The following is a 113,228-nucleotide window of genomic DNA, read 5'->3' on the forward strand; positions in this document are numbered from 1 at the left end:
AATGGGGCCAGTTGATCGAGAACGGCGAACTCAAGGGCGTGGTGAAAAACCCGAACTACCGGGGCATTTCCGCGCACTTCTGGAAGAGCCTGCGCGCCGTCGGCAACGCCGGCACCACCCAGGTGCTGGGCACGCCGAACTGCGGCAAGGGCGAACCGAACCAGGTGATCCGCGTCGGCCATGCGTCGCCGGCCTGCGTGTTCAGCAATGTTGATGTGTTTGGGGGAGACACCTGATGAGTATTTCCAAGAACCCGTCCGAGGCGTTCAAGGTGCTGGTCAACTGGCTGCGCGATGCCGTGCGCGAGCCGGAACAGTTCACCCTGAGTTACGACGCCGAATCGTCGGCCTTCGTCCGTTTCAACCACGCCAAGGTGCGTCAGGCCGGGCAAGTTCAGCAAGCCGGTATCGGTCTGAAACTGATCGACGACGGTCGCCATGCCGACCTGCACATCACCCTGTCCGGCGAGCAGGCCACCGACCTGCAACGTCTTGCCGAAGGCTTGCAACAACTGCGCGAAACCCTGCCGCTGCTGCCGCAGGATCCGTACCTGTTGCTCAACCACAACGGCTGGCAGAGCAAGAACGTGCAGGAACATCCGCTGCCGGACACCGAGCAGGTGGTGGCGGAAATCGCTAATGCTGCCGAAGGCCTGGATCTGGTCGGCTTCTATGCCGCCGGGCCGATCAGCCGTGGTTTTGCCAGCTCTTCCGGCGCGTTCGGCTGGCATCAGGCCAACAGCTTCAACTTCGATTTCAGCCTGTTCCACGAGAACGGCGAAGCGGTGAAAGCCAGCTACGCCGGGCATGACTGGAACAGCGAAGACTTCGCCAGACGCATCCAGCAGGCCCGCGAGCAACTCGAATTTCTGGGGCGGCCGCTGCGCACCCTGCCGCCCGGCCAATACCGCGCCTACCTGGCGCCGGCAGCCCTGGAAGAAATCATGGGCATGCTGTGCTGGGGTGGTTTCTCGGCGCAGTCGATTGCCAGCAAGAGCAGCCCGTTGCAGAAGCTGTATGCCGGCGATCAGGCGTTCAGCCCGCTGGTGTCCCTCGACGAGAAAGTCAGCGAATCGCTGAGCCCGGCGTTCTCCGGCGAAGGTTACCCGCGCAGCGATCTGCGGCTGATCATCGAAGGCAAAGCAGGTGACCAGTTGGTGGGTTCGCGCAGTGCCGCCGAGTACGGTCTGACGGCCAACGGTGCCAGCGGCGGCGAATCGCCGAGCGCGCTGAACATGGGCGCTGGTGATTTGCCTCAAGCGGAGATTCTCAAGCAACTGGGCACCGGGCTGTACATCAGTAACCTGTGGTACCTGAATTTCTCGGATCAACCGGCGGCGCGCCTGACCGGGATGACCCGGTTTGCTACCTTCTGGGTCGAGAACGGCGAGATTCAGGCGCCGGTCAGCACCATGCGTTTCGACGACAGCGCCTACAGCCTGCTGGGTTCGCAGCTGGAAGCGTTGACCGCCGAGCGCGAGCTGCTGCTGTCGGCGAGCACCTACAGCCAGCGCAATACCTCGTCGGCGCTGTTGCCGGGGGCGCTGGTGAGCCGATTGACCTTGACCCTCTGATACAAATCGTTCCCGCGCCTTGCGCGGGAACGATCATCCACTGCCCCACACCACAAGAGGTTCCATGCCCAACCGCCCGCCTCTCGACGCCATCACCGCCCGCTGGTTGCCGTGGGTCGTCGCCATTGCTTTCTTCATGCAGTCCCTAGACGGGACCATCCTCAACACCGCCCTGCCGGCCATGGCCAGGGATCTGGCCGAAGACCCGCTGCGCATGCAGGGCGTGATCATCGCCTACATGCTTACCGTGGCGTTGCTGATTCCCGCCTCAGGCTGGATCGCCGACCGCTTCGGCACCAAGAAAATCTTCTTCGGCGCGATCCTGCTGTTCAGCCTGGGCTCGCTGCTGTGCGCCTTGTCGAGCAGCCTGAGCATGCTGATCGGCGCGCGGGTGATCCAGGGCCTCGGCGGTGCGCTGATGCTGCCGGTCGGACGCCTGGTGGTGCTGCGCGCCTACCCGCGTTCGGAACTGGTGCGGATCATGGGCTTCATCACCATTCCCGGCCTGCTCGGCCCGCTGATCGGCCCGACCATGGGCGGCTGGATGGTGGAATACCTGACGTGGCACTGGATCTTCCTGATCAACCTGCCGGTCGGCGTCATCGGTTGCTACGCGGTGTGGAAATTCATCCCCGACCTGCGCGGCACCGAGCGCACGCGTTTCGATAGCCTCGGTTTCCTGCTGTTCGGCGCGGCGATGGTGCTGATCACCATCGCCATGGAAGGCCTCGGCGAACTGCACCTGCCGCACCTGCGGGTGATGCTGTTGCTGTTCGGCGGCATGGCATGTCTGGCGGCGTACTGGCTGCGCGCCGGGCACATTGAAAACCCGCTGTTCGCGCCGTCGCTGTTCAAGACCCGCACCTTCGCGGTCGGCATCCTCGGCAACCTGTTCGCCCGACTGGGCAGCGGCGCCCTGCCGTTTCTGGTGCCGTTGCTGCTGCAAGTGGCGCTGGGTTATTCGCCGTCCCAGGCCGGGATGAGCATGCTGCCGCTGGCGGCGGCCGCGATGGTTGCCAAGTGGGGCGCGCGGCCACTGATCGAGCGCTTGGGCTATCGCATCGTGCTGACCGGCAATACCCTGCTTCTGGGAATCATGCTGGCGAGCATGGGGCTGGTCAGCGAGCAGACGCCGTACTGGCTGCTGCTGTGCCTGCTGGCGGTTCTCGGGGCGATCAACTCGCTGCAATTCACCGCGATGAACACCGTGACCCTGATCGACCTCGACGACGCCAGCGCCAGCAGCGGCAACAGCCTGCTGTCGGTGGTGGCGCAGTTGTCGCTGAGCCTCGGCGTGGCGTGCGCCGGTGCGCTGCTTGGCGGCTTTACGGCGGAAGTCGGCAACGACGGCGTTGAGACCGTGTTGGGCGCATTTCAGCTCACGTTCGTGACCGTGGGGATCATGGCGATGCTGGCGGCGACGATTTTCTCGCAGCTATCGAAAGAGGACGGACGGCGCGCCAAACGCCGGGAAGAACATATCGAGCATTGACCGGGGTCTGCGTGGCGAGGGAACCGGCCCTCGTCACAGGCTTTGCGTTCGTCCAGAACTTTCGAGGAAAGTGGCCAGAGGCTGCTACACTGCGCGACATTTTGTTTTGCAGGCCAGTCCCGTGACCACCATCGCCACCGCTTTTAATACTTTGCCGCTGTCCGCCGCCATGCTGGCTAACCTCGACTCCCTCGGTTATGCCCAGATGACGCCGATCCAGGCGCAGAGCTTGCCGGTGATCCTCAAGGGGATGGACCTGATCGCCCAGGCCAAGACCGGCAGCGGCAAGACTGCCGCGTTCGGTATCGGCCTGCTGAACCCGATCAATCCGCGCTACTTCGGTTGCCAGGCGCTGGTAATTTGCCCGACTCGCGAACTGGCTGACCAGGTCGCCAAGGAAATCCGCCGTCTGGCCCGTGCCGAAGACAACATCAAGGTCCTGACCCTGTGCGGCGGCGTGTCCTTCGGCCCGCAGATCGGCTCGCTGGAGCACGGCGCGCACATCATCGTCGGCACCCCGGGCCGCATCCAGCAGCACCTGCGCAAGGGTTCGCTGGTCCTCGACGGCCTCAACACGCTGATCCTCGACGAAGCCGACCGCATGCTCGACATGGGTTTCTACGACGCCATCGAAGACATCATCGAGCAGACCCCGGCCCGTCGTCAGACCCTGCTGTTCTCGGCCACCTACCCGGTGGGCATCAAGCAACTGGCGTCGAAGTTCATGCGCGATCCGCAAACGGTCAAGGCCGAAGCGTTCCACGACGATACCCAGATCGAGCAGCGCTTCTACGAGATTTCTCCGGAAGAGCGCATGAGTGCGGTGACCAAGGTTCTGCACCACTTCCGTCCGGCCTCCACCGTGGCGTTCTGCTTCACCAAGCAGCAAGTGCAGGAAACTGTCGATCACCTGACCTCCAAAGGCATTTCCGCCGTCGGCCTGCACGGCGATCTGGAGCAGCGTGACCGCGATCAGGTGTTGGCGATGTTCGCCAACCGCAGTACTTCGGTACTGGTTGCCACCGACGTTGCCGCCCGTGGTCTGGACATTGATGCACTGGACATGGTGATCAACGTCGAACTGGCCCGCGACTCGGAAATCCACATTCACCGTGTTGGCCGTACCGGTCGTGCCGGCGAGAAAGGCATCGCGGTCAGCCTGGTGGCGCCGTCCGAAGCGCACCGCGCGCAAGCCATCGAACAACTGCAGAAGACCCCGCTGAACTGGGATCAGGTGGACAACCTCAAGTCCCAGGGCGGTGCCCCGCTGCAACCGCCGATGAGCACGCTGTGCATCGCTGGCGGCCGGAAAGACAAGGTACGTCCGGGCGACATTCTTGGCGCACTGACCGGTGAGGCCGGCATTCCGGGCGCCCAGGTCGGCAAGATCGCGATCTTTGACTTCCAGTCCTATGTGGCCGTCGAGCGCACCGTGGTCATGCAGGCGCTGCAGCGTTTGAACAACGGCAAGATCAAGGGTCGTTCGCTGCGCGTCCGGGTTTTGTAAGCGATCTTCCATCCAAGGAAGATCCCCTGTGGGAGCGAGCCTGCTCGCGATGGCGGACTGTCAGTCAACAACTATGTTGCATGTGCCGACCTCATCGCGAGCAGGCTCGCTCCCACAGGAGACCGCATTCCAACTGTGGGAGCGAGCCTGCTCGCGATGGGGCCGGCCCAGCCAACACAAATCTGTTTAAACCACCGCCGCCCGCCGCTGCACGAAACGGTCGACATACTCGTCCGCCGGCGAATGCAGGATCTCTTTCGGCGTGCCGACCTGGATCAGGCGGCCGTCCTTGAGGATCGCGATGCGGTTGCCGATGCGCACGGCCTCGTCGAGGTCGTGGGTGATGAAGACGATGGTCTTGTGCAGGGTCTTTTGCAGCTCCAGCAACTGGTCCTGCATCTCGGCGCGGATCAGCGGATCCAGCGCACTGAACGCTTCGTCCATCAGGATGATGTCGGTGTCCGCTGCCAATGCCCGGGCCAGACCTACACGCTGACGCATGCCGCCGGAGAGCTGGTGCGGGTATTTGTTTTCGTAGCCCTTGAGGCCCACGGTGTTGATCCAGTGCAGCGCGCGCTCGGCGCACAGTTGCTTGCTCTCGCCGCGCACTTTCAGGCCATAGGCGACGTTGTCGAGCACGGTCTTGTGCGGCAGCAGACCGAAGCTCTGGAACACCATGCTGATCTTGTGCCGGCGAAATTCGCGCAAGGCGTCCATGTCGTATTGCAGGATGTCCACACCGTCCACCAGGATCGCGCCGCTGGTCGGGTCGATCAGGCGGTTGAAGTGGCGCACCAGGGTCGATTTGCCGGAGCCGGACAGGCCCATGATCACGAAGATCTCGCCGGTGCCGATGCTCAGGGACAAATCATTGACCCCGACCACGCAACCAGTTTCGTTCAGCACCTGATCCTTGGTCTTGCCCTGGCCGACCATCGCCAGAGCGTCCTTGGCGCGGTTGCCGAAAATCTTGAAGACGTTTTTGACTTCGATCTTGCTCACGGTTGCGTTGCTCATTTGCTCACCTCATGCCGTGGCCGACCATACGCCTGGGTAATGCGGTCGATGACCACTGCGAGAATCACGATCGCCAGACCGGCCTCGAGACCGCGTCCGACGTTGAGGGTCTGAATGCCCACCAGCACATCTTCACCCAGGCCACGGGCGCCGATCATCGAGGCGATCACCACCATCGACAGGGCCATCATGGTGGTCTGGTTGATCCCGGCCATGATGCTCGGCAGGGCCAGCGGCAGTTGCACGCCGAACAGTTGCTGCCAGCGGTTGGCGCCGAAGGCGTTGATCGCTTCCATCACTTCGCCGTCGACCTGGCGGATGCCCAGATCGGTCAGACGGATCAGCGGCGGCGCGGCGTAGATCACGGTGGCGAAAATCGCCGGCACCTTGCCCAGGCCGAACAGCATCAGCACCGGAATCAGGTACACGAAGCTCGGCATGGTCTGCATGATGTCAAGCAGCGGCATCAGCACCGAACGCAGGCGATTGCTGCGCGCCGAGAGAATCCCCAGCGGTACGCCGATCAGCACCGAAATGACCGTCGCCACCATCATCAGCGCGAGGGTCTGCATCAACTTGTCCCACAGGCCGACGGCGCCGACCAGGAACAACAGACCGACGATCACGGCGGTGGTCACGACTTTGCGCGTTGCGTGCCAGGCCACGACACCGACGATGGCCAGCATCAACCACCACGGCGCGGCGCGCAGCAGGCCTTCAAGATTGACGATGGCCCACAGCAGGGTGTCGGAGATATGGCGGAACACATCGCCGTAGTTGGTGACCAGCGCATCGACCCAACCGTTGACCCAGTCGGCGATGGAAAAGGTAAAGCTTTCGGGAAACATAAGCGGCTCTCAATCAGGAAACTCAATCAAGCGATTGCGGCGAACACCCCGGCCAGCCTCTCGGTTGGCCGGGAGGAATTCGACCTACAGCGCCGCGTCGATTTTCTTGGCAGCGTCTTCACTCACCCACGCGTGCCAGACTTCAGGATGTTCCTTGAGGAAGATTTTCGCCAGTTTTGGCGACTCGATACGTTCCTTCGCCATGCGGCCCAGGTTCTGGTTCAGCAGGTCGATCGGCAGGTTGACCTTTTCCAGCACGGCCACCAGTTCCGGCGCTTGCTCGTGGAAGGTCTTGGACAGGCCGACCTTGATGGTCACGGTCTTGTCGACGCCCGGTTTCTCTTCCAGTTTCACCGCGTCGATCTGGCCCATCAGCGGGGTTGGCGACCAGTAGTAGAACAGGATCGGCTCGCCACGCTTGTAGCTCGACAGCACAGCCGCATCCAGCGCTGGACCTGTGCCCGGACGGAAGTTGGTGTAGCTGTTTTCCAGACCGTAGCTTTTCAGCATTTCGCTATTGTCCAGCTCGCAGGTCCAGCCGGCCGGGCAGTTGTAGAAGCGGCCCTTGGAAGGTTCTTCGGCGTCCTTGAAGATGGCCGAGTATTTGCCCAGATCAGCGATGTTTTTCAGGTCCGGCGCCTTGGCTTCGAGTTTGCGCTTGGCGTCGCCTTCGATCACGTAGCGCGGCACGTACCAGCCTTCGATCGCACCCACCACCGGGGCGCCGACACCGACGACCTTTCCGGCCTTCTCGGCCTTGTTCCAGACCTCGCTGCGGCCGACCCATTCTTCGGCGAAGATCTGGATGTCGTTGCTGCTCAGGGCGTTCTCCATGGTGATGGAGTTGCCCGGCAGGCTGTCGGTCTTGCAGTCGTAACCTTTTTCCAGCACCACTTGCAGAACGTCGGTCAGCAGCATGCCGCTTTCCCAGTTCAGGCCGGCGAATTTCACCGGTTTGCCGGACTCGCACCAGCCGGCGGCCTGGGTCGCGCCGGCGCTGGCCAGCAGGCCCATGGAAAGCAAGGTGGTCAGCAGGGTCTTGTTCGATTTCATTGTTGTGACGCTCCTAATCATGAATTGGCTTACGGCAGTCAAGAGGCATCCAGCCCTGTCCACGTCCAAATCAGGCCTGCGCCGCAGCGCGACCGGCCCCGCTTGTTTTAGGTTGTACAACGCTGTCCTGCTCGACGGGCAGAATCAGTCGATCGGGTACGGTGCCGTGCCATTTTTTCGCGCAGACGTAGTACAGCGCTGCGGGCAGCACGAGACCGATGATCCAGGAAATATCCACATCCCCCAGGGCCGCTACCAATGGACCGGTATAGAACTTGGTGGAGATGAACGGCAGTTGCACCAGCACCCCGAACACATAAACGCTGATACCGAGGAGGTTCCAGCGGCCGTAGCGACCGTTCGGATCCGCCAGCGCTGGTACGTCATAGCGCTCGCGAGTGATGCAGTAGTAGTCCACCAGGTTGATCGCGCTCCACGGCGTGAAGAACGCCAGCAGGAACAGGATGAAGGACTTGAACGCACCGAGGAACGAGTGCTGGCCGAGCAGCGCGATCAGGGTCGCCGCGCCGACGATCCCCAGCACGAACACCAGACGCTGCATGCGGGTGACCGTCAGGTGGCCACGGAAGCCGCTGATGATGGTCGCGATGCACATGAAGCTGCCGTAGGAGTTCAGGGTAGAGATGGTGACCTTGCCGAACGCGATGCTGAAATACAGCAGCGCGGCGGTGGCACCGGTTCCGCCCAGACCGACGATGTAAGCGACTTCATGACCGGCGAATTGCCCGTTGGCCGAAGCGGCCGCGAACACACCGAGGATCATCGCCACCTGCGCACCGATCACCGAACCGGCACCGGCGGCGAAGAAGGTTTTCACCGAAGACACCTTGCTCGGCAGGTAACGCGAGTAGTCCGCCACGTACGGGCCGAAAGCGATCTGCCAAGAGGCCGCAAGCGACACCGCCAGCAGGAAACTGCTCCAGCTGAAATGGCGGATTTGCAGAAGTGCACCGACGTCCACCTGACTCATCAGACGGCTGAACAGGTACACGAAAGCGATCACACCAATGACACTGGCGATGCGGCCGATCCAGTGGATCACCCGATAGCCGAGCACCGTGACCACCACGATGACGCTGGCGAAAAGCAGGATGCCGACGGTGTCGCTGACCCCGAACAACTGGCCCAGCGCCTGACCGGACAGCACCGTTCCGGTGGCGGTGAAGCCCAGATACATCAGGCACACCAGCACGATCGGAATCGCCGCCCCGTAGACGCCGAACTGCACCCGGCTGGAAATCATCTGCGGCAGGCCAAGCTTCGGCCCTTGCGCCGCATGCAACGCCATCACCCCGCCGCCCAGCAGTTGACCGATCAGCAGACCGATCAACGACCAGAACACATCGCCGCCCAGCACCACGGCCAGGGCCCCGGTGACAATCGCGGTGATTTGCAGGTTGGCACCCATCCACAGGGTGAACTGACTGAACAGACGACCGTGTCTTTCCGCTTCCGGGATGTAGTCGATCGAACGCCTTTCGATCAACGGTTTACTGCCTGCACGATCGGTGTTGCCCGCCATGATTCAACCTCTGTGGATTGTTCTGGTTATTGTTGTGGCCCTGCGGGAGCGAGGGTGCCCGCTCCCGCAGATGTTCACTTGCCGGTGATCATCGGCAGGTTCAGCCCTTGTTCCTTGGCGCAGTCGATGGCGATCTGGTAACCGGCATCGGCGTGACGCATGACACCGGTGCCCGGGTCGTTGTGCAGCACGCGAGCGATACGCTCGGCCGCTTCGTCGGTACCGTCGCAGACAATCACCATGCCCGAGTGCTGGGAGAAGCCCATGCCGACGCCGCCGCCGTGGTGCAGAGACACCCAGGTCGCACCGCTCGCGGTGTTCAGCAGGGCATTCAGCAGCGGCCAGTCGGAGACTGCGTCGGAGCCGTCCTGCATGGATTCGGTTTCACGGTTCGGGCTGGATACGGAGCCGGAGTCGAGGTGGTCGCGACCGATCACGATCGGAGCCGACAGCTCGCCGCTGCGGACCATTTCGTTGAACGCCAGACCGAGCTTGGCGCGCAGGCCCAGGCCGACCCAGCAGATACGCGCCGGCAGACCCTGGAAGCTGATGCGCTCGCGGGCCATGTCCAGCCAGTTGTGCAGGTGGGCGTCGTCCGGGATCAGTTCTTTGACTTTGGCGTCGGTCTTGTAGATGTCCTGCGGATCACCCGACAGTGCAGCCCAGCGGAACGGGCCGATGCCACGGCAGAACAGCGGACGGATGTAGGCCGGTACGAAGCCCGGGAAATCGAATGCGTTTTCGACGCCTTCTTCCTGAGCCATCTGACGGATGTTGTTGCCGTAGTCGAAGGTCGGCACGCCCATCTTCTGGAAGTCGAGCATGGCTTTGACGTGCACGGCCATCGATTGCTTGGCGGCCTTGACCACAGCGGCTGGCTCGGTCTTGGCGCGGGCGCGGTATTCGTCCCAGGTCCAGCCGGCCGGCAGATAACCGTTGAGCGGGTCATGGGCGCTGGTCTGGTCGGTGACCATGTCCGGGCGCACGCCGCGCTTGACCAGCTCCGGGAGGATTTCAGCGGCGTTGCCGCACAGGGCGATGGAAACCGCCTTGCCTTCGGAGGTGTATTTGGCGATGCGGGCCAGCGCGTCGTCAAGGTCCTTGGCCTGCTCGTCGACGTAGCGGGTCTTGAGGCGGAAATCGATGCTGATCTGCTGGCATTCGATGTTCAGCGAGCAGGCACCGGCGAGGGTCGCGGCCAGTGGCTGGGCGCCGCCCATGCCGCCGAGGCCGGCGGTCAGTACCCATTTGCCGGTGAGGTTGTCGTTGTAGTGCTGGCGACCGGCTTCAACGAAGGTTTCGTAGGTGCCCTGGACGATGCCCTGGCTGCCGATGTAGATCCAGCTGCCGGCGGTCATCTGGCCGTACATGGCCAGGCCTTTGGCGTCGAGTTCGTTGAAGTGTTCCCAGGTCGCCCAGTGCGGCACCAGGTTGGAGTTGGCGATCAGTACGCGCGGGGCGTTGCTGTGGGTCTTGAACACGCCGACCGGCTTGCCCGATTGCACCAGCAGGGTTTCGTCTTCGTTGAGGTTGGTCAGGCTCTCGACGATCTTGTCGTAGCACTCCCAGTTACGCGCCGCGCGGCCGATGCCACCATAGACCACCAGCTCTTTCGGGTTCTCGGCGACTTCCGGGTCGAGGTTGTTCATCAGCATGCGCAGCGGCGCTTCGGTCAGCCAGCTCTTGGCGGTCAGCTTGTTGCCGCGGGCGGCGCGGATTTCGACGTCACGGAATTTAGTGCGGTTGTTGTCAGTCACGAAAAAGACTCCTCAGCGATCAATTCAAACCAACCCTGGCAGTGGGCAAGCAGCCTGTGCGCCTCAGTGCGCGACAAGCGAATCAGTGGACGCTGCGGAGAGTCTCGTTCGACTCATACGCATACGTCTTTACTTGTACATACAAGCATATGCAATCAAGCGGCCAACTTGTTGGAGGGCTGTTCAATAAAAATTCCGAACAGGGCTGCAGAGCGCCTGAATCAAGGGCTCTGGCGTTCATGAAATTTTCCGTGGGGTGAATTGAGGGTGGCGAGAGGTTGTTACGGAAGCGCGGTTTTGCGCCACGCTGGGGCGTTCGGTAACAAGTTGGTGCGCATTTCGGGAACGTCGGGACGAAAAAAAACCGCTGCTTTCAAAGCAGCGGTTTTTGATCGTTTCCCACGCAGAGCGTGTGAAGGAATCAGTGCGGGGACAGTTCGATCACGCAGCAGCCGGCATTGACGGCGATCTCGGTCAGCCCGGTGTTACCGTCCAGTTGCAGACAGTCATGGCGGCCGAGTTGCGATGCACTGTCACCGACCGTGACCTCCAGCAGTTCGCTGACGCTGAAGACCAGCACGGTGCTCGCCGAACTGAAAAACCGCTGGTCGCCGTCCAGCCATTGCAGGCGCGCACGGTAACGCTGGGGCGAGTAGATCAGGTTGAAATCGCGGATCGCGCCGCCGAGCAAGGTGCAGGACACCTGGCTTTCGCCGCTGAAGGCAAACGGGTCGAGGGGTAACAGTGGCCGGGTATCGTCGCCGTCGACACACAGGGTCATGCCGTCGCCCTGCAACACCGTGATCACCCGCTGGTAACCGGCGAAGGTCGAAAAACCGCCGGATTCGGCGATGTCGGCAATCGACAGACGCCAGCCAAAACCGTCGAGGCCGGCGCCGGCGTCACGGGTGATTTCCTCGGTGCTGCCGCCGCCGTTTTTCCACGGCATGCGCGGGTAGCCCTCAGCGCGTAAAACCTTCACTTCACTCATTTATGAAACCGACCTTCCAGACGATGACGGGAACCGGGGTGGATCAGGCGCGCCGCCGTCACCGGCTGACGACCCGACCAGGTACGACGACGGATCAAAAGGCAAGGCTCGCCTTTTTCGATCTGCAGCAATTTGCATTCGGACGCTTCGGCAAGGATCGCTTCGACCACGTGCTCGCCTTCGGTCAGCGGCGCGACCTGGTTCAGATAGGCGTAAGGCGTTTGCAGGGTGAAGTCCTGCTTGAGGTATTCCGGGGCGACCAGCGCATTGACGAAACGGTCTTCGATTTGCACCGGAACATCGTTTTCGTAGTGCACGATCAGCGAGTGAAAGACCTTCTGCCCTTCGCGCATGTCCAGCGCCAGCGCGCGCTCGGAACCGGCAGCCTCTTCTTCCAGGGTGATCACCTGGCAAGTGTGGCGATGGCCACGGGAGGCGATTTCGTCGGCGATGTTGTGCACTTCGAACAGCGCGGACTGGCTCTTCGGCTCAGCAACGAAAGTGCCGACGCCTTGCATACGCACCAGCAGACCGTCGGCGGTCATTTCCCGCAACGCGCGGTTGATGGTCATGCGGCTGAAACCCAGCTGGCTGACCAGCTCGCTTTCCGACGGCACGCGGTAATGCGGCGGCCAGTTACCGCTGTCGATCTGCTGGGTGATCATCTGTTTGACGCGGGCGTACAAGGGCGCCGGACTGTCGCCCATGTTCGCGGCCAACGGGGAGACTGGAGGCGGAGTCGGCACGGTGGATCCCTGTTCATTGGATGAAAGTTGCTAGCTTGCCGGAGTTTACCGGGCAGGCAAACGTCTGTATATGTATATACAAATAACACACGATGGGGTGCTGAACCATGTCCGCCTTCTTTGCCGAACGCGCGCTGCTGCCTAACGGATGGGCCAACAATGTACGTCTCGAGGTCAGCGCCGATGGCGTGTTGACCCGAATCCAGGCCGATTCCACTGCAGACGGCGCCGAACGGCTGAGCGGTCCGCTGCTGCCGGGGATGCCGAATCTGCACTCCCACGCGTTCCAGCGAGCGATGGCGGGACTGGCGGAAGTGGCCGGCAATCCCAACGACAGTTTCTGGACCTGGCGCGATCTGATGTATCGGCTCGTCGGAAAAATCAGCCCCGATCAGCTCGGTGTGATTGCCCGTCAGCTGTACATCGAAATGCTCAAGGCCGGTTATACCTCGGTCGCCGAATTCCATTACGTCCACCACGATAACAACGGCCAGCCTTACGCCGACCCGGCGGAACTGGCATTGCGCATCAGCCAGGCGGCCAGTTCCGTCGGCATCGGTCTGACCTTGCTGCCCGTGCTCTACAGCCACAGCGGTTTCGGTGGCCAGACGCCGAACGAAGGCCAGCGCCGTTTCATCAACAGCACCGAAAACTACCTGAAGCTGCAATCGCGCCTGCAACCGCTGCTGGCACAGCAAAAGGCGCAGTCGCTGGGCCTGTGCTTTCACTCGTTGCGCGCGGTCACGCCACAGCAGATCAGCGAAGTACTGGCGGCCAGCGACCAGCAATGCCCGGTGCACATCCACATCGCCGAGCAGCAGAAGGAAGTCGACGACTGCCTGAGCTGGAGCGGTCGCCGTCCGCTGCAATGGTTGTACGAAAACACCGAGGTCGATCAGCGCTGGTGCCTGGTGCACGCGACCCACGCCAATCCGGAAGAAGTCACGCTGATGGCCAAGAGTCGCGCCATCGCCGGCCTGTGCCTGACCACAGAGGCCAACCTCGGCGACGGGATTTTCCCGGCGGTGGATTTCCTCGCTCAGGGCGGGCGGATGGGCATCGGCTCCGACAGCCATGTGTCGTTGAGTGTGGTGGAAGAACTGCGCTGGCTGGAATACGGCCAGCGTCTGCGCGATCAGCGGCGCAATCGCTTGTATGGCGCGGATCAGCCGATGGTCGGCCGTACGCTGTATGACGCGGCACTGGACGGTGGCGCTCAGGCACTGGGCCAGCCGATCGGTGCGCTGGAAGTCGGCAAGCGTGCCGACTGGATCGTACTCGATGGCAACGATCCGTATCTGGCCACGGCCAGCGGTGACGGGATTCTCAATCGCTGGCTGTTTGCCGGTGGCGACCGTCAGGTGCGCGATGTGCTGGTCAACGGTCAGTGGGTCGTGCGCGAGGGGCGACATGCCGGGGAGGAGGACAGCAATCGCGCCTTTACCCAGGTCCTGCGAGAGCTTTTGGGCTGACACAAACTTCTGTTACTGATCGTTCCCACGCTCTGCGTGGGAATGCAGCCCGGAACGCTCCGCGTCCCAAAAGCAGACGCAGAGCGTCCATTGAGGCATTCCCACGCGGAGCGTGGGAACGATCAGAACAGGAGAAGTCAGTTGGACGTCTTGGCCATTTGTTGATCCGACGTACGCCAGATCAGGCGCGTGGTGTCATAACCCTGCTGACGCGCCTTGCTCAACAGCTCCTCACGCACCACACCGTTGACGGTCGGCGTGCGGGACAACAGCCACAGGTAGCGACGACTCGGGTCACCGACGAGGGCGGTCTTGTAGTCATCGCTGACGTACAGCACCCAGTATTGACCCTTCGCCACACCCGGAATCAGGCGCGAGAACCAGGTATCGAATTCGACCCACAGCTTGTCGGTCTTGCCCGGCACCTGTGGATAAGCCGTGCCTTTGACTTCTTCCCACGTCCAGTCCGCCGTCAGGCAGCGGTTGTACACCGCCACATTGCCGTCGGGCTTGAGCGAGTAACGGGCTTCGGACTGCGCGCAATTGCGCTGGAAGTACATCGGCAGACGCGCCAGTTCGTACCAGGTGCCCTGGTAACGCTTGAGATTGACACTGTTGACCGTCTTCGGCGCCAGCGGATCTTCACCGGACGTGGCGCAGCCGACCAATACCAGGCCGGCCAAAAGGACAAGCAATAACCGCTTCATTGTTTTTCTCCCGTGGGCGCGAAGCCCCGGTTTACTTCAGGCCTTGGCCGGAAAACATCAGCACTTTGTCACCGGCGTACTGCACGCTGATAAAGCTGTTCTTGTCGCCCCAGGTGCAACTGGACATGCCGAGCGCGCCCGAGCAATCGGTGGGCTTGCCAAGCAGCGTCTCCACTTCGGCCTTGGCCATGCCGGCCGAGAGCTTCGAATAGTTTTCCTGATTGACCTTGCTGCATGCGGCCAACAGCACGCAAAACGACAGAAGGGCGATAGATCGCAGCGACATGGTGTAACTCCTGGAACGGAAGGGGGATGGCATGGCGCCAACCAGAAGCTTAGAAGAGAAAACCCCTGTCTGGTTCCCTGGGAGGCTGGCTATTTGTTAACCCGCTCGTCCGGCTTTTGCCGGTAAATCAGACAGTTTGTAAGGCTATCGAGCATTTCGTCGCTTTTAGCAAAAGGCGCCTAATCTTTGGCGCGTGGCGGTCGAAATAACAGCAGCGCAAAGCCCCAGAGTGTGGCAAATTGCCGCCCTTTCTTGACCAGCCCCTTCGCGGTAGCTCTCTTAATGACCAGAAACATGAAATTCAGCCACAAGATCTTGTTGGCTGCCGCCCTCGTGGTGGCCGTTGCATTCGCCTGTTTCATTTTGTTCAACGACTATCGCCAGCGCGAAGCCCTGCAAAGTAGCACCGAAGCATCGATGCAGGAACTGGGCAGCCTGACCACCAGCAACATCCAGACCTGGCTGGAAAGCCGCATCCAGTTGCTGCAATCGATGGCGCAGCAGGTTGTCGCCGACGGCAACGCCCCGGCCAGCCTGAAACGCATCATCGACCTGCCCGCCTACACCGGCAATTTCCAGCTCAGCTACTTCGGCGGCGCCGACGGCGTGATGTTCTCGGTCCCGGCCGGCAACCGCGCACCGGATTACGACCCGCGCGCCCGTGGCTGGTACAAGGCCGCCAACGCTGCGCAACAGACCATCGTCACCGAACCGTACATCGCCGCCTCGTCGGGCAAACTGGTGATCACCGTCGCCACGCCGGTACAGCGCCAGGGCCAGATGATTGGTGTGGCCGGTGCCGACATTGATCTGTCCAGCGTCAGCGCAATCATCAACTCACTGAACTTCGGCGGCCACGGCCATGCGTTCATCGTCAGCGCCGACGGCAAGATCCTGATCCACCCGGACAGCAAGCTGGTACTCAAGACCCTGGCCGAGGCCTATCCCAACGGCGCGCCGAACGTCAGCCCGGGCCTGAAAGAAGTCGAGTTCGACGGCAAGACCCAACTGATCTCCTTCACCCGCGTCAACGGCGTGCCGTCGGCCGACTGGTACGTGGCGCTGGTGCTGGACAAGGACACCGCGTTCTCGATGCTCAGCGAGTTCCGCACCTCGGCGCTGATCGCGATGGTCATCGCCGTGGTGATCATCATCGCCCTGCTCGGCATGCTGATCCGCGTGCTGATGCAGCCGCTGCTGACCATGGGCCGCGCCATGCACGACATCGCCGAAGGCGAAGGTGACCTGACCAAACGCCTGACCATCCACGGCCACGATGAATTCGGTGCGCTGGGGCTGTCGTTCAACCGTTTCGTCGAGCGCATCCACACCTCGATCCGCGAAGTCTCCTCGGCCACCGGGCAAGTCAACGAAGTCGCGCTGCGCGTGGTCGCGGCGTCGAACTCGTCGATGTTCAACTCCGACCAGCAGGCCTCGCGCACCAATAGCGTGGCCGCCGCGATCAACCAGCTCGGCGCTGCCGCCCAGGAAATCGCCCAGAACGCCGCCCTCGCCTCGCAACACTCAAGCGATGCGCGCAGCCTGGCCGAAGACGGCCAGCAGGTGGTGGACAAGACTATCCACGCGATGCAGCAACTGTCGGCGAAGATCAGCGACTCCTGCGGCAACATCGAAACCCTGAACAGCAACACCGTGAACATCGGGCAGATTCTGGAAGTGATCACCAGCATCTCCCAGCAGACCAACCTGCTGGCGCTCAACGCCGCCATCGAAGCGGCCCGTGCCGGTGAAGCCGGTCGTGGTTTCGCCGTGGTGGCCGACGAAGTCCGCAACCTGGCACACCGCACCCAGGATTCGGCGCAGCAAGTGCAGAAGATGATTGAAGAGCTGCAAGTCGGCGCGCGTCAGGCGGTCGGCATCATGACCGAGAGCCAGCGTGAGAGCGAAAGCAGCGTCGGCATCGCCAACCAGGCCGGCGAACGCCTGGGTAGCGTGACCCAGCGCATCGGCGAGATCGACGGCATGAACCAGTCGGTGGCCACCGCGACGGAAGAGCAGACGGCGGTGGTCGAGTCGATCAACGTGGATATCAACGAGATCAATACGCTGAACCAGGAAGGCGTGGAGAACTTGCAGGCAACGTTGCGGGCTTGTGCGGATCTGGAGCAGCAGGCTGCGCGACTCAAGCAGTTGGTGGGTAGTTTCAGAATCTGAAGATCAAGAGCAACCCCCTCACCCCAACCCTCTCCCCCAAGGGGGCGAGGGGGAAAGGGAGCCGATCTCCATGCCTTTCAAATCCGGCGTTCGACTCTGGACCTTCAGGTCGATGTATCACGACCAAACACCTCGGTCAGTCCCCTCTCCCTCTGGGAGAGGGTTAGGGTGAGGGCCGCTTTTTGAGGTTGCCGAAAATCGCCCTAAAACCGCGAACCCGGCTCTTTCAAAAACTCCAATTCCTCAACCGTAGACTCCCGCCCCAACACCGCATTGCGATGCGGAAACCGTCCAAACCGCGCAATCACCTTCTGATGCCGCTCGGCATAATCCAGGTTGTCGGCAAACACCCCGCGCTCCGCCTCCGGCTGTTCAGCCACCAGCTCGATGAATCGCGAGACCGCTTCATTCTGCACCGCGAGGTTTTCGCAGTGTTCGAAGACGAGGTAGATGAAGAGGCGCTGGATCGGCTTCAACTGCCGATCGAAGTCTGCAGCAATCCCCTGAGCGACCAGTTTCTGGGCCCGTAGATCACCGGAAAAAGCCTTGGGCGTATCGCGAAAGATCATTCGCGGGAGTTGGTCGAGCAACAGCACCAGCGCCAGCCAGCCTTCGGGACGTTGCGTCCACTCGGTCAATTCGCCAGCGAGGGCCTGATCGACAAAGACCCCGAAACGCTCACGCGCTTCGAGATCCTGGCTGTCTTTCTTGCCGAACCACAACCCGCCCTGTTGCGCCGTCACTTCAGTAGCCGATTCGGCATGACCGAACCACCAATCGAGCAACGGCTGCCAGGGCGCGGTCATGGTTTATTCCTTGTGGTACGCCGTGGCGCGGGCGACTTCTTCTTTCGAGCCGAGGAACACCGCTACGCGCTGGTGCAGGCCTTCAGGCTTGATATCGAGAATGCGCTGGTGACCGTCGGTGGAAGCGCCGCCTGCCTGTTCCACCAGGAACGACATCGGGTTGGCTTCGTACATCAGGCGCAGTTTGCCTGGCTTGGATGGCTCGCGACTGTCGCGCGGGTACATGAACAGACCGCCACGGGTCAGGATGCGGTGCACGTCGGCAACCATCGCCGCGACCCAGCGCATGTTGTAGTTCTTTTTCAGCGGGCCTTCTTCACCGGCCAGCAGTTCCGAAACGTAGCGCTGTACCGGAGCTTCCCAGTGACGCTGGTTGGACATGTTGATGGCGAATTCCTGGGTGGATTCAGGAATGGTGATGTCTTCGTGGGTCAGGACGAAGCTGCCCATTTCGCGGTCCAGGGTGAAGCCTTTGACGCCGTGGCCCAGGGTCAGCACCAGCATGGTCTGCGGGCCATAGATGGCATAACCGGCGGCAACTTGCTGAGTGCCCGGCTGCAGGAAGGCCTTTTCATCCAGGGCTTCGTTCTGGCTCAGGTATTCGTTCGGGCAACGCAGCACGGAGAAGATGGTGCCGACCGGCGCGTTGATGTCGATGTTCGACGAACCGTCCAGCGGGTCGAATACCAGCAGGTAGGCGCCTTTCGGGTATTTGCCCGGGATCTGGTAGGCGTTGTCCATTTCTTCGGACGCCATGCCGGCCAGGTGACCGCCCCATTCGTTGGCTTCGAGCAGGATTTCGTTCGACAGCACGTCGAGCTTCTTCTGCACTTCGCCTTGCACGTTTTCCGTGCCCATGCTGCCCAGAACACCGCCCAGGGCGCCTTTGGACACGGCGTGGCTGATTTCTTTACAGGCGCGCGCCACCACTTCGATCAGGAAACGCAGATCGGCAGGAGTGTTGTTGCTGCGGGTCTGCTCAATCAAATAGCGACTCAGGGTAACGCGGGACATGGACGGCTCCGGTGGAATGGGGGGCTAAAAACCCGCGCAGTTTACAGGGAGTCTGAAACCGTAGCGAGCAATGACGCCCGGTAACGTGCGTCGGGTGCAATTCCTGCTATCAGACGTGATCGAACCCAGAGAGTTCAGGCACCGGATTCAGCGTAGTTGGAAACCCGACGGGTGTAGAGGCCACACCCTTCATATTCAGGATTTGGCCGGCGGCTTGCGCAGCAGACTGAAGGCCATCGCCGCCAGAAACAGCACACTGAGCAGCAACACCGCCCACAGGCCGAACTTCTTCCAGTGGGTGTCGGTGGTCGCAGCCGTGGTGGCCGTCGAGGTCTGAGTCGCCAGCGCTTCACCCTGCACCGTGGCCTTGCCCAGCGTGGCCAGTTTCTCCGGTTTGAAATCGGGGATCAGCGTGGTCAGCGGCAGGTTCGCCGTCTTCACCGTCGGACTGCCCAGCGCCAGGCTGTAAGGCCCGTCGCCGCGCGCGAGGAAGATCACCTGAGTGGCGCGCACCGCGTATTTCACGCTCGGTGCCTGCTCGCCGAGACCGCCGCCGCGTTCGTCGACCGTGAGTTTCAACTGCTGCACGGTCTGCCCGTACAGCTGCAATTCGTTCTGCACCACGTCCTGGCCATTCTGGGTCAGGCGATAGAGCAAGCCGCTGCTAATCGCTTGCCACGGCAGACTGCTTTCGCGACGCCCCGAAAGTGTCACCGGCGCGAGGCTGTTGGCTTGCTTCAGCTCGACCTGCACCCGCTCGATGTTCAGCCCCATCGGCAACTGCCAGGTGTATTCGCCGGGCTTGCCGCTGCTGCCGGCCAACGCTGGCGACCAGACCAATGGCAGCGGCAAGTTGCGCGGGTCGCTGCTTTTCAGTTGCGCTGACGTCAGGACCGGCGCCGAGGCCGGTGAATCCCAAAGCAGACGCAGATACCGCGCCGATTGCCCTGGCAGCGCGACTTCATGCTGCTCGACCCGTTCGTCGGCAAAGGTCAGGCGCGCGACCTGGCCTTCGCCCCAGGCTTGCCAGTGCTGCAGGTCGTCGCTGGCCTCGATGCTGAAACGCTGGAAGCCGTCGCGCTCGCTGGTCCAGTCGAGGAAAAGTTGCTGCAACGGCGCCTTGATCGCACTGGCGTCGAGCAGCCAGCCGCGCAGTACTTCTTCACCGGCTTCAAGTTGACTGGACGGCTGCACTTCCACCAGCGTGCCGGTGGTGGTGGATTGCACGCGAACGCTCGGCGCACGTTCGGTGGCATCCGCCGAGTTGTACAGCGGGAACCACTTCACCTCATGCAATTGGCCATCGTCGCGGGTCTGCGCCGATTCCCGGGCCAGCGCATAGGCCTGCGGTTCTCCGGCGGCGTTGAACACCCGCAGATCGCTGAGATCAGTCTGACGCGCCTGCAACTGCACGTTCAGCGGCAGTTCGAGGCGATACCACGGGCCTGCGCCACTGACCGACAACGGCACCTGCGCGGCGAAGTCCGCCGGTTTTTCCTGGGCGCCGGCCGTCATGGCCACGCCCAGCAACAGCCACCCGAAATTAAGCTTGCGACTCAAGACGACACTCCTTCGGTTTCCGGGGCCGGTTTGTCCGCCGCCGGTGCAGCGTCAACGCGTTTGGGCGGCAGCGGCGCAAAGTAGCCCACCACCAGCAACAAAACGCCGACGCCGATGAACGAGACGATCCGGGCCAGTCCGCCACGGTTGCTCAATTCGACAAAAATCAGTTTGGCCACCACCAGCGCAATCAGCGCCGCGCCGATCAGCCACACTTCGCGGCGATGACGCAGGTGCCCGCCGATCATCAGACCCAGCGCCATCAGCGTCCAGACGATGGACAGACCGGCCTGCACCAGCATCGATTCGAGCAGCAGATCGAGTTCGAACGGAATCCCCGCCCAATGGTGCGCGGCGCGGGTCACCAGCGCAGTGCAGAACGCGAACAGCGAAACGCCGGCAATCAGTTGCGTAGCGTATGCCGCGTAATCCTGGCGGATCGACAGCTCGGCTACGGCGCTGCGCGACCAGACGTAAACACCGAACAGCGCAAACAGCAGACCCAACTCCAGCGGGTTGAGCAGCGGCACATAAGGCAACGGTTCGGCATTGCCATCGCTGACGCCATTGGCCAGCCAGAACCAGACCAGCATCAACACCGCCAGCGGCGCCGCCGCGTACAGGCGATATTCACGAGGGAACGCTGCCACCGGCCATGGCCACTGACGCGGTGCGGCCATCAGCAACAGATACAAACTCGGCAGAATCGCCCAGCCCAGCCAGCGCCAGGCGTTGTATTGCTCGGACAACAGCAGCAGGCCGTAGCGCAATTCCAGCGCCAGCACGCCGATCAGCAGCCAGCAACCGAGCACATGCGCCGTGCTCAAGGCCCGCGCCGGCAGCATCGGTGCCAGACGTCGCAGGCTGATGAAATGCACAACGAACACCGCCGCCCACACCAGCCAGCCGAAATCCGCCGCCGGGTGATAACGCGAGTGCCACGCGCCGAGCAACACAAGTCCGGCCGCCGGAATCAGCACGGTGCAGAGCAACCCGAGCGAAGGCCATTTCAGACGCAAGGCCAACAACGTCCACAACGCGACGCTCAGCGCGGCCACCAGCAGCAACAGCGTCGCCTGGAGATTCTGCGGCGCAAACCGCAGCACTTCGCTGACCCACGCCAGCGCCCACCAACCGGCGCCCCACACCAGCAACACTTCCGAAAGTCGCTGCAGACTCAGCACATCGAACGCCGAGGCATGATTGCCAAGTTGCAGGCGCCACGCTCCGATCATCGCCGCCAGGCCCAGCACCAGTGGCGTCCAGAATCCGCCATGGGCCAGCGGTCGCAGCCCCTCGCTGGACAGCAGCCCGAGCAGCTCGGGACCGGCGAGCAGAAACGCCGCGCCGCCGATCAGTTGCAACAGCAGACCGAACACAAAACTCACGCGCTGCTTGAGGTACAGACTGAGCCAGATGATCAGCAAGCCACTGGCCGCCCAAACGGCACTCGCGGTTTGCCACGGCAGCACGAACAACACCGCCAGATTGATCAGTACCAGCCCCGCCAGCAGCACCACCGACAAACCGCGCAGCAGCCGCACATCGCTGCGCACCATCTCGTCACGCGCCGCCAGCAGCATGCCGGCGATCAGCGCCAGACCGATCAGCGAGGCGCTGAGCAGACCGCTCCAGCCGGCGCTGAAAACGGCCGCCGAATCCTCGCCCGCCCCTTGCAGGCGCAACAGGAATAACGCCCCGCCAAGCAACTGCACGGCAAACGCGGTGAACAGGAACGTGCGCGATTGCAGGCGCAAGCCGACGAACAAGGTCGCCAGCCCGGCCAATGCCCAACTGATCGCCGTGCCCTGAATGAAGAAGAACAGCGACGCCAGCAGATACAGGAAGGTCAGCCCCAGGCACGCCAGCACCGGCAAACCCTGACGCTCCCAAGGTGAAGTTTGCTCCGGCGACGCCTTGCGCAATTGATAGAAGCTGAACAGCAACGCCGCGCCGAGCATCAATGCGCCCAGAGGCGCTCCGTCGAGCAGGCTGCTTTCGCCGACGCGCAACTGGCTGAGAAACGCCAGCGCCGAACCCAGTTGCAACAGCAATGCGAAAGCCCGGGCCAACGGCCGTTGCTGGCGCAAGCCCAGCCAGAAAATCCCCGCACCCTCCACCGCCCACGCGGCAGATGTCCAGCGTGCATCCAGCCCCAGCGGAATCGCCAGGCTGGCGAAAATCACCCCAAGCGCCAGGCAAGTCTCACCCAGCAACAACGCCCGGCCGCCCATCAGCACTTTGGCCAGGGCCATGTAGATCATGCCCAGCGCCAGCGCACTGAACGCGGCAGCGAATTCCAGATGCTGCACCAGCGCGAATTGCAGGCCGAAACCCACCAGCGGCGGGCCGAACAGCATCGTCCCGTCGACGTAATCGCCCTTGCGCGCCGACCAGTGCAGCAGCGCCTCGCGATCGTCGTCCGCCGGGGCGTCCGGCATGTCCAGCAACTTGCGTCGGGCGAACAGCAGGCCGATGGCCAGGTACATCAGGAAGAACAGAATCAGGAACGGTTCGGTGCTCCACAGCAGTTCCGGCGTGTACGAACGCAGGCCCCAGGCGAAACCGATGCCGAAGGTCCCAACGAAGCCGATCAGGTTGAGCAGGCGCCAGGCCTTGAACCAGGCGATGGCCAGAATGCCGGCGTTGAGCAGCGCGAAATAACTGAATAGCGCGACGTGGTTGCCGGCGCCGGTGGAGGTCAGAATCGGCGCGGCGAAACCGCCCAGTGCGGCGACGCAGGCTAGAGCGAGGGAATCCTGGGTGATGGCCAGAATGGCCGAAAACACCGTCACTGCCATCAGCAATCCCAGCGCGGCAGACGGATCGAGCAGCGGATGCAGACGCATCGCCGCAAACACCGTCAGGTACAGCACTGCGATCCCGGTGCCTTGCAGCATCAAGGCGTAGCTGTTGTTGCGATGGCGCAACCACCAGCCCAGCGCCAGCAAGCCCAGTGCTGCCGCCGCAACTCCGGCGTAACGCAATTCGATCGGCACCACCATGCCTTCGGTGGCGTAGCGCAGCAGGAACGCCAGACCGAAAAACAACAACACCACGCCGACCCGCAGCACGGTGTTGCCACCGAACAGCCAGTTGCGCGCAGCGCTGATGCCGCGCTCGATGAGGTTCGGGCCACGGGGTTCGGCGGGTTGTCGGGGTTCAGGCTCGGGCGTAACGGCGTCCAGACGCCAGACATCGACCGGCAGCGGCTGGCTGGATGCGCTGGCGGCGACAGCAACAGGTTCGAGCTCGGGAGGCAGTTCCCAGACCAGCTCGGGTTCTGCGGCAGCGGGTTGTTCAAATACCGTGACGGGTTCAACGATCGTTTCGCTGACCGGCGCGACGCTCGGCGACGCTGGCGAATGCGCCGGAGCGCCTTCCAGCAGAAACAGACGCTGTTCGACGCCCTGCAACGCAATCTTCGCGTGATCCAGCTGACGCTGTTGCTCGGCAGCCTGTGAACCGAGCCGCGCGATACGCATCGCCTGGCCAATGGCGAGCCCGAGCAAGGCGCCCAACAGCGCATCGCTGAACGACTCGTCGAGCAGCCAGCCGAGCAGCAGCCCGATCAACATGAACATCCATTGCATGGTCGATATCCCTGAGCAGCCCCGTGGCGGGGCGGAACCAAGGCTCAGTATATCGGCCCGGCCCAACAATCGTGGGGCCGGGCGCACATTTGTCGCTAAAAGTTACTCGAGTGCCTTCCAGATATCCGTGGCGTACTCGCGGATAGTCCGGTCGGACGAGAACCAACCCATGCGAGAGGTATTCAGCACCGCCGAACGCCACCAGTTGTTGGCGTCGTGCCAATGCGCATCGACACGCATCTGCGCCTCCCAGTAGGAGTCGAAATCGGCGCAGACGAAGAACCGGTCGTAATCCACCAGCGAATCGATCAGCCCGGTGTAGCGCGACGTGTCGTCCGGCGAGAACACCCCGCTGCGGATCGCCTGCAATACATCGTTGAGGCGATGGGACGCGGCAATGTCCGGCACCGCGCTGAACTCGTGGTTCTGCTTGCGCGCCTCGACCTGCTGGGCACTGAGACCAAAGATGAACATGTGCTCGGCGCCGATGTTTTCGCACATTTCCACGTTGGCGCCGTCGAGGGTGCCGATCGTCAGCGCACCGTTCAGGCCGAACTTCATGTTGCTGGTGCCCGAGGCCTCGAAACCGGCGGTGGAGATCTGCTCCGACAGGTCCGCCGCCGGAATGATGCTTTCCGCCAGGCTGACATTGTAGTTGGGCAGGAACACCACTTTGAGCAGGCCGCGCACGGTCGGGTCGTTGTTCACCACCCGGGCGATGTCGTTGGTCAGTTTGATGATCAGCTTGGCCTGGTGATAACTCGCCGCAGCCTTGCCGGCGAAGATTTTCACCCGTGGCACCCAGTCGATTTCCGGCTCGGCACGGATCGCCTGATACAGCGCGACGGTGTGCATCAGGTTGAGCAGCTGGCGTTTGTATTCGTGGATCCGTTTGACCTGCACGTCGAACATCGCCGCCGGGTTGACCGCGATCCCCAGCCGTTCATGGATCAGGTAAGCGAGGGCCTTTTTGCTGTGCAACCGTTGCTCGGCGAAGGCTTTGCGGAAGGCGGGTTTCTCGGCGAACGGTTCAAGATCGAGCAGACGCTCTTCGGGGTTATCCAGAACGTCCGGGCCAAGGGCATCGACCAGCATCGAGGTCAACTCCGGGTTGGCCTGGTACAGCCAGCGGCGGAAGGTGATGCCGTTGGTCTTGTTGTTGATTCGCTCCGGATACAGCTTGTGCAGTTCAGCGAACACGGTTTTGCGCATCAGTTGCGTGTGCAGCCCGGACACGCCGTTGACGCTGTGGGAGCCGAGGAACGCGAGGTTGCCCATGCGCACCCGGCGCCCGTTGTCTTCCTCGATCAGCGACACCGCGCGCAGCACGTCGAAATCGTGGATGCCCTTGGCCCGCAGCGAATCGATGTGCTGGGCGTTGATCAGGTAAATGATCTGCATGTGCCGCGGCAGCATGCGTTCCATCAGCCCCACCGGCCAGGTTTCCAGCGCTTCGGGGAGCAGCGTGTGGTTGGTGTACGACAGCGTATCGACAGTCACTTGCCACGCCGCGTCCCAGGCCACGTCGTAGACATCGACCAGTTGGCGCATCAGTTCGGCGACGGCGATCGAAGGGTGGGTGTCGTTGAGCTGGATCGCCGCGTGATCGCCGAGGGTCAGCACCGAGGTGTGCATGTTGCGATGACGGCGCAGCAGGTCCTGAAGCGAGGCGGCGACGAAGAAGTATTCCTGACGCAGGCGCAGTTCCTGCCCGGCTTCGGTGCTGTCCGCCGGGTAGAGCACGCGGGAGATACTTTCGGCCCGGGCCACTTCGGCGACGGCGCCCAGGTGGTCGCCGGCGTTGAAGCGCTCCAGGTGCAAGTCCTCCATCGCTCGGGCCCGCCACAGGCGCAAGGTATTGACGCTCGCCCCGCGCCAGCCGACCACTGGGGTGTCGTAGGCAATCGCCCGGACGGTTTCCGCCGGGTGCCAGACCTGCCGGGAGTTGCCATTGGCGTCGGTGACGGTCTCGACGCTGCCGCCAAAGCCGATCGGATAGACCACCTCCGGCCGCTCGAACTCCCAGGGGTTGCCGAAATCCAGCCAGTGCTCGGTCTGCTCCTGTTGCCAACCGTCGACGATGGCCTGACGGAACAGCCCGTGTTCATAACGAATGCCATAGCCATGGCCGGCGATGCCGAGGGTCGACATGCTTTCCATGAAGCATGCCGCCAACCGTCCGAGGCCACCGTTGCCCAGCGCCGCATCCGGCTCCAGGATGCGGATGCGCTCCAGATCGACGCCCAGCTCGGTCAAGGCTTCACGGGCGACGTCCAGCAAACCGAGGTTGCTCAGGCTGTCGTACAGCAGGCGCCCGATGAGGAATTCCAGCGAGAGGTAATACACCCGCTTCTGGCCTTTGCGGTAAATCTGCCGGGTGTGGTCCATCCAGTGCTCGACCATGTGATCGCGCGCCGCCAGGGCGATGGCTTCGAACCAGTCATGGTCGAAGGCGTGATCCGGGTCTTTGCCCACCGCGTAGGTGAGTTTGGTCAGGACGGCGTCGCGGAATGCGGCCACCTCTGCTTCGCGAACTAGTGGTTCTTGAGTCATCGATAGGACCTCGAGCGAGCGGGGAGTTGTCAGAGCCTAGACGGTCTGACCGACGGTAAGGGCTCTGGTTCGGCAGTTTTTACCGAGAGTGTGAGATCGACCGGCAATACTCTGGCGAATGCCTCAATGAATGCAGGGGCCGTGCCGAATTGTCGGACGATGCGAGTGCATGAAGAAAAAATCTGGCGAAAGGTTGTTCAAAAATCCACCAGTCCCGGTATGATCGCGCGCCCTGATGCACACGCCTGGTAAACACCGATGATGAAGCCCAACCTGATCGCCGCCGCCGAGATCGACCGTCTCGATACCTGGGCCAAATATTCGGCCCCGATGTGCGGCTCGTGCGTTTCCAGCTGCTGCACGCTGCCGGTCGAGGTCAAGATCAAGGACCTGGTACGCATCGGCGTGGTCGACGAGTTCGAACTGGGCGACCCGCCGAAGAACATCGCCAAGCGTCTGCAAAAGGAAGGGCTGGTCGAGCGCTTCAACCAGAAGTCGGGGATCTTCACCCTGCAGCGCATGAGCAACAACGATTGCTACTACCTGGATCGCAAAAGCCGCCTGTGCACCATTTATGACAAGCGCCCGGACACCTGCCGCAACCACCCGAAAATCGGCCCGCGCCCGGGTTACTGCGCGTACAAGCCAAAGGAAGTGGAACGGGTACAGAATTCGCGGTCGATCGAACGCTTCTAAAAGCCGACCCTCACTCCAACCCTCGAACCTCGCCCCCTCACCCCAGCCCTCTCCCGGAGGGAGAGGGAGCCGACCGAGGTCGTCTTGCGTCATACATCGACCTGAAACAACCAGTCGATTATGGATTCGGTAAATCCCGATCAGGTCGGCGTACTTCTTGAGCATCCCCCAATCGGTCCCCTCTCCCTCCGGGAGAGGGTTAGGGTGAGGGGGCTTTTGAGGTTCAGCACTTTTCCCCGAATAAACAAAAACGCCCCCGGTCTCTCGACCGGGGGCGTTTTTTTAAGCCTGGGCTAAATTACGCCTTGGCTTTCTTGGCAGCGCGGGTACGCTCGCTTTCGTCCAGGATCTTCTTGCGAAGACGGATGGACTTAGGAGTCACTTCGCACAGCTCGTCTTCCTGGATGTATTCCAGAGCCTGTTCCAGGGTGAAGCGAACAGGTGGGACCAGAGCGATGGTTTCGTCTTTACCCGAAGCACGCATGTTGTCGAGCTTCTTGCCTTTGGTCGGGTTCACACCCAGGTCGTTGTCGCGGGAGTTCTGACCAACGATCTGACCGTTGTAGATCTCCTGGCCGTGTTCTACGAACAGCTTGCCACGAGCCTGCAGGGTTTCCAGGGAGTAGGTCAGTGCCTTGCCGGTTTCAACCGAAACCAGAACGCCGTTCTGACGGCCGGACATGTGGCCCGACTTCACTGGAGCGTAACGGTCGAAGATCGAGGTCAGGATGCCAGCACCGTTGGTCAGGGTCAGGAACTGGTTACGGAAACCGATCAGACCGCGAGCAGGGATGTTGTATTCCAGACGAACACGGCCCTTGCCATCCGGCACCATGTTGCTCAGGTCGCCTTTACGCAGACCCATTTCTTCCATGACCTTGCCCTGGGATTCTTCAGGGATGTCGATGGTCACGTTTTCGAACGGTTCCTGCTTCACGCCGTCAACTTCACGGATGATCACTTCAGGACGGCCCAGGGCCAGCTCGAAGCCTTCGCGACGCATGGTTTCGATCAGTACCGAGAGGTGCAGCTCACCACGGCCGGAAACCTTGAACTTGTCAGCCGAGTCGCCTTCTTCAACGCGCAGTGCAACGTTGTACAGCAGCTCTTTGTCCAGACGATCCTTGATGTTACGGGAGGTCACGAACTTGCCTTCTTTACCGCAGAATGGCGAGTCGTTTACCTGGAAGGTCATGGAAACGGTTGGCTCGTCAACGGTCAGCGGCTTCATCGCCTCGACGTTGTTGATGTCGCACAGGGTGTCGGAGATGAACAGCTCGTCGAAACCGCTGATGCAGACGATGTCGCCGGCTGCTGCTTCTTCAACGTCAACGCGGTGCAGACCGTGGTGACCCATCAGCTTCAGGATACGACCGTTGCGGCGCTTGCCGTCGGCGCTGATAGCGACAACCGGAGTGTTCGGCTTGACGCGACCACGAGCGATACGGCCAACACCGATAACACCCAGGAAGCTGTTGTAGTCCAGAGCGGAGATCTGCATCTGGAACGGACCGTCACGGTCAACAGCCGGAGGCGGAACGTGGTCGACTACCGCCTGGTACAGCGCGGTCATGTCTTCGCCCATGGCGGTGTGGTCCAGACCGGCGATGCCGTTCAGGGCCGAAGCGTAAACAACCTGGAAGTCCAGTTGTTCTTCGGTAGCGCCCAGGTTGTCGAACAGATCGAAGATCTGGTCCAGAACCCAGTCAGGACGCGCGCCCGGACGGTCAACCTTGTTGATGACCACGATTGGACGCAGGCCGGCTTCGAAAGCCTTCTTGGTCACGAAACGGGTTTGCGGCATAGGGCCGTCTTGAGCGTCGACCAGCAGCAGCACGGAGTCAACCATGGACATTACGCGCTCGACTTCGCCGCCGAAGTCGGCGTGGCCCGGGGTGTCCACGATGTTGATGTGGTAGCCGTTCCAGTTGATGGCGGTGTTTTTCGCCAGAATGGTAATGCCGCGCTCTTTTTCCTGGTCGTTGGAGTCCATCACGCGCTCGTCGTTGAGCTCGTTGCGCTCCAGGGTGCCGGATTGACGCAGGAGTTTGTCTACCAGGGTGGTCTTACCATGGTCAACGTGGGCAATGATGGCGATGTTGCGTAGATTTTCGATCACTTGTGTATCTCGATCAGAGGATTCGGTTTGCTGACAAGTCTTGGCAGCGATTGACAGTAGTGTCCGGCATGGCCGTTACAGCTTGACGGCGGTGTCGGGGGGCCGGTGACGCAGGCCACAGGCAAACAGCCCCGGGCACTTAGCTCGGTCGATAAACGCGCACATTGGCATGCCCCTCACTGAGCAAATGGTGAGCATGCAGGCGACTCATCACGCCTTTGTCGCAATACAGCAGGTACTGGCGAGTAGGGTCCAGTTCCTTGAAACGAGCGTTCACTGCGTAGAACGGCATCGTCTGTACCTCTATGCCGGCGAGTTCCAGCGGGTCATCCTCGGCGGCATCCGGGTGGCGGATGTCGATGACGATCTGACCGGCCAGTGCTTCGCTGACTTCTTCGATCTGCAAATCCTGGCCCAATTCGTCGATCACCCGATCGATCGGCACCAGTCTGGCGTTTGCGAGCGCACGCTCGAGCACCGCCATGTCGAATTCCTGCTCTTCGTGCTCGACCCGGCCACGCTTGGCGGCGGTCTTCGGGTTGACCGAGATGACGCCGCAGTATTCCGGCATGTGCCGGGCGAAATCACCGGTACCGATCTGGTCGGCCGTGTCGATGATGTCCTGCTTGTGGGCGACGATCAGCGGTCGCAGCACCAGCTTGTCGGTGACGCAATCGATGACCGACAGGTTCGGCAACGTCTGGCTCGACACCTGGGAAATCGCTTCGCCGGTGACCAGCGCATCGATGTGCAGGCGTTCGGCAATGCTCGACGCTGCGCGCAACATCATACGCTTCAATACGACGCCCATATGACTGTCGTCGACCTTGCCGAGAATTTCGCCCAATACTTCTTCGAACGGAACACTGACAAATAGCACGCGTTGCGAGCTGCCGTACTTCTTCCAGATGAAATGCGCGACTTCCATCACGCCCAATTCGTGGGCACGACCGCCCAGATTGAAGAAGCAGAAGTGCGTCATCAGGCCGCGACGCAGGATCTGGTACGCGGCTACCGTCGAGTCAAAGCCGCCGGACATCAATACCAGCGTCTGTTCCAGCGCACCGAGCGGATAGCCGCCGATGCCATTGTGCTGGCTGTGGATCACGAACAACCGTTTGTCGCGAACTTCGATGCGGACTTCGATCTCCGGCTGCTTCAGGTCGATTCCGGCAGCGCCGCACTCACGGCGCAGCTTGCTGCCGACGTATTTTTCGACGTCCATCGAGCTGAACGCATGCTTGCCCGCACGCTTGCAGCGCACCGAGAAGATCTTCCCGGCCAGCGCATCGCCATAGTGCTGCTTGCACTTCTCGGTGATGTCGTCGAAGTCGCCCAGCGGGTACTCGTCGATCTGCAGAAAGTGCGCGATGCCCGGCATGCAGGTCAGGCGTTCGCCCATCTCTTTCAGGGCCTTGGGATCGGTGACGCGGGTTTCCAGCTCGAGATTGTCCCACACACCGTTCACCACCACGGCCGGGTCCAGGTCGCGGAGCACGGTGCGGATGTTCTTGGCCAGCTGGCGGATGAATTTCGTCCGGACAGGTCGGCTTTTGATGGTGATCTCGGGGAAGACTTTTACGATTAGTTTCATGAAAACAGCGCGCGCAGGGCCAGCCGAAAAAGGGGGGCGCGGATTATAGCGGAAATTGCTCAAGGTTTAACCAGTTAATGTGCAGAAGGTTTTGCACGCACCAAAACGGGTCATTTTTCGATTTGAGCGCTACATTAAAGGGCGAGATTTTCGCCTTTAAGGCGCTTTCGACCTTCAGAAGCGTGAATTTGGGGCAAAAAACCCATGCTGGGGCACTGGCATGCAATTTGCTCCCTTGTGAGGCAGGTTGCCTTGGCAGAGTATTCGCGCCGGCATCACCACTATTAAGGGCATCCACTACCCGCCCTAATTCACCCGGAGGACACTATGTCGAAGTCGGTTCAACTCATCAAAGATCATGACGTCAAGTGGATTGATCTGCGCTTCACGGACACCAAAGGCACTCAGCACCACGTGACCATGCCGGCTCGCGATGCGCTGGAAGACGACTTCTTCGAAGTTGGCAAGATGTTCGACGGTTCCTCCATCGCTGGCTGGAAAGGCATCGAAGCCTCCGACATGATCCTGCTGCCGGACGACGAAACCGCCGTTCTGGACCCGTTCACCGAAGAGCCGACCCTGATCCTGGTCTGCGACATCATCGAACCTTCGACCATGCAAGGTTACGATCGCGACCCGCGCGCCATCGCCCGCCGCGCCGAGGAATACCTGAAGACCACCGGTATCGGTGACACCGTATTCGCCGGTCCAGAGCCTGAGTTCTTCATCTTCGACGAAGTGAAGTTCAAGTCCGACATCTCCGGTTCGATGTTCAAGATCTACTCCGAGCAAGGCTCGTGGATGTCCGACCAGGACGTGGAAGGCGGCAACAAAGGCCACCGTCCAGGCGTGAAAGGTGGCTACTTCCCGGTTCCGCCGTTCGACCACGACCACGAAATCCGTACCTCCATGTGCAACGCACTGGAAGAAATGGGCCTGACCGTTGAAGTTCACCACCACGAAGTGGCAACTGCCGGCCAGAACGAAATCGGCGTCAAGTTCAACACCCTGGTGAAGAAAGCCGACGAAACCCAGACCCTGAAATACGTTGTCCACAACGTTGCCGACGCCTACGGCCGTACCGCGACCTTCATGCCGAAGCCTCTGTACGGCGACAACGGTTCGGGCATGCACGTTCACATGTCCATCTCCAAAGATGGCAAGAACACCTTCGCGGGTGAAGGCTATGCCGGCCTGTCCGACACCGCCCTGTACTTCATCGGCGGCATCATCAAGCACGGTAAGGCCCTGAACGGCTTCACCAACCCGGCCACCAACTCCTACAAGCGTCTGGTGCCAGGCTTCGAAGCTCCAGTGATGCTGGCCTACTCGGCTCGCAACCGTTCCGCCTCGATCCGTATTCCTTACGTCAACAGCCCGAAAGGCCGTCGTATCGAAGCCCGCTTCCCGGATCCGGCTGCCAACCCGTACCTGGCTTTCGCAGCGCTGCTGATGGCTGGTCTGGACGGTATCCAGAACAAGATCCACCCAGGCGATGCTGCCGACAAGAACCTGTACGACCTGCCGCCTGAAGAGGCGAAAGAGATCCCGCAAGTTTGCGGCAGCCTGAAAGAAGCCCTGGAAGAGCTGGACAAGGGCCGTGCGTTCCTGACCAAGGGCGGCGTGTTCTCCGACGACTTCATCGACGCTTACATCGCGCTGAAATCCGAAGAAGAAATCAAGGTCCGCACCTTCGTACACCCACTGGAATATGAGCTGTACTACAGCTGCTGATCCGGTAGCGCCGCGCTACGCGGCGTGACAAAGAAAGGCCTCCTTCGGGAGGCCTTTTTTGTGCCCGCTCATCCATGGATAATCCGCCGCTTTCGCGCCACGACCGGCGCCTTGACGAAGGGATTCGCATGAAGTGGTTACGGGCTATCGCCCTGATGGCCGGCCTCGCCCGCTCAACAACTGGCGCTGCCGAGTTCTATGAAGACAAGCCGCTGGCTCACCCGCTGATCCAGGGCTTGCAGGAAAGCTCGATGACTCTGGCGTTCATCAAGGAAACGAACGGCGTCAAAGGCTATTACTGCCGTTGCGACACGCCGGGCGAACGCCCGCAACTGCTTGATGAGTTCGGTCAGGTGAACATCGAATCGGTTTTTCTCATGTCGCTCGACAGTGAGGATCCGACCCGCTTCGTGCTTTTTCGGCAAAACGACCGCTACAAAATCTACGCCTACAAATACAACGCCAACGACCACCTCTACAGCCGCGTCACGCGATTGCAGCCGGCGCTGGACCGCATCGCCGAAGGTCGCAAACACCTCGACGCCCTGACCATCAAGAAGGCTCTGAGCCAAATCACCCCGCTCAACTACAGCCTCTTCCTTGAAGAGTCCGGCATACCGGAATTCGACCAGCTCGATTTCAGCCAAGGGAAACTGGTGAGCTTTTACGGCCAGTACTACGACCCACTGAGCGACCCGACGCCAGATGACGAACCTTACTTCTTCAAGAAGACCTATCAGGAAAAAAACGGCCGGTTCCTTACCGTTACTTTCTGGCGATGGCTCGACCAGACGCTCGTCGAGGGCAAGCGCACGCTCTACAACTATCGGGTGAGGCGTATTGCCTGGGAAACCGAACCGACTAAATTCACCGGCAGCGAAGACGGCCAATCGGTGTCTTATGATTCCGGCTCGCTCTCGGCCCAAGGTGCCTACAAGCAGGGCGTTCGGGTCGGTCCGTGGTCTTCTTCCAAAGACGAGAAATATTCGGAGTCCGGCAATTTCGTAGAGGGCAAACGAGAGGGCCAGTGGACGCTGTACCAGGATGGGCAAACACTGGAGGGCGAATTCCACAATGATTTGCACGAGGGTCGTTGGCAGCTTCTCAACCACGACGACATGGAATGGGTCGCCACCGGATTCCAGACCTATGTCCACGGCCAACTCAACGGCCTGAGTGAATTGACTGTTCGTGGCACTACCGAGCGCGGCGAATATCGCGATGACAAACGCCAAGGCCTCTGGGTGACCAGACTCGACAATGGCCACACCCTCAACGTCAACTTAGTTGACGACGTAAAGGAAGGCGAATGGCGCGAAGTCGACGCCAAGGGTGTGCCGGTCCTGATCGAGCACTACAAGGCAGGTGTCCTGTCCGGCGCCCGCGAAAATACGGGTGCGCCTGGCGCCGCGCAATAAATCCTGAGCGGTTTGTGTGAGCAGATATTGTCCCGATTGGGCTTACCGCCGCCCCTGGCCTATGCTGCAAGCCAATCTCATTGTTGATCGGTCGAATCCATGGGTCGTGGTTTTTTTCTCCTGTTGCTGCTGATCGTCCTGCCCGCTGCCGCACAGATTTACAAGTACACCGACGCCGACGGCAACACGGTCTACAGCGATCACGCGCCGGACGGCGTGCAGGTGCAGCCGGTGGCGTTGCCGCCGCTCAACAGCGTCCAGCCTCAGGCACCGAATGCGCCCTCTGCCGATACGGCCACTCGTGAGCCGGCGCGTAACGTCTATGAAGTGCTGGAGCTGACCGGCCTGCCCACCGAGGAAGCCCTGCGCGCCAACAACGGCACCTTCACGGTCAGCGTGCTGATCAAGCCGCGCCTGCAACCGCCGCATCAATTGCGCCTGCTGCTGGACGACGCGCCTTATGGCCAACCGAGCAACGTGCCGATCCTGCAACTGGTTAACGTCGACCGGGGCGAGCATCGGCTGGCGGTGCAGGTGATCAATGGCGAGACGATCATTCAGCAGAGTCCGGCGGTGGTGTTCACCGTGCAGCGGGTGCACAAGCCATGAGGCGAGGATTGATTGCCTTGTGCCTGTCGCTGATCGCGTTTGGCGCATCGGCCGAGGTGTTCACTTACATCGATGCACAGGGCAATCGCGTCTACACCGATCAACCGCGCGGCAACGCCAAGCGTGTGCCGCTGGCCACCAGCAATCGCATGGCCTCGAATCCAACCGCCACTGCACCGGTCAAGCCGTCGATGAAATCAGCAGAGCCGCCGCTGTTCCACTACGACATGCTGCGGGTGCTGATCCCCGAGCCGGACGCGACCATTCGCAGCAGCGCCGGAGAGCTGATCGTCAGCGTCACCAGCGAGCCGGGCCTGCAAAAAGGTCATTTGTATCGCCTGCTGCTGGATGGCCAGGCCGTCGGCGAACCCGGCCTGAGCCCGGTGTTCCCGCTGAGCAACATCGATCGTGGCAGCCACAACCTGTCGGTGGAAATCCTCGACGCCCAAGGCCGGACCGTGGAGAAAACCGCCAACCAGCCGTTCCACATGCAGCGCATTTCCCTGGCACAGAAGCGTCAGGTCAAACCGTGTGTCAGCGCCGACTACGGCGTTCGCCCGGAATGCCCGCTGAAAGACAAACCCGCCGAACCGAAAAATCCTTTCCTGCGTTTCTTCTGACGCCGTTCAGCTTTGCGCACTATATTGGTGCAATACGCTGCACCGTACTCACATTCCAACCCATTTTGGTTCGAAAGTACCCGCCAGAGCGGTTTGACTGCCACGCAAACGAGCGTCAAACGCCCGTTTCAGGGGTTGAACGCTTCTTTTCGGAGCCTTGGTTTGGTTTTTGCATTTTCCTCGCATCAGCGCTGTATCCCTGCGCGCGCCATGCTCCAAAAGAGGTCCTCATGACCATCAGTGACGCACTGCATCGCTTGCTACTCGACAACCTGACCACCGCCACCATCCTGCTCGACAGCGAATTGCGCCTCGAGTACATGAACCCGGCGGCGGAGATGCTGCTGGCCATCAGCGGTCAGCGCAGCCATGGGCAGTTCATCAGCGAGCTGTTCACCGAGTCCACCGAGGCGCTCAACTCGCTGCGCCAGGCGGTGGAGCAGGCGCACCCGTTCACCAAGCGCGAAGCGATGCTCACCGCCCTCACCGGCCAGACCCTGACCGTGGATTACGCGGTGACGCCGATCCTCAGCAACGGCGCGACCCTGCTCCTGCTGGAAGTCCATCCCCGTGACCGCCTGCTGCGGATCACCAAGGAAGAGGCGCAACTGTCGAAACAGGAAACCAGCAAGATGCTGGTGCGCGGCCTGGCCCACGAGATCAAGAATCCGCTGGGCGGCATCCGTGGTGCCGCGCAGTTGCTGGCCCGGGAACTGCCGGAAGACAGCCTGCGCGACTACACCAACGTGATCATCGAAGAGGCCGACCGCCTGCGCAATCTGGTCGACCGCATGCTCGGCTCGAACAAATTGCCGTCGCTGGCCCTGTGCAACGTACACGAAGTGCTGGAGCGGGTCTGCCAACTGGTCGAGGCCGAAAGCCAGGGCTGCATCACGCTGGTGCGCGATTACGACCCGAGCATTCCAGACGTCCTGATCGACCGGGAACAAATGATTCAGGCGGTGCTGAACATCGTGCGCAACGCGATGCAGGCCATCAGCAGCCAGAACGAACTGCGCCTGGGCCGCATCAGCCTGCGCACCCGCGCCATGCGCCAGTTCACCATCGGCCACGTCCGCCATCGCCTGGTGACCAAGATCGAGATCATCGACAACGGCCCGGGCATTCCTGCGGAACTCCAGGAAACCATCTTCTTTCCCATGGTCAGCGGCCGTCCGGACGGTACCGGGCTGGGCCTGGCCATCACCCAGAACATCATCAGCCAGCACCAGGGCCTGATCGAGTGTGACAGCCATCCAGGCCACACCACGTTCTCGATCTTTCTGCCACTGGAACAAGGAGCCACATCGACATGAGCCGTAGTGAAACCGTGTGGATCGTCGATGACGACCGTTCTATCCGTTGGGTTCTGGAAAAAGCCCTGCAACAGGAAGGCATGACCACCCAGAGCTTCGACAGTGCCGATGGCGTGATGAGCCGCCTCGCACGCCAGCAGCCGGACGTGATCATCTCTGACATCCGCATGCCGGGTGCCAGCGGCCTGGACCTGTTGGCGCGGATCCGCGAGCAGCACCCGCGGCTGCCGGTGATCATCATGACCGCTCACTCCGATCTGGACAGCGCTGTCGCCTCCTATCAGGGCGGCGCGTTCGAGTACCTGCCCAAGCCGTTCGACGTTGACGAAGCGGTGTCGCTGGTCAAACGCGCCAACCAGCATGCCCAGGAGCAGCAAGGCCTTGAAGTCGCCCCGACCCTGACCCGCACCCCGGAAATCATCGGCGAAGCGCCGGCAATGCAGGAAGTGTTTCGCGCCATCGGGCGCTTGAGCCATTCCAACATCACCGTGCTGATCAACGGCGAATCCGGCACCGGTAAAGAACTGGTGGCCCACGCCCTGCACCGCCACAGCCCGCGTGCAGCCTCGCCGTTCATCGCGCTGAACATGGCGGCGATCCCGAAAGACCTGATGGAATCCGAGCTGTTCGGCCACGAAAAAGGCGCGTTCACCGGTGCGGCCAACCTGCGTCGCGGCCGCTTCGAACAGGCCGACGGCGGCACGCTGTTCCTCGATGAAATCGGCGACATGCCGGCGGATACCCAGACCCGACTGCTGCGGGTGCTGGCCGATGGCGAGTTCTATCGCGTCGGTGGACATGTGCCGGTCAAGGTCGATGTACGGATCATCGCCGCAACGCACCAGAATCTGGAAACCCTGGTTCACGCCGGGAAATTCCGTGAGGACTTGTTCCACCGCCTCAACGTGATCCGCATCCACATCCCTCGCCTGTCGGACCGTCGCGAAGACATCCCGACCCTGGCCAAGCACTTCCTCAGCCGCGCCGCGCAAGAGCTGGCGGTGGAGCCGAAGCTGCTGAAAAGCGAGACCGAGGAATACCTGAAGAACCTGCCGTGGCCGGGCAACGTGCGGCAGCTGGAAAACACCTGCCGCTGGATTACGGTGATGGCGTCCGGACGCGAAGTGCACATCAGCGATCTGCCGCCGGAACTGCTGAGCCTGCCGCAGGACTCGGCGCCGGTCACCAACTGGGAACAGGCGCTGCGTCAGTGGGCCGATCAGGCCCTGGCGCGCGGTCAGTCGAGCCTGCTCGACAGCGCGGTGCCGGCGTTCGAGCGAATCATGATCGAGACAGCACTGAAGCACACCGCCGGACGTCGTCGCGACGCGGCCGTGCTGCTGGGCTGGGGCCGGAACACCTTGACCCGCAAGATCAAGGAACTCGGCATGAAGGTCGATGGCGGGGATGACGATGAGGGCGATGAAGGCTGAGATTCAGCGCCAGCCTGCACCGCCGCAAGGCACCGTGACCCTTAATCGGGCACGGCAACTGACTCAGTCTCGCACTGTAAACCGCTGAAAATCCCGTCCTGTGAAAAGCCGAAGGCCCCGTATTACGGGGCCTTCGTCGTTGTGCCGAGCTTTTTTGTTTCAAAACGAGAAAAACTGGCACGCCCCCTGCAATAACTCCTTCAGGTGATTCGATTCACCCACCCTTTCGGGGGCCTTGGTACAGGCAGGCCGGGGATTCCCCTCTTTACACCGGACTCAGCGAGTCCACCCTTTTGGGGCCCTTGATACAGGCAGGTCAGGGGTTCCTTCTTTACACCGGCTCAGAACGCGATGCGATGAGCCCGCCCGTTTCGGGAACCTTGGTACAGGCAGGCCGGGGATTCCCTCTTTTATTGCTCCCGGAGATGGATCTCCAGCCGCCAGCGGTCATCGACCGCCTGGCCGGCCCAGTCGCCCTGCAGCGGCCGGGCCGCCACCAGCGTCAGCAACAATCCCCCGTCACTCAAACGCGTCCGCCAGTTCACGTCCTTGCCGTTGAGCTTGAGCTGGCCTTTCTGGGGCTTGCCTTCAGCCCCGAACAACAGCGCAACGCTGCCATCGACGATCTCGCCGTGCAGCTTCGGCTCGTTGTTGAACCAGACCGCCAGACCATCATCAATCACCTCGACCTGCTGCAAGACGGTCGGGTCAGGCGTGGTCAAACGACCGATCATCATTCCGACCATCACACCGACGATCGCCAGCGATGCCATCACCCGCGGGAATAGTTTCGAACGCGGATCCGCTTGCGGCGTAGAATGCGCGTCATCTTTACCTTCGGAGCCGTGCATGTTTCACGTCATCCTTTTTCAACCGGAAATTCCGCCGAACACCGGCAACGTTATCAGGCTGTGCGCCAACAGCGGCTGCCACCTGCATTTGATCGAACCGCTGGGCTTCGAGATGGACGACAAGCGCCTGCGCCGCGCCGGTCTCGACTACCACGAGTATGCCACTCTGCAGCGCCACGCCGACCTCGCCAGCTGCCTGGAAAGCCTCGGTCATCCACGGCTGTTCGCCTTCACCACCAAGGGTTCGCGGCCGTTTCACGATGCCGCGTTCGTCCCCGGCGATGCGTTCATCTTCGGCCCGGAAAGCCGTGGCCTGCCGCCGGAAGTGCTCGATGCCCTGCCCGGCGAACAGCGCCTGCGCCTGCCGATGCGCGAAGGCTGCCGCAGCCTGAACCTGTCCAACACTGTGGCGGTGGCCGTGTACGAAGCGTGGCGGCAGAACGACTTCAAGTAACGCCATTCGATCGCCCAAGAAAAAAGCGCCGGTAACGGCGCTTTTTTCGTTGTTGCATCGACCGCTTACTGAACGGTTGGGGTCTCGCCGGATTCCTGCATGCGCTGCAGCTCTTGCGCGTACAGGGCGTCGAAGTTCACCGGGGCCAGCATCAGGGCCGGGAACGAACCGCGGGTCACCAGGCTGTCCAGGGTTTCGCGAGCGTACGGGAACAGGATGTTCGGGCAGAACGCACCCAGGGTGTGGCTCATGGAAGCCGCGTCCAGGTTCTTGATCAGGAAGATACCGGCCTGTTGCACTTCAGCGATGAAAGCCACTTCTTCACCGTTTTTCACGGTGACGGACAGGGTCAGCACGACTTCGTAGAAATCACCTTCCAGGGCTTTCTGGCGGGTGTTCAGATCCAGAGCGACCGCCGGATCCCACTGCTGGCGGAAGATTGCCGGGCTTTTCGGGGCTTCGAAGGACAGGTCGCGTACGTAGATGCGCTGCAAGGAGAATTGCGGTGCGGTTTCTTCTTCGCTGGCTGCAGTGTTCTGTTGGTCAGTCATCTCAGATCCTTTCTGATCTTGGGTCTTTTAGGGTTCTTGGTTTGCAGGTGCAGCAGTTCAGGCCTTGAGCAGCGCGTCGAGCTTGCCGGCACGCTCCAGGGCATACAAATCATCACATCCGCCGACATGGGTGTCGCCGATCCAGATCTGCGGCACGGACGTGCGTCCGGCCTTCTGGGCCATGGCGGCGCGCACCTGCGGCTTGCCATCGACCTTGATCTCTTCGAAGGCCACGCCTTTGTTCGCGAGCAGGTACTTGGCGCGCGAGCAGTAAGGGCAGTAATCGCTGGAGTAGACGATGACGTCGCTCATGTCACTTCACCAACGGCAGGTTGTCGCCTTTCCAGCTGGAAATCCCGCCGGACAGCTTGGCGGCGGTGAAGCCGGCCTTCATCAGCTCGCGGGCGTGGGTGCCGGCGGTCTGGCCCAGGGCGTCGACCAGAATGATGGTCTTGGCCTTGTGTTTTTCCAGCTCGCCGATGCGGGCGGCCAGTTTGTCCTGGGGAATGTTCACCGCGCCAACGATGTGACCGGCGGCGTAGTCCTTGCTCGGACGGATGTCCACCACCACGCCGGCTTCCTTGTTGACCAGCGCGGTCAGCTCGCCCGTGCTCAGGCTTTTACCGCCGCCCTGCACCGTATGCGCCAGCAGCAAAGCCAGCAGTACGACGAAGATACCGACAAGAATGTAGTGGTTAGTGGCAAATTCAATCAGGTGAGCAACCATCGAAGGAGGTTCCAGGGCGTTAAAATGTCGGCCAGTATACACAGCCACTATGGTCGGCCAAACCCCGTCCGGCGGTGACGCCGCCGGAACTTCGCTTTAAACTCCAACTCCCTTTTCCATCGCCCTCTTCTTATTAGCCACGAGTGGATTCCATGACTACCACGCCTAAACCTTTGGTCCTGATGATTCTCGACGGCTTCGGTCACAGCGACAGCCCCGAGTCCAACGCCGTCTATGCGGCCAAGAAGCCTGTGCTGGATCGCCTGTGGGCCACCGTGCCGAACGGCTTGATCTCGGGCAGCGGCATGGACGTCGGTCTGCCGGACGGCCAGATGGGCAACTCCGAAGTCGGCCACATGAACCTCGGCGCCGGGCGCGTGGTGTATCAGGACTTCACCCGTGTGACCAAAGCGATCCGCGACGGCGAGTTCTTCGAGAACCCGACCATCTGCGCCGCCGTGGACAAGGCCGTGGCCGCCGGCAAGGCCGTGCATTTCATGGGGCTGCTGTCGGACGGCGGCGTTCACAGCCACCAGGATCACCTGATCGCCATGGCCGAACTGGCCTTCAAGCGCGGCGCCGAAAATATCTACCTGCACGCCTTCCTCGATGGCCGTGACACGCCGCCGAAGAGCGCTGCCTCGTCGATCGAACTGCTCGACGCGACCTTCCAGGCGCTGGGCAAGGGCCGCATCGCCAGCCTGATTGGTCGCTACTACGCCATGGATCGCGACAACCGTTGGGATCGCGTGGCCCAGGCCTACAACCTGATCGTAGACGGCAAGGGCGAATTCAACGCCGCCACCGCCCAGGAAGGTCTGGAAGCCGCTTATGCCCGTGGCGAGAGCGACGAATTCGTCAAAGCCACCAGCATCGGCGAGCCGGTAAAAGTCGAAGACGGCGACGCCGTGGTGTTCATGAACTTCCGCGCCGACCGTGCCCGCGAGCTGAGCCGCGTGTTTGTCGAAGACGGCTTCAAGGAATTCGAGCGCGCACGCCAGCCAAAAGTGCAGTACGTGGGCCTGACCCAGTACGCCGCCAGCATCCCGGCCCCCGCCGCCTTCGCGCCGGGCAGCCTGGAAAACGTGCTCGGCGACTACCTGGCGAAAAACGGCAAGACCCAGCTGCGCATCGCCGAAACCGAGAAATACGCCCACGTGACCTTCTTCTTCTCCGGTGGCCGCGAAGAACCGTTCCCGGGCGAAGAGCGCATCCTGATCCCGTCGCCGAAAGTCGCCACCTATGACTTGCAGCCGGAAATGAGCGCGCCGGAAGTCACCGACCGCATCATCGAGGCCATCGAGAACCAGCGTTACGACGTGATCGTGGTCAACTACGCCAACGGCGACATGGTCGGCCATAGCGGCGTGTTCGAAGCCGCGGTGAAAGCCGTGGAATGCCTGGACACCTGCGTCGGCCGCATCGTCGACGCTCTGGAAAAAGTCGGCGGCGAAGCGTTGATCACCGCCGACCACGGCAACGTCGAGCAGATGGCTGACGAAGCCACCGGGCAAGCGCACACCGCACACACCACCGAGCCGGTACCGTTCATCTATGTCGGCAAGCGCGATCTGAAAGTCCGCGAAGGCGGCGTGCTGGCGGACGTGGCGCCGACCATGCTGAAACTGCTGGGTCTGGAAAAACCGGCGGAAATGACTGGCACTTCGATTCTGGTCTGATATCAAAAACGCCCTGTAATCAGCCTGAAACGGTTTTTTATGACGAACGCCTCAAAGCAGTTGGCTTTGAGGCGTTTTTTTTGCTGCGTCGGGCGGGCATACTAGGCCGTCCCTTACCCTGGTGCCGCCCGCCTCTATGCTTCGCGTCCTGATCGCCCTCGCTCTGACATGCCTGCTCCAACCGGCCTTCGCGGATGAGCGCGCGCAAACCCAACAGCAACTGGACGCCACGCGCCAGGACATCGCCGAGCTGAAAAAACTGCTGGGCAAGCTCCAGGAAGAAAAATCCGGCGTGCAAAAGGAGCTCAAGGGCACCGAAACCGAGATGGGCAAGCTCGAGAAACAGGTCGAAGCCCTGCAGAAAGAGCTGAAGAAGAGCGAATCCGAGCTGCAGCGGCTCGATGCGGAGAAAAAAAAACTCCAGAGCGCGCGCACTGAACAGCAGCGACTGATCGCCATCCAGGCCCGCGCCGCCTACCAGAACGGTCGCCAGGAATACCTCAAGCTGCTGCTCAACCAGCAGAATCCCGAGAAATTCGCCCGCACCCTCACCTATTACGACTACCTGAGCCAGGCTCGCCTGGAACAGCTGAAAAGCTTCAACGAAACCCTGCGCCAACTGGCCAATGTCGAAAAGGACATCGGCTTGCAGCAGGCGCAATTGCTGGTGCAGCAAAGCGATCTCGACACTCAGCGCGAAGCGCTCGACAAGGTCCGCAAGGAGCGCCAGCAGGCCCTTGCCAAACTCAATGACGACGTGAAAGCCCGGGACCAGAAACTGGCCGCCCGCGAGCAGGACCAGGCAGACCTGTCTAAAGTCCTTAAAACCATTGAAGAAACCCTGGCCCGCCAGGCCCGTGAGGCAGAAGAAGCGCGACAGAAAGCGCTCATCGCCCAGCAGGAAGCCGAAAAAAAGCGTTTGCGTGAGGCCCAGGCCCGTGCCGATGCGGACTCGGACACCAGCGACGCCCCGCGAAAACAAGCCAGACCCACACCTGGCGCGCTGGTTTCCAGCAGCGGCGAGACGTTCGGCGGCCCTTTTGCTGCCACCCGGGGAAAACTTCCATGGCCGGTTGATGGTCGACTGCTGGCACGCTTTGGCGAAACCCGTGGCGACGATGCCCGCACCAAGTGGGATGGCGTGATGATCAGCGCCTCCGCCGGCAGCCAGGTGCACGCCGTACATGGCGGGCGCGTGGTGTTTGCCGACTGGTTGCGCGGTGCCGGGCTATTGGTGATCCTCGATCACGGCAACGGTTTTCTGAGTCTTTACGGTCACAACCAGACGCTGCTCAAGTCGGCGGGTGACGTGGTAAAAGCCGGTGAGTCCATCTCCACTGTGGGTAACAGTGGCGGCCAGGACACACCAGCGCTGTATTTCGCAATTCGTCAGCAGGGTCACCCGAGTGATCCGGCGCAATGGTGCCGTGCGCAAGGATAAGCACGCCATCTAATTCAGGAGTTCGTTCGACATGCTGCATTTGTCCCGCCTTACCTCGCTGGCCCTGACGATCGCCCTGGTGATCGGCGCGCCTCTGGCGTTTGCCGCTCAACCGGCTCCGGCCGTCGCTCCGGCAGGTACTGCCGCGACTTCCAAGGCGCCGTTGCCGCTGGAAGAGCTGCGCACCTTTGCCGAGGTCATGGACCGGATCAAGGCCGCCTATGTCGAGCCGGTGGACGACAAGACCCTGCTGGAAAACGCGATCAAGGGCATGCTCAGCAACCTCGATCCGCACTCCGCCTACCTGGGCCCTGAAGACTTTGCCGAGTTGCAGGAAAGCACCAGCGGTGAATTCGGTGGCCTGGGCATCGAAGTCGGCGCCGAGGACGGCTTCATCAAGGTCGTGTCGCCGATCGATGACACTCCGGCGTCGAAGGCCGGCATCCAGGCCGGCGACTTCATCGTCAAGATCAACGGCGCGCCGACCCGCGGCCAGACCATGACCGAAGCCGTGGACAAGATGCGCGGCAAGATCGGCCAGAAGATCACCCTGACCCTGGTGCGCGACGGCGGCACGCCGTTCGATGTAACCCTGGCTCGCGCCGTGATCCAGGTGAAGAGCGTCAAGGCGCAACTGCTGGAGTCGGGCTACGGCCTGATCCGCATCACTCAGTTCCAGGTCAAGACCGGCGAAGAGGTCTCCAAGGCCCTGGCCAAGCTGCGCAAGGACAACGGCAAGAAGCTCAACGGCATCATCCTCGACCTGCGCAACAACCCGGGTGGCGTACTGCAGGCGGCGGTGGAAGTGGTCGACCACTTCATCACCAAAGGCCTGATCGTCTACACCAAGGGCCGGATCGCCAACTCCGAACTGCGCTTCTCCGCCACCGGCAAGGACGAAAGCGAAGCCGTGCCGATGGTCGTGCTGATCAACGGTGGCAGTGCCTCGGCCTCGGAAATCGTCGCCGGCGCCCTGCAGGATCAGAAACGCGCCGTGGTCATGGGCACCACCAGTTTCGGCAAGGGCTCGGTACAGACCGTGCTGCCGCTGAACAACGACCGCGCGCTGAAGATCACCACGGCGCTGTACTTCACGCCGAACGGCCGCTCGATCCAGGCCCAGGGCATCGTCCCGGACATCGAAGTGCGCCGCGCCAAGATCACCAACGAGGCGGACAGCGACTACTTCAAGGAAGCCGATCTGCAAGGTCACCTGGGCAACGGCAACGGCGGCGCGGACAAACCGACCGGCTCTGGCGGCAAAGCCAAGGCGATGCCGCAGGATGACGATTACCAGTTGGCCCAGGCCCTGAGCCTGCTCAAAGGCCTGAGCATCACGTCCGGCCGTTGAGGATGTCCTTGCGTTTGGTCTTTGTCCTGCTGTGCTGTCTGGCGGGTGCTGCTCATGCAGAACCTGCCAGACCCACACCTCAAAAAGCCTACCTGACACTGATCATCGACGACCTGGGGCAGAACCTGCCCCGGGATCGCCGGGTGCTGGCCCTGCCCGGGCCGGTCACGACCGCGATCATGCCCGACACCCCGCACGCCACCGAGTTTGCCCGCGAGGCCCATCGCGCCGGCAAGGTCGTGATCCTGCACATGCCGATGGACCCGGCCACTGGCCCGTTCGCCTGGCATCCCGAACTGCCCATCGAAGAACTCGAAAAACGGCTGAGTGCCGCGTTCAAAATGGTCCCCTACACCGCCGGCATCAACAACCACATGGGCAGTCGCATGACTGCGCAGCCGGTGGCCATGGCCTGGTTGATGGGCGAGTTGCAGCGCCGCCACAAGTTCTTCGTCGACAGCCGGACCAGCGCCCAGACTGTCGCCGCGCAGCAGGCACAGAAGATCGATCTGGCGAGCGTTTCACGGGATGTGTTTCTCGATGACGTGCGCACCGAAGCGGCGATCCTGATTCAATTGCAGACGGCAATCAGCCTGGCGCACAAACAGGGTTCAGCCGTGATGATCGGGCACCCTTATCCACAGACACTCGCGGTGCTGGAACGGGAGCTGCCAAAGTTGAAAGCCCAAGGCATCGAGTGGATCGACATCAAGCAGATGATCAGTGTGCGCAGCAATCGCGCCACGGCCGCACACGGCAAAAACGGTGTCTACCGATAAATGCCCTGATACAACCGCTACACATAGTTATTGCCTGACGACTCGCCCGCGTCTGGATAGTCACCCCTGTAATGGTTAGCGACTCTTGTGGGTCGCCTTGCAAACTTCAGGACTGACTATGACAGGCATCGACAGCAACACATTATCTGCGCAGCGAATGGAACCGATCCGGTTCGGCAATCTGCTGATCAATTTCACCAGCGAATTCCACCGGATCTGGGACAGCCGCGGCTCCGGTTCCGCGGTTGGCAGTTTTTGGCGCCCGGCTCCCGCCCCCGATCTGCTACCGGGGTATTTCCCGTTGGGGGATGTGGCCGTGACCGGATACGAAAACGTCAATGGAAACAGAATCGTGGCCGTCGTCCGTGAAGGCGAGCCGCAAGGCGATGCCCCCTCCCGGAGCAACGCACTCAGCCCGCCCACGGACTACGAAAGAGTCTGGAAGGACGCCAACTCCGGAGCCGCCGCCGACTGCACGGTATGGCGCCCGATCCCTCCTCCCGGTTATGTGGCCATGGGGCTTGTCTGCTCCAACGGTCGCGACAAGCCATTACTCAATGCGATCCGCTGTGTCCGGGAAGATCTGGTCATGCCCGCAACCGTTGGCGATTTGATCTGGGATGACAAAGGCAGTGGCGCCAGGCAGAACTTCAGCGCCTGGGACATTGAACCTGCGCAGGCTGCTGCGGGTGAAATCCACTTTGCAGCGGGCACGTTCTTCGGAGTCCAGAGCCACTCCAAACCTGTGAATGCCATCGTCCATGCGTTGCGAATGCAGCTTCCCCGACAGTCAATACCTGCACCCGAGGCGCCTGAACTGTCGGGGTATGGGGCCCCTCCGGAACTGGCACCGGCCAAGGTCACACAGACCGTGCGAATTCCATGGTTCGCGGTAAACGATCAACTGTCTGCGGGCGAGCAGTTGTCCACTTCCCCGTTCTACCGTCTGGAACGCTCGGATCAATATGTCCTGGTGGGGCACGGCCACAACACCAGTGATCTGCCGCGGCCTTTCAAATGGAAAGCGGTTCGCGTCCAGAACTCGCAGATGCAGCAGATTTTCAGCCGCCTCACCGCTATCGAGTTCTCGACAGCGTGGTCAGCGCTGCCTTCGAGCGCCCCACCTGCCATCCGCTTCTCGGCACATCTGTACAAAGACTTTACCTACTGCGAGACATCAGCCAGCGGCTGGGATGAATCGCGCCCACTGGACATCGTCGCCATGGCTGCCAAACACAAGGCCGTGGCGGTCTATCAAATACAAAGTATCTATACGTTGAGGCGCGCAGACGGCACTCATGTAGCAGTGAGCGTGGGTTACACCGATGATGAAAGCCTTTACCTGACCGAGTATCCGCCAGACAGCGACAGCACGCTGACCTTCACTCCGCAACTGGCGACAGAGCCGCCATCAAGCGAAGGCCATTCAGACAGTGACCGCGACAATATCGGTTTCGCCCCTCAGCCGACGACAGAGGAAGAAGTCGCTACAAATACCGTCCCATGATCTCATCGACCACACCGTCCTTGCGCATCTGATCCAGCTCGGCCTGCAACCGGGCAACCGTTGCATCGGGCACGTCTTTGTTCAGTGCCAGATACAGTTCGGCACTGTTGAAGCGCAGTACGGTTTTCAACCCGGTCACGCCATCCTGCCGTGCCAGATAACGGCCGGCAGGATCGCCGGTGGCCCACAGATCGATCTGACCGCTGACGAGTTTCCTGGCGTTGTCCTGATCACGCAGCACCACCACCGGCTTCAGCCCCTGTTTGGTCAAAGTCTCGGCAATCGCATCACCCTTGTAGGCGCCGATCTTGTACTTGCGCGCATCATTGAGGGTTTCGAGGGTGATCTTGCTGTCGGCCTTGGCCAACATGACCCAGTCGTCCGGGCCGATCGGGCCGACCCATTTGAAGAGCTTTTCGCGATCCGGCAGCCGCGCCATGACGAACGCACCGTAACCGGGATTTTCCAGCGCCAGCTTGTAGACCCGCTCCCAGGGGAAGCGCAGGGTCAGGCTGTAAGTGATGCCGGCACGCTTGAACATCTCGCGCACGATGTCCGTGGCGATGCCGTTGATGTTTTCATCCTGGGCGAAATTCTTGCCGTTCTTCGCCATGTTGTACGGCGGGAAGTTTTCGGTGAGGAGCACCAGATCGGTGTCGGGACTTTCCTCGGCGTGGCCGGTGTTGATCAACAACACGGAGGCACTGGCGAGGGCGAGAAGCAGGCGTTTGATCATGTCGGGCTACCGAAATCCATGGCGTGCCCAAGAGTGCCTTGGGTACGCCATGCTGTCCACTGGCCTGTATGGATGTTTAACGCATTACGATGCCGCGTTTAGACATGTAAGCCTTGGCTTCTTGAACCGTGTATTCGCCGAAGTGGAAAATACTCGCCGCCAGCACCGCGCTGGCGTGACCTTCAAGAATGCCGTCAGCCAGATGCTGCAGGTTGCCGACGCCGCCGGACGCGATCACCGGAATACCCAGCGCATCGCTGATGGCGCGGGTCACGCCGAGGTCGAAACCGTTTTTCATGCCGTCCTGATCCATACTGGTCAGGAGGATTTCACCGGCACCCAGGCCTTCCATTTTCTTCGCCCACTCGACCGCGTCGAGGCCGGTCGGCTTGCGGCCGCCATGGGTAAAGATCTCCCAGCGCGGGGTTTCGCCCGGGCCGGAGACCTTCTTCGCGTCGATGGCGACAACGATGCATTGCGAGCCGAAATGCTGCGCCGCTTCGCCGACGAATTCCGGGTTGAACACGGCAGCGGTGTTGATCGACACCTTGTCCGCACCGGCATTGAGCAGGTTGCGAATGTCCTGCACGGTCCGCACGCCACCGCCGACGGTCAGCGGGATGAACACCTGGCTGGCCATGCGCTCGACGGTGTGCAGCGTGGTGTCACGGCCATCGACGCTGGCGGTGATGTCGAGAAAAGTAATCTCGTCGGCACCCTGCTCGTCGTAGCGACGGGCGATTTCCACCGGATCGCCGGCGTCACGGATGTTCTCGAACTTCACACCTTTGACGACCCGGCCGTTGTCCACGTCCAGGCAAGGGATGATGCGTTTGGCCAGCGCCATGGTCAGTCCTCAGCCTTGGTACGAGTCGCAGAAAGCTTGCGCTTCGGCGACGTCGAGAGTGCCTTCGTAGATCGCCCGGCCGGTGATGGCGCCGATGATGCCTGGCACCTTGGCGTCGAGCAGCGACTTGATGTCACCGAGGTTGTGAATGCCGCCGGAAGCGATCACCGGGATCTTCGTGGCAGCCGCCAGCGCGGCGGTGAACGGAACGTTGCAGCCCTGCATCATGCCGTCTTTGGCGATGTCGGTATAAACGATCGAGGACACGCCGTCGGCTTCGAACTGCTTGGCCAGGTCGATAACTTGCACGGTGCTGATTTCAGCCCAGCCATCGGTGGCGACAAAACCGTCCTTGGCATCCAGACCGACGATGATCTTGCCCGGGAACGCGCGGCAGGCTTCAGCGACAAACGCCGGATCCTTCACCGCTTTGGTGCCGATGATCACGTAGCTCACGCCAGCCTTGACGTAGTGCTCGATGGTTTCCAGCGAACGAATGCCGCCGCCGATCTGGATCGGCAGGGTCGGGTAGCGCTTGGCGATCGCGGTCACCACTTCGCCGTTGACCGGCTGGCCTTCGAAAGCCCCGTTCAGGTCGACCAGATGCAGACGACGGCAACCGCCTTCCACCCACTTGGCAGCCATGCTCACCGGGTCATCGGAGAACACTGTGGAATCTTCCATGCGGCCCTGGCGCAGACGTACGCAGGCACCGTCTTTAAGATCGATAGCGGGAATAATCAGCATCTGGCAAACCTTCAAATTTGAATGTTCAGCTTGGCTCGGAAATCAGTTTTTCTCGAGCGCCCACAGGTCGCTTTCGATGCTTTCAAACCGCTCCTTGAGGTGGGTCTGCACATCGAAAATCGCCCTGTTGTAATAGTGCGGAGCAATTTCGCGGGTAAACAGCTCAAGAATTTCCGCCGCCTCGAACGAACCCAGGTCCAGTTCGAAACGATCCTCCATGAACCGCTGAATCTTGCGGTTGGCCTCGCTCTCCTGCTCGGGAGTGAGGGTCAGGATCGGCGGTTTGGATTTCTTGACAGCCATTTACCAGCGACCGTCCCACGCCGCGAAGTTCTGCAGCAATTGCAGGCCATGGGTATGGCTCTTCTCCGGGTGGAACTGCACGGCGAAACGCGAACCTTCGGCCAGCGCCGCGGCGAAATCGACGCCGTAATGACCGCTGCCGACCACCTGCCGCGGGTTACCGGCGGCGATGTAGTAGCTGTGCACGAAGTAGAAACGCGCCAGGTCCGGAATGTTGTGCCACAGCGGGTGATCCACCGCCTGCTTCACTTCGTTCCAGCCCATGTGCGGGACTTTCAGGTGCTCGCCGTCTTCATGCAGGTCTTTGCCGAAGAACTTCACCGCGCCCGGGAACAGGCCGATGCAGTCGACGCCGTCGTTCTCTTCGCTGCTGTCGAGCAAGGCTTGCATGCCGACGCAAATGCCGAGGAACGGACGATCCTGGCTGACTTCACGCACCAGCGAATCGAAACCGAGGCGACGGATCTCCGCCATGCAATCGCGAATCGCGCCGACACCGGGGAACACCACGCGGTCGGCTTCGCGGATCACTGCCGCATCGCTGGTGATCAGCACCTTGCCGGCACCAACGTGCTCGAGGGCCTTGGCCACCGAGTGCAGGTTGCCCATGCCGTAGTCGATAACTGCAACCGTCTGCATTACAGGACGCCCTTGGTCGAAGGCATCTGGCCGGCCATGCGCTCGTCCAGCTCGACGGCCATGCGCAGCGCGCGGCCGAAAGCCTTGAACACGGTTTCGATCTGGTGGTGGGTGTTGGTGCCGCGCAGGTTGTCGATGTGCAGACTGACCAGTGCGTGGTTGACGAAGCCCTGGAAGAATTCCTGGAACAGGTCGACGTCGAAGCCGCCAACGGTGGCGCGGGTGTACGGCACGTGCATCTGCAGGCCCGGCCGGCCGGAGAAGTCGATCACCACGCGCGACAGCGCTTCATCGAGCGGCACGTAGGCGTGGCCGTAGCGACGGATGCCTTTCTTGTCGCCAATGGCTTGCGCGAAGGCCTGGCCGAGGGTGATACCGACGTCTTCCACCGTGTGGTGGTCGTCGATATGCAGATCGCCCTTGCATTCGATATCCAGGTCGATCAACCCGTGACGGGCGATCTGATCCAGCATGTGCTCAAGAAAAGGAACACCGATATTGAATCGGGCCTTTCCGGTGCCATCAAGGTTGATCGAGGCTTTGATCTGGGTTTCCAGAGTGTCGCGCTCGACAGACGCCTTACGTTCGGCCATCACCAGCTCCGCAAAATCATTGGGCGAAAAAGGCAGCCATTATAGGGGCGCGGGGCCGAAACAGAAACACGAGAGGTGATATGGCAGACGGATAGAAGCCCCGGCTGTCGCGGGTAGACATGTCCATACAAGCCATTACAGGCACCCGGAAACAAATGTGGGAGCGGGCAAGCCCGCTCCCACAGGGGTTCTGCGTTTTAACGGTTACTTAGTGGAACAGAACCGCCGTCTTCTGCAGGGTCACCCACACACCCCACGCCAACGGAATTCCCACCACCAGCCACGCAGCGATCGCCAGCGGCTTGCTGCCCGGCGCGGCTTTCCACTCCAGCACGGTGCTGCCATCAGCACCCTTGTCGTGACCCAGCGCCTGTTCGGCAGCCAGTTCGGCGTCGGTCATGAAGTACTTGTCCGCCACCGGGCGCACCAGCAGGTTGCACAGGAAGCCCAGCACCAGCAGGCCGGCGAGGATGTACAGGGTGATGTCGTAAGCGGCGGCGCGTTCAACGCCGATGCTCAGCTGATACTCACGCAGGTAGTTCACCAGCACCGGACCCAGCACGCCAGCGGCAGCCCAGGCCGTCAGCAGACGACCGTGGATCGCGCCGACCATCTGCGTACCGAACAGGTCGGCCAGATACGCCGGCACGGTCGCGAAACCGCCGCCGTACATCGACAGGATGATGCAGAACGCCGCCACGAACAGCGCAACGTTGCCCAGGTGACCGAGGTTCGGGATCAGTGCGTACAGCGCAAAGCCCAGTGCGAAGAACACGAAGTAAGTGTTCTTGCGGCCCAGGTAGTCCGAGAACGACGCCCAGAAGAAGCGACCGCCGATGTTGAACAGGCTCAGCAGACCGGTGAAACCGGCCGCAATCGCTGCGATGGAAGCCAGTTGACCGGCATCCAGCTGACCGAACGGCAGATCGTTGCCCAGCAGCTTGCCACCGAACACTTCCTGCAACAGTGGCGAAGCCATGCCGAGGATGCCGATACCGGCAGACACGTTCAGGCACAGCACCAGCCACACCAGGCGGAATTGCGGGGTTTTCCACGCCACATTCACGTGAACGTGACGGTGGGTGATCATCGCGTTCGAGGCTTTTTTCGCTGGCGCGGTCCAGCCTTCAGGCTTCCAGCCGGTTGGCGGTACGCGGTAAGCCAGCGCGCCACCGATCATGAACACGAAGTAGATCGCAGCCATGGCCACGAAGCTCTGCCACACGCCCACGCCAGTCGGCGAAGCGAAATGGCTCATCAGAGCGGTCGCCAGTGGTGCACCAACCATCGCGCCACCGCCGAAGCCCATGATCGCCATGCCGGTCGCCATGCCGCGCTTGTCCGGGAACCACTTGATCAGGGTCGAGACCGGCGAGATGTAGCCCAGACCCAGACCGATACCGCCGATCACACCGGAGCCGATCCACATCAGCCAGATCTGGTGGGTATAGATACCCAGCGCAGAAATCAGCAGACCGCCGCACCAGCACAATGCCGATACAACGCCGGCCTTGCGTGGTCCTGCGTGTTCAAGCCAGCCACCCCAGATCGCTGCCGAGCAGCCGAGGAAGATGAAGAACAGGGTGTAGATCCAGCCGAGCATGGAGATCGGCCAGTCACATTGCGACGAGAAGACTTGTGCGATGAAGCTCATGTCCGGTGCGCAAGCCACCGGAGCGGTGACGCCCAGTGCCTTGGACAGCGGCAACCAGAACACCGAGAAGCCGTAGGCCATGCCGATGCACAGGTGAATGGCCAGAGCGGCCGGTGGAACCAGCCAACGGTTGAAACCGGGCTTGGCGATGATGCGTTCCTTGGACAGGAACCCGGGCTGATCGGCTTTGAGGCCGTCCGCCGTAATGGTCGTGCTCATTGTGTATCCCCCAATTATTAGTATGGTTCGCCAGCCACTGCCCACCCCGGCCTTTATGCACGCAGGCATGACCGTTTTTTACGGGTGAAGCTCCTTGAAAGCGCGACGTTAAGTCGCAGATGGGCGGACGAACGGGCGAAGGTTACCATTTGCACGTGACAGAAAAACCAAACTGATATCACCTTTTTTGAGTCATCTGATCTCATGACGCCGGGGAACCCCGATGCCGATCGTTGTCGAAGCGCTGTACATCACGGTTCAGCAGGCTGTACGGGACACCGCAACAGCGCGGGTTGATGCAGCGCTATACTCCCCGGCTAAATTACGAATTCGACTACTTACAAGGACTCGCCCATGAAAGCGTTCGGCAAAATCCTGGGTCTGGTACTTCTCGGGCTGTTGCTGATCATTGTGGCGGCGGGCTTCGCCCTGACCCACCTGTTTGATCCCAACGACTACAAAGACGAGATCCGCCAGATTGCCCGCGACAAGGCCCACATCGAGCTGACGCTCAATGGCGACATCGGCTGGAGCCTGTTCCCGTGGCTCGGCCTGGAACTGCACGAGGCCAGCGTCGCGACCCTGGCCAAACCTGCCGAACCGTTCGCCGACCTGCAGATGCTCGGCCTGTCCGTGCGCGTGCTGCCGCTGCTGCGCCGCGAAGTGCAGATGAGCGACGTGCGTGTCGAAGGCCTGAACCTGCGTCTGAACCGTGACAAGAATGGTCACGGTAACTGGGAAGACATCGGCAAGGTGCCGGCTCCCGCCGGCAGCACACCGCCTGCGACCGCTGGGGAAGCCTCTCCAGCAACACCGGCCCCGGTGGAAAAACCGGCCCAGCCGATCCGCCTCGACATCGACAGCCTGACCGTCAACAACGCCCGTGTGGAATACAACGACGAGCTGACCGGCAAGCAATTCAGCGCCGAAAGCATCCAGTTGAGCACCGGCGCGGTTCACGATTCAACCAACATCCCGGTCAAGGCCACCGCGTTCCTCGGCACCAACCAGCCAGTGCTGCGGGTGCGCACCGAGCTCAACGGCGAGCTGCGCTTCGAGCGCGCCCTGCAACGCTACAAGTTCGAAGACCTGAAGCTGTCCGGCGAAGTCGCCGGCGATCCGCTGCAAGGCAAGACCGTGACCTTTGCCGCCCAGGGCCAACTGTTGCTGGACAAGGCCGCCAACGTCGCCGAATGGACCGGCATCAAACTGTCGGTCAATCAGTTGCGTGCCCTCGGCGAGCTGAAGGCCAACGACCTGGACAAGACCCCACAGATCAGCGGCGGGATTTCCATCGCCCAGTTCGACCTGGCGAAATTCGTCGACAGCATCGGCCAGACCCTGCCAGCCATGGCCGAAGGCAGCCTGAGCAAGGTTGAACTGGTCAGCCGTGTCGCCGCGACGCCGACCAGCCTGGCGCTGGACAACATCAACCTGAAACTCGACGACAGCAGTTTCAGTGGCCGCATCGCCGTCGAGGATTTCGCCAAACAATCGCTGCGGGCGGTCCTCAAGGCCGACACCTTCAACGTCGACCGCTACCTGCCGCCGAAATCGGAAAAAGCCAATAACGCCACTCAGGTTCGTCAGGCCGAAGTCGCCAGTACCGAGGCCGATGCGATGGCGGGTGCCGGCAGCACACCGCTGCCGGAGAAACCGAGCAAAAGCGCTTGGAGCACCGAGCGCCTGTTCCCGGTCGAGCGCCTGAGCAAGCTCGACGTGAACGCTGACCTGACCTTCGGCCAGTTGACCCTCGACAAATTGCCGATCCAGAACGCCGCACTGAAAGCGACCGGCCAGGGCGGCCTGCTGACTCTGGAGAACCTGCGCGGCGAGCTGTACAACGGCGACTTCGAAGCCAAGGGCACACTGGACGTGCGCCAGAACGCGCCGGTGCTGAACCTGCAAACCCGGATCAACCGCGTGCCAGTGGAGAAAATCCTCGAAAGCCAGGGCAAGAACCCGCCGGTCAAGGGTCTGGTCAATCTCACCAGCACCGTCACCGGCAGCGGCAACAGCCAGCAGGCGCTGATCGAAACCCTCAACGGCAACGCCAGTTTCGTGATCAACAACGGCGTGCTGCTCAACGCCAACCTTGAGCAGCAACTGTGCAAGGGCATCGCCACCCTCAACCGTAAATCCCTGAGCGGCGAGCCGCGCGGCAAGGACACACCGTTCCAGGAGCTCAAGGGCAACCTGACCTTCCGCAACGGCTTGGCCAGCAACCCGGATCTGAAAGTGCGCATCCCCGGCATGAGCGTCAACGGTGACGGCGATATCGACCTTAGGGTGCTGGGCATGGACTACCGCGTCGGCATCATCGTCGAAGGCGACACCAGCGCCATGCCGGATCCGGCCTGCCAGGTCGGCGACAAATTCGTCGGCATCGAATGGCCGCTGCGTTGCCGTGGCCCACTGGAACTGGGCGCCAAGGCCTGCCGCGTGGACAACGAACGCATGGGCCAGGTCGCGAGCAAACTGGCCGGCGACAAGCTCAGCGAAAAAATCGACGAAAAACTGGGTGATAAAGTCAGCCCGGAACTGAAAAACGCATTGAAGGGGCTGTTCAAGCGATGAGAGCAGAGCAGTTTTCCACGGCGGTACTGGAATGGTTCGACCGCCACGGTCGCCATGACTTGCCCTGGCAACAGAACATCAACCCATATCGGGTGTGGGTGTCCGAGATCATGTTGCAGCAGACCCAGGTCAGCACCGTGCTCAATTACTTCGACCGGTTCATGGCCGCACTGCCGACGGTCGAAGCCCTGGCCGCAGCGCCGGAAGACGAAGTGCTGCACCTGTGGACGGGGCTGGGTTACTACACCCGCGCGCGCAATCTGCAGAAGACCGCGAAGATCGTCGTCAGCCAGTACGGTGGCGAGTTCCCCCGGGATGTCGAGAAGCTCACCGAGCTGCCGGGCATCGGCCTGTCCACCGCCGGCGCGATCGCCAGCATCAGCATGGGCCTGCGCGCGCCGATCCTCGACGGCAACGTCAAACGGGTGCTGGCGCGCTTTACCGCGCAGGAGGGCTATCCCGGCGAGCCGAAGGTCGCCAAGCAACTGTGGGCCAACGCCGAGCGCTTCACGCCGCAGGATCGGGTCAACGCCTACACCCAGGCGATGATGGACCTGGGCGCCACGCTCTGCACCCGCAGCAAACCGAGCTGCCTGCTGTGTCCGCTGAAAAAGGGTTGCGAAGCGCACATGCTCGGCCTGGAGACACGCTATCCGATCCCCAAGCCGCGCAAAGCCATCCCGCAGAAGCGCACGCTGATGCCGCTGCTGGCCAACGAGGATGGCGCGATTTTGCTTTATCGCCGCCCGTCCAACGGATTGTGGGGCGGTTTGTGGAGCCTGCCGGAACTCGACGACCTCGACGACCTGCAACACCTCGCCGCGCAGCACTCGCTGGAACTGGGCGAGCAGCAGGCGCTGCCGAGCCTGGTCCACACCTTCAGCCACTTCCAGCTGTCCATCGAACCCTGGCTGGTTCAGGTTCAGGAAGCCGGCGGTCACGTGGCCGAGGCCGACTGGCTCTGGTATAACCTCGCCACCCCGCCGCGCCTGGGCCTCGCCGCCCCGGTAAAGACCTTGCTCGAACGCGCGGCCGCCGTCTTGAATGCAGGAGAGTCGACATGACCCGCACCGTAATGTGCCGCAAGTACAAAGAACAACTCGAAGGTCTGGAGCGCCCACCGTACCCGGGTGCCAAGGGCCAGGATATTTTCGAACACGTCTCGGCCAAGGCCTGGGCGGACTGGCAGAAACACCAGACCCTGCTGATCAACGAAAAACGCCTGAACATGATGAACGCCGAAGACCGCAAATTTCTTCAGGGCGAAATGGACAAGTACTTCTCCGGCGAGGAATACGCTCAGGCCGAAGGCTACGTTCCGCCTGCAGAGTAAACCCCGCGAAATCGGGGGTCGGATCGTAAGCGACGGAATTAATTTAAGAAATTTTAAAAAATTCGTTGACGTAAATCCGAAAAACCCTTTTAATGCGCCCCGTTGCCCAGATAGCTCAGTCGGTAGAGCAGGGGATTGAAAATCCCCGTGTCGGCGGTTCGATTCCGTCTCTGGGCACCAAATACCGAGAACCCTGAATCGCAAGATTCAGGGTTTTTTTATGCCTGCGATTTGATGACGGCCCGATCCCGCCCTTCTTGCAGGCCGAAATTCGCGATACGTTGCATAACCCTTACGGAAGAGGGTCATCCCGCGATGAACCAGAAAAGAACCCGCGTTCCCCTGCCCCATCCCGCGCCGCCCGTAAAACGTACCGACTGGCTGATGATCGCGCTCGGCCTGGTGCTGATCCTGTGCATCGGCCTGATCGCCTATGAAACCGTGGACGGCCTGATTCAGGGGCGCATCGGCAACATGGCACGCGGCAAACGCTTCGCCGTGTATTCGTTGACCACACAACCCAGCAGCTTCTGGTTTGCCGTCGCCGCGCATTGCCTGCTCGCCCTCTTTCTGTCGGGCGCCGCCTGGGTATTGATCTGGCTGGGCCGCACGGCAACGGTCGCGCCATCCCGGCGCGACCGTCAGCAACGCTAGCTGTTGTCGTTCCAGTGGAACACCAGATTGCGCGCAGCACCGCCGCCAATTTCCGCCGCATCCCGGCGCGTTTCACCATTGCGCGTCGCGACGACCGTGTATTTGCCGGGCGGTAACTGCACGTACACCAATGGCCCGGTCTGATTCAGCGTCAGCACGGTCTGGCCGGGTGCTTTTTGAATCATCACATCGACATCAGCGGTGTATTGATTTTGCATGCCGACAGCGAACGTCATGTGCAGGTTGTAGCCCGCGGATTGCTGAATGGCTTTCGATTCATCTTCACCAATCCCGCCGGCCAGATAGCGAACACCGTTTTGCTCTTGCTGCTGAACCTGCACAGCGGAACTGTCGATCGGCTCCAGACTCGCAGCCTGCGCCATGATCGGAAACAGCAGCACCGCCGCAGCGGCAACGGGCAGCACGAATGAAAGAACGCGTTTCATGAGGACGACTCCCGGGCTCTCGCGGAGCCCAATCGTTACCTCTTTTTAGATTTTGTCTTGCGGGGTGGGTTTTAGAACGATTGGGAGTTGCCTTGAATGCGAAAAGGACTACTGAAGTATTTCCCAGCCAATTCATGACGCACTGCGTCACGAATTGGCGAGCGCCTTATCGAACCTTCCATCCGGTATGCACTGCGTGCCAAATCATTGCGCTACATCCCGCCTGAAGTTCATTCTCGACCCGTCCTAGCCAGGCTCGAAACCCATGAACCTACAAAGTGCGCCACCTCCACTTGGCCAAGCATCCGACATTGAAAGCGAGCCCTTCCACGAGCCCGCCGCCGACGGCTATCTGCTCGGCGGTTTCACCTGGCGTCACGCCTCACCGGACCCACAACGCCCGGTGGTGATCATCAACGCCGCCACATCCGTGCGATGCCGCCACTACTCGCGCTTCGCGGCGTATCTGTTCGCCAATGGGTTCGACGTGATCATTTACGACTACCGGGGCATTGGCGAGTCGCAGCCGAAGTCGATGCGGCATTTGCAGGCTTCGTGGACGGATTGGGGCGCGCTGGATTTCGAGGCGATGCTCAAACGCGCGCAGCGAGAGTTTCCCGGTCAGCCTATCGATGTGGTCGGGCACAGCTTCGGTGGCTGCGCAGCAGGCCTGGGGGCCTCCGGACAGGTAATCCGACGACTGGTGACGGTCGGCGCGCAATTCGCTTATTGGCGCGATTACGCGCCCGGGCACCGCTGGCGGATGTTCGGCAAATGGCATCTGCTGATGCCGCTGGTCACGCTGCTCTGTGGATATTTTCCGGGCAAACGACTTGGCTGGCTGGAAGATACGCCCGCCGGCGTGGTGCGCGACTGGAGCACGCCGGCCGCGCGTTATGAGCGGCGCCCGAGCGGTAGAACGATCCGCAACCTGCCCTTCGCCAACGTCCGGGCCAAAGCCCTGGCAATCAGCATCAGCGACGATCCCTACGGCACGATTCCCGCCATCGAACGCCTGCTGGCTTACTTCCACAATGCGCAAAAGACCCACCTGCGAATCGAGCCGCAGGACATCGGCGAACAGCAAGTCGGACATTTCGCCTTTTTTCGCAGCGCATACCAAGCCACACTATGGCCCATCGCTCTGACCTGGCTGCAGACCGGCGAACTGGCCTCCGACACACCGGGGCGCAAGATCCCACGCAGCCAAGCCCTTTAACGCACCACGGAACACACACCATGGCTTCCGCCAACAAGCAGCAAAAACGCGCCGCCCGGGCCAAGACCAAGGCCAAGCAGAACCGCACCAAACGTGCGGAAGCGCCGGTCGAGCTGGACCCGAACGACGACCGCATCGATTTCGAATCAGTGGACCTCACCGAACTGTTCAAGAAAATGATCGACGCCGAGAAGATCAGCCAGCAGGCCCTGTGCACCGCGTTCCTCGAAGACCCGTTGCTGGAGCTGGTGTACGAGCAGGAAGGCGAAGAAGGCGCAATGGACTTCATCCTCGCCGCGCTGATCGAGTACCGCCAGTGGTCCACCGAGACTGACGAGGCTGGCGCTCTGGCGTGGATCGAATCGCCGGATTTCCAAAAAGACTATGTGGCCGCGTCCGACGCAATCGCCGCACAAACCCAACAGAAAAACTGAGTTCCCATGGCATCCCTGAACAAGCAACAGAAACGCGCCAAACGCGCCAAGGCCAAAGCCAAGCAGATCCGCATGGTCGGTCGCAAACCCCTGGCGCAGGACGATGACCTTGGCCATCTGGCCGAGCCGATCCCGGAATACACCTTGGCGATGTTCAGCAAGATGCGCGACGCCGAAGCCGTCAGCCGCAATGAAATGCTGCTGACGCTGCTGCGTGAGCTGGCGTTTATCATCGTCGATCATCCTGATCTGCTGGACATGGAAAACGCCGAGAACGAAGGCATGGCCGCCACTCACCTGGCCGCCGACATGCTGATCGATTACCGCATGTGGGCCGATGGAATGGATCGCGAGACCGCCCAGGCCTGGCTGAGCGAACCGGAGTTCATCAGCGATTTCGGGATTGCGCTGGACACCTACGGTCAGTCGGTGGAAGCGCAGGAAGAAAAGAGCGAATAAACCGCTCGCAGTAACAAAAACGGCCGCTTGTCATCACTGACAAGCGGCCGTTTTGCATTACGCGATACGGATCAGTTCAACACCACCGCACCACGGTTTTCTGCCTTGCGACGACGTGCCACGAGCAAGCCAGTCGCCACAACCACCAGACTCAGCAGGCCGGTCGCGAGGATTTCCACGCGGTGGGCGTCCTGGAACAGCATGATGGTCAGGGCTGCCACGATGAAGGCGATCACCGCGTAGGTCAGGCCCGGGAACAGCCACATGCTGAAGACGATTTTCTCGCCGCGAGCCATGCGTTGTTTACGCATGCGCAGTTGCGAAATCGCGATCACCAGATACACCAGCAGCGCGATGGCGCCGGAACTGGCCAGCAGGAACTCGAACACCGCAGCCGGAGCCACGTAGTTGGCGAAGGTGCACAGGAATGCCGCGCCAGTGGACAGCATCACCGCCCAGTAAGGGGTGCCGCTCTTGTTGGTGCGGGTCGACATGACCGGGGCGTCACCACGCTTGCCGAGGGAGAACAGCATGCGCGACGAGGTGTACAGCGCCGAGTTCAGACAGCTGGTCACCGCAACCAGAACCACGATATCGACGATCATCTTGGCGTTCGGGATACCCATGCGCTCAAGCACGGTCTGGTAGGAACCGACGCTGGCCAGAACCGGGTCGTTCCATGGCACCAGGGCCACAACGATGAAGATCGAAACGAGGTAGAACAGGCCGATCCGCCAGATCACCGAGTTGGTGGCCTTGGAGATCTGCTTGCCCGGGTTCTTCGATTCGGCGGCCGCGATGGTCACGATCTCGGTACCCATGAAGGAGAACATGGTGGTCAGGATCGCGCCCAGCACCGCGCCCATGCCGTTCGGCAGGAAGCCCTGGGTGTCGAAGATGTGCGAAACGCCGCTGACCTGGCTGTTCGGCAGGAAGCCGAAAATGGCCGCGACGCCAAGGATGATGAAACCGATGATCGCCACGACTTTGAGCAGGGCGAACCAGAATTCGAACTCACCGTAGTTTTTCACGCTGAACAGGTTGGTCACGGTCAGCAGCATGGTGATGATCAGGGCGAAGGCCCAGATTTCCACACCGGGGAACCACGCGTGCAGGATGGTCGCGGCGGCGTTGGCTTCCAGCGGAATCACCAAGACCCAGAACCACCAGTACAGCCAGCCGATGGTGAAACCGGCCCAGTGACCGATAGCGCGGTCGGCGTAAGTCGAGAAGGAGCCAGTGTCAGGCGAGGCAACAGCCATTTCGCCAAGCATGCGCATCACCAGCACAACCAGCGCGCCAGCCGCGGCGTAAGCCAGCAGGACAGCAGGGCCGGCAGCGGCGATGGCGTGGCCGGAGCCGACGAACAGACCTGCACCGATCACCCCGGCGATCGACAGCATGGTCACATGACGCGGTTTGAGCCCCTGTTCGAGGCCATTGGAGCTTTGGGTACTGCTCATTGGAACTACCTTTGCGAGGAAAGCGATTGCGTCCGGCCCGTCTGGCGTTCCTTCTCGTAAAAAGAATCCAACGGGGCGTTCCGGATTCTGCACGCAATAAATGCGCCAAAATGTTTCAAACTCTTCTGGCCTGCGGTTTTCAGCGCGACCGGACGGTCATCGCAAGTCCTTGAGAATAATGGCGTTTAGCCAAAGCGTTACCCTGCGACTCACTTTTCAAACGAATCGGCGCACCAGAAACACACTGAAAAAGTACCGGATGCACAATAAAAGGGCGAATGAGGAACGTTCGGCCGGTTAGCGCTTCCAACACCCCGCCAAAGGTGGCAACATCGCGCCTTTTTTTACGCGACACCCACGGGAATCAACGTTCAAACACCCGTTCGGTTGTTGATGGGGCGACAGTCTGCTGCGCCGATGCGACAACCTGCCACACGCCATCCGTTTACCGCTCGTAGCGCTGTTGGCTGCCATTGAAACGCTATGCTAGCTTGGCCGCCTCGCCAGGAAGGCCAACCAACAGCAGGAGCGCAACATATATGAGGAACGCACATGGCTGAGGCCACGCCCGCGCTTGAAATCCGCAACTTGCACAAACGCTACGGACAGCTTGAGGTGCTCAAAGGCATCTCGCTGACCGCCCGCGACGGCGATGTGATCTCGATCCTGGGTTCCTCCGGTTCCGGCAAGTCCACGTTCCTGCGTTGCATCAACCTGTTGGAAAACCCGCATCAAGGCCAGATCCTGGTCGCCGGGGAAGAACTCAAGCTCAAGGCCGCCAAGAATGGCGAACTGGTTGCCGCCGACGGCAAGCAGATCAATCGCCTGCGCTCCGAGATTGGTTTTGTGTTTCAAAACTTTAATCTGTGGCCGCACATGAGCGTGCTCGACAACATCATCGAAGCCCCACGCCGCGTGCTCGGCCAGAGCAAGGCCGAAGCCATCGAAGTGGCCGAAGCGCTGCTGGCCAAGGTCGGCATCGCCGACAAACGCCACGCCTACCCGGCGCAACTTTCCGGCGGCCAGCAACAGCGCGCGGCGATTGCCCGCACGCTGGCGATGCAGCCCAAGGTGATCCTGTTCGACGAGCCCACCTCCGCCCTTGACCCGGAAATGGTCCAGGAAGTACTTAATGTCATCCGCGCATTGGCCGAAGAAGGCCGCACCATGCTGCTCGTGACCCATGAAATGGGCTTCGCCCGTCAGGTCTCCAGCGAAGTGGTGTTCCTCCACCAGGGCCTGGTAGAAGAGCAAGGATCGCCACAGCAGGTGTTCGAAAACCCGCTTTCGGCGCGCTGCAAACAATTCATGTCCAGCAACCGCTAACGGAGCTACCCGCATGCAGAACTACAAAAAGGTCTTCCTGGCCGCCGCCGTCACCCTCGCGTTCAGCGCCGGTGCCATGGCCGAGACCCTGAAGATGGGCATCGAAGCGGCTTACCCGCCGTTCAACAATAAAGACGCCAGCGGCAACGTCGTCGGCTTCGACAAAGACATCGGCGACGCCCTGTGCGCCAAGATGAAAGTTGAATGCTCCGTGGTCACCTCCGACTGGGACGGCATCATCCCGGCCCTGAACGCCAAGAAGTTCGACTTCCTGATCTCCTCGATGTCGATCACCGACGAGCGCAAGGGCGCGGTGGACTTCACCGACCCGTACTACTCCAACAAACTGCAATTCATCGCGCCGAAGGATAAAGAGTTCAAGACCGACAAGGACTCCCTCAAAGGCAAAGTGATCGGCGCCCAGCGCGCGACCCTCGCCGGTACCTTCATGGAAGACAACATGCCGGGCGTCGAAGTAAAACTCTACGACACCCAGGAAAACGCCTACCTCGACCTGATCTCCGGTCGCCTGGACGGCATCCTCGCCGACAAATACGTCAACTACGAGTGGCTGAAAAGCGACGCCGGCAAAGCCTATGAATTCAAGGGCGATCCGGTGGAAGAAAGCGACAAGATCGGTATCGCTGTACGCAAAGGCGACCCGATCCGCGAGAAGCTGAATGCTGCGCTGAAGGAAATCGTTGCCGACGGCACCTACAAGAAGATCAACGACAAGTACTTCCCGTTCAGCATCTACTGATACTGACCTGCCGGATCGGCGCCGCCAAATGACGGCGCCGATCCCCGGCCTTGCCTGCCGCGATTTGAAAAGAAATCCATGATTATCGACCTCTACGGATTCGGCCCGGCGCTCTTCGCCGGCGCGCTGATGACCGTCAAACTGGCACTCTCGGCCCTTTGCCTGGGGCTGGTGCTCGGTCTGCTCGGCGCCTTGGCCAAGACTTCCCCGTACAAGCCGTTGCAATGGCTTGGCGGTATCTATTCGACCCTGGTGCGCGGTGTCCCGGAATTGCTCTGGGTGCTGTTGATCTACTTCGGTACGGTCAACGCCATGCGCGCGCTCGGTGAGTTCCTCGGCAATCCCGAACTGGAACTCAGCGCCTTCGCCGCCGGCGTCATCGCGCTGGGCCTGTGCTTCGGCGCCTACGCCACGGAAGTGTTTCGTGGCGCGATCCTCGCCATTCCCAAAGGCCACCGTGAGGCCGGCGTGGCCCTGGGCCTGTCGAAATGGCGGATCTTCACCAAATTGATCATGCCGCAGATGTGGCGCATCGCCCTGCCCGGCCTGGGCAATCTGTTCATGATCCTGATGAAAGATACCGCGCTGGTGTCGGTCATCGGCCTGGAAGAAATCATGCGCCACGCGCAGATCGGCGTGACCGTGTCCAAGCAGCCATTCACCTTCTATATGGTGGCGGCGCTCATGTACCTGTGCCTGACCGTGCTGGCGATGATCGGCATGCACCTGCTGGAAAAACGCGCCGCACGCGGCTTCGCGAGGAGCGCTCAATGAATTGGGAAGTCATCATCAAGTGGCTGCCGAAACTGGCCCAGGGCGCAACGCTGACCCTGGAACTGGTGGCCATCGCCGTGATCGCCGGTTTGCTGCTGGCGATTCCGCTGGGCATCGCCCGCTCTTCGAAGCTGTGGTACGTGCGCGCCTTGCCCTACGCCTATATCTTCTTTTTCCGTGGCACGCCGTTGCTGGTTCAACTGTTCCTGGTCTACTACGGCCTGGCGCAGTTCGATGCGGTGCGTAACAGTTCGATGTGGCCGTACCTGCGCGATCCGTTCTGGTGCGCCACCGCGACCATGACCCTGCACACCGCGGCGTACATCGCCGAGATCCTGCGCGGGGCGATCCAGGCGATTCCGCCGGGCGAGATCGAAGCGGCGCGGGCGCTGGGCATGTCCCGACCGAAAGCGCTGTTCTACATCATCCTGCCGCGTGCCGCGCGTATCGGCCTGCCGGCCTACAGCAACGAAGTGATCCTGATGCTCAAGGCCAGTGCCCTGGCCAGCACCGTGACCCTGCTGGAACTGACCGGCATGGCGCGCACGATCATTGCCCGCACTTACCTGCCGGTGGAGATCTTCTTCGCCGCCGGCGTGTTCTATCTGGTGATGGCTTACGTGCTGGTTCGCGGCTTCAAACTGCTGGAACGCTGGCTGCGCGTCGATGCGTGCCAGGGACGCTGATACTTCTGACGTGCTAACGGGCGAGGCCCTACTCGCCCGTTTCACGGCACTGGATACATTTCTCACAGCGCATCAGGCGCTGTGGAAACCCCGCCCGTTCACTCATCTGCAACTGCCATGGGAAGCGTCCTACCCTGAATTATCCTCGTGGCTACGCGGACGTTCGCTGGAAGATGCGGAAAACGCCCATAACCACCCTGCCGAACTCTTGGATGCGCCGGAGCCGTTCGCTTCATTGGCGGCGTTGTCGCTTGAATTGAGTGTGGTCGGTGAGCTGCCTGCACATTCGCTGGAAGCCGCCGGGCATCGCCTGAATGTCGATGTGCCGGGGCGCAAATGGCAGCAGATCGAGGCCTTCGCCAGCCGCTTGTCGTTTGCCGCGCAACCGAAGCACTGGCTGGATTGGTGTTCGGGCAAAGGCCATTTGGGCCGGCGTCTGCTCGGCGCCGATCAGCAACTCACCTGTCTGGAATACGACCCGGCGCTGGTTTCCAGCGGTCAGGCACTGAGTCAGCGTCATCACTTGCATGCGCTGCATGTCGAGCAGGATGTGCTCGCAGCGGACACGGCTTTATTGCTGAACACCGAACACACCCCTGTCGCCCTGCACGCTTGCGGTGATTTGCATGTGCGGCTGATGCAACTGGCCTCCGCCGCTGGCTGCCGACAACTGGCAATTGCACCGTGCTGTTACAACCGGATCAGTCGCACCGAATATCAGGCGTTGTCCTCCGCAGGTTCACGCTCCGTCCTACAGCTCTCGCTGGAAGATCTGTCCCTGCCGACGAGCGAAACGGTCACCGCCGGTGCCCGCGTCCGACGTCAGCGTGACACCTCCATGGCCCGCCGACTGGCTTTCGATCTGTTGCAACGGCAAGTGCGTGGCGTCGACGAATACTTGCCGGTGCCGTCCCTGCCGAGCGTCTGGCTGGACAAACCGTTCGCCGATTACTGCCACGATCTGGCAGCGTTGAAAGAGTTATCCACAGTTGGCGCGCCAGATTGGGTAGCACTGGAAGCCGCCGGTTGGCAGCGATTGGCCGAAGTTCGCAACCTGGAATTGCTGCGCGGACTGTTCCGACGGCCGCTGGAGCTTTGGCTGAATCTTGACCGAGCTCTTTTCCTCACCGAACAGGGATACATCGTACGTCTAGGCACCTTCTGCGAGGCACCGCTCACACCGCGCAATTTCCTGCTGCTGGCCGAACGCGCTTAATCTTTCGCAGCCTGTGGATAACTCTGTTGATGGATTTATCGTGGATCCAATATCCACGGCTGTTTCAGGCCACTAACAGCGCTGGTCATTTTTTGTTCATATAAATAAAAAACCGGCAAAACAGGGATTTGCGACTCAAATGAGAACCCGTCCACAAAAACCTGCCTAAGCCCGCCCTCTTCAAAGCCTGTTGTGCATAAGCCCTCGACCAAAAGGACATAACCGCCGAATCGCGGACGCCGGCAGCGGGCAATTGCGCCTGCCATCCGCCCTTGCTATACAGACCTGTGCCGTGCAGGTAGCGCGCACCCGAACAAGAAAAATCTGACCGACAGGAAGCGACCGTGACGTTCATTTCTTACGCACAGAATTTCGAGGACGTTCGCCTCTGGCGCGCCCTGCAGTATTTTGAAAACGGTTTTTACATCGACGTCGGCGCCAATGACCCGATCCACGACTCGGTCACCAAGGCCTTCTACGATCGCGGCTGGCAGGGCATCAACGTCGAACCGATGCCGAACTACTACGACGCACTCCGCCAGCATCGCCCCCGCGACACCACGCTGCAATGCGTGGCCAGCGACCAGCCGGGCGAACTGACTTTCTACGGCATTCCCGACACCGGCCTGTCCACCGCTGACCCGGTCGTCGCGCAAGAACGCAAAAACCTTGGCATGGACGTGCAAAGCCTGACCGTCAACGCACGCACACTGACTTCGATCTGCGAAGAACACGCCGCCGAGCGGCCGATCCACTTCCTGAAAATCGACGTCGAGGGCCACGAAGAAACCGTCCTGCGCGGCATGGACTTCAGCCGCTTCCGTCCCTGGATCATCCTCATCGAAACCCCATGGGAGCGCGACCACACCTGGGAACACCTGGTGACCGACGCCGGCTATACCAACGTCCTGTTCGACGGCCTCAACAGCTTCTTCCTCGCCAACGAACACATCAACCTCAAGCCCGCGTTCGACCTGCCACCGTGCAACCTCGACAACTTCCAGCTGTGCAAAGGCCACAACCTCGCCCACCCGGTAAACCCGGCCCTGGAAACCGCCCTGCAACGCGCCGAACAAGCCGAAGCCCAACTGCGCGCCATGCAAAACAGCCGCACCTGGCGCGCTGTACAAAAACTGCGCAACGTCCTGCGCCGGGCGTGATTCGCAGAGGGCGCAAAAATAGTCTGAATTCAGGGGTTTACAGAAGCACCCGAGTCGCTATAATCGTCGCCCACACGCCGGTATAGCTCAGATGGTAGAGCAACTGACTTGTAATCAGTAGGTCCCGGGTTCGATTCCTGGTGCCGGCACCATACAAAACAAAGCCCCTGCAGAAATGCAGGGGCTTTGTTGTTTCTGGAGTGTCCACAAAACGTCCACATCTCCGATCATCAGCAACCGTGTTGCCAGTTTTAATCGGAACAATCGGTAGACGATTTCACCTCAGGCTGGCTGCAAATCCCGCAATGCTTCCGGATGCTGGCTAGCAACACGTAACAATGTCTGTGCCGCACCTGTCGGGTGCCTGCGACCCAGTTCCCAATCCTGCAACGTCCGCAGACTCACACCGATCAACTTGGCGAACGCACTCTGCGAAACGCCCACCTTGGCCCGCGCTTCAGCAGCCGCCGAGAGTGCACCTCTGTCACACGAGCAGCTTTTCCCGCCTTCATTTGGCGGACAGAGTCCAGCAAGTCCTGCTGGAATTGCTCCAGTTCATTAACCACCGCTATTTCATCATCCAATTACTTTTCTCCAACGCTCAGTTGATAAAGCTAAGCAGCCTCAACCGAAAGCAAAATCCGGCGTCCAAGCTGCTGCAACGCACGCTCAACATTCTCAATCTTGGAGTGATGCAGGAAATCGACTAACCGATCTACCTGGGGTCGTTGCACACCCAAGCGCCGTGCCAGCTCAGCCTTGCTCACCCCAGACTCCAGAAGCGTATTCCACAACCCGACCTTTGCGGCAGTCAGTGCAGGCAGACGCAATACCGCGTCACTTTCCTGCTCTCCCGCATCACCTGTCGGAATCAACCGGCGATCATCGACGTAAATCGACAATGCCGTTTCCATCGCATCTATAGCGCCGTCGAGTGCTTCCTCGAGGGTGTCGCCAGCGGCGTGCATCTCTGGAATTTCTGCGCAGGACAACCAGACACTGCCCGGCTCTTCGTGGACTTCCAACGCATATTCGAACATCACGCTTCCTCTCATAAGGGGTACAGCTGGGCCTCAATCCTTGAGGCCCAGCTGTTTGACTATCGATTTTCTCAACCCTTCGCCCATCTCCTTGGCTCCGTGGTCGGGAAAGACAGTTGATTTGCCATTCAAGGAAACCTTGAAGTGACTGCCCTTGCCGGTTTGGAACTCAACGCCTTGGGCTTTCAACCATCGCCGAAACTCGCTGTACTTCATGTGCATCACTCGCTGTTTCGGTAGAGCGAATGTGCAACATATCTGTTACGCATGCAACATAACTGTTGCACCACACATCTGGAACATCGCTAGTCTCCGCCACCACCTGGCCACGATTGCGCTCTCCCCCTCCCTCAAGCTACCGTCAAACCCGTCGCTGCCAACTCAGCGACCGGGCCTGAGAATCCGCGTAAGATGCAGGCGCACCAGCGCCCCAACCCACGTTTGCCGGCGTTTTTTTTGTGCCTGCATTTCCGTGCAATGGCGGCTGTGCGTGGGAGGCTTTCGAGCCTGCCGGGTTCCTGTATCTCCGGTTTCTCAGCCTGCGCATAGCTGCCACCCTTTCGCCTGAGAACGAATTGGCAGCCTCATTTGATACAGGGAGTTTCACAAATGATTAGCATCGATCCGTCCAAAGTCTGCCCCTTCCACCTCCCAACAAAAGGTAGGTGAAGCCATGACCAATCCCCACGATCTGAAAACCCTCGGCCTCACCCATTTTTCCTTTCAGTCCAACCACGCACTCTTTCGCACCACCCCCGGCGTCCCGGTCGCCACCGCCCTCTCCCACGCATCCCATCTGCTGCACATTTCCAAACTGCTCACCTCAGATACCTCTGCCGCCAACGATCCAGAACTCCACGCCTGCGCCTCGCAATATTTGCAGGAGTTGAGCAAGGCGCTGGTCGATGATGCGGTCAAAGTGCTGAGCTCCGATCCGTAAATCGTCGCCCACAAAAAAGCCCTCGCATCGCTGCAAGGGCTTTGTGTTACCGGATCAATCAGTGCCCTGCGCTCTGCCCGCCATCCACATGCAGAATCTCGCCAGTCACAAAGTTCGCGTTATCGAGGTACACCACCGCCTGCGCAATGTCGTCGATTTCGCCCATGTGTCCAACCGGATGCAGCGCGCCCAGTGCCTCATGGGTTTCCTCGCCGTGCATCGGCGTTTTGATGATGCCCGGCGATACCGCGTTCACCCGTATTCCGCGTTTGGCGTATTCGATGGCCAGGGATTTGGTGGCGGCGTTGAGGCCACCCTTGGTCAGCGAAGCGAGGACCGAGGGCACGCCGTCGATGGCGTGGTCGACCAGGCTGGTGGTGATGTTGACCACGTGGCCCTTGCCCTGTTTTTCCATCTCGGCGATGGCCAGTTGGGTGATGTAGAAGAAGCCGTTGAGGTTGACCGACAGCACCGCCGCGTAGTCTTCCGGGGTGTAGGCGGTGAACGGTTTGGCGACGAAGATGCCGGCGTTGTTGACCAGGGTGTCGATGCGGCCGAAGCGTGCCACGCCTTCGCTGATCACCCGTTGAGCGGTGGCCGGGTCGCCGATGTCGCCGGCGATGGTCAGGATCTGCGGGTCGTTCGACGGCTTGATCGAGCGCGAGGTGGCGACGATGTTGTAGCCCAGTTCACGGAAGGCCTTGACCATGCCTTCGCCCAGACCTTGAGAGGCGCCAGTGATAACGACGGTTTTTTTCGAGTTGCTCATGATGAAATCCTCAATCAATAAGTAGGTGTTGAATCAGGCCGCAGCCAGTTGTTTCAGCATTTGTTCGTAGTACTCGACCGATTGCGAACCGGAAACCAGGTGCTTGCCGTTCAGGATCAGCGCGGGCACCGAGTTGATCCCGTGCTGCCGGTAGAACGCCTGCAGTTGCCGCACTTCGCTGGCGAATTCATCGTTGGCCAGCACCTTGCGGGCCCTCGCCGCATCCAGCCCCGCTTTGGTCGCCAGACGGATCAGCGTCGGGTGATCGTTGGGGTTGTCGCCGTCGCGGAAGTAAGCGCGCAGCAGGATCTTTTTCAGCGCGACCTGCCGCCCTTCCTGCGCTGCCCACATCAGCAATCGATGGGCGTCGAAGGTGTTGTGAAAGTGCGTGCGTTTCTCTAGGTCGAACTCGAAACCGATGGCCTTGCCGCGTTCGATCTGCATCTTCTTGCCGGCGGCGACGTCTTCGGCGGTGCGGCCGTATTTGCGCATCAGGTGCTGCACGGCCGGTTCACCTTCGGCGGGCATGTCCGGGTTGAGTTCGAAGGGCTTGTAGGTCAGCTCCACCGAAATCTCGCCGGCCAGATTGCCGATCGCCTGCTCCAGCGCTGTCGCCCCGAGTGCGCACCAGGGGCACACCACGTCGGAGACGAAATCGATGGTCACGGTCGGGGTCATGACTGACCCCGTTCCGCCAGCTGTCGGCGGTACTCGGTGGTAGTGATGCCGGCGTAGCCCCAGTTATCGGTGTCGACTTCTTCGATCACGATGTGGGTCAGGTCCGGGCGTTTGTTGAGGACGCGTTCCAGGGTTTCAGTGATTTCGGCGATCACCTGAGCTTTCTGCTCACGGGTAACGCCGTCGCGGGTGATGCGTACGCTGACAAATGGCATGACGACTACTCCAGTGACCTGCCCTCGGGATGATGGTCAGGTGTTGGAGCTCAATTTAGGCGTGTGCCGGGAGGGGAAAAAGTAGGGGTGGGGTACTTCATTTGTGAGGTGGTGTAATGAATAGCCTGTAAAAATCGCGCCAAAATTCCTTTGGAAAAACCCGCAGACGCACCCAAACCGTGCACTTTTTTTGACCCCAATCACCCCCACGTCACCAAAAACCCCGATCCTGTGTCAGCCTCCAGCCATCGGCGGGGACATCGATTCGCTACTAATTGCGCGACAACTATGCTCAGGTACAGGAATATAGCCGGCAAATGGCGCCGTTCCGGCTGTCACGTACACAACAATACCCAGCCCACTTCAGAGGGCATTACCCATGGATAGCAGAACCTTACGCAACCTCATGCGCATCGTGCAGACCGGCTCGTTGTCGGCCGCAGCCGAGCATTCGTGCCTGACTGTGCAGGCCTTGGCCGCACAGCTGAACAAGGTCGAAGAGCAGTTCGGTTTCCGCTTGTTTAGACGATCCAACAAGGGGCTGACGCTGACGCCGCAAGGCACCGAGCTGACGCCTTATATGGACAGAGTGCTGATTGCCACGCGGCAGATGGAAGAGAAAGTCGAAGCCTTGAAGGTGCCGGGACAGCGCACGTTGAAAGTGGCGTTGAACACCACGCTGGCGCCGGACTTCAACCGGCGATTGATCGGACGCCTGATCGAGGTGTTTCCCGATTACCAGATGGAATTCAGCTACGCCGAGTCGATGGAAAACCTCAGCAAGCTGAAGAACGAGGACTTCGACCTTGCGGTGCTGATCGGTCCGCAGCGTCCGGGTCTGCCGAGCATTGTCCTGCCGGAAGTGCAGGTGCAGGTGGTCGGCGCGCACTGTGGTCAGGAGAACGATCCGCTGACCTTGCTTGGCAACAAGTTTCAGGTGCGTCCCGCAGAAGACTGTCCGTATTCCCACAGCTTTTTGCGTTTTCTCGACGCCGGGCTGGGTAATCACGAGAACAGCCAGCGGACGATCTACTCCTGCAGCGAAACGCTGACCCTGTCGCTCATCACGCAGATGGACGCCGTCGGCATGGTCTCCCGCGAGGCGGCGCAGAAAAATGGCCTGACGATTTTCCCCGGGTTCGAGGATTTCCTCGAAGTGCGCCTGGCGGTGAACAACCCGGATCTGTCCGGTCAGGCGTTGAACGACGTGGTCGATCTGCCGCTACATGAGCGAGCCGAGCGCAATGTACGCAGCCGTCCCAACCGCCACACTGAGAAAGAGGTTTTTGCTGAAATACGCACATAACAGCGTCGGAATCGCGGCATAAAATTCCGGGCGATCGAGCTGTATGTGCTGATCCTTGATCAACAAGGGTGTCAGGCTGATCGCAGCGACGATCGCCACCGGCAGGTATTCCAGCGCGCGGGCGACGAAGGGCGGCCAGTGTTCGGTGTTGACCTGCAACGGCAGGGCCCGTGGCAAAAAGGTCACGGCCATCATCAGCGCGACCACCAGAATCAGGAACGTTTGGTCAGGCATACACCCACTCCGCAGCCCACAAACGTGGCGATGAAAACGTTGAATGGCGAGCTGCCCACCAGGCTCAGTGCGCCCATGCAGACCACTGCGGCCAAGGCGGCGATGAGTTTGTTGCGGGTGTTGCACAGTGAGACCAGGACGTAGAGCATCATCGCGGTCAGCGCGTAATCGAGCTGGTATTTGATCAAGTGCGAGGCGTACTGCGCGCACAGGGCGCCGAGCAATCCGCCGATCACCCACGAGGTGTGGCAGAACAGGTTGAAGCCAATCAGATAACGGACGTTCACCGGCGCCCCGGTGCCCAGTTTGACGCTGTGGAAGGCGAACGATTCATCGGTCAGGCCGCCGGCGTAACACCAGCGTTCCATGCGACTCAGGCCCAGCGCCCGCAGGGCTTTCGCCATGTAGACCGACATCAGCATGTGCCGCGCGTTGATCAGAAACGTGGTCAGCACGATGGTGGTCAGCGACGCCCCACTGCTGATCAGCGCCAGCGCCGCAAATTGCGAAGCCCCGGCATACACGAACAGACACATCGCCACCGGCAGCCACAACGGCAGCCCGGCGTTGACGGCCATCAGCCCGAACACGAACGACACGGTGAAGTAACCGGCCACCACCGGGCTGGCTTCGGCAAAGGTGCGCGACGGCTGACGGTCGACCATCAGCGGCGCACTGCCGGATGTTTCATTCATAGATCCCTCTCAAATGTCCGCTCGCCGTGAGGTTCGCAAAAACCCTGGGCCGTCCAGAAACGCTTGCCCGCGAGGTTAGCATCATCGACGAACAGGAACATCCGCAGCACACCGACCCGTTTCATGTCGGCCGACGCCGCTTCCACCAGCCGCTGGCCGACGCCTTGGCTGCGATAACGCAGGCTGACCGCCAGATGGTTGATCGTGCCACGACTGCCGAGCATGCCGCCCAGCACCGCGCCGACGATCTCGCCTTCAACATCGAAGGCGAGATACGCCGTGGTGGTTTTCTGGATCAGCACGCCGCGCAGGCATTTGGCATCCTGCCATTCACAGAACGACACCTCGTCGAACTGGCGGAAGAAGCGCTCCATGCGCTGCGCGTCCTTGGCCGTCGCACGCCGCAGCACCACCGGCGTCGAGCACTCGACGCCGTCGATTGGGGTGATCTGATTAGCGAACAATGTCGAAAGCGGTCCCGGGCCGCGAGAAGGAAATCGCCAGGATCTGCCGGTACGCCATGGCGTGAGAGTGAGTGTTGCGTGCCGGTGTCACGTAGTGACGCATGTCACGGTCGAGGAAGTAGGTGGTGTCGAGGATTTCCTGGTAAGTGGTCGACGCCAGTTGCTGCTCGTGGATGTCGTACAGACGACTCTCCGCGCCCTCGACGTTATTGCGCCCCCAGAAGTGCACGCCGCTGAACGGGTAACCGTCGCAGTGAATCCCTTCCGGAGTGATTTCCAGTTGTTTGCCGGGCTTGATCTCGATGCGGATCTGATGGATCTGGCACTGCCAGATTTCATCGTGCAGCTCTTCCGGCAACACGCTTTTGTACACTTCGAAATCGGTGTCGATCAGGCTGCGCATCACCGGCGAGCTGATGACTTCGTCCGAGAAGTCCTGGAAGTGCCGCACCACCCCGCCCACATAGCTGTTGTTGGCCTTGGACTGCACGTACGCGCGATGTTCCAGTTGCTTCAGTTCGCGAGTCTTGGGGTTGTACTCAAAGTCGCTGTAACGACGGTAACGCATGCCGGCTTCGGCCTGACCGTAGTAACTGTCAGGCTCCATGTTTTCCCAACTTTTGGTCAGTCTGACGAAGTCGGCGAAATGACCGTAGAGATTGAAGTCAGCACCCTGCACATTGGCGTACTTGTCGCGCCGTAGCGATTCGCCCACTTCTCTGGTTAAAACGATCATTACCAAATTCTCCGCTGCATTGAGCGGCCTAATCTATTAGGTGGAGAATTTGCGTCCATGAGAAAGAATTTCAGGCATTTAAAGCCCTGTTTGAAACGCGATTTGAAACGGCTTGAAAGTGCATTTCAAATGACAAAAGCACGGGTTTTTATGCTGCTTTTTCAAAAAGCGTCAAAAAAAACCCCGAACGAGTCGGGGTTTTTCTGTCGCGTTTCGCGGGTTCAACCGATCATCAGAAGATGTTGATCGGGTAATCCACGAACACACGCAGTTCGTTGCCGCTGACGTTGTATTCGCTGGATTTCTGCGAAACACGCAGGATCGAGCTACGCAGCTTGATGCTCAGGTCTTTGGCCGGGCCACTTTGCACGACGTACTTGAACTGGTTGAAGATCTCGCGCTCGGTGCCGCCTTCGCTGGTGGACGTGGTGATGTTGTCGCCACGCACGTACGCGAAGTTGTAGCTCAGACCCGGGACGCCGAACGCCGTGAAGTCCAGACCGTAACCCAGCTGCCAGCTGCGCTCGTCTTCAGCGTTGAAGTCGGACCAGTAGGAGTTGGCCAGGTAGATGGTGTTGCCACCGTCACCCACGCGACCCTGACCTTTCTGGTAACCGCCGTAGGCGTAACCCAGGTTGCTGTCGCCGGTGGAGCGCTGGTGCGCCACGGTGAACGAGTGCGGGCCGGTGGCGAAGGTCGCTGCCAGGCTCCAGATCTTGTTGTCGTCGCCGGTTACACCGTTTTCGCGGACGTAGGAGTTGTCCAGCTTGGTGCGGTAACCGTTGAAGTCCAGCGTCAGGGACTGATCCTTGTCGATCGGGAACACGTAGTTGGCGTTCACGTATTGCTTCTTCAGCACGTCTTCGACGTCGGAAGCGTACAGCGCAGCCTTGAACTGTTCGGTGAACTGGTAGCTACCGCCCAACACGTTGATCGATTTCAGACCACCGCTGTCACGGCCTTCAGCGCTCTTGCGCGATTCGGCGGTGAAACGACCGGCATCCAGTTGCAGACCTTTGATCTCTTTGGAAGTGATCAAGGTACCGGTATAGCTTTCCGGCAGCAGACGCACGTTGTCGTAGCTCAGCACCGGCAGGGCCGGCATCTGGTCGCCGTAGGTCAGTACGGTGTTGGAGATACGGAATTTGACCGCTGCACCGCCCTTTGACAGATCGTCGGCCGCGTTACCGCTGTCACCGCGCTTGAAGAAGTCGATACCGCCCGCACCGCTGCGGCCCTTGCCGCCGTCCAGACGCAGCGCGTACAGACCGAAGGCATCCACACCGACACCGACGGTGCCTTGAGTGAAACCGGACGAGAACGTACCGATGGCCGCTTGGCCCCATTCGGCTTTGTCCTGGTTGCCATCTTTGTAGTCACGATTGATGTAGGCATTGCGCAGCAGCACTTTGAGACTGCTGTCTTCAACAAAACCCTTGGACTCGGCCTGGTCGTTAGCCATGGCCGAAGTGGCACTCAACATCCCCAGTGCGATCAAACTGATTCGCTTGTTCAACATTTTGTTTTCCTTATTACGGGTTGAAACGCGCTGTGTCGAACGGCTGAAACGGCGCTTATTGCACTCTTTTATTCACCCCGAAACAAAAAGACCCGCTCAAGACAATGTCATGGCGGGCCTGCTCCTAATTTTGAGTCATGGCGGTTAGCCACAGGCGTTGGGCCGAATCGTAGCCGCGCCCTCAACAATGTGTCAATTTCAAGAATCGTCTTTAAATAGGCGAAAAACGTCTAAAAAAAGTAAATTTTGCGGTGGCTTCGTGCACGGAATTGCCCGCAGTCAGGGATTTTGATGCTGGATTACGCGCAACCATCGACGCCACAGACCGGCAGGGTTTCAGTCCTTGGCGCAGGCGTAAACGACTCGCTCAACCATTGGGCGAAGGCTTCTGGTTTGCCGAGCCACGGCCCGATATCAACCAGCGTGAATCGTCCGTCCTGTTCCAGCGCAAAAGTTGGAAAACCCTGCCCACCCAGTTTTGCCAACAGGGCACGGCTGTTCTTTATATGTTGTTCGGTGTCGACGGACTGCAAGGCATTCACGAACATATCGGCGTTGTAGCCCTGCTCTACTGCATATTCCACAAGCACACTTTCATCGGCAATTCGCCGCCCTTCCACATAGTGCGCAGTCTGCAAACGGCCAAGCAGTTCCAGGCCACGACCGTCGATTTTTTCCGCTGCCATCACAGCGGCAATCGGAGGTGCCGAATCAAACAACGCCGATTGATCACGCAAAAGACCTTCGAAATAAGCTTCGCCGAATGGCTGACCGGTGTATTCAGCGATGCGCCGGTCATGAGGCATCACGTAATTGCGCAGTTGCGGCGAAACGCTCTGGCGGTTGGCACCGGTCATCATGCCGCCGGCGTGGGCGATTACCGGCAGCACTTGTTGCGCGGCCTGCACCAGTGGTTTGGCGCCATAGCACCAGCCGCACAGCGGGTCGTAGATGTAATGAAGGGTCATCGGAAAACTCCGGCAAGAAGGTGAGAAAAATAATGTCGGCACATTAGTCCCTCGGTCGTTGCGGAAAAACGCCGGAATGGCTTTCAGTCTGTTTCGGCAATCGGTCAAATGCAGTCGTTGTCAGCTCCGACACAAATATGAAATAAATTGACACAATCAAACCACGGAACCTTTCAGGAATAATTAACGGAAGCAAATGCAAAGCATTACCATTCGCGCGCTCGATTTTTTCCACCCTTTCGGATGCGCTTTTCAATGCCTGCCCCGTTTCGTCTCACGCCCGTCACCCTTGGGCTTTCTGCCTTCTTGTCCTCCGGTTTCGCTTACTCCGCGACCGAGCTTCCCGCCACTTCGATCAGTGCCGAAGCGCAGGCCGACGACCCGCGCGTGAAGGTCAGCAACACTGCGACCCGTACCTCAACCCCTGTCCGTTACGTGCCGCAGGCGATCGACTCGGTCAAGACCGCCAACTTCGCCAACTACGGCACCAATGACCTGGGCGACGCCTTGAGCGGCATGCCCAACGTCAGCAGCGGCGGCGACACGCGCTTCGACAGCCTGCGCATCCGCGGCTTCGATGCCAGCAACGACTTCTATCTGGACGGCATCCGCGACGACAGCCAGTACAAGCGCGACCTGCACAATATCGAACGCGTCGAAGTGCTCAAGGGCCCGGCCGCTGTGCTGTATGGCCGTGGCAGCCAGGGCGGGATCGTCAACCGCGTGAGCAAGGCACCCGAGTTCGGCCGCCGCTCGACCATCGAGGCCCAGGGTGGCAGCGAAGACCTGCGCAGCCTGTACGCCGACCTCAGCACCGACCCGAGCGACAACATCAGCCTGCGCCTGAACATGGGCAACATGGACGAGAACAGCTTCCGCGACGGCGTCAGCGGCAATCGCCAACTGTTCGCACCGTCGATGAGCTGGCAGCTCACCCCTGACCTGAACTGGCTGGTGCAATACGAATACAGCCGCTACAACCGCACGCCCGATCGCGGCATTCCCGGGGTCGGTGGGCGCCCTGCCGACGTCGGCCGGGACACCACCTACGGCAACGATCACGATTTCATCGACGACAAGACGCAATCCCTGCGCTCGAAGCTGAGCTATGAAATCAACGACAACTGGCAGCTGCGCCACACGCTCGGTGTGTTCAAGCTCGACAGCGATTTCGACAACACCTACCTCACCGGCTACACCCCGGCGACGAAGAAGGTAACCCGCCAGCACTGGCAACAGGACCTGACCACCCGCAACGTGTTCAACAACGTTGAGCTGGAAGGCGGATTCGAAACCTTCGGCCTCGAGCACCGCCTGCTGACCGGCCTCGAAACCGGCAGCCAGCGCCGCGACCCGACGCTGTACAACGCTGCCACTTCCGGGCGCGGCAGTTCCGCCGTTCCGTCGCTGGATCTGTACACCCCCAACCGCGACCTGCGCCACACCGGGCGCATGCAAGTGTCGAGCAGCAGCCACACCGAAGTCGAAAGCCGCGCGGTCTACGTTCAGGATCAACTGCGCCTGAACGATCAATGGCAACTGCTGGCCGGTCTGCGCTACGACACTTTTGATATCGAGTCGACCAACAAGCTGCGCAACATCTCCGAAGACCGTGACAGCCACAGCACCAGCCCACGTTTCGGCGTGGTCTGGACGCCGCTGCAGAACCACTCGTTCTACGCTTCGTGGACCAAGACCTTCTCGCCGGTCGGTGGCGGCCTGATCGGTATCACCCCGGGTGCGGCCGGCAACACCAACGACTTGAGCCCGGAACTGACCAAGCAGAAGGAAATCGGCGTCAAGAGCGACTGGCTCGACGATCGCCTGAGCACCACCCTGGCGATCTACGAGCTGGAACTCTACAACCGCCGCACCACCGATCCGAACGACCCGACCCTGACCGTGCTCAGCGGCCTGCAACGCTCGCGCGGGATCGAGCTGACCGGTACCGGCAAGATCGTCGGCAACTGGTACCTGCGCGGTGGTGTCGGCGTGCAGGACGCGACCATCGAGAAGGACAACAACGGCCTGGAAGGCAAACGCGTGAACAACGTGGCCAAGCGCAACGGCAGCCTGTTCCTGACCTGGAAACCGGAAATGGGCTGGTACGCCGAAACCGGCCTGACCCTGGTCGGCCAGCGTTATGCCGACAACGCCAACACCACCGTACTGCCGGGCTATGGCCGGTGGGACGCGCTGGTCGGCTACCGCCACAAGGACTGGGATTTGCGTGGTGCCCTGAACAACATCACCGACCGCGAGTATTACTCGTCGGCCACCAGCGCGTTCCAGATCCAGCCGGGTGCACCGCGCAGCCTGGTCGTCACCGGCACCTACAGCTTCTGATATCGCGCCCATAAAAAAAGCGCTGCCATCCCGGCAGCGCTTTTTACAATCCTTGTTTGTTCTTCTTATCCTTCCATCACATCCCAGAGTGCTTCCAGTTCGGCCTCGCTGAACAGGCCAGCGGGGTAACGCTCGATCATCATCCGGCGCGGATCAGGTTCCCTGATCTGACGCGTTCCATTGGATTTCAACCAGTGTGCGACAATCTGGAGCGACTCACTATTTACAGCCATGGGATGCAATGTCCGCTCGCTGATTACGTTCACTTCGGCGTTCATTTCAGCGCTCTCTCCCCGTTCGTGAGCGGCTACGTTATCCAAGGTTTATGACAGAACTGTTGAAGTTCTCCCCCCCTCCCTAGTGCGCCATGAGCGATACAAGAGCTATGCCAACGTAACGAAATTGTCGACCAGCGGACATAAAGAAACCCGCAGTCCTGACGGGCTGCGGGTTTCTCTTCAAGCGTGGGCAACGAATGACTGACAGGTCGATTTTTCAATCAACTCAAGCTGTTACATCCGCACTCACTCTTTGTGCGGCGCGGGTTGCTGTTGGGTAAGGCAGTGAATGTTGCCGCCGCCCAGTAACAGTTCGCGGCCCGGCACCATCACCACCTCGTGTTGCGGGAACAGGTTCTGCAGGATCTCCCGCGCTGGCGCGTCCATCGGATCGTCGAAGCTCGGCGCGATGATGCCGCCGTTGACGATCAGGAAGTTCACGTAGGAACCGGCCAGACGCACGCTTGGGTTGCGCTCCTGAGTGCCGTCCACCGGGTCCACGCCCGCGCACTCTTCTTCGGTGGCGAACAGCGGCCCCGGAATCGGCATCTTGTGCACCGTGAACGGGCGGCCTTTGGCGTCGGTGCTGCTTTCCAGCACTTTCATCGCGGCCTGGCAGCGCGGGTAGTTCGGATCCTGCGGATCGTCAGTCCAGGCCAGCAGCACTTCGCCCGGACGCACGTAGCAGCAGAAGTTATCCACATGGCCGTCGGTTTCGTCGTTGAACAGGCCATCCGGCAGCCAGATGATCTTGTCCACCGACAGGTTTTCACTGAGCACCGCTTCGATTTCTTCGCGGCCCAGGTGCGGGTTGCGATTGCGGTTGAGCAGGCATTCTTCGGTGGTGATCAGGGTGCCTTCGCCGTCTACGTGAATCGAGCCGCCTTCGAGCACAAAGCCTTCGGTGCGGTAGCGCGGGCTGCGCTCGATTTCGAGGATCTTGCCGCCGACCTGGGAATCACGGTTCCACGGCGAATACAGGCCACCGTCAAAGCCGCCCCAGGCGTTGAAATCCCAGTTCACACCGCGCACTTCGCCGCTGTTGTTGATCACAAACGTCGGGCCGCTATCGCGAACCCAGGCGTCATCGCTGGACATCTCCACCACGCGGATATTCGGCACGTCGAGGCGAGCGCGGGCATTTTCGTACTGGCCGGCAGAGACCGCCACGGTGACCGGTTCGAAACGCGCGATGGCTTTGGCCACTGCCGCGTGGGCGGCCTGCGCCGGTTTGCCGCCGAGACGCCAGTTGTCCGGACGCTCGGGCCAGATCATCCAGGTCTGGGTTTGCGGTGCCCATTCGGCCGGCATGTAAAAGCCATCGGCGCGTGGTGTGCTTTTCAATGTGGTCATGTCGATCAGACTCCAGGGAACCGTCGAGGGTTTTTCAACACGCCGTACAGGGTTGGACGACGGACTATGGCGACTTTATAAACGATAAATATCGGCTTTAGAAGCCATAAAGAAAAAACAATCTCAATTTAACGCGGCAAATACCGATACAAATCGGCATTTGCCGATTCCGGATCGCCTCAGAGCCCTTCTTCCAGCACCTTCGCCAGCATGTCGACAAAGAAATCCACGCTCTGACGCGAGGTGACCATCGGCGGTTTGATCTTCAGGACGTTCAGGTAATCACCGGTCGGCTGCATGAAAATTCCCAGCGCCCGCAAGCGATCACACAACAGCGTGGTTTCCTCGGTTGCAGGTTCCAGGGTTTCCCGATTGCGGATCAGCTCGACCCCCAGATAGAACCCGGAACCGTGCACCGCGCCAACCAGCGGATATTGATCGATCAGCGCCTCCAGCCGGGCCTTGAAATGAGCGCCGACCACCTGGGCGTTTTCCCAGAGCTTTTCTTCTTCCATGACATCGAGCACCGCCATGCCGATCTGGCAGCTCACCGGACTGCCGCCGGCGGACGAGAAGAAATAGCCCTCGGCCTCCAGCGCCTCGGCGATTTCCCGGCGGGTGATCACCGCGCCCAGCGGCTGGCCGTTGCCCATGCCCTTGGCCATGGTGATGATGTCCGGGACCACGCCTTGCTCTTCAAAGCCCCAGAAGAAGTGGCCCATGCGCCCGTAACCGACCTGCACCTCATCGGCGATGCACACGCCGCCACGGGCGCGCACCATTTCATAGACTTTTTTCAGGTAACCCGGCGGCAGCGAGATCCCGCCCGCGTTGCCGTAGACCGGCTCGCAGATAAACCCGGCGAGCTGGCGTTTCTGCTCATCGAGCTTCGCCAGATGTTGCTCGACGCTGCGCACGTAATCCGGCGCCGAATCCGGGCCGCGAAATTCGCCGCGATAGGTGTTGGGAGCCGTCACCGCGTGCACCCAGTCCGGGCGACTGCTCAGGGCTTTCGGGTTATCGGCAATCGAGGTCGAGACCGCGTCCGCGCCGACCGTCCAGCCGTGATAGGCCTCCAGCACGCTGATCATGTCGCGACCACCGCTGGCGGCCCACGCCAGGCGGATCGCCAGGTCATTGGCCTCGCTGCCGCTATTGACCAGGAACACCCGATCCATGCCCTCCGGCGCCAGCTTCAGCAAGCGTTCGGAAAACTCGGCGACTGCCGCATAGTTGAACCGCGAGTTGGTATTGAGCAGCGACCACTGCCGGCTCGCCACCGCCGCCATGCGCGGATGACCGTGACCGAGCACCGCGACGTTGTTGAGCATGTCGAGGTAGGAGCGGCCCTGCATGTCGATCAGGTGATTGCGCCAGCCGCGCTCGATGCGCGGCGCGTCGACGTAATAGTGCTTCTGGGTACGGGCGAAACTGGCGTCGCGGCGCGCCAGCAGGGTTGTCGCGTCCAGCTCGGGTTCGGCGTCGCAGGCCAGGCCCAGCAGCGCGGCCGGTGACGGGGACAAGGCCTGCCATGCCGCCGCGCGGGTTGGCGTGCAGAACCGCGGTGCTTCAAGCTGTGCGCCACGAATCAATTGCACGATCAACGGACCGTCCACCGAACCCAGCACCTGGCCTTTGACCAGCGCTGCGCCGCCGTGCAACGAAGGTTTCACGCCCAGCAAGCGCAGGCTCAGTTGCGGGCCGTCGAGTCGCAGCGCGCCGTCGGCCGACAGGTGAAGCACGCCAGCAAACGGCGCTTCCACCGCCGAACCTTTGGGCACATGCAATTCGACGTGCAGCGGGAATGTCTCTGGCTCATCGGCGCTGTCAGGCCGGGTGCGCGACAACCGGTATTGCCCGTATCGACTGGCCGCCAGACCATGGATGACAGCGGCCTCGCTCAACAGGCGCTGATCGATGCCTGGCTGCTCCCAGTTGCCCGCCTCGAAGTGTGCGCTCAACACCCCCAGATCGATCAACGCGAATTCGCGCCCGACCAGATCGGGCAACAACGGCGCAAAACCTTCACTGTCGATGGCCGGCAATGCCTGGCCGACCGCCGTGAGAATCGCCGCCTCCATCAATGCCAGCGGCACCGAGGTGGCGACCCGGAAGATCTCCCATTCATGGGTCAGGTTGTCGCGGCTGTAGGTATTGCCCGGATCGATGCTGACCTGTTGCTCGCCACTGAGCACCAGCACCGCCGCCCGTGCCACGATCAGCGGCCACAGCGCCAGCAGTTCTTCGTGTTGCAGCGGATTGATCGCGTGATAGGCCTGCACGGCCGGCAGGATCACGAACGGATCGCCGGCGGCGTGATGCAGCAGTGCGGCGCAGGTGACCGACAGATCGGTGATGCGCCAGGTGCGCACCAGATCGCCGAAATCGATGACGCCCTGCAACCGCCAGTGCCGCCGGGCGTCACGCTGCCAGACCACGTTGTCGTCGGTGATGTCCATGTGGATCGCCTGCACCGGCAGCTTTTCCACCAGCGGCTGCAAACGAAGTCTGGCCTGCTCGGCAACCTCGGCGATCAGCGTGCGCTGGCGTTCGTCTTCGATCACCGGCAGCAGGTGCTCGATCAGTGCGCTGGCGTGGCGCGCGTCCCATTGCAACGTGCGCTCGAGCCCCGGATGGTCGAAACCGACGAGGGCCAGATCCATTTCGCCGCAAAGCCGGCCGAAGCCGGCGACGACTTCGTGGCCAAGGTGATCGAGGGCCGTCAGTGGTTGTCCGTCGATGTAATCGAGCAGTCGCACATGCACCGATTCTCCACCGACGTCCAGGGTCAGCAGGTCAGCGCCGTTAGTGGCCGCCATCACCCGAGGAACCTTAACGGCACCCTTCTCGGCCAGATATTTCAGGCCCGCATGCTGGGCTTGCAACTCGACCAGCGAATAGTCGCCCCGGCAGATCTTCAGCACGAACCGCCCACGGTCGCTGTCGACCCGATAATTGAGATCCTGTTGGCTGCCCAGGGCCTGCAACGTGCCGTTCAAGCCGTAATGCTGCGCCAGCAAATGCCGGGCCTGCTCCACCGATACCTGCGGGCTGGGCAAACTGGCGCGATGAATCAACGTGGCGAACGACATGGAACGACCCCTGAAATTTTATTAGGCGCCTATATCGCCATTGCTTCGGGCGATAAGCAACCCCCGACCATCCGTCCCCCGACACGCTGCGAGACCGGCGGATTTGCAAGCGCCCCTCGCACCTGTCGACGCTTTGCGCAAGAATGTCGGCCATTCACACCTGCCACTGGAAAATCTACATGAATGTAATCACCACCGACCTGCCTGGTGTCTTGATCATCGAACCCAAGGTATTTGGTGACGAACGCGGGTTCTTTTACGAAAGCTTCAATGCGAAAGCCTTTCAGGACGCGACCGGCCTGGACACGCAATTTGTCCAGGACAACCATTCGCGCTCGCAGAAAGGCGTTCTGCGCGGGCTGCATTACCAGTTGGAAAATACCCAGGGCAAACTGGTCCGCGTTACCGCCGGCGAAGTCCTCGACGTCGCCGTGGATATCCGTCGCAGCTCGCCGCATTTCGGCAAGTGGGTGGCCGTGCGTCTGTCCGCCGACAACCACCGTCAATTGTGGGTTCCGGAAGGTTTCGCCCACGGTTTCGTGGTGCTGAGCGAGTTCGCCGAATTCCTCTACAAGACCACCGACTACTACAACCCGTCTTCCGAGCGCAGCATTCGTTGGGACGACCCGGATCTGGGCATCGACTGGCAGCTGGATGAAGCGCCGAAACTGTCGGCCAAGGACCAGGCGGCGGCACTGCTCAAGGACGCCGACGTCTTTTCCTGAAGTCCTGTGTGAATCTTCAGCGCCGCTGCGGACCCGGCCACGGGTGCGCAGACTGCGCCGGCAAGCCTAGGCATAATGCGCCTGTACCCACAGGCGCTCGATGCTCATGACTCCGACCCTACCCCGCCGCCCCCGATGGCGCAGTCTTGCCCTGCTGGCCCTGTGCCTGGCACCGCTGCTGTGGCCGCTGGAACATCTGGCCGAGCGCTATTACCGCAGCGAACTGGCCGGCCAGAACCGTCAGACCCTCGACCTCTACGTCGCCAACCTGCTGGGCACGCTGCATCGCTATGAAGTGCTGCCGCAAATCCTCGGCGACCTGCCGGCCCTGCGCGCAGTGCTCGGGGCGCCGGATGACGGCGTGACCCAGGGCAACGCCAACCGCCTGTTGAAGAACATCGCTGCGCAGACCGGCGCCGAAGTCATGTACCTGATGGACACCAGCGGCCAGACGCTCGCGGCGTCGAACTGGGACAAGCACGACAGTTTCGTCGGGCGCAATTTCTCGTTCCGGCCGTACTTCAGCGAGGCCATGGCCGGCCGCCTCGGGCGCTTCTTCGGTCTGGGCACCACTTCCGCCAAACGCGGCTATTTCTTCGCCGCAGCGGTGCGCAACGGCGAAAAAATCATCGGTGTACTGGTGATCAAGGTAGATCTGGACCACACCGAAAGCCTGTGGGGCAAAACCCCGGAACAACTGCTGGTGACCGACCACAACGGTGTCGTCATCCTCACCTCGCGCCCGGAATGGCGCTTTCGCGCGACCCGCACCCTCAGTGATGCCGAGCGCTCGGCAATCACCGCGATCCAGCCCTACCCGACCCGCGAGCCACGCCCCCTGAACCTGAGCCCGACCGCGTGGCTGCCACAGACCCAGGACATCGCGGAAACCGGCTGGAGCGTCAGCATTCTGGCCCCGCGCACGTTGATCGACCGACCGGTGCGTACCGTGGTGGCGATCGGCGGCGCCACCTTGCTGGTAGTCATGTTGTTGCTGGGCCTGATGATGCAGCGTCGTCGTCATTACCTGGAACGGATCGCCTTCGAAGCCAAGGCCCGCCGGGAACTCGAAGGCCGGGTTGCCGAGCGCACCAGTGATCTCGAAGGCCTCAACCGCCGACTGAAACAGGAAGTGCTTGAACGCGAACAGGCCCAGCAGGAACTGGTGCGGGCCCAGGACGATCTGGTACAGGCCGGCAAGCTGTCGGCGCTGGGGACGATGTCGGCGAGCATCAGCCACGAACTCAACCAGCCGCTGGCGGCGATCCGCAGCTACGCCGAGAACGCCGAAGTGCTGCTCGACCACGAACGCACCGAAGACGCACGAGGCAACCTCAAACTGATCAGCGAGCTGACCGGGCGCATGGCCTCGATCATCGCCCACCTGCGCGCCTTCGCCCGCCGCGACCGCCACGCCCCGGAAAGCGTCGCCCTGCAACCCGCGCTGGACGACGCGCTCGCCTTGCTGGCCAAGCGTCGCCGGAGCATGGATGTCGAGCTGATCCGCGACCTGCCCGCCGCCACCCTGTGGGTCGAGGCCGGGGAAACCCGACTGCGCCAGGTGCTGGGCAACCTGCTGGCCAACGCCCTCGACGCCCTGACCGAAAAAGGCCCGCCGCGCAAATTGTGGCTGAGTGCCGAATCCACCGACGAAGGCGTCAACCTGTACATTCGCGACAATGGCCCGGGTTTCTGCATGGAAGCCCTGGGCCGTGCCAGCGAACCGTTTTACACGACCAAGACCCGCACTCAGGGCCTGGGTTTAGGGTTGGCCATTTGCGAAACCCTGATGCGCGCCTTCGGTGGTGAACTGTCGTTCGCCAACCACAAGCAAGGTGGCGCCTTGATCACCCTGCGGCTGCGCGCCGGCGCGCCCGGGGTCAGCCTGCAACCGTCCGAGGATCGAAGCGCATGACCATCGACAACCGCATCCAGGTGGTGCTGATCGACGACGATCCGCACCTGCGTCAGGCCCTCGGCCAGACCCTGGATCTGGCCGGCCTGAAAATTCTTCCGCTGTCCGAAGCCAAGGGCCTGGCCGCGCAACTGGAGCGTGACTGGCCGGGCGTCGTGGTCAGCGACATCCGCATGCCCGGCATGGATGGCCTGGAGCTGCTGAGCGAACTGCACGCCCAGGACCCGGAACTGCCCGTGCTGCTGATCACTGGCCACGGCGACGTGCCACTGGCCGTGCAGGCCATGCGCGCCGGTGCCTATGATTTTCTGGAAAAACCCTTCGCCAGCGACGCCCTGCTCGACAGCGTGCGCCGCGCCCTGGCCCTGCGGCGTCTGGTGCTGGACAACCGCAGCCTGCGCATGGCCCTGAGCGATCGCAACGAGTTGAGCGCGCGGCTGGTCGGTCAATCCGCGCCGATGTTGCGCCTGCGCGAGCAGATCGGCGCACTGGCGGCGACCAAGGCCGATGTCTTGATCCTCGGCGAAACCGGCGCGGGTAAAGAAGTTGTCGCCCGCGCCCTGCACGATCTGTCGAGCCGGCGTAATGGCCCGTTCGTGGCAATCAATGCCGGTGCGCTGGCCGAGTCGGTGGTCGAAAGCGAACTGTTCGGCCATGAACCCGGCGCCTTCACCGGCGCGCAAAAGCGCCGGATCGGCAAGTTCGAATTCGCCAATGGCGGCACGCTGTTCCTCGACGAAATCGAGAGCATGAGCATGGACGTGCAGGTCAAACTGCTGCGCATGCTGCAGGAGCGCGTGGTCGAACGACTGGGCGGGAATCAGTTGATCCCGCTGGACATCCGCGTCATCGCCGCCACCAAGGAAGACCTGCGCCAGGCCGCCGATCAGGGGCGATTCCGGGCGGACTTGTATTACCGCCTCAACGTGGCGCCGCTGCGCATTCCACCACTGCGTGAACGGGGCGAAGACGCGTTGATGCTGTTCCAGCATTACGCCGACGAAGCCAGCGCCCGCCATGGTCTGCCAGCGCATGAACTGCAACCGGCCCAACGGGCGCTGCTGCTGCGCCATTCATGGCCGGGCAACGTGCGGGAATTGCAGAACGCAGCGGAGCGTTTTGCCCTCGGCCTGGAGCTGGCGCTGGACAACACACAGCCCGATGGCAGCCCCGGCACCAGCGTCGAAATCACGGCGGGAGGGCTCAGCGAACAAGTGGAAAACTTCGAGAAATCCCTGATCGCCGCCGAACTGGCCCGCTCTCACGGTTCCGTGCGCAGTCTCGCCGAGGCCCTGGGCATTCCGCGCAAGACCCTGCACGACAAACTGCGCAAGCACGGTCTGAATTTCGCTGGCAGCGGCGGCCATTCCGACGAATCCGAATGAAGCGCGCTCAATTCACTTTTCTGCCGCAAGAGGTCCGGGCATGAAGCACGACAGCCGTTATCTGGAATCCGTACTCCATCACGACATCCCGCTGACACGGGACATGGGACTCAAAGTGCTCGACTGGCAGGAACAGCAACTGCGCCTGCATCTGCCGCTGGACGCCAACGTCAATCACAAGAGCACCATGTTCGGCGGCAGCCTGTATTGCGGTGCGGTGCTGGCCGGTTGGGGCTGGCTGCATTTGCGTTTGAAAGAGGAAGGCATCGAAGACGGGCACATCGTGATTCAGGAAGGACAGATCAGTTATCCACTGCCTGTGACCGGCGATGCCATTGCGATCTGCCCGTCACCGAGTGCAACGCAGTGGAAGAAATTTCTGGCGATGTATCAACGTTACGGACGGGCGCGATTGACTCTGCATACGCGGGTCGTCAATGCCGGTAGCAATGAGGATGCAGTGACCTTCAGCGGGCAGTACGTCCTGCACCGCTGAGGGCTTGGCGCTCCGGGCCGGGAGCGCTGTTACGAACGGGCCAGTTCCAGCAACTTCGAACGCCACGCCGCTTTTGCCGGCAGTGCAAGAAAGAACGCGTTGCGTAACGAATCCCGTGGTGGATAGCAGAACGCGTCACCGTTCAAATCCAGAACCTCGCCGCCGGCGCCTTCCAGAACGCCCTGCGCCGCCGCTGTGTCCCACTGGGACGTCGGCGCCAGTCGCGGGTAACAATCGGCCACCCCTTCGGCGAGCAGACAGAACTTCAGCGAACTGCCGATGTTGGCCAGTTGCAACTCGCCAAGGCTGGCACTCAATCCGGCCAGCAAGCGTTCCTGCTCCGGACTCGAATGACGGCGGCTGGCAACCACGGTGAACGCTTCGCCCGGTCCCGGCACATCACGCACCTGAATCGCTACCGGCGTGCCGCCCGTGTCGCCGCGCCAGGCACCGAGCCCGGCTCCGCCGACGTAGAAGCGACCGTTGGTCGGCATCGACACCACACCGAACACCACCCGTCCGTTTTCGATCAGCGCGATGTTGACGGTGAATTCTTCGCTGCCGCTGATGAACTCCTTGGTGCCATCCAGCGGATCCACCAGCCACCAGCGCTGCCAGCCTGCGCGCACGCTTTGCGGGATGTCGGCGTCCTCTTCGGACAGCACCGGAATGCTCGGATCCAGCGCTGTCAGGCCGGCCACGATCACGTGGTGAGCGGCCATGTCCGCCGCCGTCACCGGTGAATCATCGGACTTGGCGGTGACGGCCACATCGGCACGCCAGAACGGCAAAATCGCCTCACCGGCCCGCAATGCCAGCTCGACCACCGGCGCCATCAACGGATGGGGAAAATTCATTGGCATCTCACTCATGACTGGAAAAATCCGCGCTGGGTCAGCAGGTCGCGGGTCAGGTATAGCGCCGCCAGGGCGCGCCCCTCACTGAAATTCGGATTCTGCGCCAGCGTCGACAGCTCTCGCAGATTGACCTTGTCCACGCGCATCGGCTCAGGCTCATCGCCTTCAAGGCGCTCCTCGTACAGGTCGGTGGCCAGCACCACCTGAATTTTCTGGCTCATGTAACCGGGGGACAACGACAGCTCGGTCAGATGCTCCAGTTGTCGCGCGCCGTAACCGGCTTCTTCCTTGAGCTCACGCTCGGCGGCGGCCAGCACATCTTCGCCAGGTTCGATCAGGCCTTTGGGCAGCGACAGTTCATATTCGTCGGTGCCGCCACAGTATTCCTCGACCAACACCGCGTGCTCGGCATCGAGCATCGCCACGATCATGACCGCGCCGTAACCGGCGCCCTTGCCGACCAGCCGCTCGTAGGTACGTTCCACGCCGTTGGAGAAACGCAGCTTCAGCTCTTCGACGCAGAACAGCCGGCTGGTGGCGACGATCTCGCGGGCAAGTACGGTGGGTTTCTGGCGCATGCAAAGCTCCTTGGCGTGAACGCGCTACTATAACGCGGCTTTTCCGATTGTTTGCGTCGGATATCTTTCTACCGTTCGAGACGTTGCCATGCCTTCATTACCGTGGTCCGACATCGATACCGTTCTGCTGGACATGGACGGCACGTTGCTGGACCTGCACTTCGACAACCATTTCTGGCTGGAACATCTGCCGCAGCGCTACGCCGAACTGCACGGCGTGAGCCGGGCGATGGCGGAAATGGAATTGCAGCCTCTGTTCGAGCGCCATGCCGGTCAGTTGCAGTGGTACTGCCTGGACTTCTGGAGCGCGGAGCTGAAGCTGTCGGTGCGTGAGCTGAAACTGGAAACCGCCCACCTGATCGCCCTGCGCCCGGATGCCGACACCTTTCTGGACGCGATTAAACGAGCCGGCAAACGCGTGGTGATGATCACCAATGCGCACCGCGATTCACTGTCGCTGAAACTGGAACGAATCGAACTGGCGCCGTACTTCGAACGGCTGATCAGCTCCCACGATTACGGCTTCCCCAAGGAGAATCCGCAGTTCTGGGATGCCTTGCAGGCCGACATCGGTTTTGACCCGGCACGCAGCCTGTTCATCGACGACACCTTGCCGATCCTGCGCAGTGCGCGGAATTTCGGCGTGGCGCATCTGCTGGCCGTGAAGGAGCCGGACAGCCGTAAAGGGCCGAAGGACACCGGGGAGTTTGCGGCGGTGGAGGATTATCGGGATTTGATTGCGGGCCTGTAGACCGCATCGTCCCCATCGCGAGCAGGCTCGCTCCCACAATGGAAATGCATTCCAATGTGGGAGCGAGCCTGCTCGCGGTAGCGGTATCTGCGATTACTCGGGAATGCGCAGCGTCTGCCCCGGATAGATCTTGTTCACATCCTTGAGCATTGGCTTGTTTGCCTCGAAGATCTTGTTGTACTGGTTGGCATTGCCATACACCGCCAGGGAAATCGCGCTGAGGGTGTCGCCCTTTTTCACCACTACGAAACGTGCGGCAGCCACCACTGGCCCAGTGACCGTGATCTGGTCATCGACACTGCCGACGCCTTCAATATTGCCCACCGCCAGCAGAATCTTCTCTTTCTCTTCCTGGCTCGCCACCTCGCCGGTGACCGTCACCTTGTCGCCATCCACCGTCGCCTGAACATTCGGGTTACCCAACCCGACCTTGCTGATATGTTCCTTCAATTGCTCGCTGGCATTGGCGTTGCCGGGGGTCAACAAGTCGAGCAACTTCTCACCGGCCTCTTTCACAAAGCTCAAAAGACTCATCGCGCACACTCCTTGATTAAAGTTCCAGACGCCCAAGCCTAGACCACGCCGGACAAACCCGGTTGCGGCCCGACCAATGACCCTGCCCCCGCGCAAGCGGTAGAATCGCCCACCCTTGCCAGCGCCCCGGAGCGAAGATGGACATCAAGCAGCTGAAATTCCTCATCGCCCTCGACGAAACCCGCCATTTCGGCCAGGCCGCCGCCCGCTGCCATATCACCCAGCCGACTCTGTCGATGCGACTGCGCAGACTCGAAGAAGAACTCGACCTGCCACTGGTCAACCGTGGCCAGCGCTTCGAAGGTTTCACCGCGCCGGGCGAACGGGTGCTGGCCTGGGCGCGCACGGTGCTGGCCGCCTACGACGGCTTACAGGCGGAAGCGGCGGCCTGTCGCGGCAACCTGATCGGCACCCTGCGGCTGGGCGTGGTGCCGTTGTCGAGTTTCGATGCGCTGCCTTTGATGCAACGCCTGCACGCGCAACACCCGAACCTGCGCTTCGAACTGTCCTCGCTGAGCTCGGAACAGGTTCTGGAGCAACTGGCGAACAACCGCATCGACATTGGCGTGTCTTACCTGGATCGCCTCGACGGCGAGCGTTTTGAATCCCTGGCGTTCAGTGAAACGCAGATGGGCCTGCTCTACGACCAGCGATTCTTCAGTTTTGGTCAGGCGCCGCTGAGTTGGGAATCGCTGATCGAACTGCCACTGGGCATGCTCACCAGCGGCATGCATTTTCGCCAATCCATCGACCATAACTTCCACAGCCGTGGCCTGACGCCACAACCGTTGCTGCAAACCGACGCCGTTCACCAATTGTTGCAAGCCGTGCACGGCGGCCTGTGCTGCGCGGTAATGCCACTCGATGGTGGTCTGGAAAACCTCACGGATAACCTGCGCCTGCAACCCATCGAAAACGCCCAGACCCTCGCCCGACTGGGGCTGATCATGCGGCGCGGGGCACCACGATCGGCGTTGGCCGAGGCCTGTTTCGCGCTCTATCAAAAATCACCGACGGACGCTTGATCGACGGCATCTATCGAGGGATCGACACTAGCGATTAGACGCGACATCTTGCCGCGCCTAGTCTTAACGTTGATCAATCCATCGGTGATGCCATGAACGCCAAGCGCCCGGCCTGCGCGGCGCCCGCTCTCGAAACACCCGCGCCTGCCGCCAGTCAGACCTACAGCTACAGCGATCTACCCCTCGCGGAATCGGCCAGCACCGCGCTGGCCGAAGAAGTCGCGTTGGCGATTGCCTACAACGGCATCAGCCAGGCCGTCATGCTGGTGACGCCGACCGACCTTGAAGACTTCATCGTCGGTTTCAGCCTCGGCAGCGGCATCATTGAAGACGCCTCGGACATTTACGATCTGCAACTGAGCGGTTCGGGCTCGGCGCAATACGCGCAAGTGACCATCGCCAACCGCGCGTTCTGGAACCTCAAGCAACAGCGTCGGCAACTGGCCGGCACCAGCGGCTGCGGGTTGTGCGGCGTCGAAGCAGTGGAGCAGGCGTTGCCTGATCTCAAGGTCTTGCCCGGCGCCCCCTTGCCGCCCATCGAATGGCTCGACGGTTTGCGTCAGCGCATCGGTGCTTTTCAGCCACTGGGTCAGCACTGCGGCGCGGTGCACGCGGCAGTGTTCATGAACGCCAGCGGTGAATTGCTGCTGGGCCGCGAAGACATCGGCCGGCACAACGCCCTCGACAAACTGATCGGCGGCCTGATCCGGCAAAAGATATCGACAGCCGGTGGCCTGGCGATTGTCACCAGCCGTTGCAGCCTCGAATTGATCCAGAAAGTTTTGCGGGCCGGGATTCAGACCCTGGTCAGCCTGTCCGCGCCCACCGGCCTTGCCGTGCAATGGGCCCGGCGCCACAACCTCAATCTCATCCACCTGCCGCAGAAAAACGCGCCGCGGGTGTATAGCCCAGATATGGAGAAACACCCGTGAGCCAACATCATCAAGCCGACCAGAAACCCGTCCCGCGTTACAAGCCTTACAAGGGCCCGGCCGGCGGCTGGGGTGCCCTGATCAGCGTGGCCCAGGCCTGGCTGACCAGCGACAACGCGCTGAAAAATCTGCGCATGATGCTCAAGACCAACCAGAACGGCGGCTTCGACTGCCCGGGCTGCGCCTGGGGCGATTCGCCGGAAAGCGGCATGGTCAAGTTCTGCGAGAACGGCGCCAAAGCGGTGAACTGGGAAGCGACCAAGCGCCGGGTCGATGGCAAATTCTTCGCCAAACACAGCGTCACCTCGCTGCTGGAACAGAGCGACTACTGGCTCGAGTATCAGGGTCGTTTGACCGAACCGCTGGTGTATGACGCCGAAACCGATCGCTACAAACCCATCAGCTGGGACGATGCATACGCGCTGATCGGCAAACACCTGCAAGCGCTGTCGAGTCCGGATCAGGCCGAGTTCTACACCTCGGGTCGCGCCAGCAACGAAGCGGCGTACCTGTATCAACTGTTCGTGCGCGCCTTCGGTACCAACAACTTCCCTGACTGCTCGAACATGTGCCACGAGGCCAGCGGCGTGGCGCTGGCGCAGAGTGTCGGCGTCGGCAAAGGCACCGTGACCTTCGACGACTTCGAACACGCCGATGCAATTTTTGTCTGGGGCCAAAACCCCGGCACCAACCACCCACGCATGCTCGAGCCGCTGCGTGAAGCGGTGAAACGTGGCGCCCAGGTGGTGTGCGTCAACCCACTGAAAGAACGCGGCCTGGAACGCTTCCAGCACCCGCAGCATCCGCTGGAAATGCTCACCAACGGCGACAAGCCGACCAACACCGCGTACTTCCGCCCCGCGCTGGGCGGCGACATGGCGGTGTTGCGCGGCATGGCCAAGTTCCTGCTGCAATGGGAACGCGATGCGCAGAAGGCCGGTGCGCCGGCGGTGTTCGATCACGATTTCCTCAATGAGCACAGCGTCAATGTGCTCGAATACATTGGCGTCGTCGATGACACGCCGTGGGAGCAGATCGTCGAGCAGTCCGGCCTGACCCTGGTGGAAATCGAACAGGCGGCGCGCATGTACGCCAAAGGCAAGAACGTGATCATGTGCTGGGCGATGGGCATCACTCAGCATCGTCACTCGGTGCCGACCATCCAGGAAATCGCCAACCTGATGCTGCTGCGCGGCAACATCGGCAAACCCGGCGCCGGTCTGTGCCCGGTGCGTGGCCACAGCAACGTGCAGGGCGACCGCACCATGGGCATCAACGAACGTCCGCCGGTGGCGTTCCTCGATTCCCTGGAGCGTCGCTTCCAGTTCAAGGTGCCGCGCCACAACGGGCACAACGTGGTCGAGGCGATTCACGCGATGGCCGAAGGTCGCGCCAAGGTGTTCATCGGGCTGGGTGGCAACTTCGCTCAGGCCACGCCGGACAGCCCGCGCACGTTCCAGGCCCTGAGCAACTGCGACCTGACCGTGCAGATCAGCACCAAGCTCAACCGCAGCCACCTGGCTCACGGCAAGGACGCGCTGATCCTGCCGTGCCTGGGCCGTACCGACATCGACATCCAGACCGAAGGCCCGCAGGCCGTCACCGTGGAAGACTCGTTCAGCATGGTGCACGCCTCCAACGGTCAGTTGCAGCCGCTGTCTAACCAGATGCGCTCGGAGCCGTCGATCATCGCCGGCATCGCCGCCGCGACCCTGGGCAGCCAACCGGTGGACTGGAACTGGCTGGTGGCCGACTACCGACGCATCCGCGAACTGATCGCCGACACCATTCCGGGCTTCAAGGACTTCAACGAGAAGGTCAAGAACCCGGGCGGTTTCTACCTCGGCAACAGCGCCGGTGCGCGCAAGTGGAACACCACGTCCGGCCGGGCCAACTTCAAGCCGAACATGCTGCCCAAAGACCTGATCCACGAGCGCACCCGCGCCACCGGCAAACTGCCGGACCTGATCCTGCAATCGATGCGTTCTCACGATCAGTACAACACCACGATCTACGGTCTCGACGACCGTTATCGCGGGGTGAAGGGACAGCGTGACGTGCTGTTCGCCAACGAGGCGGACATCATTCGCCTGGGCTTCAAACCGGGGCAGAAGGCTGACATCGTGTCGCTGTGGGACGATGGCCGCGAGCGTCGGGTGAAGGGTTTCACGCTGCTGGCGTTCGATATACCGGCGGGGCAAGCGGCGGCTTATTACCCTGAGGTGAACCCGTTGGTGCCGCTGGAAAGCACTGGCGATGGCAGCCATACGCCAACGTCGAAGTTCATCGCTATCCGGCTGGAAGCGACGAGTGAGACGGGGCTGATCATGGCCAAGTCGACCTGATTCTGATTGCTCCCACACTCTGCGTGGGAGCGCAGCCGTGTACGCTCCGCGTCCGAAAGTCAGACTCGATACATCTCGCAGACACTTTTCAAACGCCCACAAAAAAGGCCGCCTTGTGATCAAAGCGGCCTGTCCGAAGTAGCTAAAGACCGGCGAAAAACCGTTAAGTTCCGCCCAAAAATCAGCAACTTGCAGAATTGTATACAGGTCGTGCTATTCGTCGGATTTCGATTGTCACGCCCATCGCAGAGCCTCAGGATCGCGCCGTCATCCCTTTGAGGCTCCTCTATGAAGTTCTCCTCGATTCTCTTGTTGTCCCTTGGCCTGGTCAGTGGCTTCGCTTCTGCCGGAGGCACCACCGAAGCAGGTGTGGGCGGCGCATTGGGCGGGGTTCTTGGCTCGGTCGTCGGTCAATCCTTAGGCGGCAGTACAGGTTCAACCATTGGCGCGGCCCTGGGCGGCGCGGGTGGTAGTGCGGTGGGCGCCGACAAGCGCAGCCGTGGCGAAGCAGCCATCGGCGGTGCGCTGGGCGCAGCCGGCGGCAACGTGGTCGGCCGCAGCATGGGCGGCACCACCGGCAGCCTGATCGGCGCAGCAGCCGGTGGCGGCGCGGGTGGCGCGCTGGGCAACTACATGGGCAACAAGAGCGATGACGATGATCGTCATTACGATCGTCGCCATGATGATCGTCGCTACTACCGTGACCGTCACCCAGGTCGTGGCCATGCCTATGGCCATCGCAAGCACCACCGCTACTATCGCGACTGAGGCCTGGCCTCGTTAGCTGATACCCCCAGATCGCAGCTCCCCCGGGCTGCGATTTTTTTGCCCGTCACACCGTCAGGCGTTCCAGCGCTTCGCGCAATCGGGCCGGAATCGACACCGGCTGATTGGATGCCCGGTCGACGAATACATGCACGAAGCGCCCGGCGGCACAGGCTTCCTGTTCTCCTTCCTTGAACACCGCCAGTTCGTATTGCACCGAACTGTTGCCCAGCTTACCGACCCGCAGACCGATCTCGATTCGATCCGGGAAAGCAATCGACGCGAAGTAGTCGCAAGACGAACTCACCACAAACCCCACCACCTCGCCGTCATGAATATCTAACCCTCCAACCTGGATCAGGTAGGTGTTCACCGCCGTGTCGAAGAAGCTGTAATAGGTGACGTTATTGACATGGCCGTAGGCGTCATTGTCGTGCCAGCGCGTAGTGATCGGCTGGAAATGCGGGTAATCGCTGCGTTGCGGCATCGGGTTGGACATCAGTGTCTATTCCTGGAGTGATCTGCTCAGTCTAAAGGTAAAAACCCTTGCCTCGCGCCGCCAGCTCGCCGATCAATGGCGCCGGCCGCCAGTGATCGCCCTGCCGGGTCTCCAGCGCCAGCAATCGCTTGTGAATATCGGCCAGCCCCTGATCGTCCGCCCAGGCCATCGGCCCGCCCCGCTCCGCCGGGAAGCCATAGCCATTCAGATAGACCTGATCGATGTCATGCGCCGACTCGGCAATCCCTTCCTGCAGGATCTTCGCGCCCTCGTTGACCAACGCCAGCAGACACCGCTCGAGGATCTCCTCCGAGCCGATATCCCGCCGATGAAATCCCAACCCTTCGCTGACACTCAACACCAGCGCATCGACCTCGGGATCATGCTCGGCCTGACGGCTGCCCGGCTCGTAATGGTAATAACCGTTGCCGGACTTCTGACCGAACCGACCCTGCTCGCACAAACGGTTATCCACCTGAACCTCCGGCGCGTCCTGCCCCTTGCCTGCCAGCTCCCGGGCACGCCACTCGAGATCGATGCCCACCACGTCGTACATGCGAAACGGCCCCATGGCAAAACCGAAGCTCTGCAAGGCTGCATCGACCTGATGCGGGTACGCCCCTTCGAGCAACATCTTGCGCGCTTCAAGCACGTACGGATGGAGCATGCGATTGCCGATAAAGCCGTGGCAGTTGCCCGATACCACACTGACCTTGCCCATGCGCTTGCCCAGGTCCAGCGCAGCCTCCAGCACAGCCGGTGCGGTCTGCGCGCCACGGACTATTTCCAGCAACTTCATGATATGCGCCGGGCTGAAGAAATGCAGGCCCAGCACTTGAGTCGGCCGCCGTGTCGCGGCGGCAATGGCGTCGATGTCCAGCGCCGAAGTATTGCTCGCCAGCAGCGCCTCGGGCTTCAGCACGCCATCGAGCTCGCGGAAGATCTTCTGCTTGAGCTCAAGATTCTCGTACACCGCTTCGATCACCAGATCGACATTGCGGATCGCCACATAGTCGGCCGCCTTGCTGACACGGGCAATCCGCGCATCGGCTTCGGCCTGATCGATCCGTCCCTGCCGCACGTTGTGTGCGTAAGTCTCGGCCACGCTGGACAGCGCCTGTTCGAGCATCTGTGGATTGTTATCGACCCACTGCACTGACACGCCGGCATTGGCCAGGCACATGACAATGCCGCGGCCCATGGTGCCGGCGCCGATCACGGCGGCCTGCTGAATAGCGAAGGATGTCTGGCTCATGTTGTTCTCTTGTTGGCGATCCGAAGACAGCCATCACCTTAGTCAGCCGCCGGGCATTTTTGAAGTTCATTGCCGTGATGATCGACATTCAGCAGATGGATTCGAGACCTCAAAGATGCGCCTGAGCCCAGGCCCGAACCTCGGCGTAGGGATACTCCTCCAGTGCCGCAAACCCGGAAATGGCCCGGGCCTTGAGTTTGGTAAACAGCGGCACACTGATTCCGCAGAGGAACCGGGTCAGCCGCTCGGCCGACGGAGCACTGCCAGCGTACTGCTGATGCCTGTGGATAAATTCCCCACACAACTCCGTAAAGTTTTTATCCACAAGCGCCGGCAATTCCGGCGGTGCCGGCAACCGGGCGACGTGCCCGTGGCACACCGAGCAATGCCCGCATTGCTGCGGCGCATTGTGATCACCGAAATATTCGGCCAGCCGATAACCGAGGCATCGCTCGGTGGCGAACAGCTCGAGCATGGCGTGAATCCGCGCCACTTCGGTTTGCTCGTGGAGGGTGAAGTACTCATGCAGTTCAGCGCTCAAGACCTGGCTGTCGTAATCGCCACGCAGGACGTTGTAGACCTCGGTCATCTGCTTGCTCTCAAGCTCGACCCAGCCCTTTTCCTGGAAATAGTCCAGGGCCTTCACCACCCGGTTGCGCTCGGCGGAATACTGCTCGTACATCGCCTCGAAATCCACCGTGGCCCAGGTGCGTGCGCGGCTTGAGGTCTGGATGATCGCGGCGACGAAATCCCTTCGTTCACCTTCGAAACGCTCAAGCAACGTGTCGGGCTCCAGCAGGTATTTGAAGCGATATTCGGCGTAGTACGCGTAGCGCGGGGCAATCAGTCCTCGCAACTCCAATTGCACCAACAGCGTCTTCAAGGGCAACGCACGAATGTTGCTCTGATCCGCCAGCGGCCCGAGCAGAAACTCCCATTGGCCTTCCGATGCAGCAGCCTGCAACTCGTCCAGCACATGACGAATGCCGTCCTGTTCCGGCGTGTCGCCATACACGAAGTTTTCCAGCACGTTGAGGCTGTCGCGGTTGGCCAGTACCAGACAATCAGACGGTTGCCCGTCACGTCCGGCGCGACCGATTTCCTGGCTGTAGTTTTCGATGGATTTGGGCAGGTCGAAATGCACCACGTTACGGATGTCGCTCTTGTCGATGCCCATGCCGAAGGCGATGGTGGCGACGATGCAATTGGACTGCCCGCCCATGAAGCGCTTCTGGATCGCATCCCGTTGCTCATGGGGCAAACCGGCGTGGTAAGCCTCGGCCTGAATGCCATTGCGCTCCAGATGTTCGGCAATCTGCTCGGCGGTTTTCTGCAGGGTCACGTAGATGATGCTCGGCTGCCCCGCGCGCTCGTTCATCCACTCCACCAGGCGCCGGCGCTTGTCCTGTCCACGCACCGGCTCGACCAGCAGATTGAGGTTGGGCCGGTAGAAACCGGTGGTCACCACATCGTCTGCCGCGATGGCGAATTTCGCCTGCATGTCGTCGATGACCTTTGGCGTTGCGGTGGCGGTCAGCAGAAGGGTTTGCGGGATGTTGAACTGACGCTGGTAGTCCGGCAGCTTGAGGTAGTCTGGACGGAAGTTGTGGCCCCATTCGGAAATACAGTGCGCCTCGTCCACCACCAGCAGCGAGATCGGCACCTGCTGCAAAAAATTGCGAAAGCGCTCGTTCTTCAAACGCTCCACGGAAATCATCAGGATCTTCAATTCGCCCGAACGGGCGCGGGCCATCACATCGTTGGCGTCTTCGCGGCTCTGCGTCGAGTCGATGCTGCCTGCGGATATCCCGTGCCGGCGCAAGAACTCGAGCTGATCCTGCATCAGCGCCAGCAACGGTGAGACCACCAGCGTCAGGTGCGGCAGCAAGAGTGCCGGCACCTGGTAACAAAGGGATTTGCCGGAGCCGGTGGGAAATATCGCGGCTGCCGAGCGCCCGGCGAGCACAGCGCTGATCGCCGCTTCCTGGCCGGGTCGAAACTGTGGATAACCGAAAACCTGTTCCAGGGTGTTGTGCATTCGCTGTCACTCCGTTGACCGCTGTGATGCCAACAGCCTAGCGGGCGATCGCAGCGAGTCGAGAAAAGGTCGGGGGTCAAATCGATACGGAATGATACAGCGTCAAATGCACCACCACGGCCTCTAACAAACGAAACACTTTCTTTCTCGCCGAAGTCGTGATCGCGAGTGTAACGTCCATCGAACATCGCGCCAGGACGGCCGATGACTCTGGATTATCACCAAGGAAGACACATGTCGAATCGTTTGAAACTGCCCTTCGCTCTTGTCATCGTTGCCCTGTTGCTGAGTGGCTGCACCCCCTTTCCCGGCGACCTTCCCCCACTCGCCGGCGAGGTGACAGCGAGCCCCACGCCAACGGCTTAGCAGGCTCTACGGCTGCAACACCGCCACTCGCAATTGCTCGTTCAACAGTTGCTCATGCACGCCCTGGCTTTTGCTGGCCCACAGTGCATGGGCCGGGCTGATATCACCGGTGAATGCCGCCGCCAACTGACGCAGGTCGGCGACACTGCGCACCCGTGGACAGAACGCTTGCTCGTCACAGTTCTGACTGGCGTTGCGATAGGTGGTGAACAGACGATCCCATAGACCGTCACGCACCTGACGGATCGACTTGAGCTGCACATGCGGCACGTCGAGACGTTTTTTCAACCCGGATTCGTCCAGGCATTCACTGGCCAGCAGTGCCTTGCCGAACATCAGCACTTCGGCACGGGACGCCGTGTCGATGCTCGCCTGTGTTGTGAGGGCGTCCGGCCATTCTGTGCGCTCCACTTGCGTGAGCACCATTGCATTGCTTGCTTCGGTGGCCATCGCCAAACGACAACCACTAACCCACAGCAAAACGATCGAGGCCATTCGTAGCCACTGCATACCTAATTCCCTTTAAGTCTGTGTCGGACGCCTGTAAACGCCCTACGGATTCTGGCGCGCACCATACAGAGGTTTACTCTGAAACGCCTGATAATCACGTCGGAAAATTCGCCAATAAGGGTTTGGCTTTGAAAAACCGAAAAAACATGTAGGGCAAATGCCCATATCATGGAAAAACCCTTACGAAATCTGTCCATTGCGGCCGTCTTGTCCCTCCGGTCAGCGTCCTTCTATAGTGGCTGGCGCGACTGAAAACACTGTGTCGGCTCACCGAAGCGACTTCGTAAAGGACGCACCTTAATCATGAATATGTACACACCGCTGAATACCCGTTTTCTCCCTCTCAAGACTTGCGAAAGCGACAAGCCGGTATTGGTTATCGACACCGAGGCAGAACCGGGCGACCTGCTCAATGCCGCCGATCAACGCCTGCGTGCCGCCAGCGATCTGCTGGAAACTCTTTACTGCGTATGTTTCAAACAGGCCGATGTGAAAGACATCCCCAACATCGTTAACGCGCTTTATTTGTTGACGCAAGACGGTTGTGACTTGCTGAAAGTTGCCAGACAACGAATAAATAACTGATGGCGCCAGCCACACTTACAAAGTTCGCAACAACCCATCACTTCCATTACTACCAAGTTCAGAACTAGCCTGATCGCTCTTACATCAATCAAGAGCAACAACATGACTACACTAACTATTTTCTTCTGCGGTACAGGTTCGACAAAGTTTGATAGCGCCCACGAAAACTACTGGAATGGTGAATTGGTATCTACACTCGCCTCTCATCACACCGGGCGCGAGTTCGCCGACTGGATCGTGGTCGACGGTCCCGGCACCAGCAACCTGCAAGCCGATGAACTGTTCACCCAGTCCAAGGACTACGGCTTGAGCGGAACCCTGTTCGGCAAGGGCTGGGAGGAAAACGTTCAGCACGCGATGAACATCATCAAAGGCAAATGCGACTGGCAACGTCAGCAACTGACCGAAACGGAATACAACCGCCTCAAAGCCGCCGGCATTCCGATTGAAGATGTAAAGGTCGAAGGTTCCTGGCTATGGCGCAAATACAACTATGGTGATCGCAGCGTCACGCAGCAAAAGTTGCAAGAACAAATCATTAAAACGTTTCGCAAGGACGGCGTTATTCCAACGAAGGTCAATCTGGTGGGCTGGAGCCGCGGCGGTATCAGTTGCCATATGCTGGCCAACGCCATGTTCAATGACAGCATGCTGACAAACATTCCGGTTAATATCTTCGCCATTGATCCGGTACCCGGCATCGGTAACTTTCAGGAGCACAGGGTTAAACTCAATTACAACGTAAAGGAATACGTGGGCTTTTATGCACGGGACGAACGCTCCAAGGGTTTCAGCTGCGTCATCCCGCAAACCGCGACCGGCACCAAGACCAGCATCTTCCCGATGCCTGGCCGTCACGCCACTCTGGTCGGTAACGCCTCCGCCGATGGCAACAGTGGTCCCAAAGTGCTGGCCGAACCCGGCCTCATCGTCCGCCACTTTGCCGAGGTCTGCCTGAAACGCTGGGGCACCGTACTCGACAAAAACCTTAACCTCACCGACGCCGACCTTCGCAACCACACCGCCGCCATCGTCAACGCGGCAGCGAAATACAAGGCCATGGAGAAGTGCTCCTACACCTGGTTCACCGAGCTGGATCAAGGCGAACGCTACGTATCGCTGGGCAGCAAAGGCGTGCCGTTCTCGACGGTGAAAGGCGGGATCTACACCCCGGCGACCGGGCTGACGACGAGTGTGCTGGATGTTGAGGGGTATCGGGCGATTCGTTGAGGCGGGACTGGTAACAGACGTCAACACAATCACGGGAGAATTGAACGATGGATAGATCCACTGACGGAATTGAACCTCACTGCGACGAGGAGGCCTACAAAGAGTGGGTTACTCGGCAAGTTCAGAAAAGCATCGATGATCCCCGCCCAAGCATCACCGATGAAGAGTCGAGACGCTTGATGGCAGCGAAACGTGAACTGTTGAGAACAAGCAAGAATCAGTAGGAACAACCCTATTGAATCTTCGTCCACGTCCTACATGGAGCGATGCCTTATCGGCTATCGCCGTTTGTTAGCTCAAATCTATAGTCGTGACTGTCGTTGCCAAATCAGCGACTCGGGTTTGGTCACCTGAAAATGAGAGAGAAACTTCGCATGCCCTTGTATGCTTGCCGCCTGATTCATGCGGCACGCTTTATGGCGGCTGTGTTTGGGACGCTTCGGCGTGCCTGGAGTTCTCTCTCTCTGGTTGACCAACCCGAACACAGTCCGCCTCCTATCGTTTGGTCATGATGTTGGCGGTTCTTCTGATACTTGAGAGAGTCTAACCAATGAAATTATGGAACCAATTCCCCAACGATCGCTACCGCCCACTTGATACCAACCTCACCGACACCAAGCCATTGGTCATCGACACCGAGGCCGACCCGCAAGACATCCTCGAATGCGCCGTCCAGCGCCTGCGCGCCTCAAGCGACCTGCTGCAAACCCTCTACTGCCTCTGCTTCAAACACGCCGACGTCGAAGACATCCCGCACATCACCCACGCCCTTTATCTGCTGACCAAAGACGGCTTTGACCTGTTACAGGTCGCCCAGCAACGAATGCTCAACTGGAAAGCTCCAGTCTGAGGTTGAGTGATCAGATCGTTCCCATGTTCGACATGAGAACGATCACTTACCAGTCATCTACTCAAATCCCGCCAGCATTGCTGGAAAGTAAGCCAATGGCGTACATTTGCGATGATTTTTATTGAGACTCGGATCTTTACCCGTCGAGTAAAAGAGCTGCTGGACGATGACACTTACGCCGCTTTTCAGAAGCAACTGGTTGTAAGTCCTTCGATTGGCGATGTAATTGAAGGCACAGGCGGGATCCGAAAAACCCGAATCGCAGCGAAAGGACACGGCAAGCGAGGCGGAGCACGGGTTATCTACTACCACTTCGTTTCGGCATCACAAATCGGGTTATTGATGATCTACCCTAAAAATGAACAACACGATCTGTCCAGCGATGAGCGTAAAGCACTCAAGGTCTTGATCGAAAAATGGAGATGACCATGAGCAAATTTTTTGATGAGCTGATGGAAAGTGTGCAAGAGATGGACGAGATCGTACGAGGCGAGCGCACACCTTCTCGCGAATTCCACGTTGATGCATTGCAGGTCAAAGAAATTCGTAAAGCTACCGGTTTGACCCAGGCCAAATTTGCGGCACTGATCGACGTCCAGCTCGGCACTCTACGAAATTGGGAACAGGGTCGTCGCGAGCCAACCGGGCCGGCAAAAGCTCTGCTCAAGGCCATTCATAACGACCCGGTTCATGTTTTGAATGCATTGGCCCATTGAGAAAATGAACGCTCACAAAAAAGCCGCCCTCAACAGGCGGCTTTTTCATTCACCAAAACTAAGTCTTACAACTTAGGCCCGGCAGCCTTGATCGCGTCGCTCACTTCGAACTTCTTGAAGTTCTCGATGAACAGACCGGCCAGTGCTTTGGCAGCTTCGTCGTACGCAGCCTTGTCAGCCCAGGTGTTGCGTGGGTTGAGCAGGTTGGTTTCGACGCCCGGTACGGCCAGTGGCACGTCCAGGTTGATGGTGTCCAGGTGCTCGGTGGCTGCACCGATCAGCGCGCCGCTCTGGATCGCTGCGATCACCGCGCGGGTGGTCGGGATGTTGAAGCGTTTGCCGACGCCGTAGCCACCGCCGGTCCAGCCGGTGTTGACCAGGTAGACCTTGGAGCCGAAGCCGCGGATGCGCTTGATCAGCAGTTCAGCGTATTCGCCGGCCGGACGCGGGAAGAACGGTGCGCCGAAGCAGGTGGAGAAGGTCGACTTGATGCCGCTGCCCGAACCCATTTCAGTCGAGCCCACCAGTGCGGTGTAGCCGGACAGGAAGTGGTAGGCCGCTTGTTCTTCGTTGAGGATCGACACTGGCGGCAGCACGCCGGTCAGGTCGCAGGTCAGGAAGATCACAGCGTTCGGCTCGCCGCCCAGGTTCTTCTCGGAACGCTTGGCAACGTGCTCCAGCGGGTAGGCCGCGCGGCTGTTCTGGGTCAGGCTGACATCGGCGTAGTCGGCGTGCTTGGCATCGTCGATTACGACGTTTTCCAGCACCGCGCCGTGCTTGATGGCTTTCCAGATGACCGGCTCGTTCTTCTCGGACAAGTCGATGCACTTGGCGTAGCAGCCGCCTTCGATGTTGAAGACAACGCCTTCGCCCCAGCCGTGTTCGTCGTCACCGATCAGGTAACGGCTTTCGTCGGCGGACAGGGTGGTCTTGCCGGTGCCCGACAGACCGAAGAACAGGGTCACGTCGCCTTCTTCGCCGATGTTGGCAGCGCAGTGCATCGGCAGCACGTCAGCGGCCGGCAGCAGGAAGTTCTGCACGGAGAACATGGCTTTCTTCATTTCACCGGCGTAACGCATGCCGGCGATCAGCACTTTCTTCTGGGCGAAGTTGATGATCACGCAACCGTCGGAGTTGGTGCCGTCACGCTCTGGCACGCACTCGAAGTTGGCGACGTTCAGCACTTGCCACTCTTCGCGACCGGCCGGGTTGTACTGGGCCGGGTTGATGAACAGGCAACGACCGAACAGGTTCTGCCAGGCAGTCTGGGTGGTCATCTTCACGGCCAGGTAGTGATCTTCGGCCGCGCCTACATGCACGTGGGAAACGAAATGCTCTTGCGCGTTGTTGAATGCTTCAACACGAGCCCACAGCGCGTCGAACTTGTCGGCCGGGAACTTGCGGTTGATCGGGCCCCAGGCGATGGCAGCCTGGGTGGAAGGCTCTTCAACGATGAAACGGTCGACTGGCGAACGGCCGGTGCGATGACCGGTGCGAACAACCAGAGCGCCGGTATCGGCAAGCTCGCCCTCACCGCGGTTCAGGGCTTCTTTTACCAGATCATCAACACTGAGATCGGTGTACACGGCGTTATTGGCTTGCGTCATGAGGTTCCCCGTCGGCCAGTGGCCGAGTGTGCTCCAAACGTTTTGTAGTAGAAAGTCGTGCACTACTACCGCGAAAAAAGTGGGCCGGATTATGCCAGAAAAGCCCAAAAAGAGTAGGGCCCTCCCGTCGTAACGGCGTAATTCCGTCGTTGAGCAGTGAATTTACCTGCGCTGAACCGTTTTAGTGCCGGGTATCTGACGGCGTCTCGACGCCCGCTCCAGCGAACAATTGAGCGATATCCGCTGCGTCGAACAGGTAGCGCTGGTTGCAGAACTGGCAATCGATCTCGACCTGGCCACCTTGCTCGGCCACCAGTGCCTGCGCATCTTCCAGACCCAGACTGACCAGTGCATTACCCGAACGCTCGCGGGAGCAGCTGCAGTGGAAGCGCAGTTTCTGCACATCGAACAGACGAACCTGCTCTTCATGGTAGAGGCGGTGCAGGACTGTTTCGTTGTCCAGGCTCAACAGTTCATCAGCGGTCAGGGTATTGCCCAGCGCGGTGATGTGCTGCCAGCTGGCGGCGCGTTCTTCTTCGTCTTTCAGGCGATCGGCCGGCAGTTGCTGCAGCAGCAGACCACGGGCGCGACGGCCGTCGGCACAGAGTTTGAAGCGAGTGCCAACCTGCTGGGACATGACGAAATAGTTGGTGAAGCAGTCGGACAGGGTTTCGCCGTCGAGGTCGACGATGCCCTGGTAGCGCTGGCCGGCGATCGGGTCGACGGTCAAGGCCAGGACACCGTTCGGCATCAGGTCGCCAAGGGTCGCGTCGGCCGGAATCTGCTCGGCGTGGTAGCGCGCCAGGCCACGGATTTCGCGCTCGCTGGAGCATTCGATCATCAGCAGCGGGATCGGGCCTTCGGAACGGGCCTGAAGAATCAGCAAGCCATCGAATTTCAGGGTGCCCACCAGCAACGACGCGGCGGCCATCAGTTCGCCCAGCAATTGCGCAACCGGTTCCGGGTACGGGTGCTTGGCAAGCACTTCAGCGTAGCTGCGCTCCAGCGACACCAGTTCGCCGCGCGTGTCGCTGTCATCGAAGATGAAGCGTTGGGTGTAATCGGTATCGAGGAAATCGGTCATAGGTCTGGGTATCTGAATGTGATGACAAAATGGTTACAAAGAATGAAAATCCCGCGCTTCTGGCATCCTTTTTGATGCCGATGTTCAGCCACGGGAGGCATTTTATGAACAATCCGGGTTTGTTCCAATCAAGGTGGAACCTCGGCCGGCTGGTTCTGTGCAACGTTGTGCCATTGGCACTGCTGGCTTTCTGGTTATGGCCTACGGGTCAGATGCTGTGTGTGATTTTCGACGAGTGGCTGTTCCGCTCACTCAATGCACCGCTGGCCAGCAACCCCATATGGCTCCACATCTGGGCAATTGCAAGTCTGCGACCGTTCGACATTGTCGTCGGTGTGATTCTGCTGATGCTGCTGATCAAGGGCGACTGGGTGTTCAGGGCAATTGATGTACGCCGCGCATTTTTCGGTTTTTTTTCGATCCTGCTGCTGATGGTGGTGATCCGCGCGCTGTTTTCCAAGTTCTCCGATCACATGGGCTGGCAGCACAGCAGCCCGTCGATGGTGCTCGAAGGCGCGGTGCATATCAGCGATTACTTCCCGCATCTGGAGAAGACCTGGGAGCTGAAGGACCGCTCGAGCCAGAGCTTCCCCGGTGACCACGCATCGGTGCTGCTGATCTGGGCTCTTTTCATGGGCGTGTTCAGCCGTACGGCTGGTCAGTTCCTGGTGATCTGGGGTCTGGCGCTGCTGTTCATGTTGCCTCGCCTGGTCGCCGGTGCACATTGGGGCCAGGACGATTACATCGGCGGCATGCTGCTGGCGGTGTGGGCACTGGGCTGGGGTTACTACACGCCGTTTGCTTATCACGCGGCGAACTTCTGGCTGAAGGTCACGGCGCCGGTGTTCCGGCTGCTGGGCAAACTGCCGATGGTTTCGCGGATGAGCGTGGTGTCCGCGCAGTAATCAACGGTTACTGAAAAAACGCAGCCGCCGGCGGGTCTTGAGCCCAGGCCGTCAGGCTGCGTTTTTTTATTCGCCGCTACTGTTCCCACGAAACTTAAACAGATCCCGACGCTGCTTCTTGCTCGGTTTGCCATCGGTGGTCACGCCCAGGGCGCCTGCCTTGCGCATCGCCGCAGCCGCTTCACGTTTGGCAATGCTGGCCTCGGTCTCGGCGTACAGCGTCTGCGCCTCAGGTGCGCCGCGACGCACGATCGACAAGGCCTGAACCACCACGGTCTTCTCATCGAAGCCGGCGCGAATCTCGAATTCGTCGCCAATGCGTGGTTCTTTGCCGGGCTTGCAGCGCTCTCCCCGACAATGCACCTTGCCACTCTCGATGGCGGCTTTGGCCAAAGCGCGAGTCTTGAAAAAACGCGCGGCCCACAGCCACTTGTCGAGACGAACCTTGTCGTCTTCTTCGCTTTTTTGTGCCATATGAATTCCTCGTTCAGCCAGTAGTCGGAACTGTACTACCGATTCTGTCGGGCGCAAGAACTCGGCCCTCCAGATAAACTGTGATCTTCGCCGGTTCAACGGCATGGAGTGATCGAGTGACCAAATTTCCGTCTTCATTGACCTCACCCCAATCCGGGTGCCAGGGCTGCCAGCAAAGCGAGCCGCTGGGCTTCGATTTTTCCTTCGCCTATCAGCCCATCGTGGATCTGCGGGACAAGTCGGTGTACGCCTACGAGGCCCTGGTCCGTGGTACGGCCGGTGAAGGTGCGTTAACCGTGCTGGATCAAGTTACAGAAGATAACCGCTACCGTTTCGACCAGCTCTGCCGGACTCGCGCCATCGAAGGCGCAGCCGGGCTTAATATGCAGACACACTTGTCGATCAACTTCATGCCCAACGCCGTCTATCGTCCAGAGCTGTGCATACGGAGCACGTTGGAAGCAGCAAAAAAACACAATTTCCCGGTCGACCGGCTGATTTTCGAAACACTGGAAAGCGAGCATGTAGATAACTATCGCCATTTGACCAATATTCTGCGTGAATACCGCGAATTCGGCTTCAAGACGGCCATCGACGATTTCGGTGCCGGGTATTCGGGGCTCAATCTGCTGGCCGATTTCCAGCCGGACCTGATCAAACTCGACATGGCGCTGATCCGCGATATCGACCATGACCGTGTACGTCAGGCTATCGTTCGGGGGATTGTCACAATCTGTGCGGAGTTGGGCGTTACAGTCATCGCCGAAGGCATAGAGAGTGCGGGTGAACGGGATTTCCTGGCGGACTGCGGAATATTTCTGATGCAGGGTTACTGGTTCGCCAGACCCGCATTCAAAGCGTTAGCCCAGGTGTCCCCTGAAGCGTGGACGCGTTAATCGTTGGTTTTTTCCATTGAAGACATTTGACCATTTGACCGTTATCGGTCTGCGCGAGTGGGTGGCGCTTCCGGATCTGGGAGTCGCTGGCCTTCGGGCAAAAATCGACACCGGCGCCAGCACCTCCAGCCTGCATGCCACCGACATCGAGCCGTTCGAACGCGACGGCGAGAAGTGGGTGCGTTTCACCGCGCACCTGGGCACTGTCGTGCAGTTGCGCCATCGGCGATGCGAAGCGCCGCTGGTTGCCCGCAAGACCATCAAGAGTTCGAACGGCCAGGCCCAGGTGCGCTACGTGATCAGCACCACCCTGGCCCTGGGTGACCGGGTCTGGCCGATCGAGTTCACCCTCGCTTGCCGCAAGTCCATGCGCTATCGCCTGTTGCTCGGTTCCAAAGCCCTGATCGACGGCCAGCTGGTGGTCAATCCGGGCATCAAATATGTACAAGACAAGCCGGTGTTCCCGGTATCTACCTCCTCCACAGGTGTTGCATGAAGATCGCTGTGCTGTCGCGGAACCCGCGTCTGTATTCCACCCGTCGTCTGGTCGAAGCCGGAACCGAACGCGGGCATGAAATGGTGGTGATCGACACCTTGCGCGCCTATATGAATATTGCCAGCCACAAGCCACAGATCCACTACCGTGGCAAGCCGCTGGAGGGTTTCGATGCAGTGATCCCGCGGATCGGCGCGTCGGTGACGTTTTATGGCTGCGCAGTGTTGCGCCAGTTTGAAATGATGGGCGTGTTTCCGCTCAACGAATCGGTGGCCATCGCCCGCTCGCGGGACAAGCTGCGTTCGCTGCAATTGCTGTCGCGCCGGGGCATCGGTTTGCCGGTGACCGGTTTCGCCCACTCGCCGGACGACATTCCCGACTTGATCGACATGGTCAACGGCGCGCCGCTGGTGATCAAGGTGCTGGAAGGCACCCAGGGCATCGGCGTGGTGTTGTGTGAAACCGCGACGGCGGCGGAGTCGGTGATCGAGGCGTTCATGGGCCTGAAGCAGAACATCATGGTGCAGGAATACATCAAGGAGGCCGGCGGCGCCGACATCCGCTGCTTCGTGGTCGGCGACAAGGTGATCGCGGCGATGAAGCGTCAGGCCAAGCCTGGCGAGTTCCGCTCCAACCTGCACCGCGGCGGCAGTGCCAGCCTGATCAAGATCACCCCGGAAGAACGCATGACCGCGCTGCGTGCGGCCAAGGTCATGGGCTTGGCGGTGGCGGGCGTGGATATTTTGCGTTCCAACCACGGCCCGCTGGTGATGGAAGTGAACTCGTCACCGGGTCTGGAAGGGATCGAAACCACCACGGGCAAGAACGTGGCGGGGATCATCATCGAGCATCTCGAGAAGAATGGCGGGCCGAACATGACCCGCACAAAAGGCAAGGGCTGAACCTTGAATCAGGCGGCCGCAAGGTCGCCTGAAACTTAAACCGCGTCTCGCGGCAGCATCAATCCCAGCGGCAACCGAACCCGTGCTTCCAGCCCGCCACCAGAGCGGTTGCGCAGTTCGACATTGCCGCCGTGCATCGAAGCAATCCGCTTCACAATCGCCAGTCCCAGCCCGGTGCCCTTCCCGCCCCGCGCACGATCGCCACGGGTGAACGGGTTGAAGATCGCCTCAAGTTCGGAAGGATCGATACCTGCCCCCCGGTCCATCACGCTCAGCACCACATACGGCGCACTGGTGTCACCGGACACATAGGCCGCGACGTCCACGCTGCCGCCGGCATGATTCAACGCGTTGCCAATCAGGTTGTTCAGCAAGCGCTTCATCGACACCCGACGCAACGGGAACGGCTGGATCGGCTCCAGGCGAAGGCGCACTTTCTCTTCCGTCTGGTTGTAGGGCGCCGCCACTTCACGCACCAGATCGCTGAGATCCACCTCCTCCACCGACTCGTCCCGACCATCGCGAATGAACGCGAGGAACTGATCGAGAATCGCGTCCATGTCTTCGATGTCGCGCACCATGTCGTCGGTCAGGTCGGTGCGGTCGCCCATCAACTCCAGCGACAACCGCAAACGAGTCAGCGGCGTCCGCAAGTCATGGGACACCCCCGCCAGCATCAGCTCACGCTCGCGACCGGCCTGCTCGACGTCTTCGGCCATCTGGTTGAAGGCGCGATACACCTCGGCCATCTCGCTGGGGGTGTCACTGATCGGCAGGCGCACGCTGCGGCCCTGGCCGAGTTGCCGGGCGGCGTAGACCAGACGCTTCAGTGGTTGGTTGAGCTGGCTGACGAAAATCCAGGCGGACGCCGTGGACAGCAAACCGATCGCCAGGAACCAGCCGAGCACGTTCCAGATTTTCTGGCCACGCAACGGGTGTGGATACAGTGGCACTTTCAGCCAGCCGTCACCGAGGCTCGGCGCACGAACCCACAAGGCCGGCGGCGAGTGCATGCGCAAGCGCACTTCGGTGTCGGCCCCCAGCTCCGCCTGCATCTGCCGCTGGTAGATTTCGCTGTACGGCCAGTGCTGTTCGCCTTCCGGCACACCGGCGCCCACCACCCGGATCAGCGTGGCAGCATCGGCGATTTTCGCGCGGTTTTCTTCGTCGGCAGCCCAGTAGGCGCGCAGCGTCAGGGCGACGCCATGGCTGTATTGGCGGTCCACCAGCACGTCCTCGTTCATCAACAGATAAACCAGGGTCAATGCCTTGGAAAACAATACGACGATCAGCACCAGCCACAGGGTGCGGGAGAAGAAACTTTGGGGGAACCAGACGGGGGTTTTCATGGATAACCGCTACACACTTGCAGGAGCGAGCAATGCTCGCATATTGCGGATTGCGAGTCTGCGCGGACGGCGTTTCCGACCGTTTCCCGCAGACCCGCTCCTACAAATCACCCATCACTTGGTGGAGTTGCCATCCGGCACGAACACGTAGCCGACACCCCAGACAGTCTGGATGTAGCGCGGCTTGGAAGGATCGGGTTCGATCATCCGGCGCAGACGGGAAATCTGCACGTCGATGGAACGCTCCAGGGCATCCCACTCACGGCCACGGGCCAGGTTCATCAGCTTGTCGCGGGTCAGCGGCTGACGGGCGTTCATCACCAGGGCCTTGAGTACCGCAAACTCGCCGGTGGTGAGCATGTGCACTTCGTCGCCGCGCTTGAGTTCGCGGGTGGCCAGGGACAGCACGTAGTCGCCGAACGTGACGTTTTCTTCTTCACTGCCCGGCGCGCCCGGCACCGGCGCGGCCTGACGGCGCAGCACGGCTTTGACGCGAGCCATCAGCTCGTCCGGGTTGAACGGCTTGGCCAGGTAGTCGTCGGCGCCCAGTTCCAGGCCCTTGATACGGCTCAGCTCGTCACCCTTGGCAGTGAGCATGATGATCGGAATCTGATTGTTCGCGCCACGCAGGCGGCGGCAAGCGGTCAGGCCGTCTTCGCCCGGCAGCATCAGGTCGAGGACGACCAGGTTGAACACTTCACGCGACAG

The 113,228-nt window shown here is 60.8% G+C and carries 108 protein-coding genes, 2 tRNA genes and 1 pseudogene (2 of these 111 running past the window's edge); 55 read left to right on the top strand and 56 right to left on the bottom strand.

Going from position 1 to position 113,228, the window contains the following annotated elements; translation table 11 throughout:
- The 4 genes from JKA62_RS11735 to dbpA all read left to right on the top strand — a co-directional run.
- Positions 1-236 carry the end of a TldD/PmbA family protein gene (locus tag JKA62_RS11735; RefSeq protein WP_201817874.1) on the top strand. Its footprint begins 1,207 nt before the window's first position, so 236 of the gene's 1,443 nt are visible here — the last part of the coding sequence; its start codon lies beyond the left edge, outside the window; the stop codon is at positions 234-236.
- Entirely contained in the window at positions 236-1,573 is a 1,338-nt protein-coding gene (locus JKA62_RS11740; protein ID WP_011336309.1) for a TldD/PmbA family protein, read from the top strand. Before JKA62_RS11735 ends, JKA62_RS11740 begins: the two co-directional genes overlap by 1 nt.
- A gap of 64 nt (positions 1,574-1,637) precedes the next feature.
- The gene (gene mdtD, locus JKA62_RS11745; protein WP_011336310.1) at positions 1,638-3,065 is read left to right on the top strand and encodes a multidrug transporter subunit MdtD; all 1,428 of its coding nucleotides are present in this window, start codon (positions 1,638-1,640) and stop codon (positions 3,063-3,065) included.
- A gap of 121 nt (positions 3,066-3,186) precedes the next feature.
- Positions 3,187-4,572, top strand: coding sequence for an ATP-dependent RNA helicase DbpA (gene dbpA, locus JKA62_RS11750; protein ID WP_007959732.1), 1,386 nt, complete (start codon positions 3,187-3,189; stop codon positions 4,570-4,572).
- 186 nt (positions 4,573-4,758) lie between these two features.
- Here dbpA and JKA62_RS11755 read toward each other — a convergent pair whose 3' ends face one another.
- From JKA62_RS11755 to hutC, 7 genes are all read right to left on the bottom strand, one after another.
- Positions 4,759-5,589, bottom strand: coding sequence for a quaternary amine ABC transporter ATP-binding protein (locus JKA62_RS11755; protein ID WP_011332047.1), 831 nt, complete (start codon positions 5,587-5,589; stop codon positions 4,759-4,761).
- Positions 5,586-6,437 (bottom strand): ABC transporter permease, encoded by an 852-nt coding sequence (locus tag JKA62_RS11760; RefSeq protein WP_007952475.1) that lies wholly within the window; start codon positions 6,435-6,437, stop codon positions 5,586-5,588. The genes JKA62_RS11755 and JKA62_RS11760 overlap by 4 nt, the downstream gene beginning before the upstream one ends.
- Positions 6,438-6,521: 84 nt before the next feature.
- Positions 6,522-7,490, bottom strand: coding sequence for an ABC transporter substrate-binding protein (locus tag JKA62_RS11765; RefSeq protein WP_011332046.1), 969 nt, complete (start codon positions 7,488-7,490; stop codon positions 6,522-6,524).
- Between the two features lie 70 nt (positions 7,491-7,560).
- Entirely contained in the window at positions 7,561-9,033 is a 1,473-nt protein-coding gene (locus JKA62_RS11770; RefSeq protein WP_011332045.1) for a purine-cytosine permease family protein, read from the bottom strand.
- 74 nt (positions 9,034-9,107) lie between these two features.
- Positions 9,108-10,790, bottom strand: coding sequence for a urocanate hydratase (gene hutU / locus JKA62_RS11775; protein ID WP_064382814.1), 1,683 nt, complete (start codon positions 10,788-10,790; stop codon positions 9,108-9,110).
- A gap of 421 nt (positions 10,791-11,211) precedes the next feature.
- Positions 11,212-11,781: a HutD/Ves family protein gene (locus JKA62_RS11780; protein ID WP_011332043.1), complete on the bottom strand. Its 570-nt coding sequence runs from the start codon at positions 11,779-11,781 to the stop codon at positions 11,212-11,214.
- On the bottom strand, positions 11,778-12,488 hold the full coding sequence (hutC, locus tag JKA62_RS11785) for a histidine utilization repressor (RefSeq protein WP_170928949.1): 711 nt from the start codon (positions 12,486-12,488) through the stop codon (positions 11,778-11,780). The genes JKA62_RS11780 and hutC overlap by 4 nt, the downstream gene beginning before the upstream one ends.
- 146 nt (positions 12,489-12,634) lie before the next feature.
- Here hutC and JKA62_RS11790 point away from each other — a divergent pair, with 146 nt between their 5' ends.
- Entirely contained in the window at positions 12,635-13,999 is a 1,365-nt protein-coding gene (locus tag JKA62_RS11790; protein ID WP_011332041.1) for a formimidoylglutamate deiminase, read from the top strand.
- Between the two features lie 137 nt (positions 14,000-14,136).
- Here JKA62_RS11790 and JKA62_RS11795 read toward each other — a convergent pair whose 3' ends face one another.
- The gene (locus JKA62_RS11795) at positions 14,137-14,706 is read right to left on the bottom strand and encodes a lipocalin family protein (RefSeq protein ID WP_108559160.1); all 570 of its coding nucleotides are present in this window, start codon (positions 14,704-14,706) and stop codon (positions 14,137-14,139) included.
- Between the two features lie 31 nt (positions 14,707-14,737).
- Positions 14,738-14,992, bottom strand: coding sequence for a hypothetical protein (locus JKA62_RS11800; protein WP_007952486.1), 255 nt, complete (start codon positions 14,990-14,992; stop codon positions 14,738-14,740).
- Positions 14,993-15,274: 282 nt separating this feature from the next.
- Here JKA62_RS11800 and JKA62_RS11805 point away from each other — a divergent pair, with 282 nt between their 5' ends.
- Positions 15,275-17,167, top strand: coding sequence for a methyl-accepting chemotaxis protein (locus JKA62_RS11805; RefSeq protein WP_201817876.1), 1,893 nt, complete (start codon positions 15,275-15,277; stop codon positions 17,165-17,167).
- Positions 17,168-17,370: 203 nt separating this feature from the next.
- Here the strand turns inward: JKA62_RS11805 and JKA62_RS11810 are convergent, their stop codons facing one another.
- The 5 genes from JKA62_RS11810 to JKA62_RS11830 all read right to left on the bottom strand — a co-directional run bounded on the left by JKA62_RS11810 (position 17,371) and on the right by JKA62_RS11830 (position 26,693).
- The gene (locus JKA62_RS11810) at positions 17,371-17,973 is read right to left on the bottom strand and encodes a DUF924 family protein (RefSeq protein ID WP_201817878.1); all 603 of its coding nucleotides are present in this window, start codon (positions 17,971-17,973) and stop codon (positions 17,371-17,373) included.
- Positions 17,974-17,976: 3 nt separating this feature from the next.
- A complete protein-coding gene (locus JKA62_RS11815; RefSeq protein WP_007952492.1) occupies positions 17,977-18,987 on the bottom strand; it encodes a class 1 fructose-bisphosphatase in 1,011 nt (336 codons plus the stop codon).
- A gap of 195 nt (positions 18,988-19,182) precedes the next feature.
- A complete protein-coding gene (locus JKA62_RS11820; RefSeq protein WP_201817881.1) occupies positions 19,183-20,547 on the bottom strand; it encodes a DUF3999 domain-containing protein in 1,365 nt (454 codons plus the stop codon).
- Positions 20,544-24,140: a DUF2339 domain-containing protein gene (locus JKA62_RS11825; protein WP_201817883.1), complete on the bottom strand. Its 3,597-nt coding sequence runs from the start codon at positions 24,138-24,140 to the stop codon at positions 20,544-20,546. Before JKA62_RS11825 ends, JKA62_RS11820 begins: the two co-directional genes overlap by 4 nt.
- Before the next feature lie 102 nt (positions 24,141-24,242).
- Positions 24,243-26,693, bottom strand: a complete 2,451-nt coding sequence (locus tag JKA62_RS11830; protein ID WP_011332035.1) for a glycogen/starch/alpha-glucan phosphorylase — start codon at positions 26,691-26,693, stop codon at positions 24,243-24,245.
- 258 nt (positions 26,694-26,951) lie between these two features.
- Here JKA62_RS11830 and JKA62_RS11835 point away from each other — a divergent pair, with 258 nt between their 5' ends.
- On the top strand, positions 26,952-27,389 hold the full coding sequence (locus JKA62_RS11835; protein ID WP_007952500.1) for a YkgJ family cysteine cluster protein: 438 nt from the start codon (positions 26,952-26,954) through the stop codon (positions 27,387-27,389).
- A 298-nt stretch (positions 27,390-27,687) separates the two neighbouring features.
- Here the strand turns inward: JKA62_RS11835 and typA are convergent, their stop codons facing one another.
- Positions 27,688-29,508, bottom strand: a complete 1,821-nt coding sequence (gene typA / locus JKA62_RS11840; RefSeq protein ID WP_007952502.1) for a translational GTPase TypA — start codon at positions 29,506-29,508, stop codon at positions 27,688-27,690.
- Between the two features lie 139 nt (positions 29,509-29,647).
- Positions 29,648-31,102 carry a tRNA uracil 4-sulfurtransferase ThiI gene (gene thiI / locus JKA62_RS11845; protein ID WP_011332034.1) on the bottom strand — a complete coding sequence of 485 codons (1,455 nt, stop codon included), beginning with the start codon at positions 31,100-31,102 and terminating at the stop codon, positions 29,648-29,650.
- Between the two features lie 327 nt (positions 31,103-31,429).
- On the opposite strand from thiI, the gene glnA reads away from it, so the two are divergent.
- The 6 genes from glnA (at position 31,430) to ntrC (ending at position 38,232) form a co-directional block, all read left to right on the top strand.
- Positions 31,430-32,836, top strand: coding sequence for a glutamate--ammonia ligase (gene glnA, locus JKA62_RS11850; protein WP_011332032.1), 1,407 nt, complete (start codon positions 31,430-31,432; stop codon positions 32,834-32,836).
- Between the two features lie 74 nt (positions 32,837-32,910).
- Complete coding sequence (locus JKA62_RS11855; protein ID WP_236676514.1) at positions 32,911-34,254, top strand: toxin-antitoxin system YwqK family antitoxin; 1,344 nt, start codon at positions 32,911-32,913, stop codon at positions 34,252-34,254.
- Positions 34,255-34,353: 99 nt separating this feature from the next.
- Entirely contained in the window at positions 34,354-34,863 is a 510-nt protein-coding gene (locus JKA62_RS11860) for a DUF4124 domain-containing protein (RefSeq protein ID WP_011332030.1), read from the top strand.
- Positions 34,860-35,483 (top strand): DUF4124 domain-containing protein, encoded by a 624-nt coding sequence (locus JKA62_RS11865; protein WP_011332029.1) that lies wholly within the window; start codon positions 34,860-34,862, stop codon positions 35,481-35,483. The genes JKA62_RS11860 and JKA62_RS11865 overlap by 4 nt, the downstream gene beginning before the upstream one ends.
- Before the next feature lie 230 nt (positions 35,484-35,713).
- Positions 35,714-36,799, top strand: a complete 1,086-nt coding sequence (gene glnL / locus JKA62_RS11870; RefSeq protein WP_007952516.1) for a nitrogen regulation protein NR(II) — start codon at positions 35,714-35,716, stop codon at positions 36,797-36,799.
- Positions 36,796-38,232, top strand: a complete 1,437-nt coding sequence (ntrC, locus tag JKA62_RS11875) for a nitrogen regulation protein NR(I) (RefSeq protein ID WP_007952518.1) — start codon at positions 36,796-36,798, stop codon at positions 38,230-38,232. The genes glnL and ntrC overlap by 4 nt, the downstream gene beginning before the upstream one ends.
- Before the next feature lie 410 nt (positions 38,233-38,642).
- On the opposite strand, the gene JKA62_RS11880 is transcribed toward ntrC, so the two are convergent.
- On the bottom strand, positions 38,643-39,083 hold the full coding sequence (locus tag JKA62_RS11880) for a hypothetical protein (protein ID WP_011332027.1): 441 nt from the start codon (positions 39,081-39,083) through the stop codon (positions 38,643-38,645).
- Here JKA62_RS11880 and JKA62_RS11885 point away from each other — a divergent pair.
- Positions 39,082-39,537, top strand: coding sequence for a tRNA (cytidine(34)-2'-O)-methyltransferase (locus JKA62_RS11885; RefSeq protein ID WP_007952520.1), 456 nt, complete (start codon positions 39,082-39,084; stop codon positions 39,535-39,537). The two genes, JKA62_RS11880 and JKA62_RS11885, sit on opposite strands and share 2 nt — an antisense overlap.
- A 65-nt stretch (positions 39,538-39,602) precedes the next feature.
- On the opposite strand, the gene secB is transcribed toward JKA62_RS11885, so the two are convergent.
- From secB to JKA62_RS11900, 3 genes are read right to left on the bottom strand one after another with little or no spacing between them, the layout of a single operon-like run.
- Positions 39,603-40,088, bottom strand: coding sequence for a protein-export chaperone SecB (gene secB / locus JKA62_RS11890; RefSeq protein ID WP_007909233.1), 486 nt, complete (start codon positions 40,086-40,088; stop codon positions 39,603-39,605).
- 57 nt (positions 40,089-40,145) lie between these two features.
- The gene (grxC, locus tag JKA62_RS11895) at positions 40,146-40,400 is read right to left on the bottom strand and encodes a glutaredoxin 3 (protein ID WP_007952522.1); all 255 of its coding nucleotides are present in this window, start codon (positions 40,398-40,400) and stop codon (positions 40,146-40,148) included.
- A gap of 1 nt (position 40,401) precedes the next feature.
- A complete protein-coding gene (locus JKA62_RS11900) occupies positions 40,402-40,815 on the bottom strand; it encodes a rhodanese-like domain-containing protein (RefSeq protein WP_007952524.1) in 414 nt (137 codons plus the stop codon).
- A gap of 152 nt (positions 40,816-40,967) precedes the next feature.
- Between JKA62_RS11900 and gpmI the strand changes: the two genes are divergently transcribed.
- From gpmI to JKA62_RS11925, 5 genes are all read left to right on the top strand, one after another.
- Entirely contained in the window at positions 40,968-42,494 is a 1,527-nt protein-coding gene (gene gpmI, locus JKA62_RS11905; RefSeq protein ID WP_201817886.1) for a 2,3-bisphosphoglycerate-independent phosphoglycerate mutase, read from the top strand.
- Between the two features lie 136 nt (positions 42,495-42,630).
- Positions 42,631-43,935 (top strand): murein hydrolase activator EnvC family protein, encoded by a 1,305-nt coding sequence (locus tag JKA62_RS11910; RefSeq protein ID WP_011332025.1) that lies wholly within the window; start codon positions 42,631-42,633, stop codon positions 43,933-43,935.
- A gap of 31 nt (positions 43,936-43,966) precedes the next feature.
- Positions 43,967-45,286 carry a S41 family peptidase gene (locus tag JKA62_RS11915; protein WP_011332024.1) on the top strand — a complete coding sequence of 440 codons (1,320 nt, stop codon included), beginning with the start codon at positions 43,967-43,969 and terminating at the stop codon, positions 45,284-45,286.
- 2 nt (positions 45,287-45,288) lie between these two features.
- Positions 45,289-46,065: a divergent polysaccharide deacetylase family protein gene (locus JKA62_RS11920; protein ID WP_201817889.1), complete on the top strand. Its 777-nt coding sequence runs from the start codon at positions 45,289-45,291 to the stop codon at positions 46,063-46,065.
- A gap of 118 nt (positions 46,066-46,183) precedes the next feature.
- Positions 46,184-47,572 (top strand): Vps62-related protein, encoded by a 1,389-nt coding sequence (locus JKA62_RS11925; RefSeq protein WP_201817892.1) that lies wholly within the window; start codon positions 46,184-46,186, stop codon positions 47,570-47,572.
- Here JKA62_RS11925 and JKA62_RS11930 read toward each other — a convergent pair.
- From JKA62_RS11930 to JKA62_RS11960, 7 genes are all read right to left on the bottom strand, one after another.
- On the bottom strand, positions 47,553-48,308 hold the full coding sequence (locus JKA62_RS11930; RefSeq protein WP_011332021.1) for a substrate-binding periplasmic protein: 756 nt from the start codon (positions 48,306-48,308) through the stop codon (positions 47,553-47,555). The genes JKA62_RS11925 and JKA62_RS11930 overlap by 20 nt on opposite strands.
- Positions 48,309-48,384: 76 nt before the next feature.
- Positions 48,385-49,155 (bottom strand): imidazole glycerol phosphate synthase subunit HisF, encoded by a 771-nt coding sequence (hisF, locus tag JKA62_RS11935; RefSeq protein ID WP_011332020.1) that lies wholly within the window; start codon positions 49,153-49,155, stop codon positions 48,385-48,387.
- 9 nt (positions 49,156-49,164) lie between these two features.
- Positions 49,165-49,902: a 1-(5-phosphoribosyl)-5-[(5-phosphoribosylamino)methylideneamino]imidazole-4-carboxamide isomerase gene (gene hisA / locus JKA62_RS11940; protein ID WP_011332019.1), complete on the bottom strand. Its 738-nt coding sequence runs from the start codon at positions 49,900-49,902 to the stop codon at positions 49,165-49,167.
- A 42-nt stretch (positions 49,903-49,944) separates the two neighbouring features.
- Complete coding sequence (locus JKA62_RS11945; protein ID WP_011332018.1) at positions 49,945-50,205, bottom strand: DUF2164 domain-containing protein; 261 nt, start codon at positions 50,203-50,205, stop codon at positions 49,945-49,947.
- Positions 50,206-50,844 (bottom strand): imidazole glycerol phosphate synthase subunit HisH, encoded by a 639-nt coding sequence (gene hisH / locus JKA62_RS11950; RefSeq protein WP_007952546.1) that lies wholly within the window; start codon positions 50,842-50,844, stop codon positions 50,206-50,208.
- Positions 50,844-51,437: an imidazoleglycerol-phosphate dehydratase HisB gene (hisB, locus tag JKA62_RS11955; RefSeq protein WP_011332017.1), complete on the bottom strand. Its 594-nt coding sequence runs from the start codon at positions 51,435-51,437 to the stop codon at positions 50,844-50,846. Before hisB ends, hisH begins: the two co-directional genes overlap by 1 nt.
- 208 nt (positions 51,438-51,645) lie before the next feature.
- Entirely contained in the window at positions 51,646-53,310 is a 1,665-nt protein-coding gene (locus JKA62_RS11960; protein ID WP_011332016.1) for an OFA family MFS transporter, read from the bottom strand.
- A 354-nt stretch (positions 53,311-53,664) separates the two neighbouring features.
- Between JKA62_RS11960 and JKA62_RS11965 the strand changes: the two genes are divergently transcribed.
- The 5 genes from JKA62_RS11965 (at position 53,665) to JKA62_RS11985 (ending at position 57,874) form a co-directional block, all read left to right on the top strand.
- A complete protein-coding gene (locus tag JKA62_RS11965; protein ID WP_011332015.1) occupies positions 53,665-55,887 on the top strand; it encodes an AsmA family protein in 2,223 nt (740 codons plus the stop codon).
- A complete protein-coding gene (mutY, locus tag JKA62_RS11970; RefSeq protein WP_201817895.1) occupies positions 55,884-56,951 on the top strand; it encodes an A/G-specific adenine glycosylase in 1,068 nt (355 codons plus the stop codon). Before JKA62_RS11965 ends, mutY begins: the two co-directional genes overlap by 4 nt.
- Positions 56,948-57,220 carry an oxidative damage protection protein gene (locus JKA62_RS11975; protein WP_007952551.1) on the top strand — a complete coding sequence of 91 codons (273 nt, stop codon included), beginning with the start codon at positions 56,948-56,950 and terminating at the stop codon, positions 57,218-57,220. The genes mutY and JKA62_RS11975 overlap by 4 nt, the downstream gene beginning before the upstream one ends.
- A gap of 104 nt (positions 57,221-57,324) precedes the next feature.
- Positions 57,325-57,400: transfer RNA gene (locus JKA62_RS11980), tRNA-Phe, on the top strand.
- A gap of 135 nt (positions 57,401-57,535) precedes the next feature.
- Entirely contained in the window at positions 57,536-57,874 is a 339-nt protein-coding gene (locus JKA62_RS11985; RefSeq protein WP_011332013.1) for a hypothetical protein, read from the top strand.
- Here the strand turns inward: JKA62_RS11985 and JKA62_RS11990 are convergent.
- On the bottom strand, positions 57,871-58,320 hold the full coding sequence (locus JKA62_RS11990; RefSeq protein ID WP_011332012.1) for a hypothetical protein: 450 nt from the start codon (positions 58,318-58,320) through the stop codon (positions 57,871-57,873). The genes JKA62_RS11985 and JKA62_RS11990 overlap by 4 nt on opposite strands.
- A 265-nt stretch (positions 58,321-58,585) precedes the next feature.
- Between JKA62_RS11990 and JKA62_RS11995 the strand changes: the two genes are divergently transcribed.
- Genes JKA62_RS11995 through JKA62_RS12005 form a run of 3 tightly spaced genes read left to right on the top strand, consistent with a single transcriptional unit; the run spans position 58,586 to position 60,432 of the window.
- Positions 58,586-59,539 carry an alpha/beta hydrolase family protein gene (locus JKA62_RS11995; protein ID WP_011332011.1) on the top strand — a complete coding sequence of 318 codons (954 nt, stop codon included), beginning with the start codon at positions 58,586-58,588 and terminating at the stop codon, positions 59,537-59,539.
- 20 nt (positions 59,540-59,559) lie between these two features.
- Complete coding sequence (locus JKA62_RS12000) at positions 59,560-59,973, top strand: hypothetical protein (protein WP_007952560.1); 414 nt, start codon at positions 59,560-59,562, stop codon at positions 59,971-59,973.
- 6 nt (positions 59,974-59,979) lie between these two features.
- Positions 59,980-60,432, top strand: coding sequence for a hypothetical protein (locus JKA62_RS12005; RefSeq protein WP_011332010.1), 453 nt, complete (start codon positions 59,980-59,982; stop codon positions 60,430-60,432).
- Positions 60,433-60,503: 71 nt separating this feature from the next.
- Here JKA62_RS12005 and gabP read toward each other — a convergent pair whose 3' ends face one another.
- Positions 60,504-61,895 (bottom strand): GABA permease, encoded by a 1,392-nt coding sequence (gene gabP / locus JKA62_RS12010; RefSeq protein WP_201817897.1) that lies wholly within the window; start codon positions 61,893-61,895, stop codon positions 60,504-60,506.
- Positions 61,896-62,447: 552 nt separating this feature from the next.
- On the opposite strand from gabP, the gene JKA62_RS12015 reads away from it, so the two are divergent.
- The 7 genes from JKA62_RS12015 to JKA62_RS12045 all read left to right on the top strand — a co-directional run bounded on the left by JKA62_RS12015 (position 62,448) and on the right by JKA62_RS12045 (position 67,969).
- Positions 62,448-63,221 (top strand): ABC transporter ATP-binding protein, encoded by a 774-nt coding sequence (locus JKA62_RS12015; protein WP_007897462.1) that lies wholly within the window; start codon positions 62,448-62,450, stop codon positions 63,219-63,221.
- Between the two features lie 13 nt (positions 63,222-63,234).
- Positions 63,235-63,981, top strand: coding sequence for an ABC transporter substrate-binding protein (locus JKA62_RS12020; protein ID WP_011332008.1), 747 nt, complete (start codon positions 63,235-63,237; stop codon positions 63,979-63,981).
- 78 nt (positions 63,982-64,059) lie between these two features.
- The gene (locus JKA62_RS12025; RefSeq protein ID WP_201817899.1) at positions 64,060-64,755 is read left to right on the top strand and encodes an ABC transporter permease; all 696 of its coding nucleotides are present in this window, start codon (positions 64,060-64,062) and stop codon (positions 64,753-64,755) included.
- Complete coding sequence (locus JKA62_RS12030) at positions 64,752-65,441, top strand: ABC transporter permease (RefSeq protein WP_007952568.1); 690 nt, start codon at positions 64,752-64,754, stop codon at positions 65,439-65,441. Before JKA62_RS12025 ends, JKA62_RS12030 begins: the two co-directional genes overlap by 4 nt.
- Positions 65,422-66,657 (top strand): methyltransferase, encoded by a 1,236-nt coding sequence (locus JKA62_RS12035; RefSeq protein WP_201817902.1) that lies wholly within the window; start codon positions 65,422-65,424, stop codon positions 66,655-66,657. The genes JKA62_RS12030 and JKA62_RS12035 overlap by 20 nt, the downstream gene beginning before the upstream one ends.
- Before the next feature lie 344 nt (positions 66,658-67,001).
- Entirely contained in the window at positions 67,002-67,817 is an 816-nt protein-coding gene (locus JKA62_RS12040; RefSeq protein ID WP_201817904.1) for an FkbM family methyltransferase, read from the top strand.
- 76 nt (positions 67,818-67,893) lie between these two features.
- A tRNA-Thr gene (locus JKA62_RS12045) sits at positions 67,894-67,969 on the top strand.
- A 130-nt stretch (positions 67,970-68,099) separates the two neighbouring features.
- On the opposite strand, the pseudogene JKA62_RS12050 reads toward JKA62_RS12045, so the two are convergent.
- The 3 genes and pseudogenes from JKA62_RS12050 to JKA62_RS12060 form a co-directional block, all read right to left on the bottom strand.
- Positions 68,100-68,383 (bottom strand): annotated as a pseudogene (locus JKA62_RS12050) (helix-turn-helix domain-containing protein).
- Positions 68,384-68,431: 48 nt separating this feature from the next.
- Positions 68,432-68,857 carry a type II toxin-antitoxin system HicB family antitoxin gene (locus tag JKA62_RS12055; protein WP_041475113.1) on the bottom strand — a complete coding sequence of 142 codons (426 nt, stop codon included), beginning with the start codon at positions 68,855-68,857 and terminating at the stop codon, positions 68,432-68,434.
- A gap of 33 nt (positions 68,858-68,890) precedes the next feature.
- Positions 68,891-69,073 (bottom strand): type II toxin-antitoxin system HicA family toxin, encoded by a 183-nt coding sequence (locus JKA62_RS12060; protein WP_041475489.1) that lies wholly within the window; start codon positions 69,071-69,073, stop codon positions 68,891-68,893.
- A gap of 457 nt (positions 69,074-69,530) precedes the next feature.
- Between JKA62_RS12060 and JKA62_RS12065 the strand changes: the two genes are divergently transcribed.
- Positions 69,531-69,797: a DUF3077 domain-containing protein gene (locus JKA62_RS12065; protein ID WP_011332001.1), complete on the top strand. Its 267-nt coding sequence runs from the start codon at positions 69,531-69,533 to the stop codon at positions 69,795-69,797.
- Between the two features lie 58 nt (positions 69,798-69,855).
- Here JKA62_RS12065 and JKA62_RS12070 read toward each other — a convergent pair whose 3' ends face one another.
- From JKA62_RS12070 to JKA62_RS12080, 3 genes are read right to left on the bottom strand one after another with little or no spacing between them, the layout of a single operon-like run.
- Positions 69,856-70,566, bottom strand: coding sequence for an SDR family NAD(P)-dependent oxidoreductase (locus JKA62_RS12070; protein WP_011332000.1), 711 nt, complete (start codon positions 70,564-70,566; stop codon positions 69,856-69,858).
- A 33-nt stretch (positions 70,567-70,599) separates the two neighbouring features.
- Positions 70,600-71,244: a DsbA family oxidoreductase gene (locus JKA62_RS12075; RefSeq protein ID WP_011331999.1), complete on the bottom strand. Its 645-nt coding sequence runs from the start codon at positions 71,242-71,244 to the stop codon at positions 70,600-70,602.
- Positions 71,241-71,459 (bottom strand): tautomerase family protein, encoded by a 219-nt coding sequence (locus JKA62_RS12080; protein ID WP_007952610.1) that lies wholly within the window; start codon positions 71,457-71,459, stop codon positions 71,241-71,243. Before JKA62_RS12080 ends, JKA62_RS12075 begins: the two co-directional genes overlap by 4 nt.
- Positions 71,460-71,838: 379 nt before the next feature.
- Between JKA62_RS12080 and JKA62_RS12085 the strand changes: the two genes are divergently transcribed.
- On the top strand, positions 71,839-72,765 hold the full coding sequence (locus JKA62_RS12085) for a LysR family transcriptional regulator (RefSeq protein ID WP_011331998.1): 927 nt from the start codon (positions 71,839-71,841) through the stop codon (positions 72,763-72,765).
- Here the strand turns inward: JKA62_RS12085 and JKA62_RS12090 are convergent.
- The 6 genes from JKA62_RS12090 to JKA62_RS12115 form a co-directional block, all read right to left on the bottom strand.
- The gene (locus JKA62_RS12090; RefSeq protein WP_041475112.1) at positions 72,682-72,999 is read right to left on the bottom strand and encodes an AzlD domain-containing protein; all 318 of its coding nucleotides are present in this window, start codon (positions 72,997-72,999) and stop codon (positions 72,682-72,684) included. The genes JKA62_RS12085 and JKA62_RS12090 overlap by 84 nt on opposite strands.
- Positions 72,978-73,694 carry an AzlC family ABC transporter permease gene (locus JKA62_RS12095; RefSeq protein WP_011331997.1) on the bottom strand — a complete coding sequence of 239 codons (717 nt, stop codon included), beginning with the start codon at positions 73,692-73,694 and terminating at the stop codon, positions 72,978-72,980. Before JKA62_RS12095 ends, JKA62_RS12090 begins: the two co-directional genes overlap by 22 nt.
- Entirely contained in the window at positions 73,691-74,068 is a 378-nt protein-coding gene (locus JKA62_RS12100; protein ID WP_007952618.1) for a GNAT family N-acetyltransferase, read from the bottom strand. Before JKA62_RS12100 ends, JKA62_RS12095 begins: the two co-directional genes overlap by 4 nt.
- Positions 74,069-74,147: 79 nt before the next feature.
- Positions 74,148-74,894 carry a 2OG-Fe dioxygenase family protein gene (locus JKA62_RS12105; RefSeq protein WP_011331995.1) on the bottom strand — a complete coding sequence of 249 codons (747 nt, stop codon included), beginning with the start codon at positions 74,892-74,894 and terminating at the stop codon, positions 74,148-74,150.
- A 232-nt stretch (positions 74,895-75,126) separates the two neighbouring features.
- Positions 75,127-76,413, bottom strand: a complete 1,287-nt coding sequence (locus JKA62_RS12110) for an OprD family porin (RefSeq protein ID WP_201817906.1) — start codon at positions 76,411-76,413, stop codon at positions 75,127-75,129.
- A gap of 299 nt (positions 76,414-76,712) precedes the next feature.
- Complete coding sequence (locus tag JKA62_RS12115; RefSeq protein WP_201817915.1) at positions 76,713-77,381, bottom strand: DsbA family protein; 669 nt, start codon at positions 77,379-77,381, stop codon at positions 76,713-76,715.
- A gap of 255 nt (positions 77,382-77,636) precedes the next feature.
- Here JKA62_RS12115 and JKA62_RS12120 point away from each other — a divergent pair, with 255 nt between their 5' ends.
- Complete coding sequence (locus tag JKA62_RS12120) at positions 77,637-79,727, top strand: TonB-dependent receptor (RefSeq protein ID WP_201817918.1); 2,091 nt, start codon at positions 77,637-77,639, stop codon at positions 79,725-79,727.
- Positions 79,728-79,792: 65 nt separating this feature from the next.
- Here the strand turns inward: JKA62_RS12120 and JKA62_RS12125 are convergent, their stop codons facing one another.
- The 3 genes from JKA62_RS12125 to JKA62_RS12135 all read right to left on the bottom strand — a co-directional run bounded on the left by JKA62_RS12125 (position 79,793) and on the right by JKA62_RS12135 (position 84,450).
- Positions 79,793-80,005 (bottom strand): hypothetical protein, encoded by a 213-nt coding sequence (locus JKA62_RS12125; protein ID WP_007952633.1) that lies wholly within the window; start codon positions 80,003-80,005, stop codon positions 79,793-79,795.
- A gap of 246 nt (positions 80,006-80,251) precedes the next feature.
- Positions 80,252-81,358, bottom strand: coding sequence for an agmatine deiminase (gene aguA / locus JKA62_RS12130; RefSeq protein ID WP_007952634.1), 1,107 nt, complete (start codon positions 81,356-81,358; stop codon positions 80,252-80,254).
- A 179-nt stretch (positions 81,359-81,537) separates the two neighbouring features.
- On the bottom strand, positions 81,538-84,450 hold the full coding sequence (locus JKA62_RS12135) for an aminotransferase (protein ID WP_201817921.1): 2,913 nt from the start codon (positions 84,448-84,450) through the stop codon (positions 81,538-81,540).
- A gap of 179 nt (positions 84,451-84,629) precedes the next feature.
- Here JKA62_RS12135 and rfbC point away from each other — a divergent pair, with 179 nt between their 5' ends.
- From rfbC to JKA62_RS12155, 4 genes are all read left to right on the top strand, one after another.
- Positions 84,630-85,175: a dTDP-4-dehydrorhamnose 3,5-epimerase gene (rfbC, locus tag JKA62_RS12140; RefSeq protein WP_041475110.1), complete on the top strand. Its 546-nt coding sequence runs from the start codon at positions 84,630-84,632 to the stop codon at positions 85,173-85,175.
- Between the two features lie 106 nt (positions 85,176-85,281).
- The gene (locus JKA62_RS12145; protein WP_041475488.1) at positions 85,282-87,090 is read left to right on the top strand and encodes a sensor histidine kinase; all 1,809 of its coding nucleotides are present in this window, start codon (positions 85,282-85,284) and stop codon (positions 87,088-87,090) included.
- Positions 87,087-88,475, top strand: coding sequence for a sigma-54-dependent transcriptional regulator (locus JKA62_RS12150; RefSeq protein ID WP_011331986.1), 1,389 nt, complete (start codon positions 87,087-87,089; stop codon positions 88,473-88,475). The genes JKA62_RS12145 and JKA62_RS12150 overlap by 4 nt, the downstream gene beginning before the upstream one ends.
- A 40-nt stretch (positions 88,476-88,515) precedes the next feature.
- Positions 88,516-88,971, top strand: a complete 456-nt coding sequence (locus tag JKA62_RS12155) for a YiiD C-terminal domain-containing protein (protein WP_011331985.1) — start codon at positions 88,516-88,518, stop codon at positions 88,969-88,971.
- A 29-nt stretch (positions 88,972-89,000) separates the two neighbouring features.
- Here the strand turns inward: JKA62_RS12155 and cysQ are convergent, their stop codons facing one another.
- Entirely contained in the window at positions 89,001-89,834 is an 834-nt protein-coding gene (gene cysQ, locus JKA62_RS12160; RefSeq protein ID WP_201818074.1) for a 3'(2'),5'-bisphosphate nucleotidase CysQ, read from the bottom strand.
- Between the two features lie 5 nt (positions 89,835-89,839).
- Entirely contained in the window at positions 89,840-90,406 is a 567-nt protein-coding gene (gene nudE, locus JKA62_RS12165; protein ID WP_007952641.1) for an ADP compounds hydrolase NudE, read from the bottom strand.
- Between the two features lie 88 nt (positions 90,407-90,494).
- Here nudE and yrfG point away from each other — a divergent pair, with 88 nt between their 5' ends.
- A complete protein-coding gene (yrfG, locus tag JKA62_RS12170; RefSeq protein WP_201817924.1) occupies positions 90,495-91,157 on the top strand; it encodes a GMP/IMP nucleotidase in 663 nt (220 codons plus the stop codon).
- Between the two features lie 93 nt (positions 91,158-91,250).
- On the opposite strand, the gene lysM is transcribed toward yrfG, so the two are convergent.
- Positions 91,251-91,691 (bottom strand): peptidoglycan-binding protein LysM, encoded by a 441-nt coding sequence (lysM, locus tag JKA62_RS12175; protein WP_011331982.1) that lies wholly within the window; start codon positions 91,689-91,691, stop codon positions 91,251-91,253.
- A gap of 137 nt (positions 91,692-91,828) precedes the next feature.
- On the opposite strand from lysM, the gene JKA62_RS12180 reads away from it, so the two are divergent.
- The 4 genes from JKA62_RS12180 to JKA62_RS12195 all read left to right on the top strand — a co-directional run bounded on the left by JKA62_RS12180 (position 91,829) and on the right by JKA62_RS12195 (position 96,761).
- Positions 91,829-92,716: a LysR family transcriptional regulator gene (locus tag JKA62_RS12180; protein ID WP_201817928.1), complete on the top strand. Its 888-nt coding sequence runs from the start codon at positions 91,829-91,831 to the stop codon at positions 92,714-92,716.
- Positions 92,717-92,808: 92 nt separating this feature from the next.
- Positions 92,809-93,648: a formate dehydrogenase accessory sulfurtransferase FdhD gene (gene fdhD / locus JKA62_RS12185; protein ID WP_201817931.1), complete on the top strand. Its 840-nt coding sequence runs from the start codon at positions 92,809-92,811 to the stop codon at positions 93,646-93,648.
- Positions 93,645-95,993, top strand: coding sequence for an FdhF/YdeP family oxidoreductase (locus tag JKA62_RS12190; RefSeq protein WP_201817933.1), 2,349 nt, complete (start codon positions 93,645-93,647; stop codon positions 95,991-95,993). The genes fdhD and JKA62_RS12190 overlap by 4 nt, the downstream gene beginning before the upstream one ends.
- A 288-nt stretch (positions 95,994-96,281) precedes the next feature.
- Positions 96,282-96,761 carry a YMGG-like glycine zipper-containing protein gene (locus JKA62_RS12195; protein ID WP_011331978.1) on the top strand — a complete coding sequence of 160 codons (480 nt, stop codon included), beginning with the start codon at positions 96,282-96,284 and terminating at the stop codon, positions 96,759-96,761.
- A gap of 64 nt (positions 96,762-96,825) precedes the next feature.
- Here JKA62_RS12195 and JKA62_RS12200 read toward each other — a convergent pair whose 3' ends face one another.
- The 4 genes from JKA62_RS12200 to JKA62_RS12215 all read right to left on the bottom strand — a co-directional run bounded on the left by JKA62_RS12200 (position 96,826) and on the right by JKA62_RS12215 (position 101,426).
- Positions 96,826-97,257 (bottom strand): acyl-CoA thioesterase, encoded by a 432-nt coding sequence (locus JKA62_RS12200; protein WP_011331977.1) that lies wholly within the window; start codon positions 97,255-97,257, stop codon positions 96,826-96,828.
- 31 nt (positions 97,258-97,288) lie between these two features.
- Positions 97,289-98,512 carry a 3-hydroxyacyl-CoA dehydrogenase gene (locus JKA62_RS12205; RefSeq protein WP_201817935.1) on the bottom strand — a complete coding sequence of 408 codons (1,224 nt, stop codon included), beginning with the start codon at positions 98,510-98,512 and terminating at the stop codon, positions 97,289-97,291.
- A 109-nt stretch (positions 98,513-98,621) separates the two neighbouring features.
- Positions 98,622-100,550, bottom strand: a complete 1,929-nt coding sequence (locus tag JKA62_RS12210) for a RecQ family ATP-dependent DNA helicase (RefSeq protein ID WP_201817937.1) — start codon at positions 100,548-100,550, stop codon at positions 98,622-98,624.
- A gap of 372 nt (positions 100,551-100,922) precedes the next feature.
- Positions 100,923-101,426 carry a hypothetical protein gene (locus JKA62_RS12215; protein ID WP_011331974.1) on the bottom strand — a complete coding sequence of 168 codons (504 nt, stop codon included), beginning with the start codon at positions 101,424-101,426 and terminating at the stop codon, positions 100,923-100,925.
- A 303-nt stretch (positions 101,427-101,729) separates the two neighbouring features.
- Between JKA62_RS12215 and JKA62_RS12220 the strand changes: the two genes are divergently transcribed.
- The 5 genes from JKA62_RS12220 (at position 101,730) to nadS (ending at position 104,807) form a co-directional block, all read left to right on the top strand.
- Positions 101,730-102,011, top strand: a complete 282-nt coding sequence (locus JKA62_RS12220) for a hypothetical protein (RefSeq protein WP_011331973.1) — start codon at positions 101,730-101,732, stop codon at positions 102,009-102,011.
- A gap of 102 nt (positions 102,012-102,113) precedes the next feature.
- Positions 102,114-103,241, top strand: coding sequence for a hypothetical protein (locus JKA62_RS12225; protein WP_011331972.1), 1,128 nt, complete (start codon positions 102,114-102,116; stop codon positions 103,239-103,241).
- 550 nt (positions 103,242-103,791) lie between these two features.
- A complete protein-coding gene (locus tag JKA62_RS12230) occupies positions 103,792-104,091 on the top strand; it encodes a hypothetical protein (protein WP_011331971.1) in 300 nt (99 codons plus the stop codon).
- 111 nt (positions 104,092-104,202) lie between these two features.
- Positions 104,203-104,517 carry a type II toxin-antitoxin system RelE/ParE family toxin gene (locus JKA62_RS12235; protein WP_011331970.1) on the top strand — a complete coding sequence of 105 codons (315 nt, stop codon included), beginning with the start codon at positions 104,203-104,205 and terminating at the stop codon, positions 104,515-104,517.
- Positions 104,518-104,519: 2 nt separating this feature from the next.
- Entirely contained in the window at positions 104,520-104,807 is a 288-nt protein-coding gene (nadS, locus tag JKA62_RS12240; RefSeq protein WP_041475108.1) for a NadS family protein, read from the top strand.
- Between the two features lie 65 nt (positions 104,808-104,872).
- On the opposite strand, the gene JKA62_RS12245 is transcribed toward nadS, so the two are convergent.
- Positions 104,873-106,414, bottom strand: a complete 1,542-nt coding sequence (locus JKA62_RS12245) for a phosphoenolpyruvate carboxykinase (RefSeq protein WP_007952682.1) — start codon at positions 106,412-106,414, stop codon at positions 104,873-104,875.
- A 181-nt stretch (positions 106,415-106,595) separates the two neighbouring features.
- Positions 106,596-107,498, bottom strand: a complete 903-nt coding sequence (gene hslO, locus JKA62_RS12250) for an Hsp33 family molecular chaperone HslO (RefSeq protein WP_011331968.1) — start codon at positions 107,496-107,498, stop codon at positions 106,596-106,598.
- 104 nt (positions 107,499-107,602) lie between these two features.
- Here hslO and JKA62_RS12255 point away from each other — a divergent pair, with 104 nt between their 5' ends.
- Positions 107,603-108,403, top strand: a complete 801-nt coding sequence (locus tag JKA62_RS12255; RefSeq protein ID WP_011331967.1) for a phosphatase PAP2 family protein — start codon at positions 107,603-107,605, stop codon at positions 108,401-108,403.
- 66 nt (positions 108,404-108,469) lie between these two features.
- Here JKA62_RS12255 and JKA62_RS12260 read toward each other — a convergent pair whose 3' ends face one another.
- Complete coding sequence (locus JKA62_RS12260; RefSeq protein ID WP_011331966.1) at positions 108,470-108,877, bottom strand: RNA-binding S4 domain-containing protein; 408 nt, start codon at positions 108,875-108,877, stop codon at positions 108,470-108,472.
- 116 nt (positions 108,878-108,993) lie between these two features.
- On the opposite strand from JKA62_RS12260, the gene rimA reads away from it, so the two are divergent.
- The 3 genes from rimA to rimK are packed head-to-tail and all read left to right on the top strand — an operon-like array spanning position 108,994 to position 111,171.
- Positions 108,994-109,773, top strand: a complete 780-nt coding sequence (gene rimA, locus JKA62_RS12265) for a S6 modification regulatory phosphodiesterase RimA (protein WP_011331965.1) — start codon at positions 108,994-108,996, stop codon at positions 109,771-109,773.
- A 16-nt stretch (positions 109,774-109,789) separates the two neighbouring features.
- A complete protein-coding gene (gene rimB, locus JKA62_RS12270) occupies positions 109,790-110,269 on the top strand; it encodes a retropepsin-like aspartic endopeptidase RimB (protein ID WP_011331964.1) in 480 nt (159 codons plus the stop codon).
- Positions 110,266-111,171 carry a 30S ribosomal protein S6--L-glutamate ligase gene (rimK, locus tag JKA62_RS12275; protein WP_007949201.1) on the top strand — a complete coding sequence of 302 codons (906 nt, stop codon included), beginning with the start codon at positions 110,266-110,268 and terminating at the stop codon, positions 111,169-111,171. The genes rimB and rimK overlap by 4 nt, the downstream gene beginning before the upstream one ends.
- Before the next feature lie 35 nt (positions 111,172-111,206).
- Here rimK and JKA62_RS12280 read toward each other — a convergent pair whose 3' ends face one another.
- Positions 111,207-112,520, bottom strand: a complete 1,314-nt coding sequence (locus JKA62_RS12280) for an ATP-binding protein (RefSeq protein ID WP_007952691.1) — start codon at positions 112,518-112,520, stop codon at positions 111,207-111,209.
- Between the two features lie 114 nt (positions 112,521-112,634).
- Positions 112,635-113,228: the 3' portion of an osmolarity response regulator transcription factor OmpR gene (ompR, locus tag JKA62_RS12285; RefSeq protein WP_007952694.1), read on the bottom strand. The gene runs 147 nt beyond the window's last position; the window shows 594 of its 741 coding nt (coding positions 148-741); the start codon falls outside the window, past its right edge; its stop codon occupies positions 112,635-112,637.

The sequence above is a fragment of the Pseudomonas sp. B7 genome (genome assembly GCF_016735645.1).
GTDB classification, from domain to species: Bacteria; Pseudomonadota; Gammaproteobacteria; order Pseudomonadales; family Pseudomonadaceae; genus Aquipseudomonas; species Aquipseudomonas glycinae.

Excerpts from the sequence above, each read along its gene's own strand:
- JKA62_RS11740 (WP_011336309.1), top strand. The coding sequence starts at position 236 with ATGAGTATTTCCAAGAACCCGTCCGAGGCGTTCAAGGTGCTGGTCAAC.
- mdtD (WP_011336310.1), top strand. The coding sequence starts at position 1,638 with ATGCCCAACCGCCCGCCTCTCGACGCCATCACCGCCCGCTGGTTGCCG.
- JKA62_RS11755 (WP_011332047.1), bottom strand. The coding sequence starts at position 5,589 with ATGAGCAACGCAACCGTGAGCAAGATCGAAGTCAAAAACGTCTTCAAG.
- JKA62_RS11760 (WP_007952475.1), bottom strand. The coding sequence starts at position 6,437 with ATGTTTCCCGAAAGCTTTACCTTTTCCATCGCCGACTGGGTCAACGGT.
- JKA62_RS11765 (WP_011332046.1), bottom strand. The coding sequence starts at position 7,490 with ATGAAATCGAACAAGACCCTGCTGACCACCTTGCTTTCCATGGGCCTG.
- JKA62_RS11770 (WP_011332045.1), bottom strand. The coding sequence starts at position 9,033 with ATGGCGGGCAACACCGATCGTGCAGGCAGTAAACCGTTGATCGAAAGG.
- JKA62_RS11780 (WP_011332043.1), bottom strand. The coding sequence starts at position 11,781 with ATGAGTGAAGTGAAGGTTTTACGCGCTGAGGGCTACCCGCGCATGCCG.
- hutC (WP_170928949.1), bottom strand. The coding sequence starts at position 12,488 with ATGGGCGACAGTCCGGCGCCCTTGTACGCCCGCGTCAAACAGATGATC.
- JKA62_RS11790 (WP_011332041.1), top strand. The coding sequence starts at position 12,635 with ATGTCCGCCTTCTTTGCCGAACGCGCGCTGCTGCCTAACGGATGGGCC.
- JKA62_RS11795 (WP_108559160.1), bottom strand. The coding sequence starts at position 14,706 with ATGAAGCGGTTATTGCTTGTCCTTTTGGCCGGCCTGGTATTGGTCGGC.
- JKA62_RS11800 (WP_007952486.1), bottom strand. The coding sequence starts at position 14,992 with ATGTCGCTGCGATCTATCGCCCTTCTGTCGTTTTGCGTGCTGTTGGCC.
- JKA62_RS11805 (WP_201817876.1), top strand. The coding sequence starts at position 15,275 with ATGACCAGAAACATGAAATTCAGCCACAAGATCTTGTTGGCTGCCGCC.
- JKA62_RS11810 (WP_201817878.1), bottom strand. The coding sequence starts at position 17,973 with ATGACCGCGCCCTGGCAGCCGTTGCTCGATTGGTGGTTCGGTCATGCC.
- JKA62_RS11815 (WP_007952492.1), bottom strand. The coding sequence starts at position 18,987 with ATGTCCCGCGTTACCCTGAGTCGCTATTTGATTGAGCAGACCCGCAGC.
- JKA62_RS11825 (WP_201817883.1), bottom strand. The coding sequence starts at position 24,140 with ATGCAATGGATGTTCATGTTGATCGGGCTGCTGCTCGGCTGGCTGCTC.
- JKA62_RS11830 (WP_011332035.1), bottom strand. The coding sequence starts at position 26,693 with ATGACTCAAGAACCACTAGTTCGCGAAGCAGAGGTGGCCGCATTCCGC.
- JKA62_RS11835 (WP_007952500.1), top strand. The coding sequence starts at position 26,952 with ATGATGAAGCCCAACCTGATCGCCGCCGCCGAGATCGACCGTCTCGAT.
- thiI (WP_011332034.1), bottom strand. The coding sequence starts at position 31,102 with ATGAAACTAATCGTAAAAGTCTTCCCCGAGATCACCATCAAAAGCCGA.
- glnA (WP_011332032.1), top strand. The coding sequence starts at position 31,430 with ATGTCGAAGTCGGTTCAACTCATCAAAGATCATGACGTCAAGTGGATT.
- JKA62_RS11855 (WP_236676514.1), top strand. The coding sequence starts at position 32,911 with ATGGATAATCCGCCGCTTTCGCGCCACGACCGGCGCCTTGACGAAGGG.
- JKA62_RS11860 (WP_011332030.1), top strand. The coding sequence starts at position 34,354 with ATGGGTCGTGGTTTTTTTCTCCTGTTGCTGCTGATCGTCCTGCCCGCT.
- JKA62_RS11865 (WP_011332029.1), top strand. The coding sequence starts at position 34,860 with ATGAGGCGAGGATTGATTGCCTTGTGCCTGTCGCTGATCGCGTTTGGC.
- glnL (WP_007952516.1), top strand. The coding sequence starts at position 35,714 with ATGACCATCAGTGACGCACTGCATCGCTTGCTACTCGACAACCTGACC.
- ntrC (WP_007952518.1), top strand. The coding sequence starts at position 36,796 with ATGAGCCGTAGTGAAACCGTGTGGATCGTCGATGACGACCGTTCTATC.
- JKA62_RS11885 (WP_007952520.1), top strand. The coding sequence starts at position 39,082 with ATGTTTCACGTCATCCTTTTTCAACCGGAAATTCCGCCGAACACCGGC.
- JKA62_RS11880 (WP_011332027.1), bottom strand. The coding sequence starts at position 39,083 with ATGCACGGCTCCGAAGGTAAAGATGACGCGCATTCTACGCCGCAAGCG.
- secB (WP_007909233.1), bottom strand. The coding sequence starts at position 40,088 with ATGACTGACCAACAGAACACTGCAGCCAGCGAAGAAGAAACCGCACCG.
- grxC (WP_007952522.1), bottom strand. The coding sequence starts at position 40,400 with ATGAGCGACGTCATCGTCTACTCCAGCGATTACTGCCCTTACTGCTCG.
- JKA62_RS11900 (WP_007952524.1), bottom strand. The coding sequence starts at position 40,815 with ATGGTTGCTCACCTGATTGAATTTGCCACTAACCACTACATTCTTGTC.
- gpmI (WP_201817886.1), top strand. The coding sequence starts at position 40,968 with ATGACTACCACGCCTAAACCTTTGGTCCTGATGATTCTCGACGGCTTC.
- JKA62_RS11910 (WP_011332025.1), top strand. The coding sequence starts at position 42,631 with ATGCTTCGCGTCCTGATCGCCCTCGCTCTGACATGCCTGCTCCAACCG.
- JKA62_RS11915 (WP_011332024.1), top strand. The coding sequence starts at position 43,967 with ATGCTGCATTTGTCCCGCCTTACCTCGCTGGCCCTGACGATCGCCCTG.
- JKA62_RS11920 (WP_201817889.1), top strand. The coding sequence starts at position 45,289 with ATGTCCTTGCGTTTGGTCTTTGTCCTGCTGTGCTGTCTGGCGGGTGCT.
- JKA62_RS11925 (WP_201817892.1), top strand. The coding sequence starts at position 46,184 with ATGACAGGCATCGACAGCAACACATTATCTGCGCAGCGAATGGAACCG.
- JKA62_RS11930 (WP_011332021.1), bottom strand. The coding sequence starts at position 48,308 with ATGATCAAACGCCTGCTTCTCGCCCTCGCCAGTGCCTCCGTGTTGTTG.
- hisF (WP_011332020.1), bottom strand. The coding sequence starts at position 49,155 with ATGGCGCTGGCCAAACGCATCATCCCTTGCCTGGACGTGGACAACGGC.
- hisA (WP_011332019.1), bottom strand. The coding sequence starts at position 49,902 with ATGCTGATTATTCCCGCTATCGATCTTAAAGACGGTGCCTGCGTACGT.
- JKA62_RS11945 (WP_011332018.1), bottom strand. The coding sequence starts at position 50,205 with ATGGCTGTCAAGAAATCCAAACCGCCGATCCTGACCCTCACTCCCGAG.
- hisH (WP_007952546.1), bottom strand. The coding sequence starts at position 50,844 with ATGCAGACGGTTGCAGTTATCGACTACGGCATGGGCAACCTGCACTCG.
- hisB (WP_011332017.1), bottom strand. The coding sequence starts at position 51,437 with ATGGCCGAACGTAAGGCGTCTGTCGAGCGCGACACTCTGGAAACCCAG.
- JKA62_RS11960 (WP_011332016.1), bottom strand. The coding sequence starts at position 53,310 with ATGAGCACGACCATTACGGCGGACGGCCTCAAAGCCGATCAGCCCGGG.
- JKA62_RS11965 (WP_011332015.1), top strand. The coding sequence starts at position 53,665 with ATGAAAGCGTTCGGCAAAATCCTGGGTCTGGTACTTCTCGGGCTGTTG.
- mutY (WP_201817895.1), top strand. The coding sequence starts at position 55,884 with ATGAGAGCAGAGCAGTTTTCCACGGCGGTACTGGAATGGTTCGACCGC.
- JKA62_RS11975 (WP_007952551.1), top strand. The coding sequence starts at position 56,948 with ATGACCCGCACCGTAATGTGCCGCAAGTACAAAGAACAACTCGAAGGT.
- JKA62_RS11985 (WP_011332013.1), top strand. The coding sequence starts at position 57,536 with ATGAACCAGAAAAGAACCCGCGTTCCCCTGCCCCATCCCGCGCCGCCC.
- JKA62_RS11990 (WP_011332012.1), bottom strand. The coding sequence starts at position 58,320 with ATGAAACGCGTTCTTTCATTCGTGCTGCCCGTTGCCGCTGCGGCGGTG.
- JKA62_RS11995 (WP_011332011.1), top strand. The coding sequence starts at position 58,586 with ATGAACCTACAAAGTGCGCCACCTCCACTTGGCCAAGCATCCGACATT.
- JKA62_RS12000 (WP_007952560.1), top strand. The coding sequence starts at position 59,560 with ATGGCTTCCGCCAACAAGCAGCAAAAACGCGCCGCCCGGGCCAAGACC.
- JKA62_RS12005 (WP_011332010.1), top strand. The coding sequence starts at position 59,980 with ATGGCATCCCTGAACAAGCAACAGAAACGCGCCAAACGCGCCAAGGCC.
- gabP (WP_201817897.1), bottom strand. The coding sequence starts at position 61,895 with ATGAGCAGTACCCAAAGCTCCAATGGCCTCGAACAGGGGCTCAAACCG.
- JKA62_RS12015 (WP_007897462.1), top strand. The coding sequence starts at position 62,448 with ATGGCTGAGGCCACGCCCGCGCTTGAAATCCGCAACTTGCACAAACGC.
- JKA62_RS12020 (WP_011332008.1), top strand. The coding sequence starts at position 63,235 with ATGCAGAACTACAAAAAGGTCTTCCTGGCCGCCGCCGTCACCCTCGCG.
- JKA62_RS12025 (WP_201817899.1), top strand. The coding sequence starts at position 64,060 with ATGATTATCGACCTCTACGGATTCGGCCCGGCGCTCTTCGCCGGCGCG.
- JKA62_RS12030 (WP_007952568.1), top strand. The coding sequence starts at position 64,752 with ATGAATTGGGAAGTCATCATCAAGTGGCTGCCGAAACTGGCCCAGGGC.
- JKA62_RS12035 (WP_201817902.1), top strand. The coding sequence starts at position 65,422 with ATGCGTGCCAGGGACGCTGATACTTCTGACGTGCTAACGGGCGAGGCC.
- JKA62_RS12055 (WP_041475113.1), bottom strand. The coding sequence starts at position 68,857 with ATGTTCGAATATGCGTTGGAAGTCCACGAAGAGCCGGGCAGTGTCTGG.
- JKA62_RS12060 (WP_041475489.1), bottom strand. The coding sequence starts at position 69,073 with ATGAAGTACAGCGAGTTTCGGCGATGGTTGAAAGCCCAAGGCGTTGAG.
- JKA62_RS12065 (WP_011332001.1), top strand. The coding sequence starts at position 69,531 with ATGACCAATCCCCACGATCTGAAAACCCTCGGCCTCACCCATTTTTCC.
- JKA62_RS12070 (WP_011332000.1), bottom strand. The coding sequence starts at position 70,566 with ATGAGCAACTCGAAAAAAACCGTCGTTATCACTGGCGCCTCTCAAGGT.
- JKA62_RS12075 (WP_011331999.1), bottom strand. The coding sequence starts at position 71,244 with ATGACCCCGACCGTGACCATCGATTTCGTCTCCGACGTGGTGTGCCCC.
- JKA62_RS12080 (WP_007952610.1), bottom strand. The coding sequence starts at position 71,459 with ATGCCATTTGTCAGCGTACGCATCACCCGCGACGGCGTTACCCGTGAG.
- JKA62_RS12085 (WP_011331998.1), top strand. The coding sequence starts at position 71,839 with ATGGATAGCAGAACCTTACGCAACCTCATGCGCATCGTGCAGACCGGC.
- JKA62_RS12090 (WP_041475112.1), bottom strand. The coding sequence starts at position 72,999 with ATGCCTGACCAAACGTTCCTGATTCTGGTGGTCGCGCTGATGATGGCC.
- JKA62_RS12095 (WP_011331997.1), bottom strand. The coding sequence starts at position 73,694 with ATGAATGAAACATCCGGCAGTGCGCCGCTGATGGTCGACCGTCAGCCG.
- JKA62_RS12100 (WP_007952618.1), bottom strand. The coding sequence starts at position 74,068 with ATGGAGCGCTTCTTCCGCCAGTTCGACGAGGTGTCGTTCTGTGAATGG.
- JKA62_RS12105 (WP_011331995.1), bottom strand. The coding sequence starts at position 74,894 with ATGATCGTTTTAACCAGAGAAGTGGGCGAATCGCTACGGCGCGACAAG.
- JKA62_RS12110 (WP_201817906.1), bottom strand. The coding sequence starts at position 76,413 with ATGTTGAACAAGCGAATCAGTTTGATCGCACTGGGGATGTTGAGTGCC.
- JKA62_RS12115 (WP_201817915.1), bottom strand. The coding sequence starts at position 77,381 with ATGACCCTTCATTACATCTACGACCCGCTGTGCGGCTGGTGCTATGGC.
- JKA62_RS12120 (WP_201817918.1), top strand. The coding sequence starts at position 77,637 with ATGCCTGCCCCGTTTCGTCTCACGCCCGTCACCCTTGGGCTTTCTGCC.
- JKA62_RS12125 (WP_007952633.1), bottom strand. The coding sequence starts at position 80,005 with ATGAACGCCGAAGTGAACGTAATCAGCGAGCGGACATTGCATCCCATG.
- aguA (WP_007952634.1), bottom strand. The coding sequence starts at position 81,358 with ATGACCACATTGAAAAGCACACCACGCGCCGATGGCTTTTACATGCCG.
- JKA62_RS12135 (WP_201817921.1), bottom strand. The coding sequence starts at position 84,450 with ATGTCGTTCGCCACGTTGATTCATCGCGCCAGTTTGCCCAGCCCGCAG.
- rfbC (WP_041475110.1), top strand. The coding sequence starts at position 84,630 with ATGAATGTAATCACCACCGACCTGCCTGGTGTCTTGATCATCGAACCC.
- JKA62_RS12145 (WP_041475488.1), top strand. The coding sequence starts at position 85,282 with ATGACTCCGACCCTACCCCGCCGCCCCCGATGGCGCAGTCTTGCCCTG.
- JKA62_RS12150 (WP_011331986.1), top strand. The coding sequence starts at position 87,087 with ATGACCATCGACAACCGCATCCAGGTGGTGCTGATCGACGACGATCCG.
- JKA62_RS12155 (WP_011331985.1), top strand. The coding sequence starts at position 88,516 with ATGAAGCACGACAGCCGTTATCTGGAATCCGTACTCCATCACGACATC.
- cysQ (WP_201818074.1), bottom strand. The coding sequence starts at position 89,834 with ATGCCAATGAATTTTCCCCATCCGTTGATGGCGCCGGTGGTCGAGCTG.
- nudE (WP_007952641.1), bottom strand. The coding sequence starts at position 90,406 with ATGCGCCAGAAACCCACCGTACTTGCCCGCGAGATCGTCGCCACCAGC.
- yrfG (WP_201817924.1), top strand. The coding sequence starts at position 90,495 with ATGCCTTCATTACCGTGGTCCGACATCGATACCGTTCTGCTGGACATG.
- lysM (WP_011331982.1), bottom strand. The coding sequence starts at position 91,691 with ATGAGTCTTTTGAGCTTTGTGAAAGAGGCCGGTGAGAAGTTGCTCGAC.
- JKA62_RS12180 (WP_201817928.1), top strand. The coding sequence starts at position 91,829 with ATGGACATCAAGCAGCTGAAATTCCTCATCGCCCTCGACGAAACCCGC.
- fdhD (WP_201817931.1), top strand. The coding sequence starts at position 92,809 with ATGAACGCCAAGCGCCCGGCCTGCGCGGCGCCCGCTCTCGAAACACCC.
- JKA62_RS12195 (WP_011331978.1), top strand. The coding sequence starts at position 96,282 with ATGAAGTTCTCCTCGATTCTCTTGTTGTCCCTTGGCCTGGTCAGTGGC.
- JKA62_RS12200 (WP_011331977.1), bottom strand. The coding sequence starts at position 97,257 with ATGTCCAACCCGATGCCGCAACGCAGCGATTACCCGCATTTCCAGCCG.
- JKA62_RS12205 (WP_201817935.1), bottom strand. The coding sequence starts at position 98,512 with ATGAGCCAGACATCCTTCGCTATTCAGCAGGCCGCCGTGATCGGCGCC.
- JKA62_RS12210 (WP_201817937.1), bottom strand. The coding sequence starts at position 100,550 with ATGCACAACACCCTGGAACAGGTTTTCGGTTATCCACAGTTTCGACCC.
- JKA62_RS12215 (WP_011331974.1), bottom strand. The coding sequence starts at position 101,426 with ATGCAGTGGCTACGAATGGCCTCGATCGTTTTGCTGTGGGTTAGTGGT.
- JKA62_RS12220 (WP_011331973.1), top strand. The coding sequence starts at position 101,730 with ATGAATATGTACACACCGCTGAATACCCGTTTTCTCCCTCTCAAGACT.
- JKA62_RS12225 (WP_011331972.1), top strand. The coding sequence starts at position 102,114 with ATGACTACACTAACTATTTTCTTCTGCGGTACAGGTTCGACAAAGTTT.
- JKA62_RS12230 (WP_011331971.1), top strand. The coding sequence starts at position 103,792 with ATGAAATTATGGAACCAATTCCCCAACGATCGCTACCGCCCACTTGAT.
- JKA62_RS12235 (WP_011331970.1), top strand. The coding sequence starts at position 104,203 with ATGATTTTTATTGAGACTCGGATCTTTACCCGTCGAGTAAAAGAGCTG.
- nadS (WP_041475108.1), top strand. The coding sequence starts at position 104,520 with ATGAGCAAATTTTTTGATGAGCTGATGGAAAGTGTGCAAGAGATGGAC.
- JKA62_RS12245 (WP_007952682.1), bottom strand. The coding sequence starts at position 106,414 with ATGACGCAAGCCAATAACGCCGTGTACACCGATCTCAGTGTTGATGAT.
- hslO (WP_011331968.1), bottom strand. The coding sequence starts at position 107,498 with ATGACCGATTTCCTCGATACCGATTACACCCAACGCTTCATCTTCGAT.
- JKA62_RS12255 (WP_011331967.1), top strand. The coding sequence starts at position 107,603 with ATGAACAATCCGGGTTTGTTCCAATCAAGGTGGAACCTCGGCCGGCTG.
- JKA62_RS12260 (WP_011331966.1), bottom strand. The coding sequence starts at position 108,877 with ATGGCACAAAAAAGCGAAGAAGACGACAAGGTTCGTCTCGACAAGTGG.
- rimK (WP_007949201.1), top strand. The coding sequence starts at position 110,266 with ATGAAGATCGCTGTGCTGTCGCGGAACCCGCGTCTGTATTCCACCCGT.
- JKA62_RS12280 (WP_007952691.1), bottom strand. The coding sequence starts at position 112,520 with ATGAAAACCCCCGTCTGGTTCCCCCAAAGTTTCTTCTCCCGCACCCTG.